This is a genomic window from Pseudomonas sp. MWU12-2037 (assembly GCF_023242345.1).
Classification (GTDB): domain Bacteria; phylum Pseudomonadota; class Gammaproteobacteria; order Pseudomonadales; family Pseudomonadaceae; genus Aquipseudomonas; species Aquipseudomonas gingeri_D.
Genome location: NZ_JALLIZ010000007.1, coordinates 170,521 through 283,067, shown reverse-complemented (window position 1 = coordinate 283,067; position 112,547 = coordinate 170,521). Strand labels below are relative to the sequence as shown.

Genomic DNA, 112,547 nt, shown 5'->3' with positions numbered 1-112,547 from the left:
TCAGTATCGGATCAGTGTCAAGCGCGAGGCCGGTGGCAAAGTCTCGAACTACCTGCATGACCAACTGGCCGTCGGCGCCAGCCTGGAACTGTTCCCGCCGGCGGGAGAGTTCATTTTGGCGGCCAGCGACAAGCCGCTGGTGTTGATCAGTGGCGGGGTCGGGATCACGCCGACCTTGCCGATGCTCGAGGCGGCGTTGGCGGGTGAACGGCCGGTGCATTTTATCCACTGCGCGCGCAACGGCCAGGTGCATGCTTTCCGCGACTGGGTCGATGCCCTGGCCGAGCGTCATCCACAGCTCAAGCGCTTCTATTGTTACGCCGAGGATGATGGTGTGAGCCCCGCCGCGGACAAGGTCGGTCTGCTGAGCCAGGAACAGTTGGGCGAATGGTTGCCTCAGGAGCGTGACCTGGATGCCTATTTCCTCGGGCCCAAGGGTTTTATGGGCGTAATCAAGCGTCACCTCAAAGCCCTGGGGGTGCCGGAACAGCAGAGCCGTTATGAGTTCTTCGGGCCGGCCGCGGCCCTGGAGTAATTCGTGGTATCGCCGTGGCCAAGCCTGTGGCCAAGCCTGTGGCCACGGCGGTCGGCCGGCCGGATCGGGCGCATGGACAAAATCCCTGGGCGCGTTAATCCCGGTTTAATCGGCTTGTCGTTAATTCGCCGATCATTGTCGGCGATCTTGTGGTGGTTTACCCATACTCCCCCAGACACCGACCTCGCGTGTTCAATACGCTCAAAGGTCATGGTCAGCGTGTAGACTTCCGGGCAACACATGTTCACCGGGTTGAAACGAGCGGATTGCGACCTGTGGGCCTATGGGATACAACCTCGGTTTGATGCCGCAGCTCGCTGCGCGGCCCTTCGGCCGATCCAACAACGAGTCAAAGGGAAACGGGATGACTGACGAAATGATGCGGCTGGGACGGGAAAAACGCTTCCTGGTCCTGCTGGGGGTAATCTGCCTCGCCTTGATCGGCGGTGCGTTGTACATGCAGGTGGTACTGGGCGAAATGCCGTGCCCGTTGTGTATCCTGCAACGCTACGCCTTGCTGTTCATTGCGCTGTTCGCCTTTATCGGCGCGGGCATGCGCACCCGGCGCAGCCTCACGGTGCTGGAAGTGCTGGTGTGGTTGAGTGCCGTCGGCGGCATCATTGCGGCGGGTCGTCACGTCTATATCCAGGCCAATCCGGCGGTCAGCTGCGGCATCGACGTGCTGCAACCGATTGTCGACGGCCTGCCCCTGGCGTCGATCTTCCCGTTGGGCTTCCAGGTCGAGGGTTTCTGCGAAACGCCATACCCGCCGCTGCTGGGGCTGTCCCTGGCGCAATGGGCGCTGGTGGCTTTCGTGCTGACGGCGTTGCTGGTGCCGGTGGGTATCTACCGCAATCGCCAGAAAAACCGCTGATGTCGGTGGTCAGTCGATGCGGCTGAGGTTTGCCGATAATCCTTGGAAAACGCCCCGATCTTTCATGTAAGATCGGGGCGTTTTTTATGTCTGTCGGCCCTGGTAAAAAGCCCTGATAACCAGCAATAAAACGCGCGAAAAAACTGCGACATATTGTCACGTCGAAGCTGTCGCACTGGCCGTTTCTGACCTCGATGTCATCTTCTGATTGACAGCCATCCTCGAAAAAGTTCCCTGGCACGCTCTGTGTTTCACGTCTATACGGGGAGCCTCCCGATACCCCCCGAAGATCCTTCCAATACCCCGTCATGCTTGGGCCAGAGCCTCTTTCACGGCCCTTGCCAGGGTGATTTCACTGCGGATCAGTTGTTGGACAAAAGAGCGGTTCATGGCTTTTTGTTGAGAATGGAACGCGATACGATTCAGGATCGTTGCAAAAACGGTTAATGATTGTTGCGTGAATTGATAAAAAATATTTCAGGATGAGACGTGGTTTATAAAACGCTACCTCACTACAATCGCCGCACTGAATGTCCGGCGCCGCTCTGCCTGAGCGCAATAGGGCGGTCGAAGGGCTCAAGGGCGCTATGCGACCCCTGGTGCTGGCGACCTTTCCAAGTATCCGCACCAAATGGAATTGGTCTGTAACAAGGCCTATGACCCACGAAATCGAATAAGAACTCACGCCCGTTCCAGAGGTGCCGATCAATGATTGGTACGACGGACAGGCCCTTATTCAATCGGAAAAAATTGCCAACCCTTGGCAGGGTGAAGTGTTGGCTATCGAAACCCAACTGCATTGCGCAAGCTGCTTTAGAGGTCGTGAGATGAGTAAAACAAGGTATCCCAGATTCTTAGGCTTATTGCCGCTGCTCGGCACGTTGTTGCTGGGAGGGTGCAACATGACCTTGCTCGACCCGAAGGGTCAGGTCGCCCTGGACGAACGTAACCTGATCATCACCGCTACGCTGCTGATGCTGTTGGTCGTGGTGCCGGTCATCCTGATGACCTTTGCCTTCGCCTGGAAATACCGCGCGTCGAACAAGGACGCCACCTACGCGCCGAAATGGAGCCACTCCACCAAGATCGAAATCGTGGTCTGGGCCGTGCCTGCCATCATCATCCTGTTCCTGGGCATCGTCACCTACAAGTCGACCCACGCCCTGGACCCGTATCGTCCGCTGGAATCCGACGTCAAGCCGATCACCGTCGAAGTGGTCGCCCTGGACTGGAAATGGCTGTTCATCTACCCGGAACAAGGCATCGCCACCGTCAACAAGCTGGTCTTCCCGGCCAAGACCCCGGTGAACTTCAAGATCACTTCCGACAGCGTGATGAACTCGTTCTTCATCCCGGGCCTGGGCGGTCAGATCTACGCCATGGCCGGTATGCAGACCAAGCTGCACCTGATCTCCAACGAGAATCATGAGTACGAAGGGATTTCCGCCAACTACAGCGGCGCCGGCTTCACCGGTATGAAATTCAAAGCGACCGCAACCAGCCAGGCGGATTTCGATGCCTGGGTAGCTGAGGTCAAGAAGGCACCTAAACAGCTTGAACAAGCTGAATACGCGGACCTTGCCAAGCCAAGCCAGGACAATCCGGTCGCGCTTTATTCGACCGTGACGCCGAACCTGTTCCAGAACATCGTCGACAAGTACGAAGGGATGAAAGCAGGCAAGCCGATCGAGCACGAGAAGAAAGAAGTGGCCGCATCGGAAGGAATGGACATGAGTTCGCATTCAGCTGCCGGGGCAGAGGAGTAAACGATGTTTGGTAAATTAAGTTGGGAAGCGGTCCCGTTCCACGAGCCGATTGTCATGGTGACCATTGCCATGATCGCGCTCGGCGGTCTGGCTTTGTTCGCGGCGATCACCTACTTCAAGAAGTGGACCTACCTGTGGACCGAGTGGCTGACTTCGGTCGACCACAAGAAAATCGGTGTCATGTACATCGTCGTCGCCATGGTCATGCTGCTGCGCGGTTTCTCCGACGCCATCATGATGCGGACCCAGCTGGCCATGGCCACCGAGGGTTCTCCTGGCTACCTGCCGCCTCACCACTATGACCAGATCTTCACCGCCCACGGTGTGATCATGATCATCTTCATGGCGATGCCTTTCTTCACCGGCCTGATGAACATCGTCGTGCCGTTGCAGATCGGTGCGCGTGACGTGGCCTACCCGTTCCTGAACTCCCTGAGCTTCTGGCTGCTGGTTTCCGGCGTGGTGCTGATCAACGTTTCCCTCGGTGTCGGCGAATTCGCCAAGACCGGTTGGGTTGCCTATCCGCCGCTGTCGGGCCTGCAATACAGTCCGGGCGTGGGGGTGGATTACTACATCTGGGCGCTACAGCTATCAGGGCTGGGTACAACGCTGACCGGGGTGAACTTCCTGGCCACCGTGCTGAAAATGCGTACCCCTGGCATGAAGCTGATGGACATGCCGATCTTCACCTGGACCTGCACCTGGGCCAACGTGCTGATCGTCGCTTCGTTCCCGATCCTCACCGCTACACTGGCTTTGCTGACGCTTGACCGCTACATGGATTTCCACATTTTCACCAATGAACTGGGTGGAAATCCGATGATGTACGTCAACCTGTTCTGGGCCTGGGGTCACCCCGAGGTGTACATCCTGATCCTGCCGGCGTTCGGGGTCTTCTCCGAAGTCATCTCGACCTTCTCCGGCAAGCGACTGTTCGGCCACCATTCGATGATCTACGCCAGTGGCGCGATCTCGGTGCTGGGCTTCATGGTTTGGCTGCACCACTTCTTCACCATGGGTTCGGGTGCCAACGTCAACGCCTTCTTCGGCCTGGCGACGATGCTGATTTCGATCCCGACGGGGGTGAAGCTATTCAACTGGCTGTTCACCATCTACCGTGGCCGTCTGCGCATGACCAGCCAGGTTCTCTGGACCCTGGGCTTCATGGTGACCTTCGCCATCGGCGGCATGACCGGCGTACTGCTGGCCATCCCGGGTGCTGACTTCGTCCTGCACAACAGCCTGTTCGTGATCGCGCACTTCCACAACGTGATCATCGGCGGCGCGGTCTTCGGTTACATCGCCGGCTTCAGCTTCTGGTTCCCGAAAGCGTTCGGCTTCAAGCTGCACGAAGGTTGGGGCAAGGCAGCGTTCTGGTTCTGGATCTCCGGCTTCTTCGTCGCATTCATGCCGCTCTACGCACTGGGCTTCATGGGCATGACCCGTCGTCTGAACGCCAGCACCAACCCTGAGTGGGTGCCTTACCTGTACGTGGCGTTGTTCGGTGCCATTCTGATCGCCTTCGGTATCGCTTCGCAATTGATCCAGATCTACGTAAGCGTACGTGATCGCAAGCAGAACATGGACGTGACCGGCGACCCATGGAACGGCCACACCCTGGAATGGTCGACTTCTTCGCCACCGCCGTTCTACAACTTCGCCGAACTGCCGAAAGCCGATGGGGTTGACCCGTTCACCGAAGCCAAGGAAAACGGTACCGCGTACTCGGTGCCCAAGCGCTACCAGCCGATCCATATGCCGAACAACACCGCGACCGGCCTGGTCATGGGTGCTCTGCTGACCGTGTTCGGTTTCGCGATGATCTGGCATATCTGGTGGATGGCGATCGCTGGCCTGGCCGGTACGGTGATCTACTTCATCATCCATATCTCGCGTGATGATCAGGGTTACATGGTGCCAGTGGACGTCATCGAGCGTATCGAAGCTGAGCAGCACAAGGTGCTGGCGGCGGCGAAAGTGACTCCTGCCACCCGTGTTGAATCTTCGCTGGAACAGGCTTAAACCATGTCGAACTTAGTGACCAATGCTGGACACGCCCATGGTCATGACCATGGGCACGATGACCACCACCACGATACGAGCGAGATGACCGTCTTCGGTTTCTGGCTCTACCTGATGACCGACTGCATCCTGTTTGCGTCGATCTTCGCAGCGTACGCGGTGCTGGTTAACAACGTCGCCGGTGGCCCGTCGGGCCACGACATCTTCGAACTGCCGTACGTGCTGGGTGAAACCGCCTGCCTGTTGCTCAGTTCGATCACCTACGGCTTCGCCATGCTGGCGGTGTTCAAGGGCAAGAAAAGTCAGGTTCTGTTCTGGTTGGCAATCACCTTCCTGTTCGGCCTGGGCTTCATCGGCATGGAAATCAATGAATTCCACAAGCTGATCGAAGAAGGTTTCGGCCCTAACCGCAGCGGCTTCCTGTCCGGGTTCTTCACCCTGGTCGGGACTCACGGTCTCCACGTCAGCAGCGGTCTGATCTGGATGGGCGTGATGATGTACCAGGTCTGGAAAAACGGCCTGACGCCAAGCAACATCACCCGCCTGAGCTGCCTGAGCTTGTTCTGGCACTTCCTGGACGTCGTGTGGATCTGCGTATTCACCGTTGTTTACCTGATGGGGACTCTGTAAATGGCTAATGCACAGCATTCCAGTGATGCCAACCACGGCAGCGTGAAGTCCTACATGGTCGGCTTTGTCCTGTCGATCATCCTGACTATCATCCCGTTCGGCCTGGTGATGTACCCGTCGCTGCCGAAAGCGGCGACCCTGTGGATCGTTCTGGTCTTCGCAGTGATCCAGGTGCTGGTGCACCTGGTGTACTTCCTGCACCTGGACCGTTCCGCGGCACAGCGTAACAATGTGGTGGCGTTTATCTTCGCGGCACTGGTGATCGTCCTGCTGGTGGGTCTGTCGCTGTGGATCATGTTCAGCATCCACACCGTCATGATGGCGAAGTGAGGTAAACCCGATGTCGCTCAAGCACTTTATCCAAATCACCAAACCGGGGATCATTTTCGGTAACGTGCTTTCTGTGGCGGGTGGTTTCTTCCTGGCCTCGAAAGGGCATGTCGATCTGGCCATCTTCCTGGCGGCCATGATCGGTACTTCGCTGGTGGTGGCGTCCGGTTGCGTGTTCAACAACTGCATCGACCGTGACATCGACCTGAAGATGGAGCGCACCAAGAACCGGGTGCTGGTCCAGGGGCTTATCTCCCTGAAACTGGCCCTGATCTACGCCACCGTCCTCGGGGTCGCCGGCGTGGCCCTGCTGTACCGCGTCGCCAACCCGTTGGCGGCGCTGTTCGCGGTGATCGGCTTTGTCATCTACGTCGGCTTCTACAGCCTGTACTTCAAGCGCAAGTCGGTTCACGGCACGCTGATCGGCAGTCTGTCGGGGGCGATGCCTCCGGTGATCGGCTACGTGGCGGTGAGCAACAGCTTCGACATGGCGGCCCTGACGCTGCTGGTGATGTTCAGTTTGTGGCAGATGCCGCATTCCTACGCGATCGCGATCTTCCGCTTCAACGATTACCTGGCCGCATCGATTCCGGTGTTGCCGGTGAAGCGCGGGATCCTGGTGGCCAAGAAGCACATCCTGCTCTATATCCTGGCCTTCCTCGGCGCGACGTTGATGCTGACGTTCAGCGGTTATGCCGGCATGAGCTACCTCGCCGTGGCCGCGGCCATGGGCATGTACTGGTTGTACATGGCCTGGACCGGCTACAAGGCGGTGGATGACACGGTCTGGGCACGCAAGCTGTTTGTGTTCTCGATCTTCACCATCACTGCCCTGAGCGTGATGATGTCGCTGGATTTCAAGGTGCCCAGTGAGTTGCTGCTGACTTACGCCCGCTGAGTCCACCGGCTATTGAAAAAGCCCCGCCTTCGCAAGAAGTGCGGGGCTTTTTTTGCTCAGGCCTGGAGCAAACGCAGGAAGCGCTCGCGGACCCGTTCGTCGTCGCTGTGGGCGACGTTGAAGCGCAGAAAGCTCGAGGCTTCGGGGCCGGCGCTGAGCAAGGTCCCGGGGGCCAGCACGATGTCGTTTTCCAGGCCTTTGCGGGCCAGGGTCTCGGCCTCGATTCCGGCCGGCAGGCGGGCCCAGATGAACAGCCCTTCTCCCGGGCATGACGCCACCGAACAGCCGGCTTCGCCCAGCCAGCGGGCTACGCGGTTGTTGGCCGCATACAAGCGATCGATCAGGCGTCGGGCGTGCCGGGTGTAGCTGCCGTCGCTGAGCATTCGGTAGATGATCTGTTCCACCAGCTCCGAGGTCACGCAGCCGCTCGACATCTTCAGGTCGATCATCCGCGCGGCCAGCTCCGGCCGCAGCGCCAGGTAGCTGAGCCGGCAGTTGGCACTGAGTATCTTGGTGAACCCCGAGATATAGTTGATGTTGTCCAGGCCGCCGGCCGCCGCGAGGCGAGGGGTCTGTTTCTGCTGGATATCGCCATACAGGTCGTCTTCGATGATATGGAAGCCGTAGCGATGGCTGAGCTCCAGCAACCGATAGACCTGGGCTGGGGAAAAGGAATGACCGGTAGGATTGTGCAGCGTACTGTTGGTCAGGTAGAGCATCGGGCGATGACTGTCGAGCAGCTGTTCGAGCTGGTTGAAGTCCAGCCCGTCACGGCCGCGGGGAATGCTGACGATCCGCGCGCCGTGCAGCACCAGGTTCGCCCGCAGGTTGAAGTAGCATGGGTCGTCCAGCAGCACCGTGTCGCCGGGCTTGATCAACAGGCGCATAAGCATGTCGATGGCCTGGAGGGTGTTGGCCGTGGTGATGATCTGTTCCACCGGGACGTCGATATCCAGGGTCGACAGCTTCACCCGCAGGGCCTGGCGTAGCGGCGGGTAACCGGCGGGCACGCCGACTTCACCCATGCGCAGGGTGGTGGCCCGCAGGGTGCCGCGAGCGGCCTTGAGCAATTCCTCGCGAGGCAACCAGGAGGAGGGCAGGAAACCGCAGCCGGGGCGCAGGGCTCCGTTGTCCAGCAGCAGGCCCCGGCGCACCACGCTCAGGGTGTCCTGCGGCAGCAGCTCACGGCCGACTCCGGCCTGCACCGCCGCGCTGAGCCGTGAGACGTAGTGCCCCGAGCCCTGGCGCGAAGTGATCAGGCCCTTGGCCCGCAGCCGGTCCAGTGATTCGACCACCGTCGACTTGCCGACCCCCATGAGATCCGAGAGTTCGCGAATCGGCGGCAACTTGGCCCCGTGCTGCAGGGAGCCCTGGTTGATGGCAGCCGAGACGCGGTCGACGATCTGTTGTACCAGTGGCTCGCCTGGAAGGAACTCGATGGCGGCGATCACGGCTCTCTGAACCTGCATTTTACTGGTCGCTCGAGCAATAAAGTCCGGAGGATTCTAGTCGAACTTGCCCTGATCAAGAAGACATCCGCTCGCTAGTATCAAGAGGCCATTGTTCCCCTGCATGCCGTGCTGATTGAAGAGGTTCTCCCTACGTGTTGAAACTGCCCAATCGAACATTCGAGGTACCGCTGCATGACTGAACCCGCCGGGAGTCTGATATGAACGCGCAACCCTGTGTGATGGTGGCCGGCTGCGCGGGCAAGCGTGCAGGCGATATCCAGAAACTGCGCGAGCTGTGCCGGACGCTGTATCAGGCCTCGCTGATCTTTCTGGTGGAGAAGGTCCAGCCCGGGGATGACCTCGTGGCGGGTAACGCCTGGGCGCCTTCCCTCGCGGTCGAAAACGTCGACGCAGCGCTGAATGCTGTCTGCCGTTGTCTGGCCAGCGAGGATTGGAAAGACCTGGAGCTGCCGCTGTCCGCGACCTATCTGCGCCTGCAGGGGCTCTGCGCCGAGCTCCACCATGGCTGGCAACGCGATCTGGCCACGATCACCTTTGCGCTCGTGGCCCACATCCGCGTCAATACTCACCTGGAGCTGCTCGTCGATGAGCCAGGGGCGCAGCCGCGCAGTCGCCATGGGGCCGCGTCGCCCGGAACACGAAGCCAGATGCTCGCTGAAGTGGCGAAGGTAATGTACCTGGGGCTGGATACCGAGAAACACTTGTTCTTTGCGCGGATCCTGCCCAAGGCCCTCCACGGGTTTGCCGCCGAGGATCATTCGAAGTGGGAGGCAATCCTCCTGCAACTGGGGGTTGTGGAGGCCGATGTGCTGCTCGATGAAACGACTGATGCCAGCCATGACCGCGCAAGCATGCCTGTCCTGGCGCCATGAGCGATGCTGCTCGTGGCGGTGAAGATTGGATCCATGTATGGCGAAAGGCTTACATGCCGTGGCACTGATCTCCTCTGTTGACCGTTCATGGCCGGGGTTAATCTACACCCATCGCTGCTACGCAAGGATGTGTGCAGGATCAAGGATGATCGAACCAGGCCATGGAGGCCGCCGACGGGATGTCGGAATGCTTTGAAGAAAACCCGCTTCGGCGGGTTTTCTTTTATCTGTGGACAGCCAACACCTACAGGGATGCACACCCATGGGCAGATGCCTGGTCTTCGTTCTCCTCCTTGGCGCCTCCTGTTCGGCCTTCAGCGCCGATGCCTACAAGTGTGTCAGCCAGGACGGTAAGGTCAGTTTCGCCGCGCAGCCCTGCGCGCCGGACCAGGGCGTATCCAGCTGGCAAGCCCGCACCCAGCGCACGCAACTGCACAGCGTCTCGGCCGATGAGGCCAAGGCCGACACCATCAATCAGCGCGCCACGAAAATCCTGCAGGCGGGCTACCACACGCGCATTATCTACAAGGTCAATATCGTACCCGGCCCCGGACAGAAAGCTCCCTGAGACAAGCCAGTGTACGAGTGAAAGGGTTCGGCAATTATTTCAAGTTGTCGTACGACGTGCCGATAGCCTGCCAACTCTGAAGCTAAGGGCAGGGGTCGCTGACCCGAAGCCATAACAAAAAAGGCGGTCGTCATGTTTCTTCGTCAACTGAATATCGCGCCTCGCGCGGCGCTGGGTTTTGCCTTGATCGCGGTGCTGGTGGCCTTGCTGGGGGTGTTCGCCCTGGGCCAGATGTCGAACATCCGCGAAGGCGAGGTAGCGGTTGAAACCCAATGGCTGCCGAGTATTCGTGGCGGTGACGAGATCCGCGAGATCATGTTGCGCATCCGCACCATCTCCCTGCGCATGGCCCTCGACCAGGACCCGAAGAACATCGCGGTGTACCGCGGCCAGATGGACGTGCGCGACAAGGAATTGAGCGAGCGGATCGTCGCCTACGACAAACTGGTCACCAGCCCCGAGGCCCGGGTGTTGTATGACCAGTTCAAGACAACCTTCGCCGCGTACCGTGCCGGTATCGCCCAATCCTTCACCCTGGCCGAGCAGGGCCGGCGCGACGAACTGATCAAGCTGCTGCTGGTGGACATGAAGACCGTGGTGGACGGTTCCGGCAAGCAACTGACCGACCTGGCCGACCTCTTTACCAAACAGGTGGCGGCCGAGAGCCAGAAGTCCGAGGAGCACTACAGCAGCTCGCGGATGATCGTGATCCTGTTTATCGTCCTGGCGGCCCTGGCCACCGTGGGCCTGGCGACGTTGCTCACGCGCAGTATCGTCAAACCCCTGGGACAGGCCCTGAGCGCGGCGCAGAATGTGGCGCGGGGCGACCTGACCCAGCGTATCGAAAGCCACGGTGACGATGAAGTCAGTCACCTGCTCGAAGCCCTGGCCACCATGCAGCAAACCTTGCGTGACACTTTGCAAGGCATCAGCGGTTCGGCGACCTCGCTGACCACCGCGGCGGACGAACTGAATACGGTTACCCGGGGCAGCACCGAGGGCCTGCAACAGCAGAACCATGAAATCGAACAGGCGGCCACGGCGGTCAACGAAATGACCACGGCGGTGGAAGAGGTGGCGCGCAATGCCGTGTCCACCTCCGATGCCACCCGCAAATCCAGCGAATCGGCGCGGCTCGGCCAGGAGCGGGTGAGTGAAACTCTCGGCGCCATCAGCGCGCTGTCCGGGGACGTCGAGCGCACCGGGGAACTGGTGCGTTCGCTTGCCGATCAGTCCCAGGGCATTGGCAAAGTGCTGGAAGTGATTCGCGCCATTGCCGAGCAGACCAATCTGCTGGCACTGAATGCCGCCATCGAGGCGGCCCGTGCCGGTGAGAGCGGGCGCGGCTTTGCGGTGGTGGCCGATGAGGTGCGTGCCTTGGCCCATCGCACCCAGCAGTCGACCCAGGAGATCGAACAGATGGTGTCCGGCATGCGCAGCGGCTCGACCCTGGCCCTGGAGTCGATGCACACCAGCACCGCCCGTGCCGCCAGCACCCTGGCCCTGGCCGAACGGGCCGGCGAAGCGCTGGTGACCATCACCGCCTCGGTGCATGAAATCCACGAGCGCAACCTGGTGATCGCCAGCGCGGCGGAAGAGCAGGCCCAGGTGGCCCGGGAAGTCGACCGTAACCTGGTGAACATCCGCGACCTGTCGATCCGCTCGGCGACCGGGGCCGACCAGACCAGCGCCGCCAGCCATGAGTTGTCGCGGCTGGCAACTTCGTTGCAGGGACTGGTCGGGCGCTTCCGGGTCTGAGCCTGGCTCAGGCTTTCTGACGCTCCCGCGCCTTGGCCCGCAGATGGCGGATCAGGGCGATCCCGGCAACGATGACCACTACGCCGATCACGATGCGCAGGCGATAGGGTTTGAGATTGCCCAGCAGGCTTTCGAGGAAGCCGCCTGCCCAATAACCGGCCGTGGCAAAGAGCATGGCCCAGACCACGGCTCCGAGCAGGTTCATCAGGCTGAAGCGCAGCGGCGATAGCCGGCTGGCACCGATTACCAGCGGACCCACCAGGCGCATGCCATAGAGGAAGCGCACGGCAAAGATCGAGGTCAGCGGGTGGCGTTGAATGAGTCCCGTCACCCGTTCTATGGCGGCCTGCTGGCGATGCAGGCGGGGTAGCAGGCGGGCGCCGAAATAACGTCCGGTCCAGAACAGCGCCTGGTCGCCGAGCATCCCGCCGAGGCTGGCCCAGAAGATCACCAGCGGCAGGTGCAGGACCTGCTGGTGCGCCGCCACCCCGCCGAGGATCAGGATGGTTTCCCCTTCCAGCAGGCAGCCGATGAAGATGGCCCAATAGCCGTAGGTGGCGAGCAGGTAGTTGAAGTCGATGTGTTCGAACATAACGGTGTACTGATCCTTGTATCGGTCCATGGGCGCTGTTGCCGATGCACGAGGCAGCAGGCAGGCGACGGTGTTCTTGGGTCTGATCGATTGGCCAGGCGAAAGTGCCCTGGGGTGCCCGGCTCAACAATAGCCGAGCTTGTGCCTGTTCTGATTCAGGCTGACTGTCGCGCCAACCACTCCCGCGGACTTTCACCGATTTTGCGGCGAAAGGCCCGGGCCAGGGCCGATGGGCTTTCATAACCGACCTCATCGGCAATCAGGGCAATCGGCCGGCCCTCGCGTAAACGCTTCTGGGCCAGGCTGACACGCCAGCTGAGCACATAGTCTGCCGGAGTCTGGCCGACCACTTTGTGAAAATGCGCGGCGAAACTGGCCCGGGACATATTCGACTCCTGCGCCAGGTCGGCCACGGTCCAGGGTCGCTCGGGATGGTTGTGCATCATGGTCATGGCCCGAGCCAGGCGCAGGTCCGCCAGGCCCGACATCATCCCGGTGGTCATGCTGTGGTAGGCCATCATGTGCCGCAGGAACTGGATCACCATCAGTTCGAACAGGCGGTTCATCACTGCTTCGCGGCCACAGTGTTCGGCGAAGGCCTCAGCGAACAGCCACTCGAGATTGCCCTCGAGCATGGGCACCGCGGCGAGCGGCATCACGATGGTGTCGGACAAGGCCACGGACAGCGGATTGTCGATACCGCCATCGAAACGCAGCGCCGCGCAGACCAGTTCGGCGGCGTCGGCCTTGCTGGCAACCAGGCGATGGGGCAGGGGACGGGGGATCAGGATCAGGCTCGGTTCTTCGATGCGCAGCAGCTTGCCGCCGCTCTCGAGGTTGACCCGACCGCTTTTGAGCAGGTGCACGTGCCCGCGGGGTTCCAGGCCATCGACCTCGGCATTGCCTCGCAGGAGGCCACTGTGGAAGGTGTCGGCGGCGATGCCGAAGTGCGTGAGCAAGGTCGACAGGCGATCCATTCTTTCCCTCTCGTTAACGCTGGAATTAGACGATCTGGCGCATATCATCGACAGGAAGGCGCCATTCGTAAAGCTGTTTTGCCCATCATGGCCCCACGTTCAGCGACCTGGACGCCGCCGCTTCCGGTGGGTCAGCCATTTCATGCGAGAGGGAATACCAATGCAAATGTTCCGTTTTTCTGCCGTCTCCAAACTGTTCGCCGCCGTCGCCATCGCGGCTGGAGCCTTGTCGATGGGCTGGGCGGGTTCGGCCGCCGCTGCCGCGCAGCCGGGCCAGAAAGCCACGGTGGTGCTGGTGCACGGCGCCTTTGCCGAGTCTTCCAGCTGGAATGGGGTGATTGCCCGTCTGCAGGCCAAGGGGTATCCGGTGATCGCCGTCGCCAACCCGCTGCTCAGCGTGAAAAGCGATTCGGACTATGTGGCTGACATCGTCGAACATACACCAGGTCCAGTGATCCTGGTTGGGCATTCCTACGGTGGCTCGGTGATTTCCAACGCGGTCCATGGCCGTTCCAACGTCAAGGCATTGGTCTATGTTGCCGCCTTCGCCCCGGAAAAAGGCGAGACCGCGATCGAACTCTCCGGCCGTTTTCCGGGCAGCACCCTGGGCCCGACCCTGGCGCCGCCGGTGCCGTTGAAAGATGGCACGGTGGACCTGTTTATCCAGCAGGATAAATTCGCCGCGCAGTTCGCCGCCGATGTCGCCCCCAAGGATGCCGCGCTGATGGCCGCGACCCAGCGCCCGGTCGCCGAGGCCGCGTTGAAGGAAGGCTCGGGCGATCCGGCCTGGAAAACCCTGCCGTCCTGGTTCATCTACGGTTCGGCGGACAAGAACATTCCCGAAGCGGCCCTGAAGTTCATGGCCGATCGCGCGGGTTCCAGGGAGACAGTGGATATCAAGGGCGCGTCCCACGTAGTGATGGTGTCCCATCCGGACAAGGTCGCGGCGATCATTGAAGATGCGGCCAAGGCTATCGCCAAATAAACCACGAGCATCCAGACAGGCACAGTGAGGTTTGAAAGCCGATCAGGGATTCTGTGGGAGCGGAGCTTGCCCGCGAAGGGGCCCTTGAGACCGCCAAAAGCTTCGCGGGCAAGCTCCGCTCCCACAGGATGTGTACTCGGCCGCTAGGGCTTGCCCCACTTCTCCAGTGCGAACTCCACGAAGCTGCGCAGCTTGGGCAGTCGGTAGCGGTCTTGCGCGTAAAGCAGGTTCATCGGCCGGCTGGGCAGCTTGTATGTCCCCAGCAGCGGCACCAGTCGGCCTTCGCGCAGATCATCGCGCAGCAACGCATCCGGCAGCATCACGACACCCATTCCGGAGAGCGCCGCCTGGTACAACGCCGAAGAACTGTTGATGGTCATCGGGCCGCTCACCGGTACCAGGATTTCCCCCTCCGGGCCGCTCAGGCTCCACTGTTTTTCCACCGTCCGCCAGTCGTCGCCCGCCGGGTAGGCGAAGGCCAGGCAGTCGTGATGTTCCAGGTCCTGGGGGATGAGCGGTGTCCCGCGCCGTTTCAGGTACGACGGCGACGCACAGACGGTCAGCGCATAGTTTTCCAGGGGCCGGGCAATCAGCGCCGAGGGGTCGGGTGCACCCAGGCGGATCGCCGCATCAAAGCCGCTGTCGATCAGGTCTTCGCGCTGGTTGCTGAGCATTACGTCCAGCTTGATCCGGGGATACCGCAGCACGAACTCACTCAGGGCCGGTGCCAGGCGTTCGGAGCCGAAGGTCAGCGGCGCGGTGATCCGCAGGATACCGCTGGGCTCGCCCTGGGCCTGTTCGGCCAGGCGCTCGGAGTCCGCCACCAGCCCCAGCACCTCAAGACAGCGCTGATAGTAGGTCGAGCCGAACTCGGTCAGGCGCTGACGACGAGTCGTACGGTTAAGCAGGCTGACCCCGAGCCGTTGCTCCAGTGAGCGCAGGTGATTGCCGACCATGGTGGTGGAAATACCGCATTCCAGGGCGGCCGCGGTCATGCTGCCGCTCTCCACCACGGTCACGTACACCCGCATTGCCTGGAAAAGATCCATTATCAATCTCAGCTTTAAAATGATTGAAGCACAACGCAGTTTATCCAGCTCAGGTGGCTAACGATACTGCCAGCACCACCCCATGCCTGGAGCTCGATGCCATGACCGCCGCTAGCCTGATGACCACCTATCAACCACTGGACCTGGGGTTCGTCAAAGGGCTGGGCACCCGCCTGTGGGATCGCGAAGGCCGTGAGTACCTGGATGCGGTGGCCGGCGTGGCGGTGACCAATATCGGGCATTCCCACCCGCGGCTGGTGAGCGCTATCTGCGAGCAAGCCGGCCTGCTGCTGCACACCTCCAACCTCTACAGCATTGACTGGCAGCAACGGCTGGCCGAGCGTTTGACGCGGCTGTCGGGCATGGACCGGGTGTTCTTCAACAACTCCGGCGCCGAGGCCAATGAAACGGCGCTGAAGCTGGCGCGACTGCATGCCTGGCACAAAGGGATCGAGAAACCCCTGGTGGTGGTCATGGAGAATGCCTTCCACGGCCGTACCCTGGGCACCTTGTCCGCCAGCGACGGTCCGGCGGTGCGCCTGGGCTTCCATGACCTGCCGGGGGACTTCATCAAGGTGCCATACGGCGACCTGGCGCTGTTGCACAGCATTGCCCGCAGCCACGGCCAGCGGATCTGCGCGGTGCTGATGGAGCCGATCCAGGGCGAAAGCGGTGTGCAACTGCCGCCGCCAGGCTACCTGAAGGCCGTCCGCGACCTGTGCAAGCGGCGCTCCTGGTTGCTGATGCTCGACGAGATCCAGACCGGCATCGGCCGCACCGGCCAGTGGTTCGCCTTCCAGCACGAAGGCGTTGTCCCGGACGTGATGACCCTGGCCAAGGGCTTGGGCAATGGCATTCCCATCGGCGCTTGCCTGGCGCGGGGCAAGGCCGCCGAGCTGTTTACTCCTGGCAGCCACGGCAGCACCTTTGGCGGTAACCCGCTGGCCTGTCGGGCCGGCTGCACCGTGCTCGATATCATCGAGGAGCAGGGCTTGGTGGAGAATGCCCGGCAGCAAGGGGAGCATTTGCTGGCACGGCTACGGGCCGAACTGAGCGGTTGTCCGCAGGTCCTGGCGATACGTGGGCAAGGCCTGATGATCGGTGTCGAACTGCACCAGCCGGTACGTGACCTGGCGCTGATCGCGGCCCGGGACCAGGGCTTGTTGATCAACGTGACACGGGGCAAGACCATTCGCCTGTTGCCGCCGCTGGTGATCGACAAGCAGGAAGTCGAGATGATAGTGAAAGGGCTGTGTGGCGTATTGCAGTGGGAAAAAAACACGGCAATAGCGAAAGGCTTACACGCCGCGCCCGCAATCGCCTCTATGAGCGTTTGAGCGGCTGCCCTATTCTGGATCCATCACTGCTGCGCAAGGATGTGCACAGGATCAGGGAAGATCGACCATCGCCAGGACGGCAGCCGACAGGACGTTGGAATGGTCAAAAGAAAACCCCGCTTCGGTGGGGTTTTTTGTGTGTCGCGGGAAAAACCGGCGATGCCTGGCGTCGGCCAAGGCCAGTGCGGTCTCAATTGGAAATCACATTCTTGCCGGCACCCTTGGCGCGATACAGAGCCTGGTCGGCCCGGCCCATCAGTTCGTCCATGGGCTCGTCGGCGTGACGTTCCACCACCCCAAAACTGATTGTCAGTGAGTTCAGGCCCAAGGGGTTGCGTTGCAGCAGGCGCTCGCGCATTCGCTGTGCCAGGTTCATGGCGGTGGAGAGGGGGCTGTCCGGCAGGACCAGCATGAATTCGTCACCGCCCCAGCGCGCCAGCAGATCAGTGTCGCGCAGGCAGCCCTGGAGTGTTTGCGCGACCTCGACCAGCACCCTGTCTCCGCCTTGATGCCCGTGGCGGTCATTGATGAGCTTGAAGTCATCGATATCCATCGCAATCAGCGACAGCGCCTGGCGAAAGCGCCCGGCGCGCTGGCACTCCCGGGACAGGATCTTCTCCAGGCAATAGCGATTGGCGACCCCGGTCAGCGAATCGCTCTCGGCCAGGCGGCGGTTTTCCTCGAGCTGGGCCTGCAACTGGCGATTGACCCGTGACAGCTCGGCAGTCCGCTCGGCGACGATGGCCTCGAAGGAGTGGGTGCGGGCCTCCAGTTGTTCGAGCAGGCGCCGTTGGTCTTCGAGACTACGGTGGGCGCCGATCATCCGGGCGACCGAACCGTCGGGGTTGCGGGCGATCACATAGCCGCGGTCTTCGACCAGGATATAGTCGCCGCTGCGGGTGCGGCAGCGGTACTCGGCGTGATAACCCAGGGTGCGTTCATTCAGATGGTCGTCGAAATGCGCCATCACCTGTGGGTAGTCGTCGGGATGAATCACGTTTTCCCAGGTGAAGACGCTGTTCGGCAGGCTATTGGGGGAGTAGCCGAGCATTTCGTACCAGCCGGGGCTGCGGTAGACCAGGCCGGTATTGGCATTCCAGTCCCAGACGCCATCGCTGACCAGTTCAAGGATCGCGTGCACGACGTCTTCGTTGATATCGCCGAGTTGGCTGTTCCAGGGTCCGCTTTTGGATGGTTCGACCATCGCTGCTCACTCCTTTGGCATTGATTTCGGTGTCTCAGGCCAAAAGCGGGGACGCAACGGTCTATGGCACGGTAATACTGTACCGTTTGTTGTGGGAAATATAGAAGTATGTGGGGCGATAAAGTTCTGTCCTTTGCGCTTTACAAAGTATAGAACATGGCTTGAACTGCAAAAAACTGTGTGGAACTCAATGCTTTTCAAGCGTTAACACATTTCTAAAACCCGCTTCGACCGAAGTCGAAGCGGGCCACTGCTCAGACCTTAACGGTCATCAAAGTGATCTCGCAGAAAATTCCAAACGTGATAAGCACGAAGGGTATTGACTGCAAGGCTCCACGTACGTCGAAATAGCTTGGACATACTCTGGCCCTCCCAGGTGGGCCAAACCTCCAGTGTACTTACCGGAACATGTACACCTTAGGGTTCACACACCAGTGCAAACTATGAGGTGGCCGGGCTGATGGCCCCCTGAGCGAGTCCGGCACGGGTCCTACTCCGTGTCAGGGGGGCCTAAGTCAGCGCCTGTGCCTGGCCAAGCCTCATGTTGACTGACGTGATAGCCCGTGCATGATACCCACTCTACTGAGGACGGAAATGTGCTCAAAAGGCCATGTTTCCGATAGAAGTAGTTTCAGGATGTTTATTCAAACAGGGTTTTTCCGATTGTCGCTGCGGCCTGTACTCTGGTTGTTACAGAAGTGGCAAAGAGTGTGGTTTGCACGTGTTACTCGCTACGGTATAATGGTTCTACACACCAGTGCATCCTATGAGGCTGCGCGAGTTCTGGCCTAACCGGAGCCCGCAAAAAAGAAACCGCTACCTAAGCGGTTTTTTTTTGCCTGCCAGATCTTCAATTCCGGGCCGTATCGGCCTGTCCAGGTTTTCCGTATCGAATCAAAAAAGGCAGGCCCATCCCCAGGCCAGCCCTCACCGCGACTGACCTCGAAACGCACCTGCCTCTTTTCATTCGCCGCCGCTCCCACTCAGCGGCGGATCGTCATTGCTGTACGACGCTATACCCGGCAAACGCCGTCTGCTGCTGAATCGCCGTGACGATGTTCTGACGGGTGGCCGGCTGTTCGTTGCCTTCGTTGTCGACAAAGGTTTCGCTCAGCAACTCGGCCAGGTCGCCGTGGCCGGCAAAGGCAAAGCCGAGGAATTCGAATGCTTCGCGGTCGGCATTGGCCTTGCTGCGCGGTGTGCGCAGCGGGAAGTTGACGCTGGTGTCGTCCTTGCTGATGACAAAGACCGGCGCCTCTTTCTTGACGCGTGCGGCCTTGCCCTTGCCGGCGCTGGGGTTGCTCAGGGCCTGGTGAGTCTGGTTCAGCACCTTGAGCGCCAAGCCATAGACCAGTTCCTGGAACGCCGCGTCGTCCTTGTAGCTGGAGAGAATCCGGCTGATCGGGAATTTCGTGCTCAGGTCTTCCAGGGCCGCGATGTCGGCCGCCTCGGCGTCCTTGAGTTGCTTGAGCTGGCCCATGAGTTCGTAGGCTTTGTCGTCGTCGAAACGGTCGTGGGCCTGGCGGATCGCCAAGCGCAGTTCGCGAATCTGGTCGCTCTCTTTCGAGGTGTGGAAGGCGTCGAGAACCATCTCGCTGATGTTCTTGGCCTGGGGCACATGCTGGGAAAGATGGATGGCGTTTTCGTATTCGCCCTTGGCGGACAAGGAGGTTACGGCTTCATCGGTATGGGAATCAGGCATCGAAATTTCGCTATTTCAGTGTCATTTAACTGGGGTGAGGCTCGAAAGGCCGGGGCATTTCAGGACGCCTAATCTATTGGACCCACGCGCCAATGTCACGGCTCAACCGGTCAGCGGTCTCGGAAGAAGGAAATTTACCAGTGAAATGAGGTGGTTGGCTTTGCTCGCCAATTTATTGGCGATGGTCGGTTTTTATTTGATGAAAATCTATTGGACAACAAAATAATGGCGCTATCAAATTGATACTGCGTGGGGAGGGAGCAATCCGGGAATAACGGGCAATGGAATGTAGAGCTAGTCGAGTGCTTGTCCCCTTACATTTTTGAGTTGAACCTAATTGTACGAAGGGACACTTACATGCACCGTTCAGATGACATTGCGAATCTGTTCAATCGATTCGGGGGGAGTGTCGAGAGCTACCGGGAGATCGAGCCCAGCTACGACTACATCGAAGACACGGCGCCTGTCGTATCCGAAGTCCCGATGCCGGAGTCGCTGACTGCCAGCCTCGACCCTCAGCCCACTGAACCCTTGGATGTTTTCCCGTCGTCCTCCATGGTGCTCGTCGGCTCCACGCCGCTGAGCCGGCTGCTAGTGGAAATCGAACAACAGCGCGGCGGCGTGTCTACTGCGCAGCCTGTTGGACAGGGTGCGCCAAAGCTCAAGGCCAAGGTCATTGTCCTGGTGTCGGCCAAGGGTGGGGTGGGCAAGAGCACCCTGGCCGCCGTCCTGGCCTGTGGGATCAAGCGTTCGGGCGGGCGCACGCTCGCGCTCGATCTGGACCCGCAAAACGCCTTGTGCCTGCACTTGGGCGGCAACGAAGACTGGCCAGGCATTGCCCAGTCCGAGAGTGCCGACGAAGATTGGCAGCCGCTGATCCGCAAGGGCTTTTCCGGTAGCCGTTGCCTGGCCTATGGCGTGGTCGGCGAGCCGCAGCGTCGGAGCCTGGAACAGCGCCTGGAAAACGATCGTTTGTGGCTGGCCCGTCACCTGGCGCAGCTTGACCTGGATGAGCAGGACACGCTGTTGATCGACACCCCGCCCGGGGCAACGGTCTACCTGGCCCAGGCGCTGGAGATCGCTGATGTGGTGCTTGGGGTGACCCTGGCCGATGCGGCCGCCTACACCAGCCTCAATCAATTGGACCGGCTGCTCGCTCCCTACCTGCAACGGGAAAATCCCGCGCAATACAAAGTTGTGATCAACCAGTTGGACACGTCCCGCCAGTTCAGCCTCGACCTCTGCGAAGTGCTGAAAAAAAGAACAGGACAGCAGCTGTTGGGGGTGATCCGCCAGGATCATTTCATCAGCGAAGCCTTGGCGTACGACCGTAATCCGCTGGCGCATACCCCAAGCACCCGAGGCTGCCAGGATGTCCTCGACCTCTCAGGTTCGCTGTGCGAACTGCTCATGTACGGTACGCAAGAGTCCTCTTTGTCATGACCCGCGATCCCAACCTCACGCCCCATCTCCCGGGGCGCTCTGAACTGCGTCTCAACGCCTGGCTGGAGCGTTTCAACCAATGGCCGGGGGCGCTGCGCAAGGCGCTGATCGCGGGCATTTCGCTGATTGGCGGGCTGTTGCTGATCAGCATCGTCAGCGCACCGCTGGACCTGTACAGCCAATGCCTGTTTGCCGCGCTGTGCTTCGGCCTGGCCTTGCTGGTCAAGCGCATGCCGGGGCGCTGGCCGATCCTGCTGCTGATCGTGCTCTCGCTGGTCGCCTCGTTGCGCTACATGTACTGGCGCCTGACCGAGACCCTCGGTTTCGAAGGCTGGCTGGACATCGCCTTTGGCTATGGCCTGGTGCTGGCGGAAATCTATGCCCTGGTGGTGCTGGTCTTCGGTTATGTGCAGACCGCCTGGCCCCTGCGTCGCCGCCCGGTACTGCTCACCGGCGACCCCAGCGAATGGCCGACGGTGGATGTGTTCATCCCCACCTACAACGAAGCCCTGAGCATCGTGAAACTGAGCATCTTCGCCGCCCAGGCGATGGATTGGCCCAAGGAAAAACTGCGGGTGCATGTGCTCGACGATGGTCGTCGCGACGAGTTCCGACGGTTCTGCCAGAGCATCGGCGTCAACTACATCACCCGTGATGACAATGCCCACGCCAAGGCCGGCAACCTCAATGCCGCTCTCAAGGTCACCGACGGCGAGTACATCGCCATGTTCGACGCCGACCATGTGCCGACCCGTTCCTTCCTGCAGATCGGCATGGGCTGGTTCCTCAAGGACCCACAGCTTGCGATGTTGCAGACGCCGCACTTTTTCTTCTCCCCGGACCCGTTCGAGAAGAACCTCAAGACCTTCCGCGCCGTACCCAACGAAGGCGAGTTGTTCTACGGCCTGGTGCAGGATGGCAACGACCTGTGGAACGCCACCTTTTTCTGCGGCTCCTGCGCCATCCTGCGGCGCCAGCCATTGGAAGAAATCGGCGGCGTGGCGATCGAGACCGTTACCGAGGATGCCCACACCGCCCTCAAGCTCAACCGCGCCGGTTACAACACCGCCTACCTGGCGATTCCCCAGGCCGCGGGCCTGGCCACCGAAAGCCTGTCGCGACATATCAGCCAGCGCATCCGTTGGGCCCGGGGCATGGCGCAGATCTTCCGCCTGGACAACCCGTTGATGGGCAAGGGCCTCAAGCTCGGCCAGCGGGTCTGCTACGCCAATGCCATGCTGCACTTCTTCTACGGCTTGCCGCGCCTGGTGTTCCTCACCGCGCCCCTGGCGTACCTGATCTTCGGTGCGCAGATCTTCCACGCCTCGGCGCTGATGATCACCGCCTATGTGCTGCCGCACCTGTTCCACTCGAACCTGACCAACTCCTGTATCCAGGGGCGCTTCCGCCATTCGTTCTGGAACGAGGTCTACGAGACGGTGCTGGCCTGGTACATCATGCCGCCAGTACTGATGGCGCTGATAAAACCCGGCTTTGGCGGTTTCAACGTCACCGACAAGGGCGGGATCATCGACCAGCAGTTCTTCGACTGGAAGCTGGCCCGGCCCTATATCGTCCTGCTGGTGCTGAACCTCACCGGGCTGGGTTTTGCCGTCCACCAATGGATCTGGGGCGATCCCGCCACCGCGATCACGGTGCTGATCAACGCCCTCTGGACCCTCTACAACCTGATCATCACCAGCGCCGCGGTGGCGGTGGCCAGTGAGTCGCGGCAGATCCGCGCCGAGCCGCGGGTCAGCGCCGAGTTGCCGGTCAAGGTTGAACTGCCCGACGGCACCCCGGTGTATGGCATCACCCAGGACTTCTCTCAGCGCGGGCTCGGCATCAAGTTGCCGGCGGGCACTACGGTCACGGCCGGTGAGCGGGTGCGAGTGACACTGTTTCGCAACGCCGCGACCTGTGAGTTCGACACCACGGTGGTGTTCAGCAAGGGCCAGTACCTCGGCGCGCTGTTCGATCCGTTGACCCTGCGCCAGCAAAGCGAACTGGTGCGCATGACCTTCTCCCGTGCCGACACCTGGGCCACCAGTTGGGGCAACGGCAAACTCGATACACCGCTGTCGGCCCTGCGCGAGGTCAGTGCCATTGGCCTGATCGGCCTCGGCACGCTGGTCAAGGCGCTGTTGCTGCCGACGCGCCGACGCCCGGCCGATCAGCCGACGCCTGTTCGCCCAGCCGTACCGGCCAGAAAAAACGCCCCTTTGAACCCGCTCGTACCTCTTATGGATAAGTCATGACCCCTACACCGTTGACCCGTAGCGCCCTGCGTTGCACTCGTCGTCCGCTGATGCTCCTGGCTTCGTCCGCACTGTGCCTGGGGGGGCTGGTCCATAACGCCTGGGCCGAGACCGTCGCGACGCCGCCGGTGGTGCCGACGAATGTCGCGCCACAGCCGCCGGTCGGGAGTTACAGCCACAGCCTGACCCTCAAGCAACTGGGACGCCTGGACACCATGAACCTGCAGGGCGTGGAAGCGGCCGACAGCGTCAGCTTCAACGTCCGCGCCGACGAGGTGGTCAACAGTGCGCAACTGCTGCTGCGCTACAGCTACTCGCCAGCGTTGCTGGCCGACCTGTCGCAGATCAACGTGCTGGTCAACGATGAAGTGGCCGCCAGCCTGGCCCTGCCCAAGGATGGTGCCGGCAAGCCGCAAGAGCAGGTGGTGAATATCCCGGCGCACCTGATCACCGAGTTCAACCGCTTGCGCCTGCAATTTATCGGGCACTACACCATGCAGTGCGAAGACCCGCAGCACAGCAGCCTGTGGGCCAAGATCAACAACAGTTCAGAGCTTGAGCTCAACGTGTCGCCGATCCCGCTCAAGGACGACCTGTCGATCCTGCCGCTGCCGTTTTTCGATCGTCGCGACTCGCAGCCCTTGAACCTGCCGTTCGTGTTTGCCAAGGCGCCGGATCACGCCGCCCTCGAAGGCGCCGGTGCGCTGTCGTCGTGGCTGGGTGCCCTGGCGGCTTATCGCGGTGCCAGTTTCACCAGCAACGTCGGGCAACTGCCGGACAAGGGCAACGCCATTGTCCTGGTCGAGAGCAAGGACGCCGTGCAACTGGGTGGGCTGGCGATTCCCGCGCCGAAGGGCCCGACGGTCACCCTCGTGACCCATCCCGGCGACCCCCATGCCAAGCTCCTGATCGTCGCCGGTCGCGACGGCGCCGAACTCAAGCTCGCGGCCTCGGCCGTGGCCCTGGGCAGCAAGGCGCTGGAGGGCAACAGCGTGCTGATCGAGCATCTTGATTCGCTGAGCCCGCGCAAACCCTATGATGCGCCCAACTGGCTGCCGTCCGATCGTCCGGTCAAGCTCGGCGAGCTGCTCGATCCGAAGCTGTTCAGCGTGTCCGGCTACAACCCGGGGCCCATCGGCATACCGCTGCGCTTGCCGCCGGACATGTTCAACTGGCGTGAAGAGGGCGTCCGGCTGGACTTGAAATACCGCTACACCCCGCAGCAGGAATCGAGCAACTCCTCCTTGCTGGTGAGCCTGAACAACACCTTCATGAAGTCGATGCCCCTGCCTTCGATGAAGAGCCTGGGCGGTGCTGAAAGCCTGCTGACACTGCTGCAGAAAGATGAAAGCCTGCCCCGCGAATCCGTCGTCCGCATCCCCCTGGGTTCCGCCGGCGCGCAGTCGCAATTGCAGTTGCGCTTCATGTTCGACTACATCAAGCAGGGCGAATGCCGCGACATCATCATCGACAACATGCGTGGGCTGATCGACCCGGATTCGACCCTCGACCTGACGGGCTACAACCACTACATCGCCTTGCCGAACCTGGGCGTGTTCAATGACAGCGGCTTCCCGTTCACCCGTTTGGCCGATCTTTCGCAGAGCGCCGTGGTGCTGCCCGACGGCAGCGGGCCGGCGGAGTGGGGCGCCTACCTGACCGTGCTCGGTCGCTTCGGCGACTCCACCGGCTACCCGGCCACGGCCGTGCAGGTGGTGGATGCCGCGCAGGTACAGTCGGTCAGTGACAAGGACCTGCTGGTGCTGGCTTCGGGCGACAACCAGCCTTTGCTCAAGCAGTGGATCGATCGTTTGCCGGCCGGTGTCTCGGGCGACAACCATCGCTTCTCGCTGTCCGACCTGACCTTGCGCGTGCGCCAGTGGATCAGCCCGGACCCTGCGGCCAACCAGCGCAAACCGACCTTGACCGTGAGCTACAGCGGTCCCCAGAGCAGTACCTACCTGGCCGGTTTCGAGTCGCCGCTCAAGCCCGGTCGCAGCGTGGTGGTGATTGCCAGCGGCAAGCCTGAAGGCTTGGCCGAGGCCACGGCCGCGATGATCGGTGGCGACGCCTACAAGGACAGCCTCCAGGGCAGCCTGGCGGTGGTGCAGGGCAAGGAGATCACTTCGCTGGTGGCCGACGAGCAGTATTACGTCGGTGAGCTGAACCTGTTCAAGCGCGTGCAATGGCTGCTGTCGCAGAACATGCAGTGGATGCTGCTGGTGACCGTGCTGGGCCTGTTGCTGGTGGCCAGCCTGCTGTATCTCGCCCTGCGTGCCCGTGCGAAGAAGCGTTTGTCATGATCTGGCGTCGAACCTTGCTGTCCCTGGCGCTGCTGGTGCCGCTGGTCGCGCGGGCCGAGTCCTGCTCGTTGCAGAACTGGCCGCTGTGGAAAGACTACGCCGAGCGTTTCGTGCAGAAGGACGGGCGCATGCTCGGCTCGAGCATGGACCCCAACCAGAGCAGTTCCGAAGGCCAGGCCTATGGGATGTTCTTCGCCCTGGTCGGCAACGATCCACTGACCTTCGAGGAGCTCTGGCATTGGACCCGCGACAATATGGCCGGGGCCAATATCGCGCAGAACCTGCCCGGCTGGCTGTGGGGCCCAACGCCCACTGGCACCTGGGGTGTGATCGACACCAACTCCGCCAGCGATGCCGATCTCTGGATCGCGTACTCGCTGCTGGAGGCCGACCGTCTGTGGCACAAGCCCGAGTACCGTACGGACGCCCAGCGGATTCTGAACAACCTGGACAAGACCCTGGTGCGCAACATTCCGGGCCTGGGCAAGATGCTCTTGCCGGGCCCGGTCGGCTATGAGCATCCGGACCAGCTCTGGCGCTTCAACGCCAGCTATACACCGATCCCGTTGCTGCGACGCTTCAGCCAGGAGAGCCCGTCCGGGGCCTGGAAGGACATCGCCGAAAGCACCGCGAAGATGATTGCCGACAAGAACATGAACCGTTTCGGCTTTGTGCCCGACTGGGTCGGTTATCGCGGCACGGACGTCAACAAGGGCATGTTCGTGGTCGATAAATTCACCTCGGCCCAGGGCAGCTACGACGCCATCCGCACCTACCTGTGGGCCGGCCTGACCTCGCCTGCCGACCCGCTGGCCAAGCCGATCCTCGACAACCTCGACGGCATGGCCCAGTTCGTCGCCTCCACCGGCGTGCCACCGGAAAAGGTCCAGGTGGTCACCGGCGTTACCGAGGGCATCGGCCCTTACGGTTTCTCCGCGTCCCTGGTGCCGTATCTGCGGGCCAAGGGCCTGCCGTTGCTGGCCGACCAGCAGCAGCGCATCGTCGACGAAGCCATCGCGCACTACAGCAATCCGGCCGATCCGGCCTACAGCCAGCACCAGTATTACCACGTGATGCTGAGCCTGTTCTCACTGGGTTGGAGTGAAAAACGTTATCAGTTCAACAAGGACGGTACCTTGAAAGTGTCCTGGGAGGCTCCATGCGCCAGCAAACCCTAGCCCTGGCGGTGTGCGCCGCGCTGGCGGCCATGCCCGGCCTGGCCGCCGAGACCGGCAACCCGCAGTCGCTGCTGATCCAGCAGGGTTACTACTGGCAGGCCAAGGAGCATCCCGATCGGGCCGCGGAGGCCTGGAGCAAGTTGTTGAACCTGTCCCCCGAGCAGCCTGACGCGCTCTATGGCCTGGGCCTGATCGACCTGCAACAGAAACGCCTGGACGGTGCCCGCCAGTACCTGGCGCGGTTGCAGGCGATCAAGCCGTTGCCACGCCTGGCCTTGCAGTTGGAGCAGGATATTGCGCTGAGCCCGGGCGACAAGCAGCAACTGCTGGAAAAGGCCCGCGAACTGAGCGACGCCGATGAGCGCGACAAGGCGGTGGCGGTGTACCGGCAGTTGCTCGATGGCCATCAGCCGCAAGGCTTGATCGCCCGTGAGTACTACAACACCCTGGGCTTCTCCACCGGTGGCTGGCCCGAGGCCCGCGTGGGGCTGGAGCGGTTGCGCCGGGAACGTCCCGACGATGCGATCCTCGACTTGTTCCTGGCCTTGCACCTGGCGCGTAACTCCGACAGCCGCCCGGAAGGCATCCGTGCCCTGGCGCGGCTGTCGCACAACCCGGATATCGGCGGCAATGCCGATGAAACCTGGCGTTTCGCCTTGCAGTGGCTGGGGCCGCCCTCACGCGACCAGGTGTCGTTGTTCCAGCAGTATCTGCAGGCACACCCGGACGATGCCGAGATCCGTGCGCTGATGGACAAGGGCATCGCCCAGGGCCGTGGTGGTTCCGGCTGGCAGCGCGACCCGCAGGTGGCCCGTGGTCTCAAGGCCATCGATGCCGGCGATATCGCGGGTGCCGAGCAGGCCTTGCAGGCCCGTCTCAAGGAGCGCCCCAACGATTACGATGCCCTTGGCGGCATGGGTATCGTGCGCCAGCAACAGAAGCGTCTGGGCGAGGCCGAAAGCTACCTGATACAAGCCACCCGCCTGCCGGGTGGCGCGCAGTGGAACGCGGCCCTCGAGGACGTACGCTACTGGATCCTGCTGGACCAGGCCGGCGATGCCCAGCGCGCTGGCCGACAGAGCCAGGCCCGGGCACTGATCGACCAGGCGATCGCCAAGAACCCCGCCGAGCCGGCCGGTCCCACGGCCCTGGCCAACTGGCAGTCCCAGGCGGGGCAGCTGGATGCCGCCGAAGCCGGCTATCGGCAGGTGCTGGCGCGCACGGCGAACTACCCGGAAGCCCTCGCCGGATTGATCAACGTGCTGTCGCGGGCGGGCAAGTCCGATGAGGCGTTGCGCCTGATCGACGGGCTGTCGGCGGCGGACCAGGCACGCCTGGCGCCTACGGTGAAAATCCGCTCCCTGCGCGCGATCCAGGTGGCCAAGTTGGCTGAACGTCGCGGTGATCTGGCGGCGGCGCAAAAGGCCTACAAGGAAGCCCTGGCCGACGACCCGAAAAATCCCTGGACCCGCTTTGCCCTGGCCCGCGTCTATCTGCGCGACGGCCAGACCCAGGTCGCCCGGGACCTGATCGACGAACTGCTCAAGCAGCAACCCGATCAGCCCGACGCGCTCTACACCAGCACCTTGCTCTCGGCCGAGCTGGGTGAGTGGACCAAGGCCCAGCGCACCTTGTCGCGGATTCCAGCGGCCAAGCGCAGCAGCGACATGAACGATATGGAGTTGGACATCCGCCTGCATATCCAGACCGAATTGGCGGTGGACGTGGCCCGCCGTGGTCAGAGCCAGGAGTCCTGGGCACTGCTGTCGCGCTGTGAGCCCCTGGCCGGGCAGAAACCCGAGCGTGTCGCGGTGCTGGCATCGGCCTATGCCGAAGCCGGCAATCCACAGCAGGCGGTCAACCTGATGCGCCAAGTGCTCGATCACTCGCCATCGACCCCGGACCTGCAATTGCTCTATGCCGGTGTGCTGCTCAAGGCCGATCAGGACGTCCAGGCCAGCGAGATCCTGCGGGACTTGCAGGGCAAGCCGATGAGCGAGACCGCCAGCAAGCGTTATGAAGACCTGTTGTTCCTCTACCGGATCAAGCAGGCCGATGAGTTGCGGGAAAAGAACGACCTGGTGGCGGCTTTCGACATGCTTTCGCCAGCCCTCAAGCAGCGTCCCAATGACAGCCAGGCGGTGTCGTCTCTGGCACGGATGTATGCAGCCAGCGGCAATACGCAAAAGGCCCGGGAACTCTATGCACCGCTGATCAAGGCCGACCCGGGCAATGCCAAATTGCAGCTGGGCCTGGCCGATGTCGCCCTGCAAGGACGGGACTTCGACCTGGCCGAACAGTCGGTGAAAAAGGCCCTTGAGCTGGAGCCCGGAGTACCCCAGACCCTGACCGCGTCGGCGCGGATCTATCGCGGCATGGGCAAGACCGGTGAGGCCGGCAAGCTGCTGCGCAAGGCCATCGAAATCGAAGACAGCCAGCGCCAGGAGATCTATGTGGCAGCGGCTCCGCAAGCCGCGACGCAGTCGGCCAACCCCTTTGTCGGTTTGCCCGGTCAACGCCGGGAGGCGACGGCCCTGGCGTCGTCGAACCTGGTTCCGCCGCCGATCAATGCCTCTGTCGTGGGCCTGGGTTCAGGTTTGGGCGCCCGTGACGGTGACACGGTGCCGACGGCGGTCGGACGCGGGACCGGTATCGCGGCAAATTCGGTTAATCCATTCGGTGATCCCTACGCCCGCGAAAGTACTTCGCGCCCGACGCTGAGCCCGGCGCAACAGGCCTTGAACGAGATCGTTGAAGACCGTACCGGCTATGCCGTCCAGGGCCTGACCGTGCGCAGCAACAACGGCGAAAAGGGCCTGAGCAAGCTGACGGATGTCGAGGCCCCCTTCGAAGTCAGCGTGCCGGTGGGCGATAACAGCGCCAGTATGGCGTTGCAGATCACTCCGGTGTCGCTGTCTTCAGGCAGCCCGGGCAATTCCGCCCAGGCGCGCTTCGGTGCCAGCGGCCTCGATCCGGTCGGTTCGCAGACCGCCAGCGGTGTCGGCGTGGCCGTGGCCTATCGGGACAAGGAGCAAGGCCTCAAGGCGGATCTCGGTGTCAGTCCCATGGGCTTTATCTACAGCACGCCGATTGGTGGTGTCAGCCTTAATCGGCCGTTCGACAGCAATTCCGATTACCGCTACGGCGTGAGTGTTTCGCGGCGGGCGGTCACCGACAGCGTGACCTCCTTTGCCGGTTCTCGCGATCCGCGCACCGGCGACAAGTGGGGCGGCGTCACGGCCAACGGCGTGCGCGGCGAACTGAGCTACGACGACCAGAAATTCGGCGCCTACGGCTATGGTTCGGGACATGTACTGCTGGGTAACAACGTCGAGTCGAACAACCGCTTCGAACTGGGCAGCGGTATCTACTGGTACCTGCGCAATGCCCCCGACAGCATCCTCACCTTGGGCCTGAGTGGTTCGGCGCTGACCTATGCCAACAACCAGGACTTCTTCACCGTGGGCCATGGCGGCTACTTCAGCCCGCAGACCTTCTTCGCCCTGGGCGTACCGATCAGCTGGTCGCAACGCACCGAGAACTTCACCTACCGGGTCAAGGGTTCGGTGGGCGTCCAGCATATCGGCCAGGACAGCGCCGAGGTCTTCCCCGGCAACAGCGATCTGCAACCACGGGCCACCGCTGCCGGGCTGACCGGTTATGGCAGCGAGAGCAAGACCGGCGTCGGATACAGCCTCAATGCGGCGGGCGAATACAAGTTCGGTTCGCGCTTCTTCCTCGGTGGCACGCTGGGCGTGGACAACGCCAGCGATTACCGACAGCTCAGCGGCGGTGTGTACCTGCGCTACACCTTCGAGAACATGACCGGGCCGATGGCCCTGCCGGTCAGTCCTTTCGGCTCCCCCTATTCGAATTGATGCAACGAGGAAATGATTGATGGCTTCTTCCGTACTGGCTGGTTTGACCCTACTCGTGATTGGCGAAAGCCATATGAGCTTTCCCGACTCGCTGATGAACCCGCTCTACGACAACCTGACCCAGCAAGGTGCCCAGGTTCACGCCATCGGTGCCTGTGGCGCCAACCCGGCGGACTGGGTCACGCCCAAGCTGAAACTCGATTGCGGGGCGATTCGCGAACCCGGTGAAAAGATCAAGGTGATGAGTCGCGGCACCCTCGACACGCAGCCGATCAAGGACGTGATCGCCAAGGACAAACCGGACCTGGTGGTCCTGATCATGGGCGACACCATGGCCTCCTATAAGACCACGCCGTTTCCCAAGGTCTGGGCCTACCAGAGTGTCACCGCGCTGACCAAGCAGATCGCCGACAGCGGTGCCAAGTGTGTTTGGGTGGGACCTGCATGGGGCAAGGCCAACGGCAGCAACACCAACGAAAACCAGTACGGCAAGAACCAGGTCCGTACCCAACTGGTGGCGGGCACCCTGGCCAATATGGTCGCGCCGTGCACCTATATCGACTCGACGAAGTTTTCCAAGCCCGGCGAGTGGACCACCTCCGACGGCCAGCACTTCACCATCGCCGGCTACAAGTTATGGGCAGCGGCCATCGGCAAATCATTGAACGAACTGCCCGCCACGGCAGTGAAAGGAGCTGCAAAGTGAAACGGATTTTCAATGCCGTTGGCGCCCTGGCCGGCCTGGCCCTGAGTGCCAGTGCCTTCAGTGGGCCGATTGCCCTGTACCCCACCGGCCCGTCCCAGGACTCGGCCTATCTGCGTTTCGTCAACGCGGTCGACACGCCCCTGGAACTGACCCCCGAAGGGGCGAGCAGTAGCCTGAAGCTGGAGAAGGGCCAGGTGGTCAGCGGCTTTATTCCGGTATCCGGTGGTCAACCGATCAGGGGCAGCTTGAGCCGTGACGGCAAAAGCGTGGCCCTGGACGTGAAGGTCAACGCCGGCGATTTCGCCACGGTGTTCGCCCTGGCGGATGAACAGCAAGGCATTCGACAGGTAGTGATCAGCGAAGCCTTCGATATCCCCAACCAGCTCAAGGCCTCGCTGGCATTTTTCGATGCCGACCCGGCTTGCACTGACGCCCGGATCAACCTGGCCGGACGCGATGTCGACCTGTTCCAGAAGGCGCCGCCGGGTAACCCTCGGCGTCAGGAACTGAACCCGCGGGCTTCGCTGGCGGTGCAGTTGGTCTGTGCCGGAAGTCCGGTGGGTTCGGCGGTCGAACTCGGCGCATTGGAGGCGAACAAGCGCTACAGTTTGTTATTACTGCCATCGTCGTCGGGGCCTCGCCTGATTACCGCCACGGATAGCTTGTCCAACTGAATCGGAAGCGCCCGTTGCCATGGTTTTCGCCTCGCTTGAATTCCTGACGCTGTTCCTGCCAGCCTTTCTGCTGGTCTATGCGCTGGCCCGCCCGGGCTGGCGTAACGTCATCCTGCTGATCGGCAGCTGGTTGTTCTACGGCTGGCTGAGCCCGCTGTTCCTGTTCCTGCACATGGTGCTGACCCTGCTGGCCTGGGTCGGCGGCCTGTTGGTGGACCGCTCGCGGGAGGATTCGCGGGGGCGGATACGTTTGTTGATCGCGCTGATCGTGATCAACACCCTGGTGCTCTGCTGGTACAAGTACGCGAATATCCTCGCCGCGACCTGGAACCAGTTGATCACCTATTACGGTGCCATGCCCATGGCCTGGCAGCGTGTGGCCTTGCCGGCGGGGTTGTCGTTTATCGTCCTCCAGGCGATTTCCTATCTGGTGGATGTGCACCGGCATGTGGTGCCGGTGGAGCGCAGCTTTATCAACTACGCCACCTACATCTCCATGTTCGGTCATTCGATTGCCGGGCCCATCATTCGTTATGACTGGGTTCGCCGGGAGCTGAACCAGCGCTATTTCAACTGGTTCAATTTCTCCCTTGGCGCACGCCGGTTCATGATCGGCCTGTGCATGAAAGTGCTGGTGGCCGACACCTTGTCACCGCTGGTGGACGTGGCTTTCCATCTGGACAACCCGTCCTTTGTCGACGCCTGGATCGGCTGCCTGGCGTACTCGTTGCAACTGTTTTTCGACTTCGCCGGCTACAGCGCCATGGCCATCGGCCTGGGACTGATGCTGGGCTTTCACTTTCCGGAAAACTTCAACCGCCCGTACCTGGCCTACAGCATCCAGGACTTCTGGCGGCGCTGGCACCTGTCGTTGTCCAGTTGGCTGCGGGACTACCTGTATATCGCCCTGGGCGGTAATCGCAAAGGCGTGTGGAAAACCTATCGCAACCTGTTCCTGACCATGGCCATCGCCGGGCTCTGGCATGGCGGCGACAGCTGGAACTACCTGCTCTGGGGCTCGGCCCATGGCGTGGCCTTGTGTGTCGACCGGGCCTGGTCGCGCTCCAGCCTGCCGGGGTTGCCGCTCTGGGCCTGTCATGTGGCTACGCTGTTATTCGTGTGCCTGGCCTGGACGCTGTTCCGTTCGCCGGACTTCGCCACGGCCCTGAGCATGTATGGCGGCCAGTTCGGCCAGCACGGTTTTGCCCTGGGCGACGCCCTGGCCGTGACCTTGCGCCCGGTGCATGGCTTGGCGGCGTTGCTCGGCCTGGTGTGCATTCTCGCGCCGCTGTTGCAGCCTTGTGTGGAAAGACGTTTCGCAGGCAACGAGTTGTTCGTGTTGGCTGCGGCCCTTTGGCCCGTGCTCGGGTTCACCCTGTCGTTCGCTCTGATCGCCAGCCGTGAAGCCGTGCCCTTTCTGTACTTTCAATTCTGATGAACCAGCCAACGCAATCCCCGTCCGTTGCACCCACGCCGCCTAGCGCGCTGGCGATGCGCGCCAGTCCCCTGGCGGGCGTGATCTTCACCCTGTTCCTGGCACTGGGGGCCTTGTCCTGCGTCTGGTTGATGATCAAGGGTTCGATCGAGTTCGTGCCCAAGGTGGTGACGCCGGACATCCTCCTGCATGGCGAGATCACCCACCGTTTCGCCAAGACACTGTCGGATGCGCCATTGCCCAAGCAGGCCGCCGACCTTGAGCGCGGCGGCAGCTGGTTGATCGACGGCGACCTCGGGCCACGGGTGCGCGAGGGCTGTCCGGGTTGGTTGTTCCTGAGTGACGAGTTGCGCGTGAACCGCAATGCGGCGATCAATGCCCAGGCCAAGGCGCAGGCGGTGCTTGATTTGCGCCAGGCGTTGAGCAAGCGCGGCATCGAATTGCTGGTGGCGGTGGTGCCGGACAAGAGCCGGATCGCGGCGGCGCAGTTGTGCTCGCTCAGGCGTCCGATTGCATTCCAGCCACGGATTGCCGCCTGGTTGACCGGGCTGCAAGGCGCGGGCGTGGCGGCGGTGGATCTGACGTCAGGTTTGCAGGCGCTGGGGGAGGGCGCTTTCCTGCGTACCGATACCCACTGGAGCGAGGCCGGGGCCAAGGCTGCGGCGGGGCGGATTGCTGAGGCGGTCGGTGCCTTGAAGTTCAGCGCGACGCCGCGCAAGAGCTATGAACTGAGTACGCAAGCCAGTGCCGTGCGACCGGGTGACCTGGTGCGCCTGGCGGGGATCGACTGGTTGCCGTTGGCGTTGCAGCCGAAGGCCGAGAGCGTGGCGGCGACGCTGATCAAGGAGAAGGCTGATGCGGCGACAGGCGAGAACCTTGACGATTTGTTTGGTGATGACAATTTGCCGAACACGGCGTTGATTGGTACATCGTTCTCGCGCAACTCGAATTTTGTCGGTTTCCTGGAGGCGGCGGTGGGCGCGCCGGTGGGCAATTTCGCCAAGGATGGTGGCGAGTTTTCCGGGGCGGCGAAAACCTACTTCGACAGCCCGGCATTCAAGCAGACGCCGCCGAAGTTGCTGATCTGGGAGATCCCGGAGCGGGATCTGCAGACGCCCTATGACGGGAATGTGCGTTTGCCTTGAGCTGGATATGAAGGTGGCCTGTCAGACCCTGTCGCCTGCATCGCGAGCAAGCTTGCTCCTACAAGAGTTGTGTCGTTCACAAAACCACGGTACGACACAAAACTGTAGGAGCAAGCTTGCTCGCGATGAACGATAACGCGGTCCCCCGGTTAAACTTCGATTGCCCCGGCCCGCCCGCTCTCCACGACAAACTGCTTGAGCGTCGACACGCTGGCGTTCACATCCCGGGGATCGGAGATCACCCGGAAGTGGGTCAGCATCTTTTGCTCCTGCACCTCGACCGAAACATAACCACGCTGGCGACTGTCGAAAAACCGCACGTGGGGATTGAGCGGCAATACGCCGTTGAACAACTCGAATGGCGGCCCATCGGAGGTCACCGAGGTGCCGACGAACTCGGTCGCCACGACCTTCGACTGCGGATCACCTGGGCGCGCGTGCAGGTCCGTGGTCCAGAACGAATGAATATCCCCGCCCCAGAACACCGGGTTGCTCACCTTGCTGCGTTCGATGGACGCCAACACCCGATTCCGCGTCGCCCCATAACCATCCCAGCCATCGGTCCAATGTCCCAATGCCTGGCTGGCCGGATCGCGTTGCATCAGCGGTGCCACCAGCAGGTCCTGGGCAATCACGTTCCAGCGGGCTTTCGAACGGGCAAAACCCTGCTCCAGCCAAGCTTCCTGTTCCCAGCCGAGCATGGTGCGTTTCGGGTCGCTGAGGTCCGCGCAATCTGATGGCGCGACATGCCCTTGGTGGCTGCGATTGGGCGGGATACACGGCTGTTCGGAGCGGTACTGACGGCCGTCGAGGATATGGAATTGCACCAGCCGGCCGTAGTCGAGTCGTCGATAGAGGCGCATGTCCGGTCCCCTCGGCAAGCTGCTGGCGCGTAGCGGCATATGTTCGTAGAAGGCCTGGTAGGCCGCCGCTCGCTGACGCAGGAAATCACCGGTGGAAACAGCCGGATCCTGCGACCACTGGTTCGCATAGTCATTCTGCACTTCGTGATCGTCCCAGGTCGCGGCGCAGGGCGCACAGGCATGCAGGGCCTGGAGATCGGGGTCGGTTTTGTAGAGCGCGTAGCGGTTGCGATAGCCCGCTAGGTCGACGGCGTTGCCGGTGCCATGGGGGCGGATGATCTTGCCCGAATCGGCGGCGTAGGAACTGTCGTAGATATAGTCGCCGAGGAAAAACACCAGGTCCGGTTGTTCCGCCGCCAGGTGCCGGTAGGCGCTGAAATAGCCGCGCTCCCAATGCGAGCAGGAGACGAAACCCAGGCGTGCCGGGGTCATGGCCGTCAGCGCCGGGGTGGTCCGTGACTGCCCCACCGGGCTTTGCGCGCCGAGCCCTTCGAACTGATACCAGTAGGGCCGTCCGGCTTCCAGCCCGGCGACCTCGACGTGCACCGAATGGGCGAAACGCCGGTCGGCCACCACCTCGCCCTGTTTGACGAGGCGGGTCATCGCCGCGTCGCTCGCCACCCGCCAGCGCACCGGCACCGGTTTGCTCAGGCCACCGCTGCCGTCGGCGGCGTTGAACAGCGGCGCCAGCCGGGTCCAGATAACAAAACCGTCCGGCAGTGGATCCCCCGAAGCCACCCCAAGGGTGAAGGGATAATCGACTCCCGCGCTACGGGCAAAGGGGCTGAGGATCGACAAAACCGCCGCCCCGGCAAGTCCGGTGATAATTCGGCGGCGGTCCTGGTCGACCCCCTTTTCGCTTTCGCTCGGTACAAGCTTATCGTTCATGGACACGGCTCGCGGATGATCAGGTGAGAGGTTGCCAATGGTCACGCAACAGCCCGTACAGCAGCATGTCTTCGTAGACCCCATTCTTGAGAAAGGAGCCTTTCAGACAGCCTTCGTAGCGCAGTCCGGCTTTGTCCAGGACCCGTGCGGAGGCTTTGTTGCGCCTGAAACAATGACCAGCAATGCGCTGCAGCTTGCGCTCGATAAAGCCGTGCTCGAGCATCGCGCCGACGGCTTCTCCTGCATAACCACGGTTGCGATGCTGCGCCCCGATCCAATATCCCAGCTGCGCGCTGTGATGGGCCGGTGAGAGTCTCAGGTTGATAACGCCGATCAGTTCACGATTTTCACTCAAATGAATACCCAGTCCCATCTGACGAGCGGAGCGGTATTGCTCTTCCTGATCGTCAATGAATTCCCGTGCATGTTCGACGGTGTAAGGCGAGGGGAGCGCCCCCGTGTTGCTGGCGATTTCCGGATCGTCCGCCAGCCACGCCAACGTTTGCGCCTGCTCCGCTTGTAAGGGCTTCAATAGCAGGCGTCGGGTGTTCAGGTGAGGTAAGGCGACACTCATGGTGGGAGGTCCATCTAGTCAAATTTTGCAAGACTGTACCAACATTGTGTCGTGTTCATTACATGGATAAATTTACTGTGTAACAGCTTGTAAGGCCCGGTTTAGAGCCTTCAAATCGTAAATTAATGTTAACCGTTCGGTCATTTTCCGTTGCTAGCTTGGCGCCCCTAATCGAATGAGGGCATCGGAATGAGAACCTGGGACGAACCCAAAAAGCGCAAGGCACACATCGAATTGATCCCCATGATCGACGTGATGATGTTCCTGTTGGTGTTCTTCGTACTGGTGAGCCTGAACGTGATTCCGGCACTGGGCATGAAGACGCAATTGCCGAGCGCGAGCAGTTCGCAGCAGCTCAAACCACAGAACAAATTCATCCTCACCCTGGGGCTCGCCGGCCAGTTGCAACTCGACGGCAAGGACATTGCCGTGGACGCGCTGGTGTCGGCACTCAAGGCGGCGCAGAAGCCGGATACCAAGTCGACGATCATCGTCAACAGCGACAAGGGCGTGGAAGTCGCGCGCCTGGTGGAAGTCATGGACACCTTGCGTCTGGGTGGCTTCACGTCCGTCTCCATCGCCACGCGTAAGTCCTGACCATGTACGTCCTGTTTCGAGTCCGTCAGTGGCTGGGCAGTGTCCCGGCCATCGTGGCGCTGGTGCTGATTGCCATGGGCATCCAGTCCCAGCCGCTGAAGGTCCAGCCGGTGTACGACGAGTCGGCGGTCGAGCTGGCGTTGGTCGAGCCTGAGCCCGAACCCGAGCCGGTGGTTGAGCAAGAACCTCCACCGCCGGTGATCGAGGACGAGGAGGCCGAGCCCGCGCCACCGCCGCCACCGCCCAAGCCGATGCCGAAGCCCGAACCAAAACCTGAGCCCAAGCCCAAGCCGAAACCTGTGCCCAAGCCACAGCCGGTGACGGCCAAACCGGCGGAGAAGCCGGTCGAGGCCAAGCCCGCTGCCGAGCCCGTGGTCGCCCGTGCACCGGCACCGGCCGCTCCACCGCCGCCGCCGCCGAAAGTCGACGGCCAGGCGCTGGAGGGCGGCTACCTCAAGGGCCTGCGCAACGAGTTGGATACCTACAAGCAGTACCCCACCGGACGTCAGGCCTCCCTCGAACGCCCCAGCGGCGAGGTGGTGGTCTGGTTGCTGGTGGACCGGCAGGGCCGTGTCCTCGACTCCGGGATCCAGACCCCGGCGCCGAGCATGCTGCTCAACCGTGCGGCAACCAACAGCCTGCATCGCATCAAGCAGGTCAAGCCTTTCCCTGAACAAGCCTTTGGCGGACGTGACGAGCAGCGCTTCACCGCCACCTTCAACTACAGCGTGCAATAAAAGCACCGACGATCAGGAATACAGTGATGAGGTTCTCAAAGATTCACCTGGCATTGATTGCCGCGAGCATGGGCCAAGGTGTCGCGTTGGCGGACAGTAACGACAGTGACGTCGGTACCATCGGTGTCCAGGGAAAGGCGACCGTGGGTGGCGGTTACATGGTCCAGGAGGAGAGCGTCAAGGGGCGCTCCACGGTGACCAAGGAAGCGCTGGATAAACAGACCGCGACCGGCAACGCCATCGACAAACTCAAGTACACCCCGGGCCTGAACATCTCCAGTGAAGACGCCACCGGCCTGGGCAGCTTCCGCTTCACCATGCGCGGACTCAACTCCGACCAGGTGGGCATGTCCATCGACGGCATGCCGATCAACGACTCCGGCAACTATGCCTTGTACGCCAACCTGCTGGGCGATCCGGAGAACATCGACCAGATCTTCGTCACCCAGGGTTCGTCCGAGGCCGACGGCCCGCACATCGGTTCCAGCGGCGGCAACATCGGCGTGGTGACCATTCGCCCGACCAAGGAAACCGGGGCCTTCGTCAAGCAAGTGGTCGGCAGCCATGCCACCACCAAGACCTTCGCCCGGCTCAATACCGGTGAGGTCAACGGCCTGAGCAACTGGCTGTCGTTCTCCCACACCGAAGGCCAGAAATGGCGCGGCAACGGCGCCGAGCGTGCCGACAAGGTCGAGTGGAACAGCTTCTTCGACATGGGCAGCGGCAACACCGCGAACCTGATCCTCAAGTATCACGAGCAGGAAAACGCCAGCTACAGCCAGCTGACCAAGGCCCAGTTCCAGAAATACGGGCGTACCTACGACCCCTATCCGTCGACTCCGGCCCTGGGCAGCAACGGCAAGATCAGCAGCTACGAGGGCCTGGCGCTCAACCCGTTCCAGACCTTTACCGGCGTACTCAACACCCAGTTCAAACTGGCCGACAACCTGTCGCTGTCGGTGATCCCGTATTACTACTGGGGTAACGGCAGTGGCGTCGGCAGCTCGGCCTATGCACTGAACAGCGGCTCCAACGTCGGCGGGGTCTTCGACCTGAGCAACCTGCCGAGCGCCGCCCAGTACAACGCCGACGGCCAGCCGAACACCGGCGTCTACTACCGGCCTTCACGGACCCAGACCTGGCGTCCGGGTATCACCACCAAGCTGAACTGGGATCTGGGCGACCACGCCCTGCAATTCGGCTACTGGTATGAGCGCGCGCGCCAGAGCCAGACCCAGCCGTTCATTCGTCTCAAGCAGAGTGGCAAGCCGGAAAGTATCTGGCCGGATTCCGATTATGTGGTCGATGCCAATGGCAAAGAGGTCCAGGGTCGTGACCGCTTCACCGTGACCCCGGCACAGAAAGTCTGGGCCCAGGACACCTGGTACTTCGCCCCGGACTGGACCCTGGTGGCCGGCCTCGCCTATATGAACGTCGAGCGTGACGGTACCAACCACGGCAGCATCACCGAGAAAGCGGAAAAACGTCACCAGACCTACAACAAGCTGCTGCCCAACGCCGGCCTGAAATACCAGCTCGACGAGCATGACCAGTTGTTCTATAGCCTGTCACGCAACATGCGTGTGCCGCAGAACTACGTGTTGTATGACCAGGGGGCGGGTTCCATCGACTCCAAGCCGGAAACCAGCTGGAACCATGAGCTGGGCTGGCGCTACACCGAACAGGACATGACCATCGCGGCCACCCTGTTCTACATGCAGTTCGAGAACCGACAGGTGTCGTCCAAGGACATCAACGGCGACTTCGCCGACATCAACGCCGGCAGTGTCGACAACAAGGGGCTGGAGCTGGAGTGGAGCGGGCTGCTGCCGCACAACTTCAACTTCTATACCTCGTACACCTACACCCGCGCCGAGCAGAAGGACAACCTGACCGTCTACAACGCCGGCAAGGCCATCCTGCTGCCGACTGCCGGCAAGCAGTTCGCCAACGTGCCGAAGAACATGCTGGCGGCCAATATCGGTTATGACGACGGCCTGTTCTACGGCACCTTCGGTGGCAAGTACACCAGCAAGCTGTATGGCGACCTGACCAACGACGAAGCCATCTCCGGACGCACCGTGTTCAACCTTGGCGCCGGTATCTACCTGCCGGTGGACAAGAAGGTGGTCAAGAGCGCGACCCTGCGCCTGAACGTCGACAACCTGTTCGACAAGAAGTACCTGGACGGCGTGTACACCACCAAGACCAACTCGGCGACCTACAGCGGTTTCCGCGATGGCGACCCGGCCTACATCGTGGGCCTGGATCGTACGGTGACCATGTCGCTGGAAGCGAATTTCTGATGTTTGTCCCACGCGTATTACCGACAGAGGTCACCCGATCATGGACATGAACCTGCTTCACGAAATCACCTTCTATGTGATGTATGCGGCCCTGGCGATTGCGATCTTTATCGCCATCGAGCGCGCCATCTACTTCGCTTATGTCCGGCGCTCGGCCCGGGCGCTGATGGAGGCACTGGGCTCTCATGTGCACAGCGCGAAGGACCTGCCGCAGGCGTTGACCCGGCGTGACAGCCTGCCGCTGGACATGGCCTCGGCGGTGCTGGCACAGAAGGCCACCCATGGTCCGCGCAAGGACCTGGACGATGTGATCGACACCCAGTACCTGGCCAGTCGCGCGCCGTTGGCCCGCAGCCTGTGGATCATCGAGACCATCACCACCGCCGCGCCACTGTTGGGTTTGCTGGGGACCATCCTCGGCATCATCGACACCTTCAAGGCCTTGGCCAGTGCCGGTGTCTCCGACCCGGGCCAGATCTCCGGTGGTATCGGGACGGCCTTGTTCGCCACCGGCCTGGGGATTGCCATCGCGTTGTTCTGCGTGGTGTTCCACAACTTCTTCCAGGACAGCCTGGAGCGCATCAACGACCAGCTCAAGATGTTGCTGATCCGCGCGTCGAGTGGTGCTCGTGTGCAGGGCGAAGTGCCGCATCGGGCGGCGAGCCCGGCGCAGTTGCAGACGGCCTGAGTCACCACTGTCCCTTGTAGGAGCCGGCTTGCTGGCGATAGCGGCTGATCAGGCGATGCAAGGCTTACTGGCCTCATCGCCGGCAAGCCAGCTCCTACACTGGTCTTGGGGCAAGCCCGTTGATCAAGGTTCGCTCCAGGACCAGGCTGTTTTATTTTCCCAGGCGAAACCCTTATGTCCCCCTTCCTTAAGTTTCAACCGACACTGCTTCGCGTCGGCATGGCGAGCCTTGTCGGCCTGCTGCTCAGTCCGCTGGCCCAGGCGGACTTTTCCATTCCCGGTTTCGAGCTGGTGCATACCGTCCCGCTCGCCACCGATCTTGGCACCCCCGATTTGCGTCAACCCGGTCCGGTCTGGATCGAGCTCTTCGACGGCGCCAAAAGCCGCATTGATATCGGCCAGTTCTATGCCGCGGACCATCCCGGTTCGGTGATGGACAAGGTCATTGAAAGTCTTGAGGCCGCCGGCAAGCGTGGCGTGAAAATTCGTTTCCTGCTGGAAGAGAAGGGTGTGAAGCTCTCCGAGGAGGCCACCCTCGAACGGCTGCGCCAGATCCCCAACCTGACCTTCCGCGTCCTGCCCTACGCACGCCTGAGTGGCGGCATCATCCACGCCAAGTACCTGGTGGTGGACGGTCGGCAGGCGTTTATCGGCAGCCAGAATTTCGACTGGCGCTCGCTTGAGCATATCCATGAAACCGGCTTGCTTGTCAGCGAGGCAACGATGGTCGGCCAGGTCCAGGCGATTTTCGACCAGGACTGGAAGGCCCAGGCCGCGTTGGCGGCGAACAAGCCGGTGCCATTGCCCAAGGCCGGGAAAGAACCGGCGCGCACCGGCAACTATCTGGTGGCCAGCCCGCAACGCTACAACCCGCCCGGCGTCGGCGATTCGCAGCTGGAATTACCGCGTTTGCTGGCCGAGGCCAAGCATGAAGTGCGAGTGCAATTGCTCGACTATGCACCACTGTCCTACGGCCCGGACAAAACCCGCCCGTACTACGCCGTGATCGATAACGCGGTGCGTGCGGCGGCGGCGCGCGGGGTGTCGATCAAGTTGATGGTCTCCGACTGGAACACCGGCAAGCCGGAGATTGCCTACCTGAAGAGCCTGGCGGTCCTGCCCAATGTGCAGGTCAAGATCGTCACCTTGCCGCAGGACCCGCAGGGCTTTATCCCCTATGCGCGAGTTATCCACAGCAAGACCATGGAGATCGACGGGCAGGTGGCCTGGGTCGGGACAAGCAACTGGCTCGGCGGCTACCTCGACAACTCGCGCAACCTGGAAGTGGTGATGCACAACAGCGCCATGGCCGAGCGGATCGAGGCCTTGCATGAGCAACTGTGGGACGGGCCCTATGCCTGGCCACTGGATATTGCCCGGGATTATCCGGCGCCGCATCCGGGCAAGCCCTGATCCTTACGCGCAGTAGCTGTCGGAAGCTACCTCCAGGGAATTTGTGTCATACGCAATCTGTGTGTTCGACGCCGTACTGTAGGAGCAGGGCTTGCCCGCGAAGGCGTACCTGAAGGCGCCAAAGGCTTCGCTGGCAAGCCAGGCTCCTACAGTTTGCGGTGCACTCGGCTTTTTATTTTTCAGCTGACGGTACGCATCCGGCCCTTGGCCAGCCGCAGCCGGTACAAGCCATAGATGAACAGCACCCACAGCGGCATCACATACACCGAGACACTGATCTCCGGAATCATCAGCATCACCGCCAGGATCAGCGCGACAAAGGCCAGGCACAGGTAGTTGCTGAACGGGGTCCAGAAGGCCTTGAAGCCCGGGACCACGCCTTGCCGTTCCATGGCCTTGCGGAATTTCAGGTGGGTCAGGCTGATCACGATCCAGTTGATGATCAACGAGGCCACCACCAGCGCCATCAACAACTCCAGCGCTTCATGGGGCGCCACGTAGTTGACCACCACGCACAGCAAGGTCACCAGCGCCGAGACCCCAATCGCCCGTACTGGCACGCCTTGCTTGTTCAGTTTCATCAGGGATTTCGGTGCATCGCCTTGCTCGGCCAGGCCGAACAGCATGCGGCTGTTGCAGTACACGCCGCTGTTGTAGACCGACAGGGCGGCGGTCAGCACCACCACGTTGAGGATCTGCGCCGCCGTGTCGCTGCCGATCAGGGCGAAGATCTGCACGAACGGGCTGCCGCTGTAGGCGTCGCCGGAAGCACCGAGGGTGGTCAGCAACTGGTCCCACGGGTACAGCGACAACAGCACGGTAAGGGCGCCGACGTAGAAGATCAGGATCCGCAACACCACCTGGTTGATCGCCTTGGGGATCACCTTGCGCGGCTCGCTGGCCTCGGCGGCGGTGATGCCCACCAGCTCCAGGCCACCGAAGGAAAACATGATGAAACACAGCGCCATCAGCAGGCCGCTGAAACCGTTGGGGAAGAACCCGCCGTGGCTCCACAGGTTGCTGACCGAGGCTTGCGGGCCGCCGGTGCCACTGATCAGCAGGTAGCAACCGAGAGCGATCATGCCGATGATCGCCACCACCTTGATGATCGCGAACCAGAATTCGGTTTCGCCGAACACCTTGACGTTGGTCAGGTTGATCAGGTTGACCAGCACGAAGAACACCGCCGCGCTGACCCAGGACGGTACATCGGGCCACCAGAACTGCACGTACTTGCCGACGGCCGTGAGTTCGGCCATGCCCACCAGTACGTAGAGCACCCAGTAGTTCCAGCCGCAGAGAAAGCCGGCGTAGCCGCCCCAGTATTTATGGGCGAAGTGGCTGAACGAGCCGGCCACCGGTTCCTCGACGATCATCTCGCCGAGCTGGCGCATGATCAGGAACGCGACGAACCCACAGATCGCATAACCGAGGATCATTGCCGGGCCCGCGGACTTGAGTACGCCGGCAGAACCCAGGAACAGCCCGGTGCCGATGGCCCCGCCCAGGGAAATCAGCTGGATATGGCGGTTTTTCAGGCCGCGCTTGAGCAAACCCGGTGTCAGGTTTTCACCCGTCATTGCTTCACCTTCTCTAGTTTTTCTTCTCGGTGTCGACCTGAGCGGGCCAGGCGTGCAACCGGTACTGATGCTCGACATAAGCGGCGTGGATATTAAATCCCGAAGGTGCGGGGCTCAAGTATTACGCGGGTTCGAGGGGTAAATAGAGAAGAAACTGTAGGAGCGGGGCAAGCCTCGAGGGTGCCGGGTTCACACTCGAGGTCGATGAGAAGGGCGCCAGGTCAGGCGCCTTGCTCCGCCCGGTGGGCAAGCCAGCGCAACAGATCGTCCATGGCCACCTGCTGATGGCGTTCGACCCATTGCGAGCCTTGCGGGCTGTAGTGCTCGGTGTAGTGGCTGAGGATCAGGTGGCGCCGATCGTCCGACAGCCGCAGGCTGACTTCATGGCAGTGCAGGTCAGTATCGGCGCGCTTGCTCACCCGTTGCTCAAGGATCAATGCCCGCTGTTCAGAAACCATCCTGGGCGGCTCCCTGGCAGCGGTCCTTCTCAGGCTGGGTGCTGCCCTGTTTGCCTTCCTGCACGAAAGCCGCGCGATGTTCGGCGACGACATTACGCAGGGCGCTGTAGTAGTCCGGCAGCTTTTTCAGGCTGTCGGTGAGCGGCAGCAGTTCGGCACGCTGGTCGATCACACCGCCGACCAGGTTGACCGTCTCCAGGGTCTTGACGGTGTCGCTGTGGGTGCCGAAGGGGTTGAAGGCAAGCCCCAGAACACGCCCGGCGGCGTCGCGGGCGTTGCCGGTGCCCAGCAGCGGCAGCTCGACGATGGGCCCGTTGCCGATGCCCCAGACGCCAAAAGTCTGGCCGAAGTCGGCGGTGTGGCGGGGGATGCCCATCGGGTCCGAGACATCGATCAGCCCCGCCACGCCGAGGGTGGTGTTGACCGTGAAGCGCCCCAGGGTCGTGGCCGAACGTTTCAGGTTGCCTTGCAGCAAGTCGTTGACGAAGACCTTGGGCTCGCCAAAGTTGGTGGTGAAGTTATGCACACCCCGCTGGAAGAAATTCGGCAGGTGGAGATACCCACGGGCCACGGGGGCCAGGGCATAGTCATCGACGACCTGGTTGAAGGCGAAAATTCCCCGATTGACCCGCTGGGCCGGGTCGAACACTGGATGGTCGACTTGCGCGCAACTGGCGCTCGCCACCGGGGCCGAGCTGCTGCAGCCGGCCAGGTACGAAACGGTCAGCAACAGCGCGGCGTGACGGAGCAGGGCGGGCGAACACTTGAGCGGGGGCATGGGCAAACGGTCTCTGCGAAATACGGGAGGCTGATGCTGGCAGCCGCGCCTTGCGCAAAGATGTCTGCTTTATTGCTGCGCTGACAGTTTGTTACCGCATTGAAATATATGACGGAGCGCGGCGAATGGTTTTAGATGGAGCTCTTTCCCACTTCGAGTGATGACCGCCGGTGAGCAGTCTGTTGATCGTGGACGACGACCTCGAGGTCCTTGCCCTGCTGAAGAAATTTTTTGTGTTGCACGGCTACACGGTGGAAGTCGCCGCTGATGGCGCTGCGTTGTGGGCCGCGCTGGAGCGCCAGGCCCCGGACCTGATCATCCTCGACCTGATGCTGCCGGGAGAGAACGGCCTGATGCTGTGCCAGCGCCTGCGTCGGCAATACGCCACTCCGGTGATCATGCTGACCGCCATGGGCGAGTTGAGCGACCGGGTGGTGGGCCTGGAAATGGGCGCCGATGATTACCTGAGCAAACCCTTCGATGCCCGCGAGTTGCTGGCGCGGGTTCGGGCGGTATTGCGCCGGGCCGGGGAAAGCCGGCCGTTGACCGGTGAAGTGCCGCGCCCGCTGATCCGCTTCGCCGACTGGCAACTGGACCTGACCCGGCGTGAACTGCGTTCGCCGGATCAGGTGATGATCCCGCTGTCGGCGGGGGAATTCGATCTGCTGCTGGTATTTGTCGAGCATTCCCAGCGCATTCTCACCCGCGAGCAACTGCTGGACCTGGCGCGCGGGCACAGCCATGACGCGTTCGACCGCAGCATCGATGTCCAGGTCAGCCGCCTGCGGCGCAAGTTGGAGTTCGATACCAAGCGCCCGGCGATGATTCGCACGGTGCGCAATGGCGGCTATCTGTTCACCCCTGATGTGACACGCCAGTGAGCCGCTTCGGAGCCGGGCGTTATCGCCCCAAGGACACGGTGGCACGCTGGATCGCCCTGACCATCCTGATGGCCATGCTCACGGCGCTGGGGTTCAACGCGCTGTTCGTCAAGCTGGCCGGAGTCTGGGCCTATCCCTCCCTGATCGAGACCGGCCTGCTGGAGAAGATCGCCTCCATCAGTCGGGTGATCGAAGCTTCCGACCCCGGGCAGCGTGCGCGTCTGGCGGCGGTGGTCAGCGATCCGAATATGCAGGTGAACTGGTACCTCGACCGTCAGGATATCGCCCAGCCAAAAATCGTCGAAGAAGTCCGGGGTCGGGGATCGGAGGCCATACGCCGGGCTCTCAATGCGCCGAACCGCCGGATCGAGGCCTATCGGCCCTCCGACTGGCCAGGCCCAGGTGGGCGCTATGCCTTGCTGATCCAGTTGGACGATGACTCCTGGCTGATGTTTTCCGCCGCCTCACGCAGTTGGGGGCTGGAGGAGGGGCCGCGTGGGCTGATCGTGATCGTACTGGTGCTGATTTCCACCGCTGTCGTCACGCTGATCGCCACCCGTCGCCTGGCCAGGCCCCTGCAACAATTTGCCCAGGGCGCACGGCGTTTTGGCGTTGACTTCCGGGCACCGCCGGTGGAGCCGGTGGGGCCCCATGAAATCCGTCAGGCTATCCTCGCTTTCAACGCCATGCAGGCCCAGTTGCAGCACTTTATCAAGGACCGCACGCAGATGCTCGCGGCCATTTCCCATGATCTGCGCACGCCTTTGACCCGCATGCGCCTGCGCGGTGAGTTCATCGAGGATGAGGAACAACAGCAGCGCTTGTTTCGCGACGTCGATGAAATGCAGGCGATGATCAACTCGGCACTGGAGTTCTTCCGTGACGATGCGCGCCTGGAAGAAGCGACTTCCTTCGACCTCGCGGAGCTGCTGCAGACCCTGGTGGACGATTATCGCGACCAGGGGATTGAGGTCGACTTCGTGGGACCGTCCAGATGGGTATATTTCGGGCGGCCGCTGGGGTTGAAGCGGGTCATCGGCAATTTGCTGGATAACGCCATCAAATACGGTCGTGAGCCATCGATCGAGTTGGAACCGGACGGAGAACGGCTGCTGATCCGCGTGCAGGATCGTGGGCCGGGCATCGCCGCGGATTACCTTGAGCAGGTGTTCGAACCGTTCTTCCGGCTGGAGAGTTCGCGTAACAAGAGCACCGGTGGTGTCGGACTGGGCTTGTCGGCGGCGCGGGCGATTGTGCTGGAACAGGGGGGGGCGCTGATCCTGAGCAATCGGGCTGATGGCGGGTTGATCGCCCTGGTGGCATTGCCGGTGCAAGGGGCCTTGTAGGTGGTGCCCGGAGGATGTGTTTGTTATCACGTCCTTTCACAAATAAAATCTTGGCAACTTCATACAACGGTAAAGAGAACACTGTAACTCCAGGGGCGATCAGTTTTTTTGATGCCAGCCCCCGGATATTTGTTGTTTGACAGTCTTTTAACTAACACTGAAACTTTCTCCATTAAGGGTGACTTTCGCCCTGCCCATTGTTTTGCCCTGCCTTGATATAAAACCAAACAAAAAGCCCTCCATTGTGCAGTAGCCAAAACCATGAATATGCGCTTGAAGTTCAGTCAAAAGATCCTGCTCGCCGTTTCTACCGTGGTTGTTGTGGTCTTTGCGGTGTTCGCACTGTATGGCGATTATCAACAGCGCAATGAAATCAGTGGGAATATCGAGAACAACTTGCACACTACCGGGCAGGTCCTGGCCCAGAATATTCAAACCTGGTTGAGCGATCGTTTGCTGCTGGTGGACGCCATGGCCCAGGTCATTGCGCTCGACCCCGCGAAGGAAAAGGTCCGTACTCTGCTTCAGCAGCCTGCGCTCACTTCGACCTTTGTCGCCAGCTACAGGGCGACGCGTGACGGCGCCTTCGACATTTTCCCGGAACGGGTCATGCCCGACGGCTACGATCCCCGCCAGCGGCCCTGGTATTCGGATGCGGTGAAAAACGGTCCGATCCTGACCGAACCCTATATCGGCGTGGGCAGCGACTATCTGGTCATGAGCGAGGCGGCGCCGATCAAGTCTGGCGATCAGGTTCTGGGTGTGCTTGGGGTCAATATCAGCCTGGACAAGATGGCCCGGATGATCAATGCCCAGGATTTCGGCGGCATCGGTTATGCCTTTCTGGTCAGTGCCGACGGCAATATCCTGGTGCACCCCGACAAGACCCTGGTCACCAAGAACCTGCGTGATATCTACGGTATGGAGCCGGCGCGGATCGGCGCCGATCTGACCGAGGTGCATCAGGCGGGCAGCACGCAGTTGCTGACGTTCATGCCTGTGCAGGGCCTGCCTTCGGTGAAATGGTCGGTGGGCCTGGCCGTCGACAAGGATAAAGCCTACGCGGCATTGGCCAAGTTTCGTCTTTCTGTGGTGATCGCCACCGTCGTGCTGCTGGCCATCACTTTTGTCCTGCTCAGCCTGTTGATCCGATTGTTGATGAAACCCTTGCACCATATGACCCGTGCACTGGAGGACATTGCCCAGGGTGATGGCGACCTGACGCAGCGTTTGCCGATCCAGTCGCGTGACGAGTTCGGCAACCTGGCCGGGGCCTTCAACCGTTTTGTCGAGCGTATCCACGGTTCGATCCGCGAAGTGGCCTCGACCACCGCCCGCTTGAGCCAGGTGGCCAGCCGGGTGGTCAACGCCTCCAACGCCTCGATGAGCAACTCGGACAACCAGTCCCATCGCACCAGCAGTGTCGCGGCGGCCATCAATCAACTGGGTGCCGCGGCCCAGGAGATCGCCGTGAATGCCGCGGATGCCTCACAAGGCGCCTCCGATGCGCGGGACACGGCGGATGAGGCACGGCGGGTGGTCGAGCGCTCGATCCAGGCGATGAATGAACTGTCGGCCAAGATCCTTTCCTCCAGCGCGCGGATCGAGCAGCTCAATAGCCACACTTCGAGCATCGGCCAGATACTCAAGGTGATCCAGGCGATTTCCGAGCAGACCAATCTGTTGGCACTCAATGCCGCCATTGAAGCAGCCCGTGCCGGCGAGTCGGGGCGCGGTTTCTCGGTGGTCGCCGATGAGGTGCGTAACCTCGCCGGACGAACCCAGGCCTCGGCCCAGCAGATCCACGGGATGATCGAGGAGCTGCAAGTCGGTTCCCGGCAGGCGGTGCGGACCATGGCCGAGAGTCAGCAATACAGCGCGGAGAGCGTGGCCATTGCCAATCAGGCCGGCGAGCATCTGGGGCAGGTCACCCGGCGTATCGGCGAGATCGACGGGATGAACCAGTCGGTGGCCGCCGCCACCGAAGAGCAGACCGCCGTGGTCGAGGCGATCAATATGGACATCACCCAGATCGACACCTTGAACAAGGATGCGGTGGAGAACCTCAATGCCACGCTGCTGGCCTGTTCCGACCTGGAGGAGCAGACGGCTCGGTTGGAGCAACTGGTCAGCGGCTTTCGTATTTGAGGTGCGCTTTGCCTGAGAGCCCCTTCGCCCTGAGTTGCTATTCGCCCGGGAGTCTCGTATAAGTCGGCACAAACATGCAGACTCAGGCGAAAACATGCATAGCGTTCACCAAGCTTCGGAATTGCCGTATTTGCGGCGGCAAAAGATCCTGTTGTTGCTCGAAAGGGATGGCAAGGTCATGGCCTCGGAGTTGGGCCAGCATTTCGCGGTGTCGGAAGACACCATTCGCCGCGACCTTGCCGAGCTCTCCCAGGCCGGGCTGTTGCAGCGGGTCCATGGCGGTGCGTTGCCGCGTCCCAAGGACACCGGCAAGGACTACTTCACCCGGGTCGCCGAACCCAATGAAGTGAAAACCCAGTTGGCGAAAATGGCCGCCCGGCGGGTCGAGTCGGGGCAGATCGTGCTGTTCGACTCCGGCAGCACCACCTTGCAGATTGCCCAGTCGCTGCCGTCCGGGCTGTCGATCACCGCCGTCACCTGTTCGCCGATGATCGCCATGACCCTGGCCGAACATCCGGGCATTACCGTGATCCTCGCGGGCGGCAAGCTCAACCCGGCGACCATGGCCTCTGGCGGGCATGAGGCGGTGCGGTTGATCCAGGGTATCAAGGCCGATCTGCTGTTTACCGGCGTTTGCGCGATTCACCCGGAGATGGGTATTACCTCCCTGCATTACGACGAAGTCGCCGTGAAACAGGCCATGCTCGACAGCGCCTCGCATGTGGTGGCGGTGACCACGGCCGACAAGCTCGGGGCCGTGGAACCGTTTGTGGTGGCGCCTTGTACGCGCTTGCAGACGATGCTGACCGAGCACTTTGTGCCGTCGGGGGATATTCAGGCTTACCGGCGCCTGGGGATCGAGGTCGTGCAGTTGGAGGTTTGAGAGAAAGACGTTGCCGGACACAGCTCACCGTCTGTCGCCTGAGTCAGGATTTCCGGGCTCTGCAGAACCGCCGCGTAGGTCGTTGAGGCCTCTAGCTGAGCCCTCTTGGGAGCGACATCTTGTAATCAGAGGTAACAAAACATTGCAATGGTCGGTCGGCTCGCCGCATCATTGCAGGCCTACTCCACAAAGAGGCCCCCTGAGGAAATGGATTCTCAGATAATAGGCATCGATTTCGCCGATTGGCGGATGCCTGAAGTGAACGCGGACTGGATCGCTGCGTTGGAAGCGGGCAAGGTGCTTTATTTCCCCCGGTTGTCGTTTGAACTGCGGGAAGAGGAGAAGTCCTTGCTCCGTCCGGATATTCGCTCGCCCAAGGCTCGTAATATCAGCCTGGATGCGAATAATCACCTCAAGGGCGCCGAAGGCGATGCTGCCGTGCAACAGGCGCTGACCGAGATGATCGGACGCTTCCGTGAGCAGGCGCAGACGCTGGTGTACTCGCTGCTGCCCCGCTACCAGGGTGCTTTGCGCCTGGCACCTACCAGCTACCGTCCGATGCAGGTCGAGACCCGTGCCCAGTCCTGGCGTGCGGATGATCGTCGCCTGCATGTCGACGCCTTTCCTTCGCGTCCCAACTATGGCGAGCGGATTCTGCGGGTGTTCAGCAACATCAATCCCGAGGGTGTGCCGCGGGTGTGGCGTGTCGGCGAGCCTTTCGAAACGGTCGCCCGCAAGTTCCTGCCACGGGCCAAACCCTATGCGGCCTGGCAGGCCAGCCTGTTGAAGGCGTTGCACATCACCAAGTCATACCGCAGCGAATATGACCACCTGATGTTGCAGTTGCATGACGGCATGAAGGGCGATCAGACCTATCAGGAAACCGCTGAGCAGGTGACGATGCCATTTGCCGCCGGCTCGGTCTGGGTGTGTTTCTCGGACCAGGTGCCCCATGCGGTCATGTCCGGTCAGTACATGCTTGAGCAGACCCTGCACATACCTGCCGACAAACAGTACGACCCTCAGTCCAATCCTTTGGCGATCCTGACACGGATGATGGGGCGGCCTTTGGTTTGAGGCTTCGCACTGGCTGACTTGTGCGCGGCCGACTGGGTACTCGGCTGTGCCCCCCCTCGCGAATATTGGCGTCTACCCGGCATGCCGCAGGGTAGAGCGTGCGCGTCGCTTTTTGCCTGAGTTAGAAAAATGACGGAAATATGAACATTTGCTCAATGTTTTTTGAACCAAATGATCATTTTCCTGTTCATAGACCACCGGATTCTTCACGTTTACACCCTAATGGAGTAGTGCTTATGTTCAATCGTCTGACTCACCTGTTCATCAAATCCTCGGCCCTGGCAGTGATCGCCACCCCGATGATCGCGATGGCGGCCCCCTCCATCGACCCTATTTCCCAATTCGGCGTCCTGGGCAGCTACAGCCACTTCAAGCTGGAGGGCGGCAGTCAGTCCGAGAAAAGTCATATGCCCACTGGTGGCCTGTTCTATAACTTCGGCAACAAGATGACCGCCGAATCCGGCCTGATCTACCAGGCCGGTGTTGAAGTGAAGTACGGCAAGAATGATGACAACAAACTCAAGGAAGGCCAGGGCGACCTCGACCTCGGCTGGCGTGCGGCGCTGGACTCGCACAACTTCTTTGATGTGATCGTGGGTGGCGGTTACAGCTGGACCCGCTACGAGCCCGACTCCGCCGACTACGACATCAAGCTCACCGGCCGTTCGCCGTTTGCCAAGGCCGCGCTGGGCTACAACCATCAGTTCGATGCCGCGACGATGCGCGTCGAAGCGGGCGTGCGCCGCAGTATTGGCAGCGAGGGGCAGATCAGGGTCGCTGGCGAAGGCTCCGATACGGTGGACCTGAAGGACCATACCAACCCTTATGCCGAAGTGAACTTCCTGTTCAACCAGCAAAGTTCGTTGCCGATTGTCGCGGGCGTTTATTACACCCACACCGAGTTCAAACTGGATGGTGATTCCGACTTGGCGGACAACACCAAACTCAAGATTGACGAGTACGGTGCCAAGGTCGGTATCGCGTTCTGATGCATGAAGCGCGGGAGCCATGGCTCCCGCGCTTTTTATCCCGGCGGTTGCCGCACTTTTACCCGCAATGTCCCATTCCTTCCTGTCCCCTCTAGACGCCGCGCTAGCGAAATAGTAGCTTTCCTCCCCAAAGCCCTCTGCTACTGGCCCTCTCCACGCGCCAGCGACTCAGGCCTTCATAGCGGTTAAGGAATACGCAGTGAAACTGCCGACGACATGCTGATCGATTTCAGCCTTGTCCGGTAGCCACTTTTCAAGGACGAGCGATGGCCTGTCGGTCCAACTACTCAAACCTGAAAAACCACCCGACCGTATTGATTGATCTCGACGAGCGCTGCTCGGCGATTGTCGATGGAGCGTTCGCGCAGGTTCGGGTTGTCCGGGAAAAGTGATTTCCCTGCCTTTAATCCCCTGAACACTACCCTGCATCCCCCTGTCCCGTTCTTCCCAAGGAGCTGTAAATGAAAGGCAAGATCCTGAGTTACGACACCAACACCCGTAACGGCATTATTTCCGGTGATGACGGCAACCGTTACACCTTCGACGTGGTCGAGTGGAAAGCCGCGGTACTGCCCAAGGCCGGCGCGCGCGTCGACTTCGCCAGCAATGGTGCGTTTGCCGAAGCCATCTTCGCCGACGGCGCTGCGGCGAGCGGCAACTCCAAGAAGATCCCGGCGGCCCTGCTGGCGTTCTTTCTCGGTGCCTTTGGCGTGCACAAGTTCTACCTGGGTTACAACGTCCAGGGCGTGATCATGCTGCTGGTGTTCCTGTTCGGCTGGCTGCTGCTGGGTATCCCGTCGATCGTGATCAGTATTGTCGCCTTTGTTGAGTTCATCATTTACCTGCTCAAGTCCGAAGACGACTTCGAGCAGACTTATGTGGTTGGTAAACGCGGCTGGTTCTGAGTCACTGATCCCTGGGCTTGAGTGAGTCCGGGTCGGTTGTCGGCGTTGGCGCCGGTGGGCAGGGGCACGTTGGGTGCTCCTGTTCGACTGACGAATGTCCTGTCTGTATAGCTGCTGTGCCTTACCTTCTCGATATTTCCTGAGAACACGCTTGCTAGCGATAGCCGTTGGGTTGACGCGGTGCCTTCGGGCATGCCCTGGTTTTGAGGGTAAGCGAGCGGCGATGTGGCCGCTGCCGGATAAATCGAGGCGAAAAAAAACCACCTTAGTAGGGTGGTTTTTTCCGCAAGCCTGATGTGAAGCTAGCTTGCTCATTTCACTGAGACTAACAACGAACCTTTACTCTACTGAAGTCATGTTTATCACGCAAGCCTGGGAGTGGTTCATCATATTTCTGAGTGTTGAGGTGAGTTGAATGCCTGAAATTTTTTGATTGAGGTTTTTCGGATAAGTAACACTTTTTGTTTTCAGTTCCATATTCGAGCTGAGGTATGATTTTTTGGCTCTTTCGTTAAAAGACTTTTTGAAGTGGTCAAGCCAGCGCGCGCATTTGGGACCTCCTGACACGGTTTAGTACCCCGTGCCGGATTGGCTCAGGGGGCCATCGGCCTGGCCACCTCACTGAGACTAACAACGTAGTTCTCGAAGGCATACGTGTTCCGGTAAGTATGCTGGAGGGTTGGCCCACTTTGGGGGTCAATGTATGTCCAAGATTCTTCGGCGTACCTGGAGCCTCGTAGTTAACTTGTTACGGGTTTATCACCTGTATGAGTTTCTACGGGATCACTACGATAATCAGCGGTAAGGGTTATTGAAGTGGCCTGCCTCGGCTTCGGTCGGGGCGGGTTTTAATTAATGTCTCTGGGCGGTTGTTGGGTCGTCTCCTTCCTCGCCATAACCTGTGCCCCTCGAAAAAACGGATGCTGAATCACTCATCGCATTCGATTTACCTGCCCACCGAGGTATGCTTGGGCACGGCTCAAATATTCCTAGCCACCTTTCCCGACGTACCTGCGAGCTCACGGCGTTCCATGATCACCCACGTTGCCCTGTTTCTCTGCACCCTGATGGCCATGGAAGGGGTCGGCTACCTGGCGCACAAGTACGTCATGCACGGTTGGGGCTGGTTTCTGCACCGTTCCCATCATGAGGAGCACCTGGGCGCCTTCGAGACCAACGACATCTACCTGCTGGTATTGGCGGCGGTGGCCATCACCCTGATCGTGCTGGGCAATAGCGGATACGACCCGCTGCAGTGGATCGGCGCCGGAGTGGCGACGTTTGGAATCATCTATGTCGTGGTGCATGACGGCGTTGTCCACCGCTACTGGCCATTTCGGCCGCGGCCGCGTCATCCCTATTTGAAGCGCCTGTATCAGGCGCACCTGTTGCATCACGCGGTGAAGGGGCGCAAGAACAGTGTGTCGTTCGGCTTTCTGTACGCGCCGTCGTTGCGCACGCTGAAGAGGCAATTGCGTGAGTCCCGTGACGTGACTGAGCGCGAAGAGGAAGGGCGTCCTTCAGTTTGGCGGGGCGATAGTGCGAGTGAGGCTGAATGAAGCCGGGGCGTAAAAATCTCTTGAAGGAGCTGATCGCGTGAAAAGCACTGTCGATCACCTGGCTATCGTGGCGCCGAACCTCGATAGCGGCTGCGCGTTCGTCACTGGCATTCTGGGCGTCGACCTTCAACCGGGAGGTGCCCATCCACGCATGGGCACCCACAACCGGCTGCTTCGCCTTGGCCCCGAGCTCTATCTGGAAGTGATTGCCGTTGATCCATCTGCTGAGCGCCCCAGTCGGCCTCGCTGGTTCGGTCTTGACCAACTTGCACCTGACTCACCGGCACGCCTGGCGACATGGGTTGCGCGAACCGATGATATCCATGCTGTCGGCGCTTATTGCCACGACATCGTCGGAGATGTCGAACCCATGAGCAGAGGAACATTGTCCTGGCAGATAACAATACCCGCGGACGGAAGCCTTCCTTTGGGAGGGGCAGCTCCTACCCTGATTCAATGGGAACAGAAGACTCATCCCGCGAGTACGCTGCAAGACAAAGGCTGTTCTCTAGTGGCTTTGGATGTCTTCCATACTGATCCAGAAAAAGTCAGGGCGATTCTGGCTGCCATGAACTTTTCGGGGCCGGTTTATCTTCACGGGCTCGAAGGAACTTCAACTCCGTATCTGGTCGCTCATATTCAAACACCCGGTGGTTTAAAAACATTGCCGATTTCGGGTGCGTGATTCGCACTCGGATCTGCTGTGGTCACCGGACATCACTTATGGGGCGCGTGCTTTCTACTGCTTCTCGTCAAACCGGACCGACCGAATGATTGCGCCAATCGTGTCGAAGTCCTGGTAGTAGCCCACGGTGTCGAACAGCAACTGCGTCTTGGCGTTGTAGACGATGGCCATCAGGCAAGTGCCTCCGGCGGCATGAAAGCCGGTCTCTTGGTCACCAACACCACAGGTCTGGGTCGTCTGCATGCCTTTCCATCCGGGGCCTTCGATAATGTCGACGGGGCTGGGCGAGTCCATGCCGGCGCTACGCATCCAGACGCCGTCTTCCTGGGAAAAGATCATGCTGTCGGCGGCCTGTTGCAGCGTGCCGTGCTGGACGCACAGGTTGAGGGTGTATTCCTCGTTGGTCTGAGTCTTTGGCTGATTGAGGTTCAGGCACTCCTTGTTCTTGCTGACCTTCCAACCCTTCGGGTAGTTGAAGCTGAAGCCGGTGGCTTGGTAGGGCTTCATGTTTTTGGCCGAGGCCGGCACATCGGGTGGTCGTGGCGCCAGCGGATTGGCCGGCTCGTGCAAGGTCGCATCGTTGCGGCAGGCCGCCAGTGGGCGGGCGACGGCATTGGTGAGGTGGTTCAAGCGGTGGGTCTGGGGGTCGGCGCTGGCGGTCATGCAGCCACAGCCGTAGCCGTAATGCCCGTTGGTACGCACCCATTGCGCATCGCTGAACTGTGGCCAGTCGCCTTCGGCCTGGTAGCCACCCTGGGTGGCGATTTCCCAGGTGCCGTCACGGTCGGTGAGGGTGGCGTTCGCCGCGGTCGGGTTTTCGAACCAGCCGCAGCGACGTTCGACCTTGTCGGCGGCTTGGGCCGGCGGGATCACGCAGGTGAACACGAGAGTGAGTAGGGAGAGCTGGCCGAAGGCGAGGCGGGGCATGGAGCGTCCTTGTCTGTGTTCATCACGTGACGGCAGTGCACTGGAGTGGTCGTTGAAAGCATAGGTGATGATAACGAATGCTGGGCTTTTCTCGCCGCAGTGCGTGCGTGAGCCCTGCCGCGAGGCCTCGGGTCTCAGCGTCTCCAGCAATCGGCGTAACGCTCGCAGACGCCGTAATGCGCATCCATCTGCGCCATCCGCTCCAGATGATGGTCGATGGTTTCCAGCATGACTCGTTTGCTGGCGCCGAAATAGTAGAGAGTCATCGACTTGTATTCTTCCAGCGCGGCCACGTTGGTCGATTTGGCTGACTTGTCTTCGGGCTGCGCCCGTTGTTCCAGGTCCTCATCCTTCAACCGACGCAGGCGCAGAAGGTACTCGTCCTTGTAAAGCTGCAAGGTCCGCTCTTTGCGCTGGGCAGCTTCTGCATCGAAGGCCTGGAGATTCTGGCGATACAAGGTCCAATAGTCGTCCGGCAGGGTGAAACCCAGCTTGGCCTTGCGCTCGGCGATCAAACCGTCGATTTTTTCCGCGGAGACCGCGCTCTTGGCGATTTCAGCCGGGTCGGGTTTCATGGCTGGAATAAGGCTGTTGTCGATAATCCGGCCTATCAGTTCCAGGCGATGGGGAGTGTCCGGCAATGGTTCCGGTGGTTTCGGGAACATCACGTTGCGCCCGACACAGGCCGGGAGGCCTTTTTCAAAGACCAGGACGGGACTGCGCTGCTCCTTGCCATTGATCTTGCGGACCCGTTGTAACTGGCTGCTGCACTGGCCCTTCCCGGAATCGAAGGTCAGCTCGTATTCGGCATTGCGTTCAGGCTTGAGATTGATGCTGTTGCCACAAACCGAATAACCGTTCTGGGTATGGATCCGCAGAAGGGTTTCGTGTTCGGGCTTGAGTTTGATTTCCAGATAGCCCCTGGCGTTTTCCGGCGGCGCGATACTCATGTCGGCACGTCGCTTGGTATCGCCAAGAAGCAGGTTGTTGAGAATACCGGTGGTTTGCCCGTCGCAATGCTCGGCATCGAAGTAATCGAGCGTGGCGTTTTGCGTATTGGCGATGAAACGCAGCTTGGCGGCGTCTGGGTCCGTGGCGTCCGGGTAAGTGCCGTTGACGCTGCAACCTCCGAGTAGCGCCGATAGCAGCAGGGTTGTGGTGGTTAACAAGCGTGATGGAAACAGTGACAGAACCGGCATTAGTCATCCCTGGCTGACGGATATGGAAGAAAGGCGGCGATGCTACTGAAGTGCCACTATCTGGTCCAGTCCGGGAGAGAGCATGCGGTTTATCCTTGTTTCACGAACCGGCATTGAGAGTGTCAGCTGCCACCCATTCGCCTGGAAACGAACGTGGTAGCTCTCTCACATTAGGAGCCAAGCGTATGAGCGTTTTTGACGGATCCACGTTGTATGTTCTAACCCTCGGTACCCACGCATTCGCCGGAGGTGCCCAATGAGCAGCCCACCCTCAAACAAAAACCTGGGCGTCATCACCTTTTCCCAATGCGGCTCCCAAGGCCGTGAACTGTTCCGCGTAAACCCCGGCGTTCCCATGCTGGAAGCCATGGAGCACGCGTCCCTTCTGCTCTATTGCGCCAAAGCACTTTCCCTCGATGCAGCATTGGAAACCGACGGCGAACGCTACGCCTGGGCATCACATTACCTGGGCGAGATGGGCAAGGCGGTGATCGATGATTTGACACAAGGGATGTTGCGCGGGGCGTCGACGTAGGCGGGTGACGTCCGGTTGAGGTCCAGATTGGCGGTGAGTGTTGGCAGACTCACCGCGTTATCGTTCCTCGCTCGGTTCTCACTGGTGTGTTCTGCGATGGCCGAAATCACCAGTCTTCTGCGCGTTCCGTGCGTTGGTGAAGGATGCGCAGGATCTGGACTTCCCCACGAATCACTCGGTAAGGGGCTATGAACGGGAATTTGGACAGAATCAATTCTCTGACGTCCGGTCGTTGGGACGGTCTACCCAATCCTGTAAAGGTTTCCAGTTGTTCCAGCGACTCAAAAATCTGAGCGACTACGTCATCGGCGGAGACTGCACCCAAGCGTGATTGGTAGTACTCGTGAATCGCCTCTAAATCACTGTCCGCTTTGTCCGTCAACGCGATGTTTGGCACGGTTCACCCACTTGGCCTTGATGGTTTTCAGATCGGTCAGGTTACCTGCGTCTGCGTCGGCGATGCCCTCGGCAATTGCGTTGATGTGCCATGACTCGGACTCAACGTAACGGGCCAACGCGCGTTTGAGATGGTACTGGCGATCACGGTCTGTTGCCGCTGACAACTGATCGAGCTGTTCGACCAATACCTCGTCGACACGAAATGACAGCACAGGGGAAGCCATGGTTAAGTCCTCATCAACTAATGTATACATCGTATACAGATGATGTGAATGTATACCTATAGAGGTGTACATTTCAATCGCTGGCTAAATCGCCTGACGAACGATCTCTCTGCCTTAGACAGTAATACGAGTGGGGCTCACAGTCTCAGTAGTAAGGTTTCAAAAAGCTGCCGATCTTCCTTTTTCGCCGAGCGAGCATGACGCCGGATGACCTGCAACAGGCAATCCGTGAAGCACTGTGCCGGTTTGCTCAGCGCGCCATTGCGCCGTGTCACGATGCTCAACTGCCTCGGTTCGAACTGTTCCTTCAGCCCCAGGGAAACCAATCGACCAAGAAAGGGCGGCGCCATACTCACAATCGATGGCCCCCAGGTGCACATATCAGCCCGTTCGACCATCATCTGCAAAATGGCCAGCGAATGAGCACGGACGATGCGTTTTTCATCGATCTGCGCGCCATGCTGCCAGAACAACTCCTGCATCAGCCCATCGTGCCCGTCCGGCGCATAGTTCAGCGTCCAGTCCTGTTCCAGCAGTTCATGAATCGATCGTGCATCCTGTCGAGCATGCCCCTGACGGACCAGCACCGACGTCTGGTAATCCAGCAAAATTTCGCTGGCAAACTCCTGGGCCGATTGCGTCGGGTGCAGTTGGCCAATCGCAAAATCCATGCTGCCATCACGCAACAGCGGTTGGGCCACCGCCATCAGGCTTTCAAACAACTCCAGGCGGATCTCCGGCATTTGCTCACGAAAGGCCACCACCACTTCGGGCAAGAACGTCAGCGCAATCCAGGGCGTGACCCCGACACACAGTCGCCCCTGAGCCTTGCCACGCAAGTGATCGAGTTCGGTTTGCGCGTGTTCCAACTGTTTGATCACCAATCGGGCGTGAGTCAGCAAAACCTTGCCGTATTCGGTGAAGCTCAGGCCGCTGGGTGTTCGAGTGAACAGCGGTAGCTGCTGGCTGGTTTCAAGCTCGCGTAGCGCTTTGGTCACCGCAGCCTGGGAAATCTCCAGCGAACGCGCCGCCGCCCGGATACTGCCGGTTTCAGCACTGGCAATCAGCGCCTGTAATTGATGCAGCTTCATCCGCTCACCCTGGTGACAACTCATGGTTGTCATCATAACCAAACTGAGTCTCCCCAGCCCAGAGTCCCTTCCCTAAGATCCACCCCATCAACCGCTCAGATCTTGTCGAAGGGGTACAACAATGGATGCCGGCCATGTCCTGCCTGGTATTGCAGCGATACAGGATGAAATGATCGCGTTGCGTCACGGCATTCACGCGCATCCCGAGCTGGGTTTTGAAGAGTTCGCCACCAGCGAGCGTGTTGCCCAATGTTTGACCCAGTTGGGCTTTCAAGTCAGCACGGGCGTTGGCAAGACCGGTGTCGTCGGTACCCTGAAAAACGGCGAAGGCCGCTCCATCGGTTTGCGTGCCGACATGGATGCACTGCCGATTCAGGAAACCAGCGGCCTGCCCTATGCCAGCCGGATCGACGGTGTCATGCATGCCTGTGGCCACGACGGTCATACGGCAACCTTGTTGGCCGCCGCCAGGCACTTGGCCCACACTCGGGCGTTCAACGGCACCCTGCAAGTGATTTTCCAACCCGCCGAAGAAGGGCTGGGCGGTGCGCGGAAAATGCTGGAGGAGGGCCTGCTCGAACGTTTTCCGTGTGACGCGATCTTTGCCATGCATAACGTGCCGGGTTATCCCGTCGGGCACCTGGGCTTCTATAGCGGACCGTTCATGGCGTCGGCCGACACGGTGACGATCACCATTATCGGCAGTGGCGGCCATGGCGCCGTGCCGCACAAGGCGGTCGATCCGGTGGTGGTCAGCTCGTCCATTGTGATGGCGCTACAAAGCATCGTCTCGCGTAACGTCAATCCACAGGAAATGGCGATTATCACGGTGGGCTCCCTGCATGCCGGTAGTGCGTCGAATGTCATCCCGTCCAGCGCCCGGATGAGCCTGAGCGTGCGGGCGCTGACGCCTGAGATCCGCCACTTGCTTGAAGTCAGGATTACCGAGCTGGTCCAGGGCCAGGCCGCCAGTTTCGGTGCTCGTGCCGAGATCGACTACCAGCATTGTCATCCGGTATTGATCAACCATCCCGAGCAAACCGCGTTCGCCCGCGAGGTTGCCCTGGACTGGTTGGGTGAGGAGCAACTGATCGACGACCTGCGGCCCTTCACCGCAAGTGAGGACTTCGCCTTCATCCTGGAAAAGTGCCCCGGCAGTTATCTGGTGATTGGCAACGGTGAGGGCGAGCGCGGCTGTCAGTTGCACAACCCCGGCTACGACTTCAATGACGCCTGCCTGCCGATCGGGGCGAGCTACTGGGTCAAGTTGGTCGAGCGTTTCCTGAGTTGAGACGCCGTCTTTTCGCGCGTCAGTCTGTACGAAACATCGTCTCTGGTCTGAAGAGGAAAATAACAATGAACAAGATGATTGCGGCTGTATCCCTGGTTTTCCTGACGGCCTCCAGCCTGGCCGGCGCGGCCGACTGGTCCGGCAAAACCTTGAAGTTGGGTGTCGACCCCACGTACCCACCGTTGGAATACAAGAACAAGGACGGTTCCCTGACCGGCTTTGGCGTCGATATCGCCGAAGCACTCTGCGCCGAGCTGAAAGCCCACTGTGTCTGGGTGGAAAGCAGCTGGGACGGGATGATCCCGGCGCTGCTGGCGCGCAAGTTCGACGCGGTGGCGTCGTCGATGACCGTGACGCCCAAGCGCCAGGAGCAGATCGCCTTTACCGACAAGGTCTCCAATGCGCCGGCACGGTTGGTGGTCAAGCGCGGGTCGGGGCTGCTGCCGACCCTCGAGTCACTCAAGGGCAGGCGCATCGGCGTGGAGCAGGGCTCGACCCAGGAGGCCTTTGCCAAAGCCGTCTGGGGGACGAAGGGCGTGGACGTTCTGTCGTATCAGAATCAGGACCAGGTCTACGCCGACCTGGTGGTGGGCCGACTCGATGCCTCGCTACAAGGCGCCATTCAAGCCAGTTACGGCTTTCTCGGTACCGCGGCGGGCAAGGACTATGAGTTTGCCGGGGAGACCCTGGATGATCCGACCTTTTTCGGTGTCGGCGATGGCATCGGCTTGCGCAAGAACGATGTCGAGTTGCGCGAAGATCTGAACAAGGCCCTGGCGACGATTCTGGCCAATGGCACTTACGCGCGGATCAATAAAAAGTACTTCGATTTCGACGTCTACGGCGCGAAATAAGCCCCTCGCTACCTTGAATGGAGCGGTCGTGCGCACCGCTCCGTTACAGCATCCCCTTCACCTCACCCTAATAAAAACAAGGAGAGTGAAATGCTCCTGGAAGGCTTTGGCCCGCAGATTTTGCTGGGTACCCTGGTCACCCTCAAACTGGCGCTCTGGTCGCTCTCGATCGCCGTTCTGGCAGGGCTGCTCGGCGCCAGTTCGAAGTTATCCTCCAATCGTTTACTGCGAGCACTGGCCACCGGTTATACAACGGTGATTCGCAGCATGCCGGATCTGGTGATCATGCTGTTGCTGTTCTTCAGCCTGCAGATGTTGCTCAACCGGATGACCGATTGGCTGGGCGTCAACCAGGTCGATATCGACCCATTCCTGGCCGGTGTCGTCACCTTGGCGTTCATTTACGGGGCCTACTTTACCGAGACGTTTCGCAGTGCCTTCCAGGCCGTTCCGGCTGGTCAGCTCGAAGCTGCACGGGCTTATGGCATGAGCCGCTGGAGCACCTTTCGCAAGGTGCTGTTCCCGCAAATGCTGCGTCACGCGCTGCCGGGAATCGGCAACAACTGGCAAGTGTTGATCAAGTCCACGGCGCTGGTCTCGATCATCGGCCTGACGGATGTGGTCAAGGCCACGCAGGATGCGGGCAAGGGCTCACTACAGTTCTTCTACTTCACCCTGGTCGGCGGTCTGATCTACCTCGCCATTACCACCGTGTCCAACGGGGTATTGATGTGGCTTGAGCGCAGCTACTCGGTGGGTGTCAGGACGGCAGCCCTATGACCGGCATTCTCGGCGACTACTGGCAGGCTTACCTGTGGCGCGACGGGCCGTATTTTTCCGGGTTGGCGGTGACCTTGTGGTTGCTCATTCTGGCAGTGCTGATTGGCTTCTTGTTGGCGCTGCCGTTATCGCTTGCCCGGGTCAGCCGCAATCCGCTGCTGCGCCTGCCGGTCTGGGGTTACACCTACGTGTTTCGCGGCACGCCGTTGTATATCCAGCTGCTGTTCTTCTACACCGGGGTGTACAGCTTGCAGGTGATCAGGTCCCAGGATTTGCTCAACGCGTTTTTCCGTGACGGCTTCAACTGCACGGTGTTGGCGTTCGGGCTCAATACCTGTGCCTACATGACCGAAATCTTCGCCGGTGCCATCAGGGCCGTTCCCCACGGTGAAGTCGAGGCCGCGCGCGCCTTCGGGATGAATCGCTTCACGCTGTATCGGCGAATCGTCCTGCCCTCGGCGTTGCGCCAGGCCCTGCCGCTGTTCAGCAATGAAGTGATTCTGATGCTGCATTCCACCTCGGTGGCGTTCACCGCCACGGTGCCCGATTTGTTGAAGATTGCCCGGGATGTGAATTCGGCGACCTACGCGTCCTTCACGGCCTTTGGCATTGCCGGGGTGCTGTATGCCGGTAGCGCATTTTTCCTGATCTGGCTGTTTCGACGTGGCGAGCTGCATTGGCTGGCCTACCTCAAACCCCGGACGCACTGACTCCAAGCGGATTGGCTCGAATGTATAAATTGATCATTGAAGATGTGCATAAAAACTATGGCAGCCATGAAGTTCTCAAGGGGGTCTCGCTCAAGGCCAAAACGGGTGATGTGATCTGCATCATTGGCTCCTCGGGTTCTGGAAAAAGTACTTTCCTGCGCTGTATCAACCTGCTCGAACAGCCGTCGGCGGGGCGCATCACTGTCAATGCCGAGGAACTGCTCACACGCAAGAACTCGGGGGGCGACTTGTGTGCGGCCAATCCCCGGCAGTTGCAGCGGATGCGCAGCCAGTTGTCGATGGTGTTTCAGCACTTCAATCTGTGGAGCCATATGACGGTGCTGGAGAATCTCATCGAGTGCCCGATGAGTGTGCTGGGTCTCGCTCGCAAGGAGGCCCTGGAGCGGGCGCGTCATTACCTGGCGAAGGTCGGCCTGGAGGAAAAGGTCGAGGGTCAGTATCCGGCCCACCTGTCCGGTGGCCAACAACAGCGTGTCGCCATTGCCCGTGCGCTGGCCATGGAGCCCCAGGTGATGCTGTTCGACGAACCGACTTCGGCCCTGGACCCTGAATTGGTGGGCGAGGTGCTCAAGGTCATGCAGCAATTGGCGGAGGAAGGCCGGACGATGGTGGTAGTCACCCATGAAATGGCATTTGCCAGGCAGGTGTCGAACCATGTGGTTTTTTTGCATCAGGGCAGGATAGAGGAGCAGGGAGACCCGAACAGTGTCTTTGAAAAGCCTCGCAGCGAGCGGTTGCAGCAGTTTCTGGCGGGGAGTCTTGAGTCGTGATGCCGGGTTGAGCAATCAGGGGGAGTATTGGTAGGTTTCGTACGTCATCGTTCATCGCGAGCAAACTCGGAATTTATAGCAATACAGTATTTTTTGTTTTCCAGCCGTCGAAAAAAAGACCTTGAAACTCAAGGTCTTTTTTCAAACGAACACAAGGTGTATAGCTGGAGTGCGAGCCCCAGGACCTCAGGCCATTCTGACTTCATTCAGCAGTTCAGGATGACGGTCCAGCACCTTGAGCAGTTTCACCAACGCCAACGAGGGTCTGGTTTTACCATTCTCATATCGAGAGAAAGCATTGATTCCCCCGCCAAAGATCTCAGCCGCCTCTCGTTGATCAAGAGAGAGTTTCTTGCGTACGCTGGCAATAAATCCAGGATCGACAATGGCTGCGTTGACCTGTTTCGAGAAAGCACGCATTTCACGCATGACGCGATCTGATTCGGTCATATCCAGGATCGATTCGGCGCACGCCGGACAGAAGTCGCCTGTCACCGCAGTGATCGTGGTGGTTTCGCCCTTGTAGGTATGGGGCAGGTCACGTGTATCGTGGATCAGCTCCGCCGCGCCGCAAACTGGACATTTCATGTTCATAACTCCTTGAAGGATACGATCAGCACGTCATCGATAACCGTCAGCTTTAAATACACGTCGCCCACCTGCGTGCTGGGGCGGTACACGTCTTGCCAGATCATGTGATCGGCATGGGTCGTCATGCTCTTGTAGAAGTCCGTTGCTCTCAGCGCCGTCACGACCGCCAGCATATCTGACAGCTCTAGCCCCAACTCATTCGCGCCCGCTCGTGCGGTGTGGGTGGTGCGTACTTGTCCCGCTTCGACCAAGGCTTTGACGATGGATAGCTTGCAATGCGGGATGCGTTTTTCCATGAGATTAGATACTAACCTATTAGGTTTTTATTTGGCAATTTGGTGGGCGTTTCGGCTGTATTGGAAACCAGCTTACTCCGTAGTGATGGAGGGGGCTTTGGAGGTGTATTTCAAGATTTGAAAGGCGTTGAAATGCCCCCTTGGTCTGTCGTCACCGACCAGGGGGGCAACCCCAAGCGATTGTGTGGACCTAAGCCTCCCACCCCGCGCCACTGACCGCCGCCTGCGCCAGCGGGTGCAAGTCAGCGCCCTGATGCTCCGTCTGCCAGGCCAGCAACTCCTTGCGCATGCCCGGTGTCCAGAACATCTGCAGATGATTACGCACGCCGAGCACGGCCTGTTGCTGGTCTGGTTCGTTGGCGAAGTACTGGGCGATCTGGTTGGCCATCTTGATCAGGTTTTCAGTACTCATCGGCGCACCTCGGCTTTGGCTCCGGCGCTGCGTTCATGGCGGCGCTCATCAAGCAGGCGTTGTTGTTCGTCGCTGAATGCCTGATAGCGTTTCTGCCACTCGGAAGGGTGGTAGACACGGCTGACTTCTACGGCGGTGACCTTGTACTCCGGACAGTTGGTGGCCCAGTCGGAGTTGTCGGTGGTGATGACGTTGGCCCCCGATTCAGGGAAGTGGAAGGTGGTGTACACCACGCCCGGGGCGACCCGTTCGGTGACCCGCGCGCGCAGTACGGTCTGTCCGGCGCGGCTGCCGATGCCGACCCAGTCGCCTTCGTTGATGCCACGGCTCTCGGCATCGCTCGGGTGGATTTCCAGACGGTCTTCGTCGTGCCAGGCGACGTTCTCGGTGCGCCGGGTCTGGGCGCCGACGTTGTACTGGCTGAGGATGCGCCCGGTGGTCAGCAGGAGGGGATAGCGATTGTTGACCTTTTCCTCGGTAGGGATGTAGCCGGTAAGCATGAAACGCCCCTTGCCGCGCACGAATTCCTCGATGTGCATGGTCGGCGTGCCGTCCGGTGCCTCGGCGTTGCACGGCCATTGCAGGCTGCCGTGGCTATCCAGCGCGGCGTAGCTGACGTTGGTGAAGGTCGGCGTCAGGCTGGCGATTTCATCCATGATTTCCGAAGGGTGCTTATAGTGCATGGGGTAACCCAGGGCGTTGGCCAGGGCCACCGTGCCTTCCCAGTCGGCCTTGCCGCCCAGCGGTTCCATGACCTTGCGTACCCGCGAGATACGCCGCTCGGCGTTGGTGAAGGTGCCGTCTTTTTCCAGGAACGAACTGCCCGGCAGGAACACGTGGGCGAACTTGGCGGTTTCGTTGAGGAAAATATCCTGCACCACGATGCATTCCATGGCCGACAGGGCCGCGGTGACGTGCTGGGTATTGGGATCGCTCTGGGCGATGTCTTCGCCCTGGCAGTACAGGCCCTTGAAGCTGCCGCCCAGGGCCGCCTCGAACATATTGGGAATACGCAGGCCCGGGTCGGGTTGCAGGCTGACGTTCCAGGCCTGTTCGAACTGCGCCCGCACCACCTCGTTGGAGATATGCCGGTAACCGGGCAGCTCGTGGGGAAAGGAGCCCATGTCGCAGGAGCCCTGCACGTTGTTCTGACCCCGCAGCGGGTTCACGCCCACGCCTTCGCGACCGATATTGCCGGTGGCCATGGCCAGGTTGGCGATGCCCATGACCGCGGTGCTGCCCTGGCTGTGCTCGGTGACGCCCAGGCCGTAGTAGATCGCCGCGTTGTTGCCGCCGGCATACAGGCGGGCGGCGGCACGGATATCGGCAGCGGCGACGCCGCAGATCGGGCCAAGGACTTCCGGCGAGTTTTCCGCGCGGCTGACGAATTCGCTCCAGCGGGCGAAATCGTTGCCCTCGCAGCGGGCGTCGATAAAGGCCTGGTCGAGCAGCCCTTCGGTGACGATGACGTGGGCCAGGGCATTGAGCATGGCAACGTTGGTGCCCGGGCGCAGGGCCAGGTGCAGGTCGGCGCGACCATGCACGGCGTCCACCAGGTCGATGCGCCGTGGGTCGATAACGATCAGCCGCGCGCCTTCACGCAAGCGGCGTTTAAGTTGGGAGGCAAACACCGGGTGGGCATCGCTGGGGTTGGCGCCCATCACCAGGATCACATCGGCCTGCATCACCGAGTCGAAACTCTGGGTCCCGGCGGATTCGCCCAGGGTTTGTTTCAGGCCATAGCCGGTCGGCGAGTGGCAGACCCGCGCACAGGTGTCGACGTTGTTGTTGCCGAAGGCGGCGCGCACCAGTTTTTGCACCAGGTAGGTTTCTTCGTTGGTGCAGCGGCTGGAGGTGATGCCGCCGATGGAGTCGCGGCCGTATTTCTGCTGCAGCCGGCGGAATTCGCTGGCGGCATAAGTTACTGCTTCATCCCAGCTGACTTCCTGCCAGGGATCGTTGATGTGCTTGCGGATCATCGGCTTGGTGATGCGATCCGGGTGGCTGGCGTAGCCCCAGGCAAAACGTCCCTTGACGCAGGAGTGGCCGTGGTTGGCGTGGCCGTTCTTGTCGGGAACCATACGCACCAGCTTGTCGCCTTTCATCTCGGCGCGGAACGAGCAACCCACGCCGCAATAGGCACAGGTGGTGATCACGGCGCGTTCGGGCTGGCCCAGTTCGACCACGCTTTTTTCCATCAGGGTCGCGGTGGGGCAGGCCTGCACACAGGCGCCGCAGGACACGCATTCCGAGTCGAGGAAATTATCGCCACCGGCGGCTGAGACCCGGGATTCGAACCCGCGTCCGGTAATGGTCAGGGCAAAGGTGCCCTGGGTTTCTTCGCAGGCGCGCACGCAGCGGTTGCAGACGATGCACTTGCTCGGGTCGTAGTCGAAGTAGGGATTGGAGGTGTCTTTCTGGTCGGCCAGGTGGTTTTCACCTTCATAGCCGTAGCGCACTTCCCGCAGGCCGACCTGGCCGGCGACGGTCTGCAGTTCGCAGTTGCCGTTGGCCGAGCAGGTCAGGCAGTCCAGCGGGTGATCGGAGATATACAGCTCCATGACGTTGCGGCGCAGGGTGGCGAGCTTCGGCGTCTGGGTGTGCACGCTCATGCCTTCGCTGACCGGCGTGGTGCAGGACGCCGGGTAGCCGCGCATGCCGTCGATCTCCACCAGGCACATGCGGCAGGAGCCGAAGGCTTCCAGGCTGTCGGTGGCACACAGCTTGGGAATGGTGGTGCCCAGCAGCGCGGCGGCACGCATCACCGAGGTGCCTTCGGGCACGCTGATGCTGCGGCCGTCGATATTCAGGGTGACCTGCACCTGGCTGTCGCGGGCCGGGGTGCCGAGGTCGATATCGGTATTCGGGTCGAAGAGAGTGATCATTGCTCGGCCTCCGAGGATTGCAGACCGAAGTCGGCGGGGAAGTACTTGAGGGCGCTGGCTACCGGATAGGAAGTCATGCCGCCCAGTGCGCAGAGCGAACCGTATTGCAGGGTGTCGCACAGGTCCTTGAGGATGAGCGCCTGGGTATCACGACCGTTCTGGTCCGGTGCGGCGAGCAGGCGGTCAATGACTTCCACGCCACGGGTCGAGCCGATGCGGCAAGGGGTGCATTTACCGCAGGATTCCTCGGCGCAGAACTGCAGGGCGAAGCGCGCCATGCGGGCCATGTCCAGGCTGTCATCAGCCACTACCACGCCACCGTGACCGAGCATGGCGCCGATGGCGGCGAAGGCTTCGTAATCCAGGGGTGTGTCGAATTGGCTGGGTGGCACCCAAGCGCCGAGGGGACCACCGACTTGGGCGGCCTTCAATGGCCTGCCACTGGCAGTGCCGCCGCCGTAGTCTTCCACCAGTTCCCGCAGGGTCAGGCCAAATGCCCGTTCCACCAGGCCGCCGTGACGGATATTGCCGGCCAGTTGGAAGGGCATGGTGCCCAGGGAGCGGCCCATGCCGTAGTCGCGATAGAACTGCGCGCCCTTGGCCAGAATCAGCGGCACCGAGGCCAGGGTCAGCACGTTGTGCACCAGGGTCGGCAGGCCGAACAGGCCCTTCAGGGCGGGAATCGGCGGCTTGGCGCGGACGATCCCGCGCTTGCCTTCGAGGGAGTCCAGCAGCGCGGTTTCTTCACCGCAGATATAGGCGCCGGCACCGACGCGCACTTCCATATCAAAGGCCAGGCTGCTGCCGCTGACATTAGATCCGAGGTAACCAGCGGCGCGGGCGATATCCAGTGCGTCGCGCAGTGTGGCCACGGCCTGTGGATATTCCGAGCGCACATAGATGTAGCCGTAGCTGGCGCCGACGCTGATACCGGCGATGGCCATGCCTTCGATCAGCAAAAAGGGGTCGCCTTCCATCAACATGCGGTCGGCGAAGGTGCCAGAGTCGCCTTCGTCGGCGTTGCAGACAATGTATTTCTGCGCCGCCTGGGCGCTGCGCACCGTGCGCCATTTGATCCCGGCGGGGAAGGCTGCGCCGCCACGGCCACGCAGGCCTGAGTCGAACACGGCGGTAGTGGTCTGCTCGCCGCCCAGGGCGATGGCCTGGGTCAGGCCCTCGAAGCCTCCGTGGGCCTGGTAGTCCTCGAGAGATAGCGGCCGGGTAATCCCGGCACGGGCGAACAGCAGGCGTTGTTGTGTCTTCAGATAAGGCAACTGTTCCACCGGGCCCAGGGCCAGGGGATGGGCGGATGGATCGCCTTGCAGCGCATCGAGCAGGGACGGCACATCGGCAACCGTCAGCGGGCCGAAGCCGATTCGGCCTTGCGCGCTGTCGATTTCCAGCAGCGGCTCCAGCCAGTACAGGCCGCGGGAGCTGGTGCGTTGCAGGTCCAGCGGCAGATTGCGTTCGCGGGCCTGGGTGGCCAGGGCCACGGCGACCTCATCGGCACCCACGGCACGGGCAAGGGAATCGGCGGGGAGATAGAGGATCGGCATCATGCGTCCTCCAGGCAGGTATCGAGCAGGGCATCCAGGCGCTCGGCGCTGAGCCGCGCATGCACCTGGCCGTCCAGTTCGAGGGCCGGCGAGCAGGCGCAGGCGCCGAGGCAATAGACTGGGCGCAGGCTGATGTTGCCGTCGGCACTGCTGCCGTGGTCGTCCAGTTGCAGGCGTTCGCGCAACTGCGCGGCGAGCTGCTCGGCGCCGCGGCTCTGGCAGGACTCGGCACGGCAAAGACGCAGGATATGCCGCGCCGGGGGCGCGGTGCGGAAGTCGTGGTAGAAGCTGATCACCCCGCGTACCTCGGCCTGACTCAGGTTGAGGGCGTGGGCAATCTCGGGGACGGCGGCATCGGGGATGTAGCCGATGCCCGTCTGAATCTCATGGAGGATGGGCAACAGTGCGCCGGGGGAGCCCTTGTGGCGCTCCAGCACGTTGTTGACCATAGGCAGGTGCAACATCTCATCAGGCATACGGCATTCCTCACGGTCACGGACAAACCAGGCGGTTGTCGGTTGTCCGAAAGTGTCGGCTGCGGCACTCACGCCACGTCACGGTATCGTGGCATTTCAGGCCGTTGGCCAGGCACCCTGGGCGGGCATCTTGTTGGGCCCGATGCGGTCTTTGCCGCACCTCTTCAGGGCATAAAAGGCAGCTTGCCACGCGGCCTATGATTCGCCTGCACCAAAGCGACGTACGCGGTTCTTTTTGCGACCGCCTGTTGAGTCTAGATGAGTGCTGACCGAGGTGTTGTCCACGAGGGGGCGGGGTGCCTCTTTTTCCAGAAAGTGGAGGTAAAAAAACCGCCTTAGTAGGGCGGTTTTTTCCGCAAGTCTGGCATCAAGCCAGCTTGCATATCTCACAGAGACCATCGACGTGGAAACTCATTTTACTGAGACCTTTTTCCGCTCGCAATATTTGGGTGTGACCGAAGGTTTCCAGAAGCACCAAGAGATTGCCTTGCACTGACATATCTTGATTAATGCGGTCACACAATGGGTGCTTGCTTCAGGTCTTGGTTCTCAAGAAATCAAGTTCGGACATTGGCACGCTCCTGCTCAGGACCGGTTTATAGAGAATTATAGAGCAATTATAGACCTATTATAGTACCCGGTTTAGAAGGGGGGCAGATTATGGTGAATTATAGAGTGATTATAGAGTGATTATAGAGTGATTATAGAGTGACTCGGGTTGAGCGTCGGTGTAGTTGGGTAGCGAGTATATACACGCTTTGCATGGTTTAACGCTCGCTGGAATTGTTCCCCTATACAGAATGCGATAGCGGCAAGAAAAAAAGGGATCTCAAAATACAATGGGGCTTTGATCCATCGCTTGAGTTTCGGCGGAATGGCATCGACCTCTTGTTGGGTCAAGAGCCCACGCCAGATAAACATCTTGGGGAATATGATCATCATGCTGATCACCCCTTGTCTCATCGAGCGATCTTTGAACGAGCTTCCGCCCCACCACCGGCGATCACCGATTATCATTGCATTGTTATTGAAGTAGGGCTCGACCAGATCCAATTTTGTATTGACGACATAGGTTGACAAGCCAATACCAAAGAGCATGAAAAATATACTAAAAACAGCTAATAGCGGATAAATGGTCATAAGCCTTCCCACTTATACATCAGATCCCCATCTGCCGAACCGGCACCTGGCGAATTTTCATGATTAGTCGGGCGTCATGAGCACACCAAGCTGACTACTGCAATTATGATGGTCTGGGTTGATCGTTAAATGCAGAGTTTTTTGCGAACACCTCGGCGATGAAATCCATGAATACAATGGCCCTTTTGGGGAGAAGCCGGTCGGCAACGTAAATGACTTGCACGGGGACAGCCGGAGCTGCGTAGTCCCTAAGCAACACCCGCAGATTGCCATTTTTCAGCCCTTCCTCGTAAAGCCATTCGGGCCCCTGTGCGATCCCCAGCCCCTCGTTTACACACTTTCGTATGGCCTCAGGCGAGTTGACCCGAAGCCTGCCAGAAACGGGAACATCGATATCCCGAAAGCGCCATGTGGTGCCTGTCGACAGCAGGGTGTAGATCAGGCAATCGTGCGTTCTCAGATCATTGGGCGTCGAGGGGATTCCGCGTTTGGCCAGGTATCCCTTGCTGGCAACGCATACACGCTCGAACCAGCCTAGCGGCCGGGCACGCATTGCGCTGTCTTCCAGATGTCCGATGCGGATCGCCAGTTCAGCCCCTTCGTCGACCAGATTCACATAGCGATCATTGATCTGCAGGTCGAGCGTCAACTCTGGATAGCGCTCCAGAAATGTGGATACATGCGGCACCACGAATGCATGGGCTAGCGCGGTCGGGCAGGCGACTCGCAACAATCCGGACGGGGCGACGTTCTCCCTGAAGGACGACTCCGATTCTTCCACGGCATCGAGAATGCGCCGGGCATCTGCGTAATAGCGTGCTCCCTCGGGGGTGAGGGCAAGCTTTCGTGTGGATCGGTGAAGCAGCCTGGTTTGCAAATGATCTTCCAGCGCCGCCACATAGCGGCTGACGTTAGGCTGCCCCAGCCCCAGGTCACGCCCCGCAGCCGAGAAGCTTCCTGTCTCAACAGCGCGAACAAAGCAGGTCATCAGCAGTAGTCGATCCATCTAGGCCTCTCATTCATGCAATACCAGCATGAAATGTATTCGAATAGGCCATCTTATCAACGCGCAGGTATGAATACATAGTTTCCCTCTGGCAGGTCAGTACATCGACTGACCGTGAAAAACCGAAAAGGAAACTTACATGTCCCGATTGCAAGGCAAACGCACTCTCATCACCGGCGGCACCAGCGGCATTGGCCTGGAAACGGCTAAGCAGTTCCTCGCCGAAGGCGCGCGCGTGATCGTTACCGGAGTCAATCCGGAGTCCATCGCAAAGGCCCGGGCGGAACTGGGAAGCGAAGTATTGGTACTGCGTGCTGACTCAGCCAGCATCGATGCGCAGAAGGAACTGGCGCAGGCCGTTCAGGCTCACTATGGCCAACTCGATGTTGCCTTTCTCAATGCAGGCGTATCCGTTTGGCTGCCGATCGAAGAGTGGACGGAGGAAATGTTCGATCGCTCCTTCGACATCAACGTTAAGGGGCCGTACTTTCTGATCCAGGCATTGCTACCAGTCTTCGCGAACCCTGCGTCGGTGGTTCTCAATACCTCTGTTAGTGCACACCTCGGCGCCGCGCGTTCATCAGTTTATGGCGCGACCAAGGCCGCGTTCCTGAACATGTCGAAGACGCTTTCTAGCGAACTGCTCCCGCGTGGTATTCGCGTCAATGCGGTCAGCCCTGGTCCGATTGATACGCCGCTTTACGACAAGCTCGGTATTCCCGATGCCTATCGCGAACAGCTCAACCGGGATATCGCAGCGACCATTCCGTTCGGCCGGTTTGGTACGCCCGAGGAAGTGGCCAAGGCCGTGCTGTACCTGGCGTCAGACGAGTCACGATGGACGGTTGGCTCGGAACTCATCGTCGACGGTGGCCGCTCGCTTTAGCTGCCAACGATACGCGAAGGAGCGTCTCCTGCGCTTTTACGGAAACTGATTGCCACTCAGGCTTTCTTGAAGTCACGGACGTAGCTTCTATACGGCCCGCTCCCACTCGTGGCAGCGGGCTTTGATTCTTCAGTGGGTCTATTCCAATGCCACAGTCACAGTTCACACTCGTCAGCGATCTGTTATGCCCATTCGTTCAGCGAGTGGCCATCGTGTTACTCGAAAAAGGTATTACCTTTCAGCGTATCGATGTCGATCTTCGCGACAGGCCAGACTGGTTTCTGGCGATGTCGCCAAGCGGTAAGGTTCCGCTGCTCAAGGTTCCAGACGGCAATGAAGGCGAGTCCGTTCTATTCGAGAGTGTCGCCATTTGCGAATACCTGGAGGAGGTGTACCCGGAACCTGCGTTACATCCAATGAATGCGTTGATCCGAGCACAACACCGTGCATGGATCGAATTCGCCTCTGCCACACTGGCGGATGCATGGGGATTTTTGAACGCCACTGACCAGCAGACAGCCCTTGGCAAATTTGCAGCGTTGAGAGGAAAGCTGGAACGATTCGACAGTGAAATATCGGACGGCCCTTATTTCTCCGGCGAGAGGCTCAGCATGGTCGACATCGCCGTGGCTCCAGTTTTTCGCTACTTCGACATACTTGGATTCGAGCCCAATCATCAGTTGTTTGATGGACTGAGTCGAGTGGCTGATTGGCGTCGTGCGCTGGCCAGCCGTTTCAGCATTCAGGCGGCAGTTGTAGAGGACTATGCCATCCGGTTCCGCAAGCACTTGCAGGAAGCAAGAGCACTCTTGGCTACTGTATCGGAAATGCATCCCCTTTGAATGCCGATGCGATCGCGCCGCCGCCAGCTTGGCCAGCAGGGGCGCTGGCCAGGCTGGCCGGGGCAATTAAGCTCCTAATCGCCGAAGCCTTCAAAGAGGGCCTGTGGTGCAAACTGCTGGCAGTGGGCCGCGATGGCCGCGCTGAACAGCGCCTCCTTGTTCTCGAAGTGCCGATAGATGCTTAGCTTGGATATCTTCGCCCGCTGGGCGACCTCATTGCGGAAATGGTGACTGTGGAAATGGTGACGTGTGGAAATGGTGACGGATTTATTTTTGCCGCAGCCCAAGACGTCATCCCTGAATGATCGTAATGCACTTCGGGTAGATTAGGGTCTAGCTTGGGGCTGTGAACGATCTTCTACGCCGACTGAAATTTTTCGACTTACATACCTCCACCACTCACATTGCAGCTCCCCACTGTGCGCGCTACCTTTTTCCTGTTGCTGCCAATTCAGCGGCCGGGCCTGGAAACCTGTGGAACAATGGGCGCATAGGCGCCACCATTCATCACGACTGCTGGTGCTTTTTTGTGCCAGTCTCTGCGTGTTATGGCGGCTGTGCGCGGGAGGCCCTTGGGTCTGCCGGGTTTTCCTATTGTCCCGGTTTCCAGCCTGCGTACAGCTGCCACCCATTCGCCTGGAAACGAACGTGGTAGCTCCCTCACATTAGGAGTCCTGCGTATGAACGTTTTTGATGGGTCGACTTTGCATGTTCTAACCCTCGGCACCCGGGTCCACGCCGGAGGTGTCCAATGACCAATCCACCCACAAGCAAAACCCTTGGTGTCATCACTTTTTCCCAGTGCGGCTCCCAAGGTCGTGAACTATTCCGTGTGAACCCAGGCGTTCCCATTCTGGAAGCCATGGAGCACGCGTCCCTCCTGCTCTATTGCGCCAAAGCACTTTCCCTCGATGCTGCTCTGGAAAGCGACGGCGAACGTTACGCCTGGGCATCGCATTACCTAGGCGAGATGGGCAAGGCGGTGATTGATGATTTGACGCAAGGGATGTTACACGGGGCGCCGGTGTAGGCAGGTGACGTCCGTTTGAGGTCCAGACCGGCGGTGGGTGTTGGCGGGTCCACCGCACTATCGTTCTTCGTCGGAACGCCGCCCGGAACTCGCTCCACAGGGCATTTGTACGAGCGAAAGTGCTGGCTTGGCGAGCCTGAGTAAGGGGCTCTCCCTGTGCTATCTAAAAATAGAATCTCATTTTATGACACCTTATGCTGATTAAGGTGTGTTTTCGTGATTCTTAATTTTTTAGATTTTGATCATAGTATTTCATTAAATGCTACATTAATTGCCATAAGGATTCATTTGGTATCATCTTATGAAAGGCTATTTCCCGGTTCAGAGCGCATCATTGCTCTATCGTATAGGTATGCTGGTGAAGGAGGCGCGTCTGCGTATGGGGATCAGGCAGGCTGATCTTGCTGAGCAGGCCGATATCTCCCTACGCGCGGTACGCCATATCGAAGCGGGCAAAGCCGAGGGGGTTTCTCTACACGACTTCATGCTGGTCCTGTTCACGGTCGGCATCTCTGACAGGGTGTTCCAGGCCCTGCTGGAGGACCCTGGGTTCGAGTCCGAGCAGCTTTCTTTAAACAGTACCAAGCGAGTGCGGGTTCCGCGCAGTCGTGACGAGGCATTCTGATGTCGAGCGTCTACATCTACATGGAGTGTCCGGTCTCCGGTGAGACGGTGACCTTGGGCAAGCTCACCCTGGCCGGGAAAGAGGGCACTTTTGTCTATGCGCCAGAGGCGGTGGAGGGAAACGTCTGGGTTCCTGATCCGATCCGTTTTCCGCTGTCCAACAGGAAGTTCATCGTGCGCAAGAACGGTGGAGTGCCTGGGTTTATTGACGACGCTATGCCAGACGGCTGGGGGGAGCGCTTGCTACGACGTACGACTCAAGGCCCGCTTGACCCGATTCAGCTGCTTCTGAGATCTCCCAACGAGGACCGTGCGGGTAACATCATGGCGGGTGAGCAGCGTACACCTCGGCCGGGGATCGGCGAGAAACCGATGAAAATGTTGGAAGCCAAAGGCCTGGACCACTTCATTGAAGTCTGTGCGGCGATCTATGACAGCCAACTGACCGCCGAGCAACTGGAGGTACTGAAAATCCGCGATCAGCGTTCCTCTGTTGGAGGTGCCCGGCCGAAGCGTACCTTTCGCACCGATCACAAGCTGATCCTGGCAAAGCCGCGCGACAAGTTCGACCATTACGATCTGCCAGTCTTCGAGTTCGCCTGCATGACATTCGCTGCGGATAGAGGTTTGAACGTGGCTCGCACGGCATTGCACCGGGGTGAGAACGCCAACACGCTGTTGGTCGAGCGCTTTGATCGGGAGTGGCTTGAAGGGCTGCAGCGGTTCCGTCGTATTCCCATGATGAGTGGGTTGACCTTGTTGGACGTTGAATGGCATTCGCGGGCCAGTGCAGGCTGGATCTACGCTGCACTGGCTGACGAGCTGTATCGCCGTGGCGCATCTGATTTCGATCGGCGTGAACTGTTTCGGCGCATGGCCTACAACGCTCTGGTTGGGAATAGCGATGATCATCCGCGTAACCATGCGGTGATCTATCAGGACGGCGCCTGGCGGCTCGCGCCTATGTATGACGTCGTGCCGGTGCTGGATGAGGGGCCGGCTCAGGCGCTGGCGATGTCCGTGGGTATGCAGGGGCATCTTCTCAGTCGATCCAATCTGCTCAGTCATCATCGTCATTTCGGCCTCACTGAAGATGAGGCGGCAGTCATTCTCGATGACGTTGCTGACTGGGAGCAGGATCTGAAGGATCACTATGCCCAACACCTTGCGGGGGCTGAGTTGGATGCGGCGGTCGCGGCAACGAGTGGAGCTCGGTTGTTGGCGTGACAGTCGGAAACAGATCATCGCAAGAAATATGTGATCGAGGATACGTGGATTTCCCGGCTGAACTGCGCCGGAGGGGAGATCAGGGTGGTGATCGATGATTTGATACAGGGGATGTTGTAAGGGGAGAGGGGGTAAGGACCGGGCGATCTTCGATTGATGTCGGGATTGGCGGCGGCGCACGGCAGGCTCTCCGCGTCATCGTTCATCGCGAGCAAGCTCGGCTCCTACAGGGCCGTGGTGCGTTTTCGCTTTTCTGCAGGCGAAAAAAAGACCTTGAAATTCAAGGTCTTTTTTTAAGATGGTGCCCCGAGGGAGACTCGAACTCCCACTCCTTTCGAAAACGGATTTTGAATCCGCCGCGTCTACCAATTCCGCCATCAGGGCTCAATGGCGGCGAAGTATAGAGACGTGATTACCGTTGGTCAATCGGCTTTCGTGGTCAATTTTTACGATTTCCGCTAAACTTCCCGGCCCTGCTGAACGAACCCCATCATGCGCGTCGCTGACTTTACTTTCGAGCTCCCCGATTCCCTGATCGCTCGCCATCCTTTGGCCGAGCGACGCCTCAGTCGCCTGCTGACCCTCGACGGCCCCAGCGGCGCTCTCGCACACCGTCAATTCACTGATTTGCTTGAGCATTTACGCCCTGGCGATCTGATGGTGTTCAACAATACCCGGGTCATTCCAGCCCGCCTGTTCGGCCAGAAAGCCTCCGGCGGAAAGCTGGAAATCCTCGTGGAACGGGTCCTCGATACCCACCGCGTACTGGCCCATGTGCGCTCCAGCAAGTCGCCCAAACCCGGCTCGAAGATCCTTATCGATGGCGGTGGCGAAGCCGAGATGCTCGCCCGCCACGACACGCTCTTCGAACTGGGCTTCGCCGAAGAAGTGCTGCCGCTGCTGGAACGCGTCGGCCATATGCCGTTGCCTCCTTATATAGATCGCCCCGACGAAGGCGCGGACCGCGAGCGTTATCAGACCGTCTACGCCGAGCGCCTCGGCGCCGTGGCCGCCCCCACCGCCGGGCTGCATTTCGATCAGCCGCTGCTGGATGCCATCGCCGCCAAGGGTGTTGAACGCGCTTTCGTCACCCTGCACGTCGGCGCCGGGACCTTCCAGCCGGTCCGTGTGGAGCGTCTCGAAGACCACCATATGCACCACGAATGGCTGGAAGTCAGCCAGGAAGTGGTCGATGCCGTTGCCGCCTGTCGTGCACGCGGCGGTCGGGTGATCGCCGTGGGCACCACCAGCGTCCGTTCGCTGGAAAGCGCCGCCCGCGATGGCGTACTCAAGCCGTTCAGTGGCGACACCGACATCTTTATCTACCCGGGCCGTCCCTTCCATGTGGTCGACGCCCTGGTGACCAATTTCCACCTGCCCGAATCCACGCTGCTGATGCTGGTTTCGGCCTTCGCCGGTTACCCCGAGACCATGGCCGCCTACAAGGCCGCCGTGGACAACGGCTACCGCTTCTTCAGCTACGGTGATGCGATGTTCATCACCCGCAACCCGGCGCCTGCCGCACCCAAGGATCGGGCCCCAGAGGACCAAGCATGAGTCGCAACTGTCGTATGTCGTTCGAGCTGCTCGCCACTGATGGCAAGGCTCGTCGCGGTCGCCTGACCTTCCCCCGCGGTACCGTCGAAACCCCGGCCTTCATGCCCGTGGGCACCTACGGCACGGTCAAGGGCATGCTGCCTCGGGATATCGTCGCCACCGGCGCCGAAATCATCCTCGGCAACACCTTCCACTTGTGGCTGCGTCCCGGCACCGAGGTGATCAAGGCCCACGGCGACCTGCACGATTTCATGCAGTGGAAAGGCCCGATCCTCACCGACTCCGGTGGTTTCCAGGTGTTCAGCCTGGGCGCCATGCGCAAGATCAAGGAGGAGGGCGTGACCTTCGCCTCGCCGGTCGACGGCGCCAAGGTCTTCATGGGCCCGGAAGAGTCGATGCAGGTCCAGCGCGACCTGGGCTCGGACATCGTGATGATTTTCGACGAGTGCACCCCGTACCCGGCTGACGAAGACGTCGCCCGTGTGTCCATGGAACTGTCGCTGCGTTGGGCCCAGCGCTCGAAAAACGCCCACGGCGAAAACACCGCCGCGTTGTTCGGCATCGTCCAGGGCGGCATGCACGAAAGCCTGCGCAAGCGCTCCCTCGAAGGCCTCGACCAGATCGGCTTCGACGGCCTGGCCATCGGCGGCCTGTCGGTGGGCGAGCCCAAGCACGAAATGATCAAGGTGCTGGATTACCTGCCCGGCCTGATGCCTGCTGACAAACCTCGTTACCTTATGGGCGTTGGCAAGCCGGAAGATCTGGTGGAGGGTGTGCGCCGCGGGGTGGACATGTTCGATTGCGTGATGCCAACCCGTAATGCCCGCAATGGGCACCTGTTCATCGATACCGGCGTGCTGAAGATCCGCAACGCGTTCCATCGCCATGATGAATCGCCGCTGGATCCGACCTGCGATTGCTACACCTGCCAGAACTTCTCCCGTGCTTATCTGCATCATTTGGACAAGTGCGGCGAAATGCTGGGGAGCATGTTGAATACGATCCACAATTTGCGCCATTACCAGCGCCTGATGGCTGGTTTGCGCGAGGCTATTCAACAGGGTACATTGGCCGCCTTTGTCGATGCCTTCTACGCCAAACGCGGGCTTCCCGTACCGCCTTTGGACTGAATTTTTCAGAATTGAATGATTGCAACTGGAGTGCTAAATGAGCTTTTTCATCTCTAACGCGTTCGCCGACGGCGCCGCGCCTGCTGCTGCAGGCCCGATGGGCGGTGGTTTCGAATGGATCTTCCTGGTCGGCTTCCTGGTCATCTTCTACCTGATGATCTGGCGTCCGCAGGCCAAGCGCGCCAAGGAGCAGAAGAACCTGCTGGGCAACCTGGCCAAGGGTGACGAAGTGGTCACCACCGGCGGTATCGCCGGCAAGATCACCAAAGTGAGCGACGATTTCGTGGTTCTGGAAGTGTCCGACACCGTCGAAATGAAGTTTCAGAAGGGGGCCATCGCGGCCACCCTGCCTAAAGGCACGCTGAAAGCGATCTAGGTTTCAACTCTTAACAATCGACGGGGCGCGCAAGGCGCCCCGCGTCATAAGCGGGCGGCGTGATGCTGAACAAATACCCTCTGTGGAAATACCTACTGATCCTGGCGGTGCTGGCGGTCGGTTTTATTTATTCCGCTCCCAATCTCTATCCAGACGATCCGGCGATCCAGGTCAGCGGCGCAAGCACTGCACTGCAGGTCACCCAGGCCGATCTGGACCGTGTGAGCAAAGCGCTCACCGACGCCAAGATCACCGTCAAGGGCGCCACACTGGCTGCCGGCGGCAAGGGCGGCCTGATTCGTCTGACCAGGCAGGAAGACCAACTGCCGGCCAAGGATGTGGTGCGTAAAGCCCTCGGCGACGACTATGTCGTGGCCCTGAACCTGGCGCAGACCACTCCACAATGGTTGCGCAGCCTTGGCGCGCACCCGATGAAGCTGGGTCTGGACTTGTCCGGTGGTGTGCACTTCCTGCTGGAAGTGGACATGGAAAAAGCCGTCGACGCCCGCCTGAAAGTCTATGACGGCGACGTCAAGAGCCTGTTGCGCAAGGAGCGTGTGCGTTATCGCACCCTGCCACCGTTCAATGGCGCCATCCAGTTGGGCTTTGCTGACGCGGATACCCGTGAACAGGCCCGTGCGCTGATTCGCAAGAACTTCAACGATTTCGACATTGTAACGGCCGACCTCGGCGAGCAGCCGGTACTGCGTCTGGCGATGACCCCGGCCAAGCTGGCGGAAATCCGCGAATACTCCATCAAGCAGAACTTGACCACGGTGCGTAACCGCGTCAACGAGCTGGGTGTGGCCGAGCCACTGGTGCAGCGTCAGGGTGCCAACCGCATCGTGGTCGAACTGCCAGGCGTACAGGACACCGCTGAAGCCAAGCGGATCCTCGGCAAGACCGCCAACCTGGAGTTCCGTCTGGCCGCTGAACCGGGTGCTTCGAAGGCGACTTCCGAAGAGTTCGAGTTCCGTGAAGGCAATCGTCCTCCGGCGCAGATCGAGCGTGGTCTGATCATCACCGGTGACCAGGTGACCGATGCCCAGGCGGGTTTCGACGAACACGGTCGTCCGCAGGTGAACATCAAGCTCGATGGCCACGGTGGTGACCTGATGAGCCGCGCGACCCGCAGCAACGTCGGTCGCAGCATGGCGGTGATCTTCATCGAGCAGAAGCCGATCACCACCTACACCAAGCAGGTTGTGGATGGCGTCGAAAAAGACGTGCCGGTGCAGACCTTCAAGGAAGAGAAGAAGATCATCAGCCTGGCGACCATCCAGTCGCCGCTGGGCAGTCAGTTCCGTATCACCGGCCTGAACGGCCAGGGCGAGTCCTCGGAACTGGCGCTGCTGCTGCGTGCCGGTGGTCTGGCCGCGCCGATGTACTTCGCTGAAGAACGTACCATCGGTCCAAGCCTGGGTGCCGACAACATCACCAAGGGTATCGATGCGTCGCTGTGGGGCATGCTGTTCGTCTCGCTGTTCATCATCGCCATCTACCGCTTTTTCGGCATCATCGCCACCGTGGCCCTGGCCTTCAACATGGTCGCCTTGCTGGCGCTGATGTCCTTGCTGGGGGCAACGCTGACCCTGCCGGGTATCGCCGGTATCGTCCTGACCATGGGTATGGCGGTGGACGCCAACGTGCTGATCTTCTCGCGGATACGTGAAGAGATCGCCGCGGGAATGACGGTGCAGCGAGCGATCAACGAAGGCTTTGGTCGTGCGTTCACGGCGATTATCGACGCCAACCTGACCACCTTGCTGGTGGGCGGCATCCTCTTTGCCATGGGGACCGGCCCGGTCAAAGGCTTTGCGGTGACCATGTCCCTCGGGATCTTTACCTCGATGTTCACGGCCATTCTGGTGACCCGCGCGATGGTCAACCTGATCTTCGGCGGTCGTGACTTCAAGAAGTTGTGGATTTAAGGGGCTGCCATGTTACGTACTATCAACTTCATGGGTGTTCGCAACGTTGCGTTCGGCGTCACCCTGTTCCTCACCGCATTGGCCTTGTTCAGCTGCTTCCACAAGGGCATGAACTACGGTCTGGACTTCACCGGCGGTACGCTCATCGAGCTGACCTACGAGCATGCGGCGGATGTCACCAAGGTGCGCGGAGAGCTGGCTGAGGCCGGTTATCACGAGGCGATCGTGCAGAGTTTCGGCGCGACCACCGACTTGCTGGTGCGCATGCCGGGTGAAGACCCGCAGCTGGGCCATCAGGTCGCCGAGGCGCTGCAGAAACTGGGCGGCGACAACCCGGTACAGATCAAACGCGTCGAGTTCGTCGGCCCGCAGGTCGGTGAAGAGCTGCGCGACCAGGGCGGCCTCGGCATGCTCATGGCCTTGGGTGGCGTACTGATCTACCTGGCGTTCCGCTTCCAGTGGAAGTTCGCGGTGGGTGCCATTGTCTCGTTGATCCACGACGTGGTGGTGACGGTGGGTATCCTCTCGTTCTTCCAGGTCACCTTCGACCTGACGGTGCTGGCGGCGGTACTGGCGATCATCGGTTACTCGCTCAATGACACCATCGTGGTCTTCGACCGGGTGCGTGAGAACTTCCGTGTGCTGCGCAAGGCCACTCTGATCGAGAACATCAACGTCTCGACCACCCAGACCCTGCTGCGGACCATGGCGACGTCGATCTCCACCTTGCTGGCGATTTCCGCGCTGCTGTTCTTCGGTGGCGATAACCTGTTCGGTTTCTCCATCGCCCTGTTTATCGGTGTGTTGGCGGGTACCTACTCGTCGATCTACATCGCCAACGTGGTGCTGATCTGGCTGAACCTGAACAGCGAGGACCTGATTCCTCCGGCCAATACCCAGAAGGAAGTCGACGACCGTCCTTGACGGAAATCTTTCTTCAGGCTGTTTGCTGATAAAGGCGCGAGTGTTGAACTCGCGCCTTTTTTTGTACTCCAAAGCCATAGAGAAGAGTGGGCACCGATCCACTTGTGATGGTCAGGAGGTTCACGTGAACAAGTCGTTGCTGGTAGGTGCGGTATTGGGTGCTGTCGGTGTCACTGCCGGAGGTGCTGTTGCCACCTACAGCCTGGTAAAAAGCGGCCCTGAGTATGCGCAAGTATTGGCGGTAGAGCCGGTCAAGACCCAGATCAAGACCCCGCGTCAGGTCTGTGAAGACGTCGCGGTGACCCGGCAGAAGCCAGTCCAGGATGAGCATCGCCTGGCCGGTACCGCACTGGGTGCGGTCGGCGGTGGTCTGCTTGGCAGCCTGGTCGGCGGCGGTCGCGGCAAGACCCTGGCCACCGTGGTCGGTGCGGTCGGCGGCGGTTATGCCGGTAACAAGGTGCAGGAGGGCATGCAGGAGCGTGACACCTACACCACGACCCAGAAACGCTGCAACACGGTCAACGATGTCAGCGACAAGGTGGTCGGCTACGACGTGCGTTATCAGTTGGGCGGCAAGGAAGGCAAGATCCGGATGGACCGTGATCCGGGCAACCAGATCCCGGTGGACAAGGACGGTCATCTGGTCCTGAGTCAGAACCAGGGTCAGCCAGCTCCGCAGCCGGGCCAGTAACGGCTACTGTTGTCGGGACATAAAAAATGCCCCGTATCGCAAGATACGGGGCATTTTTGTGTTCGGCGAAAGCTTAGCGCTTCAGCGAAGCCGGCAGGTGCGGCTGGATCGCCGTCAGTACGGCCTTGAAGCACTTGGTGTTGCCGGCAACGATATGGCCTTTTTCCAGGAAGTCGTGACCGCCGGTGAAGTCGCTCACCAGGCCGCCGGCTTCCTGGATCAGCAGGGCGCCCGCCGCCATGTCCCATTCGGACAGGCCCGACTCCCAGAACGCATCGAAACGACCGGCGGCCACATAGGCCAGGTCCAGGCTCGCGGCACCGGCGCGGCGGATGCCGGCGGTCTGGCCGACCAGGGCGCGGAACATGCCCAGGTAGTTGTCCAGGTTGTCCATCTGGTCGTCACGGAACGGGAAACCGGTACCCAGCAGGGCGCCGTCCAGGCTGGTGCGACCGCTGACGCGCAGGCGACGGCCATTGAGCTGGGCGCCACGGCCACGGGAGGCGGTGAATTCTTCCTGGCGGACCGGGTCGAGGACCACGGCGTGTTCCAGGCGACCACGGTATTTGCAGGCGATGCTGACCGCGAAGTGCGGGATGCCACGCAGGAAGTTGGTGGTGCCATCCAGTGGGTCGATGATCCACAGGTATTCTTCGCCTTCGCCGCTGCCGGCGTGGAAGCCGGTTTCTTCGCCACGAATGGCGTGGGTCGGATAGGCCTTGCGCAGCGCGTCGATAATTTTCTGTTCGGCGGCGCGATCCACTTCGGACACATAGTCCTTGGCGTCTTTTTCGTCGACCTTGATGGTATCCAGGCGCTCGATGGAGCGGAAAATCAATTCACTGGCGCTGCGGGCGGCGCGCAGCGCGATATTCAGCATGGGCTGCATGGACGTTTCACCTAGAGTGTTAAAGAAAGCCGAACATTCTACCAGAAAAGTCCCGGGGGAGAAGGACGACGTTGGCGCTCGTGGCGCAATCCCCAGTGCTTCTGTAAGATTTGCTCCCCTTCGCCGAGTCTGAGAGTGTCTCTCGTGCTGCAAAATATTCGTGTTGTCCTGGTCAATACCAGTCATCCGGGCAATATCGGCGGGGCCGCGCGGGCCATGAAGAACATGGGGCTGTCGCGCCTGGTGCTGGTGGAGCCGCGGATCTTTCCGTCCGCTGAAGCCGATGCACGGGCTTCCGGTGCTACCGATGTCCTTGAAAACGCGCAAGTCGTCGCCACCTTGGAAGACGCATTGGTCGGTTGCAGCCTGGTGTTTGGTACCAGTGCTCGCGATCGGCGGATTCCGTGGCCGTTGCTCGATCCCCGTGAATCCGGGTTGAAGGTGGTCGAGGAGGCCGGGCAGGGCGCCGAGATCGCGCTGGTGTTCGGTCGTGAAGATTCCGGCCTGACCAATGACGAGCTGCAGCGATGTCATTATCACGTACATATCCCGTCCGATCCGGACTTCAGTTCGCTCAACCTCGCCACGGCGGTGCAGGTGCTGAGCTATGAAGTGCGGATGTCCTGGCTGGCGGCCGTCGGGCAGCCGAGCAAGGTAGAGAAGCATGAAGTGGCGTCGACGCGCAGCGAAGAGCTGGCGACCATGGACGAGATGGAGCGGTTCTACGGCCATCTGGAGCAGACCCTGGTGGCCATCGACTTCCTCGACCCCGAAAAACCGCGCCATTTGATGGCACGGTTGCGTCGCCTGTACGGGCGCAGTTCGGTCAGTCGCGCCGAGATGAATATTTTGCGGGGCATCCTCACGGAAACCGAAAAAGCGGCCCGGGGCGAGCTCCTTAAGCGGAAGGATCAGTGATGTTCGAGCGTTTGCGAGAAGATATCCAGAGCGTATTCCACCGTGATCCGGCGGCGCGTAATGCCTTCGAAGTGCTGACCTGCTACCCGGGCCTGCATGCCATCTGGCTGCATCGCCTGGGTCATGCCTTGTGGGGCATGGGCTGGAAATGGCTGGCGCGGGTGGTGTCGAACTTCGGTCGTTGGCTGACCGGCATCGAGATCCACCCCGGGGCCAAGGTCGGGCGGCGGTTCTTTATCGACCATGGCATGGGCATCGTGATCGGCGAAACCGCCGAGATCGGCGATGACGTGACCATCTACCAGGGAGTGACCCTGGGCGGTACCAGTTGGAACAAGGGCAAGCGTCATCCGACTTTGGAGGATGGCGTGGTGGTGGGCGCCGGTGCCAAGGTGCTCGGGCCGTTTACCGTCGGTGCCGGGGCCAAGGTCGGGTCCAATGCGGTGGTGACCAAGGCGGTGCCGGCCGGTGCGACCGTAGTGGGGATTCCTGGGCGGATCATCATGAAGGCCGACGATCAGGTCGAAGCCAAGCGCAAGGCCATGGCGGAGAAGATTGGTTTCGATGCCTATGGCGTCAGCGAAGATATGCCGGACCCGGTGGCGCGGGCCATTGGCCAGTTGCTCGATCACTTGCAGGCGGTGGATGGTCGTCTGGAGGGTATGTGCGGGGCGCTGAAGGATCTGGGCAGTACGTATTGCGCCAAAGAGCTGCCGGAGTTGCAGTGTGATGGGTTTGTCGAGGTGAAGGGCGAGGCCGAGGCCAAGGCCAAGGCGGGTTGATCTTCGTTGGGGCTGCTGGCCTCTTCGCGGGCAAGCCCTGCTCCTACAGGTTTGTGTCGGACGCAAGATAAGTGCTCGACACCGGACTGTAGGAGCAGGGCTTGCCCGCGAAGAGGCCCTCACAGGTAGCAAAAATCCATCGGTCCAGCGCAATGCCATTATGCCCCAGACTTTGCTACAATTTGCGCGCGCTTTTCGCGGTAAACCCGACTAAAGCACTAGGTCTTATAGTTGACTTAAATACTCGGGAATAGCATACTCTTCCCCATCCCGATCCCGTAACTCCGTGGTACCTGTCCATGCGACTGACTACAAAAGGCCGATACGCCGTGACCGCCATGCTCGACCTGGCGTTGCACGCGCAACGCGGGCCGGTGTCTCTGGCCGATATCTCCGAGCGCCAAGGCATCTCCCTGTCCTACCTCGAACAGCTTTTCGCCAAGTTGCGCCGCAGCAACCTGGTGTCCAGTGTGCGCGGTCCCGGCGGCGGCTACCAGCTGTCGCGTGACATGCAGGGGATCCAGGTCGCTCAGGTGATCGATGCCGTGAACGAATCGGTCGACGCCACCAAATGCCAGGGGCTGGGCGATTGCCATGGCGGCGATACCTGCCTGACCCACCATCTGTGGTGCGACCTCAGCCTGCAGATCCACGAATTTCTCAGCGGTATCAGCTTGGCGGACCTTGTCACTCGCCGTGAAGTGCAAGAAGTCGCCCAGCGTCAGGATCAGCGCCGCGGTAATAGCAGGGCGCTACACCTGGACAAGATCGAAGCGTCCACCGTCGAATGACAGCCAAAGAGCCAACGGTGCGCCAGCCAGCCTGATTTAGGAGAGTATCCATGAAATTGCCGATTTACCTTGATTACTCAGCGACTACCCCGGTTGATCCGCGTGTCGCGCAAAAAATGAGTGAATGCCTGCTGGTCGACGGAAACTTCGGTAACCCGGCGTCCCGTTCCCACGTGTTCGGCTGGAAAGCCGAAGAGTCCGTGGAAAACGCCCGTCGCCAGGTGGCCGACCTGGTCAATGCCGACCCGCGTGAAATTGTCTGGACCTCCGGTGCCACCGAGTCCGACAACCTGGCGATCAAGGGGGTTGCGCATTTCTACGGCACCAAGGGCAAGCACCTGATCACCAGCAAGATCGAACACAAGGCGGTCCTCGACACCATGCGCCAACTGGAGCGCGAAGGTTTCGAAGTCACCTACATCGAGCCTCGTGAAGATGGCCTGATCACTCCGGCCATGGTTGAAGCCGCCCTGCGCGACGACACCATCCTGGTCTCGATCATGCACGTGAACAACGAGATCGGCACCGTCAACGACATCGCCGCCATCGGCGAGCTGACCCGCTCCCGTGGCGTGCTGTTCCACGTCGATGCCGCTCAGTCCACCGGCAAGGTCGATATCGACCTGCAGAAGCTGAAAGTCGACCTGATGTCCTTCTCGGCCCACAAGACCTACGGCCCTAAAGGCATCGGCGCGCTGTACGTCAGCCGCAAGCCGCGTGTTCGCCTCGAAGCGACCATGCACGGCGGCGGTCACGAGCGCGGCATGCGTTCCGGTACCCTGGCGACCCACCAGATCGTCGGCATGGGCGAAGCGTTCCGCGTGGCCAAGGAAGACATGGCTGCCGAGAACCTGCGCATCAAAGCCTTGAGCGACCGCTTCTACAAGCAGGTCGAGCATCTGGAAGAGCTGTACATCAACGGCAGCATGACCGCCCGTGTACCGCACAACCTGAACCTGAGCTTCAACTACGTCGAAGGCGAGTCGCTGATCATGGCGCTCAAGGATCTCGCGGTTTCCTCCGGTTCCGCTTGTACCTCGGCTTCGCTGGAGCCTTCGTACGTATTGCGCGCCCTGGGCCGCAACGACGAACTGGCCCACAGCTCGATCCGCTTCACCTTCGGTCGCTTCACCACCGAAGAAGAAATCGATTATGCCGCGCAGAAAGTCTGCGAGGCCGTCACCAAGCTGCGCGCTCTGTCGCCGCTGTGGGACATGTTCAAAGACGGCGTCGATATCTCGAAGATCGAGTGGGCGGCACACTAAATAAAGAAGCCGCCACATACAGGTCCTGTAGCGACGCGGCAATCAACGGCTGACGTAACGACAGGACCGAGAGCGGCCCTGATGAGTGAGGATTAAGTACCATGGCTTACAGCGAAAAGGTCATCGACCACTACGAAAACCCGCGTAACGTCGGCAAGATGGACGCCGAAGACCCGGATGTCGGCACCGGCATGGTCGGCGCTCCGGCGTGCGGCGACGTGATGCGCCTGCAGATCAAGGTCAACGAGCAAGGCATCATCGAAGACGCCAAGTTCAAGACCTACGGTTGCGGTTCGGCTATCGCCTCCAGCTCCCTGGCTACCGAGTGGATGAAAGGCAAGACTCTGGATGAAGCAGAGACCATCAAGAACACTCAGCTGGCTGAAGAACTGGCCCTGCCGCCAGTGAAGATCCACTGCTCGGTCCTCGCCGAAGACGCCATCAAGGCCGCCGTTCGCGATTACAAGCAGAAGAAAGGCCTGATCTAAACGATCTGGCGTTCAAGCGATTAGTAAGGAGTCACCGATGGCTATCAGCATGACAGAAGCGGCTGCTCGACACGTGCGACGCTCCCTTGACGGGCGCGGCAAAGGTGAAGGGATTCGTCTGGGTGTTCGCACCACGGGCTGTTCCGGCCTTGCCTATGTGCTGGAGTTCGTCGACGAAGTGGTGGCGGAAGATCAGGTGTTCGAGAGTCACGGCGAAAAAGTGATCATCGACCCGAAAAGCCTCACCTACCTGGACGGCACCGAGCTCGATTTCGTCAAGGAAGGGTTGAACGAAGGCTTCAAGTTCAACAACCCCAACGTGCGCGGTGAATGTGGCTGCGGCGAAAGCTTCAACATCTGAGGCTTCTTGTTGTGGGTACTCCTTGTCATTTCGCTTTATTCGAGTTGCAGCCGAGCTTTACGCTGGATCTCGAACAGTTGGCCGCGCGCTATCGAGAACTGGCGCGCGGTGTGCACCCGGACCGCTTTGCCGACGCTTCAGAGCGTGAGCAACGCCTGGCCCTGGAGCAGTCCGCCAGCCTCAACGAGGCCTACCAGACCCTCAAGAGTCCTCCCAAGCGCGCGCGCTACCTGCTCGCCATGGGCGGTCGCGAGTTGCCGCTGGAGGTCACGGTGCACGACCCCGATTTCCTTATGCAGCAGATGCAATGGCGCGAGGAGCTCGAGGAGTTGCAGGACGAAGCGAACCTGCCCGGTATCGCCACGTTCAAGCGCCGCTTGAAAGTCGCCCAGGATCAATTGAACGACAGCTTCGCAGCTTGTTGGAACGATGCCGCGCAACGCGAACAGGCCGAACGCCTGATGCGGCGCATGCAGTTTCTCGACAAGCTCACCTACGAAGTGCGCCAGTTAGAAGAGCGCCTCGACGATTAACCCAGTGCCGCCTCGGTCGCACGCCTGATATTCAGATAAGTCCAGATAACGATGGCCCTACTGCAGATCGCCGAACCCGGCCAGAGTCCTCAACCGCACCAGCGTCGCCTGGCTGTGGGGATCGACTTGGGCACTACCAATTCGCTGGTCGCTGCATTGCGCAGTGGTCTTTCCGAGCCGTTGCCCGATGCCGACGGGCAGGTGATCCTGCCATCCGCGGTGCGCTATCACGCCGACCGCGTTGAAGTCGGCCAGTCGGCCAAGTTGGCTGCCGCCGGTGATCCGCTCAATACCGTGATGTCGGTGAAGCGCCTGATGGGCCGTGGCCTGGCGGACGTCAAGCAACTGGGCGAACAGCTGCCTTACCGCTTTGTCGGCGGCGAGTCGCACATGCCGTTCATCGATACCGTGCAGGGCCCGAAAAGCCCGGTGGAAGTGTCCGCCGAGATCCTCAAGGTGCTGCGTCTGCGCGCCGAGGCAAGCCTGGGTGGCGAACTGGTGGGCGCGGTGATCACCGTGCCGGCTTATTTCGACGAGCCCCAGCGCCAGGCAACCAAGGATGCGGCCCGGCTGGCCGGACTCAACGTGCTGCGCCTGCTCAATGAGCCGACGGCGGCGGCGGTGGCTTACGGTCTGGATCAGAACGCCGAAGGCGTGGTCGCGATCTATGACCTGGGCGGCGGTACTTTCGATATTTCGATCCTGCGCCTGACCCGTGGTGTCTTCGAAGTACTGGCCACCGGTGGCGACAGCGCCCTGGGTGGCGATGACTTCGACCATGCGATTGCCGGCTGGATCATCGAGCAGGCAGGGTTGTCCGCCGATCTCGATCCGGGTGCGCAGCGTCATCTGCTGCAAACCGCTTGCGCCGCCAAGGAAGCCCTGACCGATGCGACTTCGGTCGAGGTGGTCTATGGCGACTGGCGTGCGGCCTTGAGCCGTGAAGTCTTCGATGCGCTGATCGAGCCCATGGTTGCGCGCAGCCTCAAGGCTTGCCGACGCGCCGTGCGTGACTCGAACGTGGAGCTCGACGAGGTCCAGGCCGTGGTCATGGTCGGCGGCTCGACCCGTGTGCCGCGTGTTCGCGAGGCGGTCGCCGAGATGTTCGGCCGTCAGCCGTTGACCGAGATCGATCCGGATCAGGTGGTGGCCATTGGTGCCGCGATCCAGGCCGATACCCTGGCCGGCAACAAGCGCGATGGCGGCGAATTGCTGCTGCTGGACGTGATTCCGTTGTCCCTGGGCCTGGAAACCATGGGCGGCCTGATGGAGAAGGTGATTCCGCGTAACACCACCATCCCGGTCGCCCGTGCCCAGGACTTCACTACTTATAAAGACGGCCAGTCGGCCATGATGATTCACGTGCTGCAAGGCGAGCGTGAATTGATCAGTGACTGCCGCTCCCTGGCGCGTTTCGAACTGCGCGGCATTCCGGCCATGGTCGCGGGCGCGGCGAAGATCCGCGTGACCTTCCAGGTCGATGCCGACGGTCTGCTCGATGTCTCGGCCCGCGAACTGGGTTCGGGCGTCGAGGCGAGCATCCAGGTCAAGCCGTCCTACGGCCTGACCGACGGCGAAATCGCCAGGATGCTCAAGGATTCGTTCCAGTATGCCGGTGACGACAAGGTCGCTCGCGTGCTGCGCGAGCAGCAGGTCGATGCCCAGCGCCTGGTCGAAGCCGTGCAAGCGGCTTTGGAGGCCGATGGCGAACGCTTGTTGGATGCCGATGAACGCATGGTTATCGACCTGCAGGTGCAGGAACTGACCGAACTGATGAAAGGCACCGATGGTTATGCCATCGAGCAGCAGACCAAGCGTCTGTCGCAAGTGACCGATGCTTTTGCTGCCCGCCGCCTGGATTCGACGGTGAAAGCCGCGCTGGCGGGGCGCAACCTGAATGAGATTGGGGAATAACGATGCCGCAGGTGATTTTTCTGCCTCACGAGAAGTTTTGTCCTGAGGGCTTGGTCGTGGAGGCGGAAACGGGGATCTCGATCCTCGAATTGGCCCATGAGCACCATATCGAAATGGAAAGTGCCTGTGGCGGTGTCTGCGCCTGCACCACTTGCCATTGCCTGATTCGCGAAGGTTTCGACTCGCTGGAAGAGGCCGATGAGCTGGAAGAGGACTACCTTGACAAGGCTTGGGGGCTGGAAGCCCAGTCGCGCCTGGCCTGTCAGGCCAAAGTCGGGACTGAGGACCTGACCGTCGAGATTCCGAAGTACTCGCTCAACCACGCCGCCGAAGCGCCGCATTGATTCAAGGAATTATCATGAGCCTGAAATGGGTTGATGTGCTGGAGATCGCAATTCAATTGGCTGAAAGCAAGCCGGAAGTCGATCCAATGTCGGTCAACTTCGTCGATCTGCGCAAGTGGGTGATGGAATTGCCCGAGTTCGACGACAAGCCTGAGCACTGCGGCGAGAAGATTCTGGAGGCCATTCAGGCCCAGTGGATCGAAGAACGCGACTGAGCAGCGCGGCAGGTTAGGCAATACTTGGGAACCCGCGTATAATTCGCGGGTTTAATTTTTGGCAAATCACTGTTTCTGGAGTTACACCATGGCTGTTCAACGCACTTTCTCCATCATCAAGCCTGACGCCGTTGCAAAAAACGTGATCGGCAAGATCGTTTCCCGTTTCGAAGACGCCGGCCTGCGCGTTGTTGCTTCGAAAATGAAGCAACTGTCCAAAGCCGAAGCCGAAGGCTTCTACGCTGAGCACAGCGCTCGTGGTTTCTTCGGCGACCTGGTTGCCTTCATGATCTCCGGCCCGGTTGTTGTCCAGGTTCTGGAAGGCGAAAACGCCATCGCTCTGAACCGTGAGCTGATGGGCGCTACCAACCCTAAAGAAGCCGCTGCCGGCACCATCCGTGCTGACTTCGCTGACTCCATCGACGCCAACGCTGTACACGGTTCGGACTCCGAAGCCGCTGCCGCTCGCGAAATCTCGTACTTCTTCGCAGCTACCGAAGTAACCGCTCGCTAAGCAAAGGCTTTCGAGTGAGGGTGAATCCATGACTGTATCAATCGGCAAAATAAACCTGTTGGGTCTGACTCAGCCGGAAATGGAAAAATTCTTCGACTCAATCGGGGAGAAGCGTTTCCGTGCCGGTCAGGTCATGAAGTGGATTCACCACTTTGGCGTCGATGATTTCGACGCCATGACGAATGTCAGCAAGGCCTTGCGTGAAAAGCTCAAGACTGTTGCTGAAGTACGCGGTCCTGAAGTCGTCAGCGAGGACATTTCCACCGACGGCACCCGTAAATGGGTGGTGCGCGTGGCGTCCGGCAGCTGCGTCGAGACCGTCTACATTCCCCAGGGCAAACGTGGCACCTTGTGCGTTTCGTCCCAGGCGGGCTGTGCCCTGGACTGCAGTTTCTGCTCCACCGGCAAGCAAGGCTTCAACAGCAACCTCACCGCCGCCGAAGTCATCGGCCAGGTGTGGATTGCCAACAAATCCTTTGGCAGCGTCCCGGCGACCGTCGACCGTGCCATCACCAACGTGGTGATGATGGGCATGGGTGAGCCGCTGCTGAACTTCGACAACGTCATCGCGGCCATGCACCTGATGATGGACGACCTGGGCTACGGCATCTCCAAGCGCCGCGTGACCCTGTCGACCTCCGGCGTGGTTCCGATGATCGACGTGCTCGCCGAGCACATCGACGTCTCCCTGGCGCTGTCGCTGCACGCACCGAATGACGCATTGCGTAACCAATTGGTGCCGATCAACAAGAAGTATCCGCTTAAGATGTTGCTCGAGTCGTGCCGTCGCTACATGGCGACCCTCGGCGAGAAGCGCGTCCTGACCATCGAGTACACCCTGCTCAAGGATGTCAACGACCAGGTCGAGCATGCCGTCGAGATGATCGAGCTGCTCAAGGACACGCCGTGCAAGATCAACCTGATTCCGTTCAACCCGTTCCCGCATTCGGGCTACGAGCGCCCGAGCAACAATGCGATCCGGCGTTTCCAGGACTTGTTGCATCAGGCCGGTTATAACGTCACGGTACGTACCACCCGCGGTGAAGACATCGACGCGGCCTGTGGTCAGTTGGTGGGGCAGGTGCTGGATCGCACCCGTCGCAGCGAACGCTACATTGCCGTACGTGAGCTGAGCGCCGATGCCGAAAGTGGGCAAAGCGCCGCGAACCGAAACTGAGAGAGGACCTCCATGACCCTGCGCGCTGCGCTCCTTGTCGTATTCGTCGGCCTGCTGGCCGGCTGCGTTTCAACGGGTAATGTCGACCCGCTGAGTACCAGCAAGGGGCGCGATGAAGCGCGCACGGCCTATGTGCAACTGGGCATCGGCTATCTGCAGCAAGGCCAGACCGAGCAGGCCAAGGTGCCGCTCAAGAAAGCCCTGGAGATGGACAGCTCCGATCCGGATGCCAACGGCGCCCTGGCGCTGGTGTTCCAGGCCGAAGGCGAAACGCAACTGGCCGAGGAGCATTTCCACAAGGCCCTGTCCTCGCGTCCGAACGATGCGCGCACGCTCAACAATTACGGCAGCTTCCTGTTCGAACTCAAGCGTTACAAGGACGCCTACGAGCGTTTTGAACAGGCCGCCAACGACAGCCTCTATACCGAACGTTCGCGGGTTTTCGAAAACCTCGGCCTGACGGCGCTGGCCCTTGGCCAGCGCGATCTGGCCCTGCAGCATTTCGACAAATCCCTGCGCCTGAACCGCCAACAGCCACGTGCTTTGCTGGAAATGGCTGAGTTGTCTTACGAAGACAGGCATTATGTGCCCGCACGCGATTATTACGCGCGCTTCAGCCTGCTGAGCGAGCAAAATGCACGTAGTCTATTGCTCGGTATCCGCCTGGCGAAAATCTACGAAGATCGTGACAAGGCCGCCAGTTACGGCTTGCAACTAAAACGACTCTATCCCGGTACGCCGGAATATCAGCAATACCTGTCGGAGCAAAGATGAAAGCGGCGCAACCCGAATTTGTAGCAGCGACTCGCGTCAACCCCGGTGAGACCCTGCGTCAGGCCCGCGAAAGCAATGGTTGGACGCTGGCCGAGGTGGCCGTGAAGCTCAACCTCACGGTGTCGTCCTTGAGCAACCTGGAAGCCGGTGCCTTCGACAAGCTGCCGGGGCATACCTTTGCCCGGGGTTATATCCGCGCCTACGCCAAGTTGCTCGGCATGGACCAGGCCGTCCTGGTCCAGCAGTTCGACCAGAGCACCGGTACCGATTCCCAGGGCAGCAGTGTCCAGGCCCTGGGGCGGATCGAAGAGCCGGTGCGGTTTTCCCACACCCTGTTGCGTATTGTCAGCCTGCTGTTGCTGATCGCCGTGATCGGCGGCGGCTTCGTCTGGTGGCAGGACCAGGCCAGCCTGCGCTCCAAGGATCAGGCGGCGGTCAATATGGAGCACGTCGAAGTCGAAAGCGCCGACGGCACCACGCAGATTCATCCGATCGACGAGCCGGAAGACCAGGCCGTGACCGAGAACCAGGCGGCCTCCGAGGCGCCGGCACCTGAAGGCGCGGCCGAGGCCCAGCCTGCGGCCCCGGCGGCTGCGGCCAGTACTCCGGCGACCCCGGCTGTGGTGCCTGTGCCGCATTCGGCGCAGACCCTGGTGGTGGCCCCGACGCAAGCCCCAGCCCCGGTGTCGACAGTCGCGCCAGGCGCTCCGGTCAGCGGTGCACCCGCTGCCGCCGAGCCCGTGGCCGGCGCCGGCCAGGTCCACCTGACCTTCGTCGCCGATTGCTGGACCCAGGTCACCGACGGCAACGGCAAGGTGCTGGTCAGCGGCCTCAAGCGCAAGGGCGAGAACCTTGAGCTCAGCGGCAAGCCACCCTTTGCCGTGCGCCTGGGTTATGCCCGCGGTGCCCAGATCACATACAACGGTCAGCCGGTCGATATCGCCCCGTTCACCAGTGGCGAGACCGCTCGCCTGAAGCTAGGTCAATAAGTCATGCACGGCCAATCTCCTATCAAGCGTCGCGAGTCCCGTAAAATCTGGGTCGGCTCGGTACCCGTGGGCGGTGATGCACCGATCGCGGTGCAGAGCATGACCAACAGCGACACCAATGACGTCGCGGCCACCGTGGCGCAGATCAATCGCCTGGAAGCCGCGGGCGTCGATATCGTGCGTATTTCCGTGCCGGACATGGACGCCGCCGAGGCCTTCGGTCGGATCAAGCAGTTGGTCAAGGTACCGCTGGTCGCCGATATCCACTTCGATTACAAGATCGCCCTGCGCGTGGCCGAACTGGGTGTCGACTGCCTGCGGATCAATCCGGGCAATATCGGTCGCGAAGACCGCGTGCGCGCGGTGGTCGATGCCGCCCGTGATCGTGGTATCCCGATTCGCATCGGTGTCAACGCCGGTTCCCTGGAAAAAGACCTGCAGAAAAAGTACGGCGAGCCTACGCCAGAGGCCCTGGTGGAGTCTGCCCTGCGCCATGTCGAGCACCTGGAGCGCCTGAACTTCCAGGACTTCAAGGTCAGCGTAAAGGCTTCCGACGTGTTCATGGCGGTAGCCGCCTACCGCCTGCTGGCCAAGGAAATCGTCCAGCCGCTGCACCTGGGGATCACCGAAGCCGGTGGTTTGCGTTCAGGCACAGTGAAATCCGCCGTCGGCCTCGGTATGCTGCTGGCCGAAGGGATTGGCGATACTATTCGCATCTCGTTGGCGGCCGACCCGGTCGAGGAAGTGAAAGTCGGCTACGACATCCTCAAGTCCCTGCACCTGCGCTCCCGTGGCATCAACTTCATCGCCTGCCCGAGCTGCTCGCGGCAGAACTTCGATGTGGTCAAGACCATGAACGAGCTGGAAGGGCGCCTGGAAGATCTGCTGGTGCCGCTGGATGTGGCCGTGATCGGTTGTGTGGTCAACGGACCGGGTGAGGCCAAAGAGGCCCATATCGGCCTGACCGGCGGTACGCCGAACCTGATCTACATCGATGGCAAGCCGGCGCAGAAACTGACGAATGACAATCTGGTGGATGAGCTCGAAAGGCTGATCCGGCAGAAGGCGGCCGAAAAGGTCGAAGCCGACGCGGCGCTGATCGCCCGCGGCTGATCGAAGAATTTAAGGATATTTTGTGAGCAAGTCTTTGCAAGCCATTCGTGGCATGAACGACATCCTGCCCGAGCAGACGCCCCTGTGGCGCTATTTCGAGGGCACTGTCGCGCGTCTGCTGGATAACTACGGCTACAAGCAGATCCGCATGCCGATCGTCGAGTTCACCGAGCTGTTCAAACGCTCCATCGGTGAAGTGACCGACATCGTCGAAAAAGAGATGTACACCTTCGAGGACCGCAACGGCGATTCCCTGACCCTGCGTCCGGAAGGTACCGCGGCCTGCGTGCGCGCCGTGCTGGAACACGGCATCACCGGTGGTGGTCAGCCGCAGAAGCTCTGGTACATCGGCCCGATGTTCCGCCACGAGCGTCCGCAGAAAGGCCGTTATCGCCAGTTCCACCAGATCGGCTGCGAAGTCTTCAATATCGACGGCCCGGACATCGACGCCGAGCTGATCGTGCTGACCTGGCGCCTGTGGGGCCTGCTGGGCATCCGCGGCGCGGTCAAGCTCGAACTCAACAGCCTGGGCACCAGCGAGTCCCGTGGCCGTTATCGCGAGGCCCTGGTGGAGTTCCTCAGCGCGCGTCTCGAGCTGTTGGACGAAGACAGCCAGCGCCGCCTGAAGACCAACCCGCTGCGGGTGCTCGACACCAAGAACCCGGACACCCAGGCCGCGCTGGTGGATGCGCCGAAACTCGCCGACTACCTCGACGAGGAATCGCGCCTGCACTTCGAAGGCCTCAAGGCCCGTCTCGATGCGGCCGGTATCCCGTACGTGATCAATCCCAAGCTGGTGCGCGGGCTGGATTACTACAGCAAGACCGTTTTCGAATGGGTCACCGACCAGTTGGGCGCCCAGGGCACCGTCTGTGCCGGTGGTCGCTACGATGGCCTGGTGGAGCAGATGGGCGGCAAGCCGACTCCCGGCGTGGGTTTTGCCATGGGTATCGAGCGGTTGATCCTGCTGCTGGAAACCCTGGAGCAGGTCCCGGAAGAAATCGCCCGTCAGGTCGACGTCTACCTGTGCGCCTTCGGCGAGGCCGCGGAACTCGCGGCCCTGGCCCTGAGCGAGAAGGTCCGTGACCAGTTGCCGAACCTGCGTTTGCAGGTCAACGCCGGTGCCGGCAGCTTCAAGAGCCAGTTCAAGAAAGCTGACAAAAGCGGTGCGCTGTACGCCTTGATTCTCGGTGACGACGAATTGGCTCAGCAAGTGGTAGGTTTCAAACCCCTGCGTGGCCAGGGCGAGCAACAAAGCATTGCCTGGGAGGCTCTTTCCGAGCACTTGGCCACCTGCGTCGTGCAGGGTTGAAGCTGTAAAACAGCCGATTTAGAGAATAAGGAGTATTGGGGTGTCGAGTACCGAAGATGATCAGTTGGCGGAGTTGAAGGACTGGTGGCAGCGTAACGGCAAACCCTTGGTCACTGGCGGCTTGCTGGCCCTGGTGGTGGTGTTCGGCTGGCAGGCCTGGCACAAATACCAGAGCAACCAGGCGCAGGGCGCCTCGATGCTTTATCAGCAACTGCTGGAAACCACGCTGACGCCGGACGGCAAGCCCGACCCTGGACGCGTGGCGGACCTGGCCAACAAGCTCAACACCGATTTCGCCGGCAGCGCCTATGCGCAGTACGGCAGTCTGTTCGTAGCGAAAGTTGCGGTCGATACCGGTAAACTGGACGACGCCGCGCGTGAGCTGAAAGCCATTACCGACAAACCAGCCAACATCACCCTCGGCGAAGTCGCGCGTCAGCGCCTGGCCCAGGTGCTGGCGGCACAGAACAAAGTCGACGACGCACTGAAACTGCTCGATGGCGATGCTGACAAGGCGTTCCTGGCCAGTCGCGAAGAACTCAAGGGGGACCTGTTGGTTCAACTGGGTCGGACCGATGAAGCTCATGCCGCGTACCAAAAGGCCAAAGCGGCGCTGTCTGATGAAGCAGCGGTCGGTGGCTTACAAATCAAGCTGGACGACCTGGCCAAAGGGGATGCGTGACGTGATCCGTTGGAAACATGCAGCATTGCTGGCTCTGGCCATTCTGGCCGCGGGTTGCAGCAGCAACAGCAAGAAAGAACTGCCACCGGCCGAACTGACCTCTTTCAAGGAAGAAGTGGTTCTGCACAAAGAGTGGAGCCGTTCCATCGGTGACGGCCAGGGCAAGATCTACAACATGCTGGTGCCGGCGATTGACGGCGATACCATCTACGCGGCCGATGACACTGGCGTCGTGATCGCGATGGATCGCATGAACGGCGACGTGAAGTGGAAGAAAGACCTGGAAGTGCCGGTTTCCGGCGCCATCGGCGTCGGCTACGGCCTGGTGCTGATGGGCACCCTCAAGGGAGAAGTGATTGCCCTGGATGCCAGCAGCGGCGAGCAGAAATGGCGCGCCCAGGTGACCAGCGAAGTGCTGGCTCCGCCGGCCACCAACGGTGACGTGGTGGTTGTGCAGACCCAGGACGACCGTGTGATCGGCCTCGATGCCGACACCGGCAACCAGCGCTGGTTGTACGACAGCAGCCCGGCGGTCCTGACCTTGCGTGGCACCGGTGCGCCGATCGTGACCAACCACCTGGCGGTGGCGGGTCTGTCCAGCGGTAAAGTGGTCGCCCTGGATACCCATAACGGCGTGCCGGCGTGGGAAACTCGCGTGGCCATTCCGCAAGGGCGTTCGGAACTGGAGCGCATCGTCGACATCGACGGTGGCCTGCTGTTGTCCGGCGGCAACCTCTATGTCGCCAGCTACCAGGGCCGCATGGCGGCACTGGAGCTGGAAAGCGGTCGAGTGCTCTGGCAGCGTGATGCTTCCAGCTACTCGGGCGTTGCCCAGGGTTTCGGCAGTGTCTATGTCGCCTTGGCGTCCGGCACGGTTGAAGGCGTTGACGAACGTTCCACCACGGCGATCTGGAGCAATGACGCCCTGGCGCGTCGCCAGCTGACGGCACCGGAAGTGTTCTCCAGCTATGTCGCAGTAGGCGATTTCGAAGGCTACCTGCACCTGCTGAGCCAGGTGGACGGTCGCTTCGTCGGTCGCGAGCGCATTGACAGCGACGGCCTGCGCGCACGTCCGCTGGTGATGGGTGACATGATTTACGTGTATGGCAACAGCGGCAAACTGGAAGCCCTGACCATCAAGTAAAGGTTTGACTATGCTTGGGGGTACCCCAACGCATCACTTGTAGGAGCGAGCTTGCTCGCGATGAACGTAAGGGCACCGCGAAAGAACCAGTGCCCCGCGTTATCGTTAACGACCATCGCGAGCAAGCTCGCTCCTACAGGTTCGGCGTTGATCCCACAGGCGGCCTCGTTTCATGAGGTTTGCGGCACCTCCCGGTGCTGCCCCGAGCACCAGCCGCTGCCTTGCAGCGGCTTTTGTATTTTCTGAAATAACGAAGTGGAGAGCCGCATGGTTCCCGTAATCGCCCTGGTGGGCCGACCGAACGTCGGTAAATCCACCCTGTTCAACCGCCTGACCAGGACTCGCGACGCCATTGTCGGCGACTTGTCCGGTCTGACCCGTGATCGCCAATACGGTGAGGCTAAGTGGCAAGGGCGCACCTATATCCTGATCGACACCGGCGGTATTTCCGGCGACGAGCATGGCATGGACGAAAAAATGGCCGAGCAGTCGCTGCTGGCCATTGAAGAAGCCGATGTCGTGCTGTTCCTGGTGGATGCCAAAGCCGGCTTCACCGCCGCTGACCAGATGATCGGCGAGCACCTGCGCAAACGTAACAAGCGTTCCTACGTGGTGGCGAACAAGGTCGATAACATCGACCCGGATATGGCCCGCGCCGAATTCAGCCCGATGGGCCTGGGCGATGCGATCCCGATCGCCGGTGCCCACGGTCGCGGCATCACCCAGATGCTGGAAATCGCCCTGAGCGACTTCCCGAAAGACGACGAAGACGAGCCGGAAGACGGCGAGATCGAAGACGTTGCCGAAGGAGAAGAAGCCAAGCGCATTCCCGGCCCGAGCGAAAAAGATGGCATCAAGATCGCCATTATCGGTCGCCCGAACGTCGGCAAGTCGACCCTGGTCAACCGTATGCTCGGTGAAGACCGGGTGATCGTCTATGACGAGCCGGGCACCACCCGCGACAGTATCTACATCCCGTTCGAGCGTAACGACGAGAAGTACACGCTGATCGACACCGCCGGTGTGCGTAAGCGCGGCAAGATCCACGAGGAAGTCGAAAAATTCTCCGTGGTGAAAACCTTGCAGGCGATCAAGGACGCCAACGTCGTGATCTTCGTCATGGACGCCCGCGAAGGCGTGGTCGACCACGATCTCAACCTGCTCGGGTTTGCCCTGGAGTCGGGTCGCGCGCTGGTGATCGCCCTGAACAAATGGGACGGCATGACCCCGGGCGAACGTGATTTCGTGAAGATCGAGCTGGAGCGCCGGTTGTTCTTCGTCGACTTCGCCGACATCCACTTTATCTCGGCCTTGCACGGCACCGGCGTGGGTAACCTGTACCAGTCGGTACAGAACTCCTTCAAGTCGGCGGTAACTCGCTGGCCGACCAGCCGCCTGACCCAGATCCTCGAAGATGCGGTGACCGAGCACGCGCCTCCGATGGTCAACAGCCGTCGGATCAAGCTGCGCTACGCGCACTTGGGCGGGGCCAACCCGCCGCTGATCGTGATCCACGGTAATCAGGTGGAGAAGGTGCCGAAGTCCTATGTCCGCTACCTGGAAAACACCTACCGCCGTGTACTGAAATTGGTGGGGACGCCGATCCGCATCGAATTCAAGGGCGGCGAGAACCCGTACGAAGGCAAGAAGACCGCGCTGACTGACCGTCAGGTCAACAAGAAGCGCCGGATGATGTCGCACCACAAGCAGGCCGATAAAAAGCGTCGCGACAAGAAACGCTGATACAGGTCAGGAAAACGGGCGCCTCGGCGCCCTTTTTCATGCCTGGCGTTTACGTTATCCTCGAACGCTCCCGTGCCCCGTAGAGCCGGATGTTCAGCAGGGAAAACGCCCCCATGATCAGCAGTAAGTTGCCGAATGTCGGCACCACCATCTTTACCCGTATGTCTGCGCTTGCGGTGGAAACCGGTGCGCTCAACCTGTCCCAGGGCTTCCCGGATTTCGAGGGCCCGCAGGCCCTGCGTGATGCGGTTTGCCGGCATGTGAACAACGGTCACAACCAGTATGCCCCGATGACCGGGCTGCCGGCCCTGCGCCAGCAGGTGGCGACGAAAATCGCCCGCAGCTACGGCGTGCACGTGAACGCCGATGCAGAGATCACCATCACCCCCGGCGCGACCCAGGCGATCTTCTGTGCTATCCAGGCGGTGATCCACCCCGGCGACGAGGTGATCGTTTTCGACCCTTGCTACGACAGTTATGAACCTTCGGTGGAGTTGGCCGGTGGGCGTTGCGTGCATGTGCAGCTCGGGTTGGAAGACTTCTCCATCGATTGGCAGAAGCTCACCGACGCGCTGAGCCCGCGCACCCGCATGATCATCCTCAACAGCCCGCACAATCCCAGCGGCGCGCTGATCAGCCATGCCGAGCTGGACCAGTTGGCAAAGCTGATCGCCGACCGCGATATCTATCTGGTCAGTGATGAAGTCTATGAGCACCTGGTGTTCGACGGCGTGCCCCATGCCAGTGTCCTGGCCCATGAGGCCTTGTATCAGCGCGCCTTTGTGGTCAGCTCGTTCGGCAAGACCTACCACGTCACCGGTTGGAAAACCGGCTATGTGGTGGCACCGCCGGCCCTCACCGCCGAACTGCGCAAAGTGCACCAGTACGTCAGCTTCTGCGGCGTGACGCCATTGCAGTATGCACTGGCCGACTTTATGGCGATGCGTCCGGAGCATGTCGAGGAACTGCCGGCGTTCTATCAGGAGAAGCGCGATCTGTTCTGCGACCTGCTGGGCGAGTCGCGATTCAGCTTCAAACGGGCGGCGGGGACCTATTTCCAATTGGTCGACTACTCGCAGATTCGCCCGGACCTGAACGACGTCGACATGGCCGTGTGGATGACCCGCGAACATGGCGTGGCAAGTATTCCGGTGTCGGTGTTCTACCAGAACCCGCCGGAAGGACAGCGCCTGGTGCGCCTGTGTTTTGCCAAGCGCGAGGAGACGCTGCGTGAAGCAGCGGCAAAACTATGCGTGATCTGAGTGCGTTGCCGGACCTGAAACTCGCATTGGTGCAGACCACCTTGGCCTGGCATGACCGTCAGGCCAACCTCGAGCACTTCGACGTGCTGCTGGAGCAGGCCGCGGGGGCTGATCTGGTGATCCTGCCGGAGATGTTCACCACCGGTTTTTCCATGGAGTCGCAGACCCTGGCTGAAGCCGAAAACGGCCCGACCAGCGATTGGCTGCGTGAGCAGGCGAAAAAGCTTGATGCGGTGATCACCGGCAGCGTGATCGTCCGCGCCGCCGATGGCAGTCACCGCAATCGTCTGTTGTGGGCGCGGCCGGATGGCGAGGTGTTGCACTACGACAAGCGCCACCTGTTCCGCATGGCCGGCGAGCATAACCACTACACCCCGGGCGAGCGCCAGATGCAGTTCGAGCTCAAGGGCTGGCGAGTGCGTCCGCTGATCTGCTACGACCTGCGTTTTCCGGTGTGGAGCCGCGATGCCCAGGACACCGACCTGCTGCTGTACACCGCCAACTGGCCGGGCGCGCGGCGCTTGCACTGGAACCGATTGTTGCCGGCGCGGGCAATTGAAAACCTGTGTTATGTGGCGGCGGTGAATCGGGTCGGCACCGATGGCAAGGGTTTCGCCTATACCGGCGACAGCCAGGTGCTGGATTTCCAGGGCGAGTCGTTGCTGGGGGCGGGGGAGGCCGATGGTGTGTTCCAGGTCACCTTGAGTGCGGCGGAACTGGCGGCCTATCGGACGCGGTTTCCGGCTTACCTGGATGCCGACAGCTTTGAGTTGAATCAGTAACACCGCGTTATCGTTCATCGCCAGCAAGCCGGCTCCCACAGGATTTGCGTCGTACTTGAGATGTGTGATCTACGCGGACATTTGTGGGAGCCGGCTTGCCGGCGATGACGGACTCAAACGCACAAAAAAGGCCCCGGGGGTTCACACCGCCGGGGCCTTTTTATTTCTGCCGACGCTTACGCCGCCTTGCTGGTATCCAGCTGGCTCAACGAGCGGTTCAGCGCGCTGAACAGCGCCTTGAAGCTGGCGGTGGTGATGTTTTCATCAATCCCCACGCCGTGCACCGCACGTTCACCGTTCACTCGCAGCTCGATATAGGCCGCGGCCTTGGCGTTGGTCCCGGCGCCGATGGCGTGCTCGTTGTAGTCCATGATTTCCACCGGTATTGGCAGGCCGGCCACCAGGGCTTCCAGGGCTCCATTGCCCTTGCCGCGCCAGTGCAGATTGGTCTCGCCCTGGCCCTTGCCGGACACTTCCACTTCCACGGCACTGTTGCCGTTTTCTTCCTGCAGGCGATGGCTGACCAGCGCATACGGGGTGTTGGCTTGCAGGTACTCGCTGTGCAGCAGGGCATGAATCTGCTGCGCGGTCATCTCCAGGCCGAGGCGGTCGGTTTCACGCTGTACCACCTGGCTGAACTCGATCTGCATGCGACGTGGCAGGCTGATGCCGTATTCCTGCTCCAGCAGGTAGGCGATACCGCCCTTGCCCGACTGGCTGTTGACGCGGATCACCGCCTCGTAGCTGCGGCCGATATCGGCCGGGTCGATCGGCAGGTACGGCACTTCCCACAGGGCGTCGGCTTGCTGCTGGGCGAAGCCCTTGCGGATCGCATCCTGGTGGGAGCCGGAGAAGGCGGTATGGACCAGGTCGCCGACATACGGGTGACGTGGGTGCACCGGAATCTGATTGCACTCCTCGACCACCTTGCGCACGCCGTCGATATCGGAGAAGTCCAGCTGTGGGTCGAGACCCTGGGTGTACATGTTCAGGGCCACGGTGACCAGGTCGACGTTACCGGTACGCTCGCCGTTGCCGAACAGGCAGCCTTCGACACGGTCGGCGCCGGCCATCAGGCCCAGTTCGGTGGCGGCCACGCCGGTGCCACGGTCGTTATGGGTGTGCAGGCTGATGATCACGCTGTCACGACGGTTGATATGGCGACCGAACCACTCGATCTGGTCGGCATAGATGTTCGGGGTGGCACACTCGACCGTGGCGGGCAGGTTGAGGATCACCTTGTGCTCGGGCGTCGGGTTCCAGACTTCGATGACCGCGTCGCAGACTTCCTTGGCGAACTCAAGCTCAGTGGCGCTGAAGGTTTCCGGGGAGTACTCGAACTGCCACTGGGTGTCCGGCTGCTGGGCGGCGTATTTGACGAACAGCTTGGCGGCGTTGACCGCGATGGCCTTGATCCCGTCCTTGTCCTGGTTGAAGACAATGCGGCGGAAGGACGGCGAGGTGGCGTTGTACAGGTGAACGATGGCTTTCTTCGCCCCGCGCAGGGATTCGAAGGTGCGCTCGATCAAGTCTTCACGGCCCTGGGTCAGCACCTGGATGGTGGTGTCCTCGGGGATGTGGTTGTCTTCGATCAGGGTGCGGACGAAGTCGAAGTCGGTTTGCGAAGCGGCCGGGAACGAGGCTTCGATTTCCTTCACGCCGACGCTGACCAGGGTTTTCCAGAAGCGCAGTTTTTTCACCGCGTCCATCGGCTCGATCAGCGACTGGTTACCGTCGCGCAGGTCGGAGCTGCACCAGATCGGCGCGCTGGTGATGGTTTTCGACGGCCAGGTGCGATCAGGGAGATCGATGGTCGGAAACGCGCGGTACTTCGAAGACGGGTCTTTGAGCATGCTCATGGGAAAATTCCTTGGGGTCAGGGCCGAAAAAAGGCGGCCAGCCGGTAATGCGTTATCAGGGAGAAAACCGGGGACGAGGTCGTTCGATTCAGCCTGGCAGTCGTGCGCTGACGAGGCAGAGGCTGCGATGTTGACGTCGCTGGATGAGGGTATGAGAAGTTTTCATGTCTTCAACCCTAACCACTGGGGTGAAAGATGGCAAGCCTGTGGGAAAAATTGAGAGAAATACTCGGAAAATCGGCTTTTACGAGATTTTATTCTGCTTGAGCGACTGAAAATCTAGAACAATTGCGCACTATTTTGGACCTGCGCAATCTTTGCCGCTGGGATGGTTGGCTGCAACATCGGTCGGCCAGACTGAACGAGGTCCTTGTAGGAGCGAGCTTGCTCGCGATGGACGTCAACGATAACGCGGGGGCACCTGATACCCAGTGGTGCCTGGACTACCATCGCGAGCAAGCTCGCTCCTACAGGGGGGGCGGTGGTGTTCCGGGGATCAGGGTTGGAACGCGCCGATAAAGATCGCCGGATCGACCCGTGTTTCATTCAGGCTGATATTCCAGTGAAGGTGCGGTCCTGTTGCTCGTCCTGTCGAACCGACCAAACCGACCACCGCGCCGCGGGTCAGGGATTGGCCTGCTTTGACATCAATCCTGGAAAGATGGCAGAACATACTGATAAAGCCCTGCCCGTGATCAACGAAGACTGTGTTGCCGTTGTAGAAGTAGTTTCCGGTCAGGATCACCTTGCCGTTCGCCGGTGCTTTGATCGGAGTACCGGTGGGCACTGCGAAATCCAGGCCCGCATGTGGATTGCGCTCCTCGCCATTGAAGAAGCGTCGCACGCCGAACTTGCTCGACAGCGGGCCGTGCACCGGTTTGTCCAGCAGCAGGTTGCTTGGGGTCACGGGGCTGAAGGTGCGATAGGCCGCCAGCTGTGCGACGACCTCTGCATCAATGCGTTTGACGTCTTCGGGGTTAGGATTCACCAGACGCTTGTTTTTCAGCGTGATGTGCTGCTCCGGGTACTTTTTGCCGCCGACATTGAAACTCAGGCTGTGACCGGCCGAACTGATCTGTTGGCTGCCGGGCTTCACCGTCAGGGGGATACCGACAATCGCCAGCCAGTTGTTCTGTTCCTTGACCACCAAAACCGGCTTGCCCTGGTAACTGGCCTTGGGCGCCTGGGCGTTGGGGCCGAGATCGACCACGGCCACGCCGCCGGGCACCGGCTTGTTCAGCAGGCGGGTGAGATAGCTGTCGGCGTGGGCGTTGAAGGCGAGGCCCAGCAACAGCAGGGCAGCAAGAAAACGGGGCATGCTCAGATCCCTTGAAAATCAGTCCAGTAAAGAAAGGGTGACGGGCGTCAGATGATTGTCCTCGACCCGTACCTGCAATTCCCCTTCACCGAGTTTCGCCTTCAGGCGTTGGCCGGTGTGGGTCTGCTCGGCACTGCGGATCGCCTGGCCGCGTTCATCCAGCAGGATACTGTAGCCACGGCCCAAGGTGGCCAGGGGACTTACTACATGAAGTGTCTGCATCTGGCTTTGCAGTTGCAGGCGCCGGGCTTTCAGGCCCTCGCGCATGGCCCGGGGCAGGCGTTCGGAGAGACTGTCCAGGCGTTGACGCAGAAGCGCCAGTTGCCGCCCCGGATGTTGCCCGGCGAGGCGGGTTTCCAGGCGGATCAGTTTTTCCCGGCGGGTATTGAGCTGGCGCTCGAACGCCCGGCGCATGCGCATGTCCAGGTCATCCAGGCGCTGGGCCTGCTGGCGCAGGCGTTCACCGGGGTGGCGCAGGCGTCGGGCCAGGCCGTCGAGGCGCAGGCGGTCGCGCATCAGGCGGTCGCGGATACGCATCACCAGGCGGCGGTGCAGGCTCTCGACCCGGCGTTGCAGGTCGCTGGAGTCCGGGGCCAGCAGTTCTGCGGCGGCGGATGGAGTGGGGGCGCGGACGTCGGCGACAAAATCGCTGATGGACACATCGGTTTCATGGCCGATGGCGCTGACGATGGGCGTGATACAGGCGTCCACCGCCCGGGCCACGGCTTCTTCGTTGAAGCACCAGAGGTCTTCCAGCGAGCCGCCGCCACGGGCCAGGATCAGCGCGTCGAAGCCCTTGGCATCGGCCAGCTTCAGCGCCCGGACGATTTGCGTGATGGCTTCGCGGCCCTGGACTGCGGTGGGGATCAGCGTCAGTTCGACCTGTGGAGCTCGGCGGCGAAAGACGCTGATAATGTCGCGGATCACCGCGCCGGTGGGCGAACTGATAATGCCGATGCGTTGCGGGTGGGCGGGCAACGGGACCTTGCGCTCGGCGCTGAACAGGCCTTCGGCGCTGAGTTTTTCCTTCAGGGCATCGAAGGCCAGGCGCAGGGCGCCATCGCCGGCCGGCTCCACGGTGTCGAGGATCAGTTGGTAGTCGCCACGGCCTTCGAACAGCGAGACCTTGCCCCGGACCTTGACCGCCAGGCCGTCCTTCAGCGCCTGGCGCACCCGGGCGGCGTTCTGCCGGAACAGTGCGCAACGCACCTGGGCGCCGCTGTCCTTGAGGGTGAAATAGATATGGCCGGATGCCGGGCGGGCGAGGTTGGAGATTTCGCCTTCGACCCAGATATTGCTGAACACGTCTTCGAGCAGCACCCGGGCGCGGCCGTTGAGCTGGCTGACAGTGAGGACTTCGCGGTCGAGGCCCAGGCGTGAAAAGGGATCTTTAATCATGGGGCGCATGATAAAGGCATTCGACCGGCAATCACCATGCTTGTGAACACTCTCCTTGTGGGAGCCGGCTTGCCGGCGATGGCGTCCGAATGGTCGCTGCAAGGCTTGCGGGCCTCATCGCTGGCAAGCCAGCTCCTACAGGTTTCAGGGTGTTTTCAGGGACGTTGGAGGTCTTCTTTGAACCGCTCGACAAACTGCGCCACCAGCGGCGTCGGCTCCTGGCGGCAGGCCAGGGCCAGGGTGCTCTGACAATCCGGGTCCTTGAGGGGCAGGAAATGGATATTCGTCGGTGCGATGTCCTGCATCGACTCGGGCAGCAGCGCGATACCGAACCCAGCCTGGATCAACTGCAATTGAGTGGTCTTGCGCGACACCACCCGCGCCGCCCGGGGAAAGAAACCCTGGCGCATGCACAGCTCGGCCGAGAGATAACTCAAGCCACCCCGCTGCGGATGCGGAATGGAAATAAAGGCTTCGTCCTTCAGCACCGCCAGGTCGATGCCCTCGGTCGAGCCCGCCAACGGATGATTCGGCGGCACCGCCAGCAGCAGGCGCTCGCTGAACAGCGGCAGGATCTGCACACCCTCGCGCTGGCGCAGTACCGGCAGGCGCAACAGGCCGATATCCAGCCGCCCCTCGGCCAGTTCTTCGAGTTGGGCTTCTGAGGACAGCTTGACGATATCCATCGACGCCCCCGGACTCTGCTCCAGAAAATGACTGATCGCCCGCAACAATCGACCGCTCATCGGCACCGTGCTGGAATGACTCAGACGCAAGGTTCCCAGTTGTCCTTTGCCCACCTGGGTTGCCAACTCGCTGGCCTTGTTCAGTTCGCTCAACAGATTTCTTGCCCGCGGATAAAACGCCTCGCCTGCCGCGGTCAGTCTTGGCTGGCGCGCCGTACGTTCGAACAAGGGCGTCTGCAAATGGTTTTCCAGTTCCTTGATCTGCCGGCTCAAGGCCGACTGCGCGATAAACAGGCGTTCGGCGGCAGCGCTGAAACTGCCGGATTCGGCGATTTCAACGAAGTAGCGCAGTTGGCGGGTGGAAATCACGAGTCATGCCTTTTCGAGATGGATGGCGGGCTTTGAATATATTAGTCGCAAGGCTCGCCACTGGCTAAAGTCAATCGAACCCATTGTGGAAGTGTTCTTCATGAGTCTTGTTGCCCTATTGAACCAGTGGCCGTTCAGTGCCACCGATTGGCTGGTGGTGGAGCTGGGCGTGGCCTTGGCCTATATCGTTTTCGGCGTGGCCGGTTTTGGCACGGCGCTGGTGGCGGGGCCGATCCTGATCCTGTTTATGCCGCTGTCGAAAATCGTGCCCTTGCTGGTGCTGCTGGATTTCGTCGCGGCCTTTGGCAATCTGCTGCCGTCGCGCAAGGATGTCGCCAAGCCCGAGTTGCTGCGGTTGCTGCCGTGCATGGCGGTGGGTTGCACCCTGGGGGTGATCTTCCTGTTGAACCTCAAGTCCGACATCCTGTTGCTGCTGATGGGCTTGTTTATCAGCGCCTATGCGGTCTACAGCCTGTTGGTCAAGGCGCGACCGACCCAACTGGCGGCGGGTTGGGCGGTGCCCATGGGCACGGTGGGCGGAATGTTCGGCGCGCTGTTTGGCAGCGGCGGCTTTCTTTACGCGATCTACCTCAACAGCCGCTTGCCCAAGGACGCGGCCCGCGCCACCCAAAGTGCGTTGATCAGTTGCAGCACGGTGGTGCGTCTGTCGCTATTCGTGATCGCCGGGGTCTATGCCGAGCTACCCTTATTGATGTTGGCGGTCTGTTTGCTGCCGGCAATGGCGCTGGGTCTCTGGATCGGCAGGCGTTTGACCCGCCGGCTATCGCGTGAGGCCTTCGTGCGCCTGGTGACCTGGTTGGTGCTGGCCAGTGGAATTGCCCTGATCACCCGTTACTTCAGCACTTGACCTCGGGGTTTCAGGGATTAAGCTGCCGGGTCGCAAACGCTCCAGGCCGTCCCCATGAATTCGCAAAGCATCATCGTCCCGAAGATTTCCACCTTGCCGGTCCATGAACCCCGGGCCCGGGCCGTCGTGCGCTGGCTGGTGCGCAAGAACATCATCGAGGAGCAACTGAGCACCTGCGGTCGCACCGGCAACCGCATGGCCCATGCCATCGCCCCGGGCGCCGCCAGCGTGGTCCTGCACACCGACGCGCTGCCGTTCAATGAGCCGATCAACGGTCTGGAGATCGTCACCAAGCGCTGCATCTATACCCCGGCCAAGGGCTTTCTCGAAGAGGCGGGCTGCGCCGAGTGCCGCAAGGAAGTCGGCGAGGCGTTGTTCGACAGTCTCGAAGAGTGGATGCCGGGGCGCACCGAGAACTTTATCTGCCCGCTGTGCGGCCATGAAGACGATATCAACGGTTTCCTGTTCCTGCAGGAATGCGCCTTTTCCAACCTCGGATTTATCTTCAATAACTGGGCTGAAGCCGGCTTCAAGCAGAGCTTTCTCGACGAGTTCGCCGACTGGCTGGATCAGCCCGTCGCCTGGGTAAAAGTGGAGCTTTAAATAAGCCAAGGTTTACATTGAGCCCAAGGGTCCATCTGAGTATAATGGCGCGCTTCCATTTTCCCGCTCGGGAGCCCCCGCGATGCTGCGTATCAGCCAAGAAGCTCTGACCTTCGACGACATTCTCCTAGTGCCCGGTTATTCCGAGGTACTCCCTAACGAAGTCAGTCTCAAGACCCGCCTTACCCGTGGCATCGAGCTGAATATTCCGCTGGTTTCCGCCGCCATGGATACCGTGACCGAAGCCCGTCTGGCCATTGCCATGGCCCAGGAAGGCGGTATCGGTATCATCCACAAGAACATGACCATCGAGCAGCAAGCTGCCGAAGTGCGCAAGGTCAAGAAGTTCGAAGCCGGCGTGGTCAAGGACCCGATCACCATCGAGGCCGATGCCACGGTGCGTGAACTGCTCGAACTGACCCGCATGCACAACATCTCCGGCGTGCCGGTGCTGCATGACGGCGACCTGGTCGGTATCGTCACTTCCCGTGACGTGCGTTTCGAAACCCGCATGGATGTCCCGGTTCGCGAAGTGATGACGCCGAAAGAGCGCCTGGTCACTGTTCGCGAAGGCGCCAACAAGAACGAAGTCCGCGAGTTGCTGCACAAGCACCGTCTGGAAAAAGTCCTGATCGTCGACGACAAGTTCGCCCTCAAGGGCATGATGACCGTCAAGGACATCGAAAAATCCAAGGCCTATCCACTGGCCAGCAAGGACGACCAGGGTCGTCTGCGTGTCGGCGCCGCGGTCGGTACCGGTAAAGACACCGCCGATCGTGTGGCCGCACTGGTCCATGCCGGTGTCGACGTGGTGGTGGTCGACACCGCCCACGGTCACTCCAAGGGCGTGATCGACCGCGTGCGCTGGGTCAAGCAGAACTTCCCTGAAGTCCAGGTGATCGGCGGCAACATTGCCACCGGTGCCGCCGCCAAGGCCCTGGCCGAAGCGGGCGCGGATGCGGTCAAGGTCGGTATCGGTCCTGGCTCGATCTGCACCACCCGTATCGTCGCCGGTGTCGGCGTACCGCAAATCAGTGCCATCGCCAACGTCGCCGCCGCCCTTGAAGGCACTGGCGTACCCTTGATCGCCGACGGCGGCATCCGTTTCTCCGGTGACCTGTCCAAGG

General features: G+C 60.7%; 106 protein-coding genes, 1 tRNA gene and 2 pseudogenes (2 of these 109 only partly in view). 76 read left to right on the top strand and 33 right to left on the bottom strand.

From position 1 onward, the window contains the following. The 7 genes from hmpA to cyoE all read left to right on the top strand — a co-directional run. Nucleotides 1-535, top strand: partial view of an NO-inducible flavohemoprotein gene (hmpA, locus tag M5B42_RS15695; protein WP_248746358.1) — the 3' portion only. 647 nt of this gene lie to the left of the window's left edge; only the last 535 of its 1,182 coding nucleotides appear in the window; its start codon lies off the left edge, out of view; it ends in the stop codon at nt 533-535. A gap of 364 nt (nt 536-899) precedes the next feature. Further along, nucleotides 900-1,409 (top strand): disulfide bond formation protein B, encoded by a 510-nt coding sequence (locus tag M5B42_RS15690; protein WP_103494555.1) that lies wholly within the window; start codon nt 900-902, stop codon nt 1,407-1,409. An 827-nt stretch (nt 1,410-2,236) separates the two neighbouring features. Continuing rightward, on the top strand, nt 2,237-3,175 hold the full coding sequence (cyoA, locus tag M5B42_RS15685; RefSeq protein WP_103494556.1) for a ubiquinol oxidase subunit II: 939 nt from the start codon (nt 2,237-2,239) through the stop codon (nt 3,173-3,175). Between the two features lie 3 nt (nt 3,176-3,178). Next, the gene (gene cyoB, locus M5B42_RS15680) at nt 3,179-5,197 is read left to right on the top strand and encodes a cytochrome o ubiquinol oxidase subunit I (protein ID WP_152741154.1); all 2,019 of its coding nucleotides are present in this window, start codon (nt 3,179-3,181) and stop codon (nt 5,195-5,197) included. A 3-nt stretch (nt 5,198-5,200) separates the two neighbouring features. Further along, nucleotides 5,201-5,827, top strand: coding sequence for a cytochrome o ubiquinol oxidase subunit III (gene cyoC, locus M5B42_RS15675; protein WP_100941332.1), 627 nt, complete (start codon nt 5,201-5,203; stop codon nt 5,825-5,827). Next, nucleotides 5,828-6,157, top strand: a complete 330-nt coding sequence (gene cyoD, locus M5B42_RS15670) for a cytochrome o ubiquinol oxidase subunit IV (protein ID WP_100941333.1) — start codon at nt 5,828-5,830, stop codon at nt 6,155-6,157. It abuts the gene before it with no gap. A 10-nt stretch (nt 6,158-6,167) separates the two neighbouring features. Continuing rightward, on the top strand, nt 6,168-7,055 hold the full coding sequence (cyoE, locus tag M5B42_RS15665; protein WP_248746357.1) for a heme o synthase: 888 nt from the start codon (nt 6,168-6,170) through the stop codon (nt 7,053-7,055). A gap of 56 nt (nt 7,056-7,111) precedes the next feature. Here cyoE and M5B42_RS15660 read toward each other — a convergent pair whose 3' ends face one another. Continuing rightward, complete coding sequence (locus tag M5B42_RS15660) at nt 7,112-8,524, bottom strand: PLP-dependent aminotransferase family protein (protein ID WP_248746356.1); 1,413 nt, start codon at nt 8,522-8,524, stop codon at nt 7,112-7,114. A gap of 200 nt (nt 8,525-8,724) precedes the next feature. Between M5B42_RS15660 and M5B42_RS15655 the strand changes: the two genes are divergently transcribed. The 3 genes from M5B42_RS15655 (at nt 8,725) to M5B42_RS15645 (ending at nt 11,725) form a co-directional block, all read left to right on the top strand. Continuing rightward, complete coding sequence (locus M5B42_RS15655) at nt 8,725-9,399, top strand: hypothetical protein (protein WP_248746355.1); 675 nt, start codon at nt 8,725-8,727, stop codon at nt 9,397-9,399. 262 nt (nt 9,400-9,661) lie between these two features. Continuing rightward, nucleotides 9,662-9,967 carry a DUF4124 domain-containing protein gene (locus M5B42_RS15650; RefSeq protein WP_248746354.1) on the top strand — a complete coding sequence of 102 codons (306 nt, stop codon included), beginning with the start codon at nt 9,662-9,664 and terminating at the stop codon, nt 9,965-9,967. A gap of 132 nt (nt 9,968-10,099) precedes the next feature. Further along, nucleotides 10,100-11,725, top strand: coding sequence for a methyl-accepting chemotaxis protein (locus M5B42_RS15645; protein WP_248746353.1), 1,626 nt, complete (start codon nt 10,100-10,102; stop codon nt 11,723-11,725). 7 nt (nt 11,726-11,732) lie between these two features. Here M5B42_RS15645 and M5B42_RS15640 read toward each other — a convergent pair whose 3' ends face one another. Both M5B42_RS15640 and M5B42_RS15635 read right to left on the bottom strand, forming a co-directional pair. Next, nucleotides 11,733-12,317 carry a DedA family protein gene (locus M5B42_RS15640; RefSeq protein ID WP_103494563.1) on the bottom strand — a complete coding sequence of 195 codons (585 nt, stop codon included), beginning with the start codon at nt 12,315-12,317 and terminating at the stop codon, nt 11,733-11,735. A 155-nt stretch (nt 12,318-12,472) separates the two neighbouring features. Further along, nucleotides 12,473-13,294, bottom strand: coding sequence for an AraC family transcriptional regulator (locus M5B42_RS15635; RefSeq protein ID WP_103494564.1), 822 nt, complete (start codon nt 13,292-13,294; stop codon nt 12,473-12,475). A gap of 160 nt (nt 13,295-13,454) precedes the next feature. On the opposite strand from M5B42_RS15635, the gene M5B42_RS15630 reads away from it, so the two are divergent. Further along, on the top strand, nt 13,455-14,279 hold the full coding sequence (locus M5B42_RS15630; RefSeq protein ID WP_103494565.1) for an alpha/beta hydrolase: 825 nt from the start codon (nt 13,455-13,457) through the stop codon (nt 14,277-14,279). Between the two features lie 143 nt (nt 14,280-14,422). On the opposite strand, the gene M5B42_RS15625 is transcribed toward M5B42_RS15630, so the two are convergent. Further along, nucleotides 14,423-15,328 (bottom strand): LysR family transcriptional regulator, encoded by a 906-nt coding sequence (locus tag M5B42_RS15625; protein ID WP_248746352.1) that lies wholly within the window; start codon nt 15,326-15,328, stop codon nt 14,423-14,425. A gap of 101 nt (nt 15,329-15,429) precedes the next feature. Here M5B42_RS15625 and M5B42_RS15620 point away from each other — a divergent pair, with 101 nt between their 5' ends. Then, nucleotides 15,430-16,665 carry an acetylornithine transaminase gene (locus M5B42_RS15620; RefSeq protein ID WP_248746351.1) on the top strand — a complete coding sequence of 412 codons (1,236 nt, stop codon included), beginning with the start codon at nt 15,430-15,432 and terminating at the stop codon, nt 16,663-16,665. A gap of 190 nt (nt 16,666-16,855) precedes the next feature. Here the strand turns inward: M5B42_RS15620 and M5B42_RS15615 are convergent, their stop codons facing one another. Both M5B42_RS15615 and M5B42_RS15610 read right to left on the bottom strand, forming a co-directional pair. Continuing rightward, a complete protein-coding gene (locus M5B42_RS15615) occupies nt 16,856-17,869 on the bottom strand; it encodes a sensor domain-containing diguanylate cyclase (RefSeq protein ID WP_103494568.1) in 1,014 nt (337 codons plus the stop codon). 997 nt (nt 17,870-18,866) lie between these two features. Next, entirely contained in the window at nt 18,867-19,571 is a 705-nt protein-coding gene (locus M5B42_RS15610) for a hypothetical protein (RefSeq protein ID WP_152741011.1), read from the bottom strand. 357 nt (nt 19,572-19,928) lie between these two features. Between M5B42_RS15610 and bcsQ the strand changes: the two genes are divergently transcribed. Genes bcsQ through M5B42_RS15565 form a run of 9 tightly spaced genes read left to right on the top strand, consistent with a single transcriptional unit; the run spans nt 19,929 to nt 34,591 of the window. Continuing rightward, on the top strand, nt 19,929-21,014 hold the full coding sequence (gene bcsQ / locus M5B42_RS15605; RefSeq protein WP_248746350.1) for a cellulose biosynthesis protein BcsQ: 1,086 nt from the start codon (nt 19,929-19,931) through the stop codon (nt 21,012-21,014). Continuing rightward, nucleotides 21,011-23,272 carry a UDP-forming cellulose synthase catalytic subunit gene (gene bcsA, locus M5B42_RS15600; protein WP_248746349.1) on the top strand — a complete coding sequence of 754 codons (2,262 nt, stop codon included), beginning with the start codon at nt 21,011-21,013 and terminating at the stop codon, nt 23,270-23,272. The genes bcsQ and bcsA overlap by 4 nt, the downstream gene beginning before the upstream one ends. Further along, complete coding sequence (gene bcsB / locus M5B42_RS15595) at nt 23,269-25,575, top strand: cellulose biosynthesis cyclic di-GMP-binding regulatory protein BcsB (RefSeq protein ID WP_248746348.1); 2,307 nt, start codon at nt 23,269-23,271, stop codon at nt 25,573-25,575. Before bcsA ends, bcsB begins: the two co-directional genes overlap by 4 nt. Further along, nucleotides 25,572-26,753 (top strand): cellulose synthase complex periplasmic endoglucanase BcsZ, encoded by a 1,182-nt coding sequence (bcsZ, locus tag M5B42_RS15590; protein ID WP_152741007.1) that lies wholly within the window; start codon nt 25,572-25,574, stop codon nt 26,751-26,753. Before bcsB ends, bcsZ begins: the two co-directional genes overlap by 4 nt. Beyond that, nucleotides 26,735-30,631: a cellulose synthase subunit BcsC-related outer membrane protein gene (locus M5B42_RS15585; RefSeq protein ID WP_248746347.1), complete on the top strand. Its 3,897-nt coding sequence runs from the start codon at nt 26,735-26,737 to the stop codon at nt 30,629-30,631. Before bcsZ ends, M5B42_RS15585 begins: the two co-directional genes overlap by 19 nt. Before the next feature lie 19 nt (nt 30,632-30,650). Then, a complete protein-coding gene (locus M5B42_RS15580) occupies nt 30,651-31,337 on the top strand; it encodes an SGNH/GDSL hydrolase family protein (protein ID WP_100941354.1) in 687 nt (228 codons plus the stop codon). Next, nucleotides 31,334-32,011, top strand: a complete 678-nt coding sequence (locus tag M5B42_RS15575; protein ID WP_248746346.1) for a cell division protein FtsQ — start codon at nt 31,334-31,336, stop codon at nt 32,009-32,011. The genes M5B42_RS15580 and M5B42_RS15575 overlap by 4 nt, the downstream gene beginning before the upstream one ends. A 19-nt stretch (nt 32,012-32,030) precedes the next feature. Next, nucleotides 32,031-33,446, top strand: a complete 1,416-nt coding sequence (locus M5B42_RS15570) for an MBOAT family O-acyltransferase (protein ID WP_248746345.1) — start codon at nt 32,031-32,033, stop codon at nt 33,444-33,446. 56 nt (nt 33,447-33,502) lie between these two features. Continuing rightward, nucleotides 33,503-34,591, top strand: a complete 1,089-nt coding sequence (locus tag M5B42_RS15565; RefSeq protein ID WP_248746344.1) for a cell division protein FtsQ — start codon at nt 33,503-33,505, stop codon at nt 34,589-34,591. 149 nt (nt 34,592-34,740) lie between these two features. Here the strand turns inward: M5B42_RS15565 and M5B42_RS15560 are convergent, their stop codons facing one another. Beyond that, nucleotides 34,741-36,342, bottom strand: coding sequence for an alkaline phosphatase D family protein (locus M5B42_RS15560; RefSeq protein WP_248746343.1), 1,602 nt, complete (start codon nt 36,340-36,342; stop codon nt 34,741-34,743). Between the two features lie 19 nt (nt 36,343-36,361). Then, nucleotides 36,362-36,916 (bottom strand): GNAT family protein, encoded by a 555-nt coding sequence (locus M5B42_RS15555; protein ID WP_103494581.1) that lies wholly within the window; start codon nt 36,914-36,916, stop codon nt 36,362-36,364. Between the two features lie 189 nt (nt 36,917-37,105). Between M5B42_RS15555 and M5B42_RS15550 the strand changes: the two genes are divergently transcribed. The 5 genes from M5B42_RS15550 to M5B42_RS15530 all read left to right on the top strand — a co-directional run bounded on the left by M5B42_RS15550 (nt 37,106) and on the right by M5B42_RS15530 (nt 42,657). Next, nucleotides 37,106-37,513, top strand: coding sequence for a biopolymer transporter ExbD (locus tag M5B42_RS15550; RefSeq protein ID WP_100941360.1), 408 nt, complete (start codon nt 37,106-37,108; stop codon nt 37,511-37,513). 2 nt (nt 37,514-37,515) lie between these two features. Continuing rightward, nucleotides 37,516-38,250 carry an energy transducer TonB gene (locus M5B42_RS15545; RefSeq protein WP_248746342.1) on the top strand — a complete coding sequence of 245 codons (735 nt, stop codon included), beginning with the start codon at nt 37,516-37,518 and terminating at the stop codon, nt 38,248-38,250. A gap of 26 nt (nt 38,251-38,276) precedes the next feature. Then, a complete protein-coding gene (locus tag M5B42_RS15540) occupies nt 38,277-40,556 on the top strand; it encodes a TonB-dependent receptor (protein WP_248746341.1) in 2,280 nt (759 codons plus the stop codon). A 40-nt stretch (nt 40,557-40,596) separates the two neighbouring features. Continuing rightward, on the top strand, nt 40,597-41,244 hold the full coding sequence (locus tag M5B42_RS15535) for a MotA/TolQ/ExbB proton channel family protein (protein WP_248746340.1): 648 nt from the start codon (nt 40,597-40,599) through the stop codon (nt 41,242-41,244). A 174-nt stretch (nt 41,245-41,418) separates the two neighbouring features. Beyond that, nucleotides 41,419-42,657 carry a phospholipase D-like domain-containing protein gene (locus M5B42_RS15530; protein ID WP_248746339.1) on the top strand — a complete coding sequence of 413 codons (1,239 nt, stop codon included), beginning with the start codon at nt 41,419-41,421 and terminating at the stop codon, nt 42,655-42,657. A gap of 179 nt (nt 42,658-42,836) precedes the next feature. Here M5B42_RS15530 and M5B42_RS15525 read toward each other — a convergent pair whose 3' ends face one another. From M5B42_RS15525 to M5B42_RS15515, 3 genes are all read right to left on the bottom strand, one after another. Then, nucleotides 42,837-44,237, bottom strand: a complete 1,401-nt coding sequence (locus tag M5B42_RS15525) for an amino acid permease (protein ID WP_248746338.1) — start codon at nt 44,235-44,237, stop codon at nt 42,837-42,839. Nucleotides 44,238-44,458: 221 nt separating this feature from the next. Then, entirely contained in the window at nt 44,459-44,695 is a 237-nt protein-coding gene (locus M5B42_RS15520) for a hypothetical protein (protein WP_103494590.1), read from the bottom strand. Then, complete coding sequence (locus M5B42_RS15515; RefSeq protein WP_103494591.1) at nt 44,685-45,473, bottom strand: VacJ family lipoprotein; 789 nt, start codon at nt 45,471-45,473, stop codon at nt 44,685-44,687. Before M5B42_RS15515 ends, M5B42_RS15520 begins: the two co-directional genes overlap by 11 nt. A 170-nt stretch (nt 45,474-45,643) precedes the next feature. On the opposite strand from M5B42_RS15515, the gene M5B42_RS15510 reads away from it, so the two are divergent. The 9 genes from M5B42_RS15510 to M5B42_RS15470 all read left to right on the top strand — a co-directional run bounded on the left by M5B42_RS15510 (nt 45,644) and on the right by M5B42_RS15470 (nt 55,946). Further along, complete coding sequence (locus M5B42_RS15510; RefSeq protein WP_177099522.1) at nt 45,644-46,354, top strand: response regulator; 711 nt, start codon at nt 45,644-45,646, stop codon at nt 46,352-46,354. A 68-nt stretch (nt 46,355-46,422) separates the two neighbouring features. Further along, nucleotides 46,423-47,700, top strand: coding sequence for an ATP-binding protein (locus tag M5B42_RS15505; RefSeq protein ID WP_152741025.1), 1,278 nt, complete (start codon nt 46,423-46,425; stop codon nt 47,698-47,700). A 261-nt stretch (nt 47,701-47,961) separates the two neighbouring features. Beyond that, nucleotides 47,962-49,848 carry a methyl-accepting chemotaxis protein gene (locus tag M5B42_RS15500; RefSeq protein WP_152740993.1) on the top strand — a complete coding sequence of 629 codons (1,887 nt, stop codon included), beginning with the start codon at nt 47,962-47,964 and terminating at the stop codon, nt 49,846-49,848. 94 nt (nt 49,849-49,942) lie between these two features. Next, complete coding sequence (locus tag M5B42_RS15495) at nt 49,943-50,731, top strand: DeoR/GlpR family DNA-binding transcription regulator (protein WP_177099525.1); 789 nt, start codon at nt 49,943-49,945, stop codon at nt 50,729-50,731. A 207-nt stretch (nt 50,732-50,938) separates the two neighbouring features. Next, nucleotides 50,939-51,808, top strand: a complete 870-nt coding sequence (locus M5B42_RS15490; RefSeq protein ID WP_152740991.1) for a Kdo hydroxylase family protein — start codon at nt 50,939-50,941, stop codon at nt 51,806-51,808. A gap of 236 nt (nt 51,809-52,044) precedes the next feature. Then, complete coding sequence (locus M5B42_RS15485) at nt 52,045-52,797, top strand: porin family protein (RefSeq protein WP_248746337.1); 753 nt, start codon at nt 52,045-52,047, stop codon at nt 52,795-52,797. A 461-nt stretch (nt 52,798-53,258) separates the two neighbouring features. Beyond that, nucleotides 53,259-53,702: a TM2 domain-containing protein gene (locus M5B42_RS15480; protein ID WP_100941372.1), complete on the top strand. Its 444-nt coding sequence runs from the start codon at nt 53,259-53,261 to the stop codon at nt 53,700-53,702. Nucleotides 53,703-54,733: 1,031 nt separating this feature from the next. Beyond that, nucleotides 54,734-55,261 (top strand): sterol desaturase family protein, encoded by a 528-nt coding sequence (locus M5B42_RS15475; RefSeq protein ID WP_247263161.1) that lies wholly within the window; start codon nt 54,734-54,736, stop codon nt 55,259-55,261. A gap of 37 nt (nt 55,262-55,298) precedes the next feature. Next, nucleotides 55,299-55,946 (top strand): VOC family protein, encoded by a 648-nt coding sequence (locus tag M5B42_RS15470; RefSeq protein WP_248746336.1) that lies wholly within the window; start codon nt 55,299-55,301, stop codon nt 55,944-55,946. Nucleotides 55,947-56,000: 54 nt separating this feature from the next. Here M5B42_RS15470 and M5B42_RS15465 read toward each other — a convergent pair whose 3' ends face one another. Beyond that, complete coding sequence (locus M5B42_RS15465) at nt 56,001-56,873, bottom strand: DUF4087 domain-containing protein (RefSeq protein ID WP_248746335.1); 873 nt, start codon at nt 56,871-56,873, stop codon at nt 56,001-56,003. A gap of 134 nt (nt 56,874-57,007) precedes the next feature. After that, nucleotides 57,008-58,072 (bottom strand): hypothetical protein, encoded by a 1,065-nt coding sequence (locus tag M5B42_RS15460; RefSeq protein ID WP_103494600.1) that lies wholly within the window; start codon nt 58,070-58,072, stop codon nt 57,008-57,010. Between the two features lie 256 nt (nt 58,073-58,328). On the opposite strand from M5B42_RS15460, the gene M5B42_RS15455 reads away from it, so the two are divergent. Beyond that, nucleotides 58,329-58,607, top strand: a complete 279-nt coding sequence (locus M5B42_RS15455; protein WP_248746334.1) for a DUF3077 domain-containing protein — start codon at nt 58,329-58,331, stop codon at nt 58,605-58,607. Nucleotides 58,608-58,713: 106 nt separating this feature from the next. Here M5B42_RS15455 and M5B42_RS15450 read toward each other — a convergent pair whose 3' ends face one another. From M5B42_RS15450 to M5B42_RS15440, 3 genes are all read right to left on the bottom strand, one after another. After that, nucleotides 58,714-59,004 carry a type II toxin-antitoxin system RelE/ParE family toxin gene (locus tag M5B42_RS15450; RefSeq protein WP_248746333.1) on the bottom strand — a complete coding sequence of 97 codons (291 nt, stop codon included), beginning with the start codon at nt 59,002-59,004 and terminating at the stop codon, nt 58,714-58,716. Then, complete coding sequence (locus M5B42_RS15445; RefSeq protein WP_177096363.1) at nt 58,967-59,230, bottom strand: ribbon-helix-helix protein, CopG family; 264 nt, start codon at nt 59,228-59,230, stop codon at nt 58,967-58,969. Before M5B42_RS15445 ends, M5B42_RS15450 begins: the two co-directional genes overlap by 38 nt. 137 nt (nt 59,231-59,367) lie before the next feature. Continuing rightward, nucleotides 59,368-60,357: a LysR substrate-binding domain-containing protein gene (locus M5B42_RS15440; RefSeq protein WP_248746332.1), complete on the bottom strand. Its 990-nt coding sequence runs from the start codon at nt 60,355-60,357 to the stop codon at nt 59,368-59,370. 85 nt (nt 60,358-60,442) lie between these two features. Here M5B42_RS15440 and M5B42_RS15435 point away from each other — a divergent pair, with 85 nt between their 5' ends. The 5 genes from M5B42_RS15435 to M5B42_RS15415 all read left to right on the top strand — a co-directional run bounded on the left by M5B42_RS15435 (nt 60,443) and on the right by M5B42_RS15415 (nt 64,747). Beyond that, a complete protein-coding gene (locus M5B42_RS15435; RefSeq protein ID WP_248746331.1) occupies nt 60,443-61,612 on the top strand; it encodes a M20 aminoacylase family protein in 1,170 nt (389 codons plus the stop codon). A 65-nt stretch (nt 61,613-61,677) separates the two neighbouring features. Then, on the top strand, nt 61,678-62,466 hold the full coding sequence (locus M5B42_RS15430; protein ID WP_103497575.1) for an ABC transporter substrate-binding protein: 789 nt from the start codon (nt 61,678-61,680) through the stop codon (nt 62,464-62,466). Between the two features lie 90 nt (nt 62,467-62,556). Continuing rightward, on the top strand, nt 62,557-63,246 hold the full coding sequence (locus M5B42_RS15425) for an ABC transporter permease (RefSeq protein WP_248746330.1): 690 nt from the start codon (nt 62,557-62,559) through the stop codon (nt 63,244-63,246). After that, nucleotides 63,243-63,956: an ABC transporter permease gene (locus tag M5B42_RS15420; RefSeq protein ID WP_177099543.1), complete on the top strand. Its 714-nt coding sequence runs from the start codon at nt 63,243-63,245 to the stop codon at nt 63,954-63,956. Before M5B42_RS15425 ends, M5B42_RS15420 begins: the two co-directional genes overlap by 4 nt. 20 nt (nt 63,957-63,976) lie before the next feature. Next, entirely contained in the window at nt 63,977-64,747 is a 771-nt protein-coding gene (locus tag M5B42_RS15415) for an ABC transporter ATP-binding protein (protein WP_248746329.1), read from the top strand. 186 nt (nt 64,748-64,933) lie between these two features. Here the strand turns inward: M5B42_RS15415 and M5B42_RS15410 are convergent, their stop codons facing one another. The 8 genes from M5B42_RS15410 to M5B42_RS15375 form a co-directional block, all read right to left on the bottom strand. Beyond that, the gene (locus M5B42_RS15410; protein WP_103497579.1) at nt 64,934-65,335 is read right to left on the bottom strand and encodes a type II toxin-antitoxin system MqsA family antitoxin; all 402 of its coding nucleotides are present in this window, start codon (nt 65,333-65,335) and stop codon (nt 64,934-64,936) included. Between the two features lie 2 nt (nt 65,336-65,337). After that, entirely contained in the window at nt 65,338-65,634 is a 297-nt protein-coding gene (locus tag M5B42_RS15405; protein WP_248746328.1) for a type II toxin-antitoxin system MqsR family toxin, read from the bottom strand. A 190-nt stretch (nt 65,635-65,824) separates the two neighbouring features. Next, entirely contained in the window at nt 65,825-66,046 is a 222-nt protein-coding gene (locus M5B42_RS15400) for a formate dehydrogenase subunit delta (RefSeq protein ID WP_248746327.1), read from the bottom strand. Continuing rightward, the gene (fdhF, locus tag M5B42_RS15395; protein ID WP_248746326.1) at nt 66,043-68,931 is read right to left on the bottom strand and encodes a formate dehydrogenase subunit alpha; all 2,889 of its coding nucleotides are present in this window, start codon (nt 68,929-68,931) and stop codon (nt 66,043-66,045) included. Before fdhF ends, M5B42_RS15400 begins: the two co-directional genes overlap by 4 nt. After that, on the bottom strand, nt 68,928-70,490 hold the full coding sequence (locus tag M5B42_RS15390) for a formate dehydrogenase beta subunit (RefSeq protein ID WP_248746325.1): 1,563 nt from the start codon (nt 70,488-70,490) through the stop codon (nt 68,928-68,930). The genes fdhF and M5B42_RS15390 overlap by 4 nt, the downstream gene beginning before the upstream one ends. Next, complete coding sequence (locus M5B42_RS15385) at nt 70,487-70,963, bottom strand: formate dehydrogenase subunit gamma (RefSeq protein WP_248746324.1); 477 nt, start codon at nt 70,961-70,963, stop codon at nt 70,487-70,489. Before M5B42_RS15385 ends, M5B42_RS15390 begins: the two co-directional genes overlap by 4 nt. A 690-nt stretch (nt 70,964-71,653) precedes the next feature. Beyond that, on the bottom strand, nt 71,654-72,103 hold the full coding sequence (locus M5B42_RS15380; protein WP_248746323.1) for a hypothetical protein: 450 nt from the start codon (nt 72,101-72,103) through the stop codon (nt 71,654-71,656). 103 nt (nt 72,104-72,206) lie between these two features. Beyond that, a complete protein-coding gene (locus M5B42_RS15375; protein WP_248746322.1) occupies nt 72,207-73,109 on the bottom strand; it encodes a LysR family transcriptional regulator in 903 nt (300 codons plus the stop codon). 139 nt (nt 73,110-73,248) lie between these two features. Between M5B42_RS15375 and M5B42_RS15370 the strand changes: the two genes are divergently transcribed. Together M5B42_RS15370 and M5B42_RS15365 are read left to right on the top strand one after the other, a co-directional pair. Further along, nucleotides 73,249-73,995, top strand: coding sequence for an SDR family oxidoreductase (locus tag M5B42_RS15370; RefSeq protein ID WP_248746321.1), 747 nt, complete (start codon nt 73,249-73,251; stop codon nt 73,993-73,995). A gap of 146 nt (nt 73,996-74,141) precedes the next feature. Further along, nucleotides 74,142-74,837, top strand: coding sequence for a glutathione S-transferase family protein (locus M5B42_RS15365; RefSeq protein WP_283099774.1), 696 nt, complete (start codon nt 74,142-74,144; stop codon nt 74,835-74,837). Nucleotides 74,838-74,923: 86 nt separating this feature from the next. On the opposite strand, the pseudogene M5B42_RS15360 reads toward M5B42_RS15365, so the two are convergent. After that, nucleotides 74,924-75,055: pseudogene (locus M5B42_RS15360) on the bottom strand (TetR family transcriptional regulator); the annotation flags it as partial. A 533-nt stretch (nt 75,056-75,588) separates the two neighbouring features. Between M5B42_RS15360 and M5B42_RS15355 the strand changes: the two are divergent. The 3 genes from M5B42_RS15355 (at nt 75,589) to M5B42_RS15345 (ending at nt 77,718) form a co-directional block, all read left to right on the top strand. Then, nucleotides 75,589-75,867: a DUF3077 domain-containing protein gene (locus M5B42_RS15355; protein WP_247263214.1), complete on the top strand. Its 279-nt coding sequence runs from the start codon at nt 75,589-75,591 to the stop codon at nt 75,865-75,867. A gap of 301 nt (nt 75,868-76,168) precedes the next feature. Further along, nucleotides 76,169-76,492, top strand: coding sequence for a helix-turn-helix domain-containing protein (locus tag M5B42_RS15350; RefSeq protein WP_103498563.1), 324 nt, complete (start codon nt 76,169-76,171; stop codon nt 76,490-76,492). Beyond that, nucleotides 76,492-77,718, top strand: coding sequence for a type II toxin-antitoxin system HipA family toxin (locus tag M5B42_RS15345; protein WP_248746319.1), 1,227 nt, complete (start codon nt 76,492-76,494; stop codon nt 77,716-77,718). Before M5B42_RS15350 ends, M5B42_RS15345 begins: the two co-directional genes overlap by 1 nt. A 14-nt stretch (nt 77,719-77,732) precedes the next feature. Here M5B42_RS15345 and M5B42_RS15340 read toward each other — a convergent pair whose 3' ends face one another. Both M5B42_RS15340 and M5B42_RS15335 read right to left on the bottom strand, forming a co-directional pair. Further along, complete coding sequence (locus M5B42_RS15340; RefSeq protein WP_248746318.1) at nt 77,733-77,933, bottom strand: hypothetical protein; 201 nt, start codon at nt 77,931-77,933, stop codon at nt 77,733-77,735. An 84-nt stretch (nt 77,934-78,017) separates the two neighbouring features. Then, nucleotides 78,018-78,102, bottom strand: a tRNA-Leu gene (locus tag M5B42_RS15335). A 108-nt stretch (nt 78,103-78,210) separates the two neighbouring features. On the opposite strand from M5B42_RS15335, the gene queA reads away from it, so the two are divergent. The 6 genes from queA to M5B42_RS15305 all read left to right on the top strand — a co-directional run bounded on the left by queA (nt 78,211) and on the right by M5B42_RS15305 (nt 84,327). Further along, entirely contained in the window at nt 78,211-79,275 is a 1,065-nt protein-coding gene (queA, locus tag M5B42_RS15330) for a tRNA preQ1(34) S-adenosylmethionine ribosyltransferase-isomerase QueA (protein ID WP_152740975.1), read from the top strand. 14 nt (nt 79,276-79,289) lie between these two features. Further along, nucleotides 79,290-80,405, top strand: coding sequence for a tRNA guanosine(34) transglycosylase Tgt (gene tgt, locus M5B42_RS15325; protein ID WP_164886323.1), 1,116 nt, complete (start codon nt 79,290-79,292; stop codon nt 80,403-80,405). 37 nt (nt 80,406-80,442) lie between these two features. Then, entirely contained in the window at nt 80,443-80,781 is a 339-nt protein-coding gene (yajC, locus tag M5B42_RS15320) for a preprotein translocase subunit YajC (protein ID WP_100941399.1), read from the top strand. 62 nt (nt 80,782-80,843) lie between these two features. Continuing rightward, nucleotides 80,844-82,712 carry a protein translocase subunit SecD gene (secD, locus tag M5B42_RS15315; RefSeq protein WP_248746317.1) on the top strand — a complete coding sequence of 623 codons (1,869 nt, stop codon included), beginning with the start codon at nt 80,844-80,846 and terminating at the stop codon, nt 82,710-82,712. 9 nt (nt 82,713-82,721) lie between these two features. Continuing rightward, a complete protein-coding gene (gene secF / locus M5B42_RS15310; RefSeq protein WP_177143274.1) occupies nt 82,722-83,636 on the top strand; it encodes a protein translocase subunit SecF in 915 nt (304 codons plus the stop codon). Nucleotides 83,637-83,760: 124 nt separating this feature from the next. Continuing rightward, entirely contained in the window at nt 83,761-84,327 is a 567-nt protein-coding gene (locus M5B42_RS15305) for a glycine zipper 2TM domain-containing protein (protein ID WP_103498552.1), read from the top strand. A 73-nt stretch (nt 84,328-84,400) separates the two neighbouring features. Here M5B42_RS15305 and suhB read toward each other — a convergent pair whose 3' ends face one another. Beyond that, nucleotides 84,401-85,216: an inositol-phosphate phosphatase gene (gene suhB, locus M5B42_RS15300; RefSeq protein WP_152740973.1), complete on the bottom strand. Its 816-nt coding sequence runs from the start codon at nt 85,214-85,216 to the stop codon at nt 84,401-84,403. Between the two features lie 144 nt (nt 85,217-85,360). On the opposite strand from suhB, the gene trmJ reads away from it, so the two are divergent. From trmJ to bamB, 18 genes are all read left to right on the top strand, one after another. Continuing rightward, nucleotides 85,361-86,134 (top strand): tRNA (cytosine(32)/uridine(32)-2'-O)-methyltransferase TrmJ, encoded by a 774-nt coding sequence (gene trmJ, locus M5B42_RS15295; RefSeq protein WP_248746316.1) that lies wholly within the window; start codon nt 85,361-85,363, stop codon nt 86,132-86,134. Then, nucleotides 86,134-86,916 (top strand): serine O-acetyltransferase, encoded by a 783-nt coding sequence (gene cysE / locus M5B42_RS15290; protein WP_248746315.1) that lies wholly within the window; start codon nt 86,134-86,136, stop codon nt 86,914-86,916. Before trmJ ends, cysE begins: the two co-directional genes overlap by 1 nt. A gap of 299 nt (nt 86,917-87,215) precedes the next feature. Further along, entirely contained in the window at nt 87,216-87,707 is a 492-nt protein-coding gene (gene iscR, locus M5B42_RS15285; protein WP_103498549.1) for a Fe-S cluster assembly transcriptional regulator IscR, read from the top strand. Nucleotides 87,708-87,757: 50 nt separating this feature from the next. Next, complete coding sequence (locus tag M5B42_RS15280; RefSeq protein ID WP_103498548.1) at nt 87,758-88,972, top strand: IscS subfamily cysteine desulfurase; 1,215 nt, start codon at nt 87,758-87,760, stop codon at nt 88,970-88,972. Nucleotides 88,973-89,073: 101 nt separating this feature from the next. Continuing rightward, on the top strand, nt 89,074-89,460 hold the full coding sequence (iscU, locus tag M5B42_RS15275; RefSeq protein WP_003443374.1) for a Fe-S cluster assembly scaffold IscU: 387 nt from the start codon (nt 89,074-89,076) through the stop codon (nt 89,458-89,460). Between the two features lie 37 nt (nt 89,461-89,497). Then, nucleotides 89,498-89,821, top strand: a complete 324-nt coding sequence (iscA, locus tag M5B42_RS15270) for an iron-sulfur cluster assembly protein IscA (RefSeq protein ID WP_010565230.1) — start codon at nt 89,498-89,500, stop codon at nt 89,819-89,821. 11 nt (nt 89,822-89,832) lie between these two features. Continuing rightward, nucleotides 89,833-90,354, top strand: a complete 522-nt coding sequence (gene hscB, locus M5B42_RS15265) for a co-chaperone HscB (RefSeq protein WP_103498547.1) — start codon at nt 89,833-89,835, stop codon at nt 90,352-90,354. A gap of 51 nt (nt 90,355-90,405) precedes the next feature. Continuing rightward, entirely contained in the window at nt 90,406-92,268 is a 1,863-nt protein-coding gene (hscA, locus tag M5B42_RS15260) for a Fe-S protein assembly chaperone HscA (RefSeq protein WP_103498546.1), read from the top strand. Between the two features lie 2 nt (nt 92,269-92,270). Then, complete coding sequence (fdx, locus tag M5B42_RS15255) at nt 92,271-92,612, top strand: ISC system 2Fe-2S type ferredoxin (RefSeq protein ID WP_103498545.1); 342 nt, start codon at nt 92,271-92,273, stop codon at nt 92,610-92,612. Nucleotides 92,613-92,626: 14 nt separating this feature from the next. After that, nucleotides 92,627-92,827: a Fe-S cluster assembly protein IscX gene (iscX, locus tag M5B42_RS15250; protein ID WP_103498544.1), complete on the top strand. Its 201-nt coding sequence runs from the start codon at nt 92,627-92,629 to the stop codon at nt 92,825-92,827. A gap of 88 nt (nt 92,828-92,915) precedes the next feature. After that, nucleotides 92,916-93,341: a nucleoside-diphosphate kinase gene (ndk, locus tag M5B42_RS15245; RefSeq protein ID WP_103498543.1), complete on the top strand. Its 426-nt coding sequence runs from the start codon at nt 92,916-92,918 to the stop codon at nt 93,339-93,341. A 28-nt stretch (nt 93,342-93,369) separates the two neighbouring features. Then, nucleotides 93,370-94,518 (top strand): 23S rRNA (adenine(2503)-C(2))-methyltransferase RlmN, encoded by a 1,149-nt coding sequence (gene rlmN / locus M5B42_RS15240; protein ID WP_103498542.1) that lies wholly within the window; start codon nt 93,370-93,372, stop codon nt 94,516-94,518. 12 nt (nt 94,519-94,530) lie between these two features. Beyond that, nucleotides 94,531-95,292: a type IV pilus biogenesis/stability protein PilW gene (gene pilW / locus M5B42_RS15235; RefSeq protein WP_103498541.1), complete on the top strand. Its 762-nt coding sequence runs from the start codon at nt 94,531-94,533 to the stop codon at nt 95,290-95,292. Next, nucleotides 95,289-96,281: a RodZ family helix-turn-helix domain-containing protein gene (locus M5B42_RS15230; RefSeq protein WP_248746314.1), complete on the top strand. Its 993-nt coding sequence runs from the start codon at nt 95,289-95,291 to the stop codon at nt 96,279-96,281. The genes pilW and M5B42_RS15230 overlap by 4 nt, the downstream gene beginning before the upstream one ends. Nucleotides 96,282-96,284: 3 nt before the next feature. Continuing rightward, on the top strand, nt 96,285-97,394 hold the full coding sequence (ispG, locus tag M5B42_RS15225) for a flavodoxin-dependent (E)-4-hydroxy-3-methylbut-2-enyl-diphosphate synthase (protein ID WP_100943102.1): 1,110 nt from the start codon (nt 96,285-96,287) through the stop codon (nt 97,392-97,394). 22 nt (nt 97,395-97,416) lie between these two features. Then, entirely contained in the window at nt 97,417-98,706 is a 1,290-nt protein-coding gene (gene hisS / locus M5B42_RS15220) for a histidine--tRNA ligase (RefSeq protein WP_103498539.1), read from the top strand. Between the two features lie 40 nt (nt 98,707-98,746). Then, nucleotides 98,747-99,388 carry a tetratricopeptide repeat protein gene (locus tag M5B42_RS15215; RefSeq protein WP_103498538.1) on the top strand — a complete coding sequence of 214 codons (642 nt, stop codon included), beginning with the start codon at nt 98,747-98,749 and terminating at the stop codon, nt 99,386-99,388. Beyond that, entirely contained in the window at nt 99,381-100,532 is a 1,152-nt protein-coding gene (gene bamB, locus M5B42_RS15210; protein ID WP_103498537.1) for an outer membrane protein assembly factor BamB, read from the top strand. Before M5B42_RS15215 ends, bamB begins: the two co-directional genes overlap by 8 nt. Nucleotides 100,533-100,570: 38 nt before the next feature. Here the strand turns inward: bamB and M5B42_RS15205 are convergent. Next, nucleotides 100,571-100,648 (bottom strand): annotated as a pseudogene (locus M5B42_RS15205) (outer membrane lipoprotein carrier protein LolA); the annotation flags it as partial. Between the two features lie 151 nt (nt 100,649-100,799). Between M5B42_RS15205 and der the strand changes: the two are divergent. From der to M5B42_RS15190, 3 genes are all read left to right on the top strand, one after another. Further along, nucleotides 100,800-102,275, top strand: coding sequence for a ribosome biogenesis GTPase Der (gene der / locus M5B42_RS15200; protein ID WP_103498536.1), 1,476 nt, complete (start codon nt 100,800-100,802; stop codon nt 102,273-102,275). A 113-nt stretch (nt 102,276-102,388) separates the two neighbouring features. After that, a complete protein-coding gene (locus tag M5B42_RS15195) occupies nt 102,389-103,537 on the top strand; it encodes a pyridoxal phosphate-dependent aminotransferase (RefSeq protein ID WP_248746313.1) in 1,149 nt (382 codons plus the stop codon). After that, nucleotides 103,525-104,319: an amidohydrolase gene (locus M5B42_RS15190; RefSeq protein ID WP_248746312.1), complete on the top strand. Its 795-nt coding sequence runs from the start codon at nt 103,525-103,527 to the stop codon at nt 104,317-104,319. The genes M5B42_RS15195 and M5B42_RS15190 overlap by 13 nt, the downstream gene beginning before the upstream one ends. 176 nt (nt 104,320-104,495) lie before the next feature. Here M5B42_RS15190 and leuA read toward each other — a convergent pair whose 3' ends face one another. From leuA to M5B42_RS15170, 4 genes are all read right to left on the bottom strand, one after another. Further along, nucleotides 104,496-106,178, bottom strand: a complete 1,683-nt coding sequence (leuA, locus tag M5B42_RS15185) for a 2-isopropylmalate synthase (protein ID WP_103498533.1) — start codon at nt 106,176-106,178, stop codon at nt 104,496-104,498. Between the two features lie 496 nt (nt 106,179-106,674). Beyond that, a complete protein-coding gene (locus tag M5B42_RS15180) occupies nt 106,675-107,496 on the bottom strand; it encodes a peptidoglycan DD-metalloendopeptidase family protein (protein ID WP_248746311.1) in 822 nt (273 codons plus the stop codon). A gap of 18 nt (nt 107,497-107,514) precedes the next feature. Next, a complete protein-coding gene (gene xseA / locus M5B42_RS15175; protein ID WP_152740962.1) occupies nt 107,515-108,894 on the bottom strand; it encodes an exodeoxyribonuclease VII large subunit in 1,380 nt (459 codons plus the stop codon). Between the two features lie 155 nt (nt 108,895-109,049). Beyond that, nucleotides 109,050-109,949, bottom strand: coding sequence for a LysR family transcriptional regulator (locus M5B42_RS15170; RefSeq protein ID WP_248746310.1), 900 nt, complete (start codon nt 109,947-109,949; stop codon nt 109,050-109,052). Nucleotides 109,950-110,049: 100 nt separating this feature from the next. Here M5B42_RS15170 and M5B42_RS15165 point away from each other — a divergent pair, with 100 nt between their 5' ends. From M5B42_RS15165 to guaB, 3 genes are all read left to right on the top strand, one after another. Then, nucleotides 110,050-110,817, top strand: coding sequence for a sulfite exporter TauE/SafE family protein (locus tag M5B42_RS15165; RefSeq protein WP_177099574.1), 768 nt, complete (start codon nt 110,050-110,052; stop codon nt 110,815-110,817). 54 nt (nt 110,818-110,871) lie between these two features. Next, entirely contained in the window at nt 110,872-111,420 is a 549-nt protein-coding gene (locus M5B42_RS15160) for a sugar ABC transporter ATPase (protein WP_248746309.1), read from the top strand. Between the two features lie 82 nt (nt 111,421-111,502). Beyond that, nucleotides 111,503-112,547 carry the 5' portion of an IMP dehydrogenase gene (guaB, locus tag M5B42_RS15155; RefSeq protein ID WP_248746308.1) on the top strand. It continues 425 nt past the right edge of the window, so only the first 1,045 of its 1,470 coding nucleotides appear in the window; the start codon lies at nt 111,503-111,505; the stop codon falls past the right edge of the window.

What these genes read in the sequence shown, in the direction of transcription:
- M5B42_RS15690 (WP_103494555.1), top strand. Translation starts at nt 900, where the DNA reads ATGACTGACGAAATGATGCGGCTGGGACGGGAAAAACGCTTCCTGGTC.
- cyoA (WP_103494556.1), top strand. Translation starts at nt 2,237, where the DNA reads ATGAGTAAAACAAGGTATCCCAGATTCTTAGGCTTATTGCCGCTGCTC.
- cyoB (WP_152741154.1), top strand. Translation starts at nt 3,179, where the DNA reads ATGTTTGGTAAATTAAGTTGGGAAGCGGTCCCGTTCCACGAGCCGATT.
- cyoC (WP_100941332.1), top strand. Translation starts at nt 5,201, where the DNA reads ATGTCGAACTTAGTGACCAATGCTGGACACGCCCATGGTCATGACCAT.
- cyoD (WP_100941333.1), top strand. Translation starts at nt 5,828, where the DNA reads ATGGCTAATGCACAGCATTCCAGTGATGCCAACCACGGCAGCGTGAAG.
- cyoE (WP_248746357.1), top strand. Translation starts at nt 6,168, where the DNA reads ATGTCGCTCAAGCACTTTATCCAAATCACCAAACCGGGGATCATTTTC.
- M5B42_RS15660 (WP_248746356.1), bottom strand. Translation starts at nt 8,524, where the DNA reads ATGCAGGTTCAGAGAGCCGTGATCGCCGCCATCGAGTTCCTTCCAGGC.
- M5B42_RS15655 (WP_248746355.1), top strand. Translation starts at nt 8,725, where the DNA reads ATGAACGCGCAACCCTGTGTGATGGTGGCCGGCTGCGCGGGCAAGCGT.
- M5B42_RS15650 (WP_248746354.1), top strand. Translation starts at nt 9,662, where the DNA reads ATGGGCAGATGCCTGGTCTTCGTTCTCCTCCTTGGCGCCTCCTGTTCG.
- M5B42_RS15645 (WP_248746353.1), top strand. Translation starts at nt 10,100, where the DNA reads ATGTTTCTTCGTCAACTGAATATCGCGCCTCGCGCGGCGCTGGGTTTT.
- M5B42_RS15640 (WP_103494563.1), bottom strand. Translation starts at nt 12,317, where the DNA reads ATGTTCGAACACATCGACTTCAACTACCTGCTCGCCACCTACGGCTAT.
- M5B42_RS15635 (WP_103494564.1), bottom strand. Translation starts at nt 13,294, where the DNA reads ATGGATCGCCTGTCGACCTTGCTCACGCACTTCGGCATCGCCGCCGAC.
- M5B42_RS15630 (WP_103494565.1), top strand. Translation starts at nt 13,455, where the DNA reads ATGCAAATGTTCCGTTTTTCTGCCGTCTCCAAACTGTTCGCCGCCGTC.
- M5B42_RS15625 (WP_248746352.1), bottom strand. Translation starts at nt 15,328, where the DNA reads ATGGATCTTTTCCAGGCAATGCGGGTGTACGTGACCGTGGTGGAGAGC.
- M5B42_RS15620 (WP_248746351.1), top strand. Translation starts at nt 15,430, where the DNA reads ATGACCGCCGCTAGCCTGATGACCACCTATCAACCACTGGACCTGGGG.
- M5B42_RS15615 (WP_103494568.1), bottom strand. Translation starts at nt 17,869, where the DNA reads ATGGTCGAACCATCCAAAAGCGGACCCTGGAACAGCCAACTCGGCGAT.
- M5B42_RS15610 (WP_152741011.1), bottom strand. Translation starts at nt 19,571, where the DNA reads ATGCCTGATTCCCATACCGATGAAGCCGTAACCTCCTTGTCCGCCAAG.
- bcsQ (WP_248746350.1), top strand. Translation starts at nt 19,929, where the DNA reads ATGCACCGTTCAGATGACATTGCGAATCTGTTCAATCGATTCGGGGGG.
- bcsA (WP_248746349.1), top strand. Translation starts at nt 21,011, where the DNA reads ATGACCCGCGATCCCAACCTCACGCCCCATCTCCCGGGGCGCTCTGAA.
- bcsB (WP_248746348.1), top strand. Translation starts at nt 23,269, where the DNA reads ATGACCCCTACACCGTTGACCCGTAGCGCCCTGCGTTGCACTCGTCGT.
- bcsZ (WP_152741007.1), top strand. Translation starts at nt 25,572, where the DNA reads ATGATCTGGCGTCGAACCTTGCTGTCCCTGGCGCTGCTGGTGCCGCTG.
- M5B42_RS15585 (WP_248746347.1), top strand. Translation starts at nt 26,735, where the DNA reads ATGCGCCAGCAAACCCTAGCCCTGGCGGTGTGCGCCGCGCTGGCGGCC.
- M5B42_RS15580 (WP_100941354.1), top strand. Translation starts at nt 30,651, where the DNA reads ATGGCTTCTTCCGTACTGGCTGGTTTGACCCTACTCGTGATTGGCGAA.
- M5B42_RS15570 (WP_248746345.1), top strand. Translation starts at nt 32,031, where the DNA reads ATGGTTTTCGCCTCGCTTGAATTCCTGACGCTGTTCCTGCCAGCCTTT.
- M5B42_RS15565 (WP_248746344.1), top strand. Translation starts at nt 33,503, where the DNA reads ATGCGCGCCAGTCCCCTGGCGGGCGTGATCTTCACCCTGTTCCTGGCA.
- M5B42_RS15560 (WP_248746343.1), bottom strand. Translation starts at nt 36,342, where the DNA reads ATGAACGATAAGCTTGTACCGAGCGAAAGCGAAAAGGGGGTCGACCAG.
- M5B42_RS15555 (WP_103494581.1), bottom strand. Translation starts at nt 36,916, where the DNA reads ATGAGTGTCGCCTTACCTCACCTGAACACCCGACGCCTGCTATTGAAG.
- M5B42_RS15550 (WP_100941360.1), top strand. Translation starts at nt 37,106, where the DNA reads ATGAGAACCTGGGACGAACCCAAAAAGCGCAAGGCACACATCGAATTG.
- M5B42_RS15545 (WP_248746342.1), top strand. Translation starts at nt 37,516, where the DNA reads ATGTACGTCCTGTTTCGAGTCCGTCAGTGGCTGGGCAGTGTCCCGGCC.
- M5B42_RS15540 (WP_248746341.1), top strand. Translation starts at nt 38,277, where the DNA reads ATGAGGTTCTCAAAGATTCACCTGGCATTGATTGCCGCGAGCATGGGC.
- M5B42_RS15535 (WP_248746340.1), top strand. Translation starts at nt 40,597, where the DNA reads ATGGACATGAACCTGCTTCACGAAATCACCTTCTATGTGATGTATGCG.
- M5B42_RS15530 (WP_248746339.1), top strand. Translation starts at nt 41,419, where the DNA reads ATGTCCCCCTTCCTTAAGTTTCAACCGACACTGCTTCGCGTCGGCATG.
- M5B42_RS15525 (WP_248746338.1), bottom strand. Translation starts at nt 44,237, where the DNA reads ATGACGGGTGAAAACCTGACACCGGGTTTGCTCAAGCGCGGCCTGAAA.
- M5B42_RS15520 (WP_103494590.1), bottom strand. Translation starts at nt 44,695, where the DNA reads ATGGTTTCTGAACAGCGGGCATTGATCCTTGAGCAACGGGTGAGCAAG.
- M5B42_RS15515 (WP_103494591.1), bottom strand. Translation starts at nt 45,473, where the DNA reads ATGCCCCCGCTCAAGTGTTCGCCCGCCCTGCTCCGTCACGCCGCGCTG.
- M5B42_RS15505 (WP_152741025.1), top strand. Translation starts at nt 46,423, where the DNA reads ATGGCCATGCTCACGGCGCTGGGGTTCAACGCGCTGTTCGTCAAGCTG.
- M5B42_RS15500 (WP_152740993.1), top strand. Translation starts at nt 47,962, where the DNA reads ATGAATATGCGCTTGAAGTTCAGTCAAAAGATCCTGCTCGCCGTTTCT.
- M5B42_RS15495 (WP_177099525.1), top strand. Translation starts at nt 49,943, where the DNA reads ATGCATAGCGTTCACCAAGCTTCGGAATTGCCGTATTTGCGGCGGCAA.
- M5B42_RS15490 (WP_152740991.1), top strand. Translation starts at nt 50,939, where the DNA reads ATGGATTCTCAGATAATAGGCATCGATTTCGCCGATTGGCGGATGCCT.
- M5B42_RS15485 (WP_248746337.1), top strand. Translation starts at nt 52,045, where the DNA reads ATGTTCAATCGTCTGACTCACCTGTTCATCAAATCCTCGGCCCTGGCA.
- M5B42_RS15480 (WP_100941372.1), top strand. Translation starts at nt 53,259, where the DNA reads ATGAAAGGCAAGATCCTGAGTTACGACACCAACACCCGTAACGGCATT.
- M5B42_RS15475 (WP_247263161.1), top strand. Translation starts at nt 54,734, where the DNA reads ATGATCACCCACGTTGCCCTGTTTCTCTGCACCCTGATGGCCATGGAA.
- M5B42_RS15465 (WP_248746335.1), bottom strand. Translation starts at nt 56,873, where the DNA reads ATGCCCCGCCTCGCCTTCGGCCAGCTCTCCCTACTCACTCTCGTGTTC.
- M5B42_RS15460 (WP_103494600.1), bottom strand. Translation starts at nt 58,072, where the DNA reads ATGCCGGTTCTGTCACTGTTTCCATCACGCTTGTTAACCACCACAACC.
- M5B42_RS15455 (WP_248746334.1), top strand. Translation starts at nt 58,329, where the DNA reads ATGAGCAGCCCACCCTCAAACAAAAACCTGGGCGTCATCACCTTTTCC.
- M5B42_RS15445 (WP_177096363.1), bottom strand. Translation starts at nt 59,230, where the DNA reads ATGGCTTCCCCTGTGCTGTCATTTCGTGTCGACGAGGTATTGGTCGAA.
- M5B42_RS15440 (WP_248746332.1), bottom strand. Translation starts at nt 60,357, where the DNA reads ATGATGACAACCATGAGTTGTCACCAGGGTGAGCGGATGAAGCTGCAT.
- M5B42_RS15435 (WP_248746331.1), top strand. Translation starts at nt 60,443, where the DNA reads ATGGATGCCGGCCATGTCCTGCCTGGTATTGCAGCGATACAGGATGAA.
- M5B42_RS15430 (WP_103497575.1), top strand. Translation starts at nt 61,678, where the DNA reads ATGAACAAGATGATTGCGGCTGTATCCCTGGTTTTCCTGACGGCCTCC.
- M5B42_RS15425 (WP_248746330.1), top strand. Translation starts at nt 62,557, where the DNA reads ATGCTCCTGGAAGGCTTTGGCCCGCAGATTTTGCTGGGTACCCTGGTC.
- M5B42_RS15420 (WP_177099543.1), top strand. Translation starts at nt 63,243, where the DNA reads ATGACCGGCATTCTCGGCGACTACTGGCAGGCTTACCTGTGGCGCGAC.
- M5B42_RS15415 (WP_248746329.1), top strand. Translation starts at nt 63,977, where the DNA reads ATGTATAAATTGATCATTGAAGATGTGCATAAAAACTATGGCAGCCAT.
- M5B42_RS15410 (WP_103497579.1), bottom strand. Translation starts at nt 65,335, where the DNA reads ATGAAATGTCCAGTTTGCGGCGCGGCGGAGCTGATCCACGATACACGT.
- M5B42_RS15405 (WP_248746328.1), bottom strand. Translation starts at nt 65,634, where the DNA reads ATGGAAAAACGCATCCCGCATTGCAAGCTATCCATCGTCAAAGCCTTG.
- M5B42_RS15400 (WP_248746327.1), bottom strand. Translation starts at nt 66,046, where the DNA reads ATGAGTACTGAAAACCTGATCAAGATGGCCAACCAGATCGCCCAGTAC.
- fdhF (WP_248746326.1), bottom strand. Translation starts at nt 68,931, where the DNA reads ATGATCACTCTCTTCGACCCGAATACCGATATCGACCTCGGCACCCCG.
- M5B42_RS15390 (WP_248746325.1), bottom strand. Translation starts at nt 70,490, where the DNA reads ATGATGCCGATCCTCTATCTCCCCGCCGATTCCCTTGCCCGTGCCGTG.
- M5B42_RS15385 (WP_248746324.1), bottom strand. Translation starts at nt 70,963, where the DNA reads ATGCCTGATGAGATGTTGCACCTGCCTATGGTCAACAACGTGCTGGAG.
- M5B42_RS15380 (WP_248746323.1), bottom strand. Translation starts at nt 72,103, where the DNA reads ATGACCATTTATCCGCTATTAGCTGTTTTTAGTATATTTTTCATGCTC.
- M5B42_RS15375 (WP_248746322.1), bottom strand. Translation starts at nt 73,109, where the DNA reads ATGGATCGACTACTGCTGATGACCTGCTTTGTTCGCGCTGTTGAGACA.
- M5B42_RS15370 (WP_248746321.1), top strand. Translation starts at nt 73,249, where the DNA reads ATGTCCCGATTGCAAGGCAAACGCACTCTCATCACCGGCGGCACCAGC.
- M5B42_RS15365 (WP_283099774.1), top strand. Translation starts at nt 74,142, where the DNA reads ATGCCACAGTCACAGTTCACACTCGTCAGCGATCTGTTATGCCCATTC.
- M5B42_RS15355 (WP_247263214.1), top strand. Translation starts at nt 75,589, where the DNA reads ATGACCAATCCACCCACAAGCAAAACCCTTGGTGTCATCACTTTTTCC.
- M5B42_RS15350 (WP_103498563.1), top strand. Translation starts at nt 76,169, where the DNA reads ATGAAAGGCTATTTCCCGGTTCAGAGCGCATCATTGCTCTATCGTATA.
- M5B42_RS15345 (WP_248746319.1), top strand. Translation starts at nt 76,492, where the DNA reads ATGTCGAGCGTCTACATCTACATGGAGTGTCCGGTCTCCGGTGAGACG.
- queA (WP_152740975.1), top strand. Translation starts at nt 78,211, where the DNA reads ATGCGCGTCGCTGACTTTACTTTCGAGCTCCCCGATTCCCTGATCGCT.
- tgt (WP_164886323.1), top strand. Translation starts at nt 79,290, where the DNA reads ATGTCGTTCGAGCTGCTCGCCACTGATGGCAAGGCTCGTCGCGGTCGC.
- yajC (WP_100941399.1), top strand. Translation starts at nt 80,443, where the DNA reads ATGAGCTTTTTCATCTCTAACGCGTTCGCCGACGGCGCCGCGCCTGCT.
- secD (WP_248746317.1), top strand. Translation starts at nt 80,844, where the DNA reads ATGCTGAACAAATACCCTCTGTGGAAATACCTACTGATCCTGGCGGTG.
- secF (WP_177143274.1), top strand. Translation starts at nt 82,722, where the DNA reads ATGTTACGTACTATCAACTTCATGGGTGTTCGCAACGTTGCGTTCGGC.
- suhB (WP_152740973.1), bottom strand. Translation starts at nt 85,216, where the DNA reads ATGCAGCCCATGCTGAATATCGCGCTGCGCGCCGCCCGCAGCGCCAGT.
- cysE (WP_248746315.1), top strand. Translation starts at nt 86,134, where the DNA reads ATGTTCGAGCGTTTGCGAGAAGATATCCAGAGCGTATTCCACCGTGAT.
- iscR (WP_103498549.1), top strand. Translation starts at nt 87,216, where the DNA reads ATGCGACTGACTACAAAAGGCCGATACGCCGTGACCGCCATGCTCGAC.
- M5B42_RS15280 (WP_103498548.1), top strand. Translation starts at nt 87,758, where the DNA reads ATGAAATTGCCGATTTACCTTGATTACTCAGCGACTACCCCGGTTGAT.
- iscU (WP_003443374.1), top strand. Translation starts at nt 89,074, where the DNA reads ATGGCTTACAGCGAAAAGGTCATCGACCACTACGAAAACCCGCGTAAC.
- iscA (WP_010565230.1), top strand. Translation starts at nt 89,498, where the DNA reads ATGGCTATCAGCATGACAGAAGCGGCTGCTCGACACGTGCGACGCTCC.
- hscA (WP_103498546.1), top strand. Translation starts at nt 90,406, where the DNA reads ATGGCCCTACTGCAGATCGCCGAACCCGGCCAGAGTCCTCAACCGCAC.
- fdx (WP_103498545.1), top strand. Translation starts at nt 92,271, where the DNA reads ATGCCGCAGGTGATTTTTCTGCCTCACGAGAAGTTTTGTCCTGAGGGC.
- iscX (WP_103498544.1), top strand. Translation starts at nt 92,627, where the DNA reads ATGAGCCTGAAATGGGTTGATGTGCTGGAGATCGCAATTCAATTGGCT.
- ndk (WP_103498543.1), top strand. Translation starts at nt 92,916, where the DNA reads ATGGCTGTTCAACGCACTTTCTCCATCATCAAGCCTGACGCCGTTGCA.
- rlmN (WP_103498542.1), top strand. Translation starts at nt 93,370, where the DNA reads ATGACTGTATCAATCGGCAAAATAAACCTGTTGGGTCTGACTCAGCCG.
- pilW (WP_103498541.1), top strand. Translation starts at nt 94,531, where the DNA reads ATGACCCTGCGCGCTGCGCTCCTTGTCGTATTCGTCGGCCTGCTGGCC.
- M5B42_RS15230 (WP_248746314.1), top strand. Translation starts at nt 95,289, where the DNA reads ATGAAAGCGGCGCAACCCGAATTTGTAGCAGCGACTCGCGTCAACCCC.
- ispG (WP_100943102.1), top strand. Translation starts at nt 96,285, where the DNA reads ATGCACGGCCAATCTCCTATCAAGCGTCGCGAGTCCCGTAAAATCTGG.
- bamB (WP_103498537.1), top strand. Translation starts at nt 99,381, where the DNA reads ATGCGTGACGTGATCCGTTGGAAACATGCAGCATTGCTGGCTCTGGCC.
- der (WP_103498536.1), top strand. Translation starts at nt 100,800, where the DNA reads ATGGTTCCCGTAATCGCCCTGGTGGGCCGACCGAACGTCGGTAAATCC.
- M5B42_RS15195 (WP_248746313.1), top strand. Translation starts at nt 102,389, where the DNA reads ATGATCAGCAGTAAGTTGCCGAATGTCGGCACCACCATCTTTACCCGT.
- M5B42_RS15190 (WP_248746312.1), top strand. Translation starts at nt 103,525, where the DNA reads ATGCGTGATCTGAGTGCGTTGCCGGACCTGAAACTCGCATTGGTGCAG.
- leuA (WP_103498533.1), bottom strand. Translation starts at nt 106,178, where the DNA reads ATGAGCATGCTCAAAGACCCGTCTTCGAAGTACCGCGCGTTTCCGACC.
- M5B42_RS15180 (WP_248746311.1), bottom strand. Translation starts at nt 107,496, where the DNA reads ATGCCCCGTTTTCTTGCTGCCCTGCTGTTGCTGGGCCTCGCCTTCAAC.
- xseA (WP_152740962.1), bottom strand. Translation starts at nt 108,894, where the DNA reads ATGATTAAAGATCCCTTTTCACGCCTGGGCCTCGACCGCGAAGTCCTC.
- M5B42_RS15165 (WP_177099574.1), top strand. Translation starts at nt 110,050, where the DNA reads ATGAGTCTTGTTGCCCTATTGAACCAGTGGCCGTTCAGTGCCACCGAT.
- M5B42_RS15160 (WP_248746309.1), top strand. Translation starts at nt 110,872, where the DNA reads ATGAATTCGCAAAGCATCATCGTCCCGAAGATTTCCACCTTGCCGGTC.